Source organism: Alteromonas sp. BMJM2 (genome assembly GCF_027257845.1).
GTDB lineage: Bacteria > Pseudomonadota > Gammaproteobacteria > Enterobacterales > Alteromonadaceae > Alteromonas.
This window is the reverse complement of the sequence record NZ_JAPVOT010000001.1, coordinates 519,044-612,922: the sequence shown is the minus strand read 5'-3', so window position 1 is coordinate 612,922 and position 93,879 is coordinate 519,044. Positions and strand designations below refer to the sequence as shown.

Here is a 93,879-nt window from a genome sequence, read left to right as displayed (position 1 = left end):
ATATTAACTCCAGCCTATTTCACGGTATTGACCGACCGTGACGCGATTATATGGCGTCCCCTAGGGGATTCGAACCCCTGTTACCGCCGTGAAAGGGCGGTGTCCTAGGCCTCTAGACGAAGGGGACTGAAAATCTTCTTTCGAAAGCTACGCTTTCGAGATTTTCAGTAAGGCGAAGTGAGCCAGCGAACTGAGCGACCTTTTCCTTACCAAACTTTCAGTCAGAAGCTAAATATATTAACTCCAGCCTATTTCACGGTATTGACCGACCGTGACGCGATTATATGGCGTCCCCTAGGGGATTCGAACCCCTGTTACCGCCGTGAAAGGGCGGTGTCCTAGGCCTCTAGACGAAGGGGACAATAAATCTTTTCAAACGTAGTCGTTTGAATCAGTTACACCGTAGATTCACTAAATAAACAACGATGTAATGAGATATTGTCGCAACTGATTACACTCAATCCGAGCTCTCAGATAGCCTATTAAGTTACAAGATATTCTCTCTATCATGCTAGGCACGATGTGCAACTTGGTGGAGCCAGGCGGGATCGAACCGCCGACCTCCTGCATGCCATGCAGGCGCTCTCCCAGCTGAGCTATGGCCCCGTCGTGTCGTAGTCAATTTAATATGACTGTTCCGTGACAGCGGGGCGCATTCTAGGCATCCCCCCCTGCCATGTCAACGGTTTTTTTATGAATTTTCTCTGTTTGCTATAAAAGTAAGCGCTTTGTCGATTCTCTCACCAACTTTCTCTTTTGAGAGCAGGTTTAATGTCACGTCTAGCGAGGGTGAATTACCACTACCTGTGGAAGCTACACGTAGCGGCATGCCTACCTTTCCCATACCAACATCAAGTTCTTCTGCTGTGGCATTTATCGCAGCTTGAATACTTGCTGGCGTCCACTCCTCAAGTGCTAATAGCTTATCTTTCACCAACTCTAATGGCCCTCTCGCCACTGGACGAAGATGCTTTTTCGCGGCGTTGGCGTCAAATTCATCATAATCCTGATAAAAGTACGTCGAGATCTCCGCCAGCTCTTTGAGCGTCTTCACGCGGTCGGCTTGTATAGCAATAACCGATTCAAGAGAAGGACCTGCGGTTACATCCACATTCAACTGATCAAAATGCCATTTTGCATGAGCAGCAACGTCACTTGCTGGCATAGACTTAATGTAGTGCTGATTCAACCAAATAAGTTTCTCTGTGTTAAATGCGGAAGCAGACTGCCCTATTCCATCTAGGCTAAAGTGCTCAATCATTTCATCAAGAGTAAATACTTCTTGGTCGCCGTGCGACCAACCTAACCTAACAAGGTAGTTCAACACCGCCTGTGGTAAAAAGCCATCATCGCGATACTGCATTACGCTAACTGCGCCATGACGCTTTGACAATTTCTTACCATCATCGCCAAGTATCATAGATACGTGAGCGTATTCAGGAATAGGTGCGCCTAGTGCGTGAAGAATATTAATTTGACGCGGAGTATTATTGATATGGTCTTCGCCACGCACAACGTGAGTAATACCCATATCCCAATCGTCTACAACAACACAGAAGTTGTAAGTTGGCGTTCCGTCAGTACGCTGAATGACAAGGTCGTCAAGTTCACCGTTACTGATTTCTATGGTGCCGCGGACGTGATCTTTTATCACAACAGACCCTTCCTGCGGATTTTTAAAGCGAATAACGAACGGTTGCCCTTCTGGGTGGTCTGTTCTATCGCGCCATGTTCCAGGGTAGCGAGGTTTTTCACCTTTTTCTTTTTGTGCTTCGCGGATGGCATCAAGTTCTTCTGAACTCATAAAACACTTATAGGCTTTACCTTCGTTTAGTAACTTTTGAATGAGCTCTTTATATCGGTCAAAACGCTCTGTTTGATAAACCGGGCCTGTATCCCAAGTTAAACCAAGCCACTGCATGCCGTCTAAGATTGCTTGTTTAGCTTCTTCAGTAGAACGTTCAATATCTGTATCTTCTATACGAAGTACAAACTCACCGCCTTTGCTTTTCGCATAAAGCCAAGAATACAGCGCTGTGCGTGCGCCCCCAACATGAAGATACCCCGTTGGGCTAGGTGCAAATCGTGTTACAACCGACATGAATACTCTCTATAGTTAATTTAGAACTTATTTGCCCTTATTCTACCAGCGTAAGTGTTACGACAAAAGCCGCTTCATTCACTCTGCAGTATTTAATATTCAGGTGACATTCAACATGTAGCTATAACAATCATGGAAAATATATGAGTGTAACGGAGTGTAACGGACAGACACTCGTATTCGTTAAGCGAGCAAAATGGACAGACACTCACCTCAGTAGAGAATGTCATTTAATAATTGTTTGCGTTGCCCCTCTATTTGAGGCTGTAAGGAGGCTAAGAAGAAAACACCTCGCAAAAAACGATGCGTTTTTCATCAATTTATATAAAAAGCCAGCAAAATGTTTAATTTTCGCGCATACGGTAATTTTCTTTAATTTTATTGTTGACACTATCACGAGCAACTCTATAATACCGCCCCACTTGCCCAGGCAAGTAAACAAACAAGACGGACGCTTAGCTCAGTTGGGAGAGCATCGCCCTTACAAGGCGAGGGTCACTGGTTCAAGCCCAGTAGCGTCCACCACTCTTGCTTGTTGTTAGAATTGCGAAATACAGATGGACGCTTAGCTCAGTTGGGAGAGCATCGCCCTTACAAGGCGAGGGTCACTGGTTCAAGCCCAGTAGCGTCCACCATCTCCTTTTTTCCAATTCATTTATGCCGGACGCTTAGCTCAGTTGGGAGAGCATCGCCCTTACAAGGCGAGGGTCACTGGTTCAAGCCCAGTAGCGTCCACCACTTTCTCTTCTATCCCTAAATTGTCATAAGACTCGATGGTTCAACAACCTCAAAGCGAGCCACAGTAGCGTCCACCATCCTTTATATTTCCAACACCTCATAAATTCCGACTATTCAATAACCTCAAGCCGAGCCACAGCGACATTAGCCTCACCTTTAAACACACCTGCTAGCGCGTGACTCATTTGGATAAGTTACAACTCAGAACTAATGTGATAACTTTAATTAAGAAAGTTTGCAAAAGGGGTACTTACCAGTATGGTCGCAAATCACAGTGTAGAATTAATCTGTAGAAATATGCCAATCAAGGCAAATTCAGCCCTGCTCACAATCCTTGGAATTTGCTTTTTAAGCGGTTGTTCAAATGCTCAGCATCAGGCGAAAGTTGACGAGTTAAATACTGATTATTGCACTGAAGAAGTACAAAACAACTGTAGATTTATTGCAGCAGGTTTTTTAACACCCATGCAACCGAATGACGCCTTTGAAGAACAACTGAAACCTATACACGAAAGAGAAGAAATTATTGAACAAGAGTTTGAAGTGTTAAGGCGTAAGTGAAAGATGGCTCAGCACAAGTGAAGGTAGGCTGTTAACGCCTCACTTGTACTGAAGTTACTGTGCAATGCAGTGTGCGTGGCCCTTCAAGCAAACACAATATCGTCTCTAACAGCTTATTAAAATGATGGTTAGAAACTGTACCGTTTTACTCTTGATCCAACAACAAACATTGTATCATCTCCACGGCATGACGTGCGTTTATTCACGGCTTCTTCCGTGCAATTCCCCTCACCATTTTTGAGGCAGAATTCAAATCGAGTTCTCATCAACAATGGCCCAGTAATTACGCCTTCGTCAAGGTTAGACCAACCCCACTTAGGAATAACATTCATTGCTTCTTGAACAAAATGCTTCGCTGTCGCATCAATCACTGTCATTTTTTCTATTTCAAGGGATGGTGTGATCACATAATCAATTGTTGCACACCTCATTTCCCCTGCTTTAGCCGCAGCAACCGGGTAAAGCGGTGTAATTCGGTTGATTACGTCTGACTTTTCTTCGCTTGCGACTTGTTTAGCACTGTTTTTAGTCCCTTCCTGAGGTGGGACCTGTGTACTTTGACAGGCCGTCAAAGCCAAAACAAAACAACCTACGGTTAAATAGCGCATAATAACTTCCTTATTTTTGTCGACATCTTTGTTTATCGTTGCTTTTAAACTACTCACTGGCCCATCTAAAATGACAAATGGCGCATCTAAAAATTTGAGATAACACTAGCAATCAACTGATTAAAGCGGTGGGATGAACAAGATCTTTTTAGCTAAAACCATTAGCAGAGCATCATACGATGACAAGCAACTGTGTTACTTCAAGACACTATCATCAATGCTAGAAGTGTACAGATACCAATCACAGCTAATTCTGTATGCTTATAGTGACTTGTTTTCAAAACGCATGGCTTAAAAGTACTCGGTTAAAAAACTATCTTTGTGAAAGATATCTTATTTAAAGCTAACTGTTTGAGAGTAGAATTCATAAAGGTCAATTTTCGAGCATCTGTGCCGATAAAAAGCTATAGTGAGGGTTATAGGGAAATCATTGTCGTTGCCCACTGTCTTTTAACGCTTATCGTAAAACGCTTTTTAATGGGTGTTTTTAAAATTAACTATGTGGCAGGAATATGAAATATAGCTTAGCCAAAGATACTAAATTACTTATTGCTGAAGATCAGGTATTGGCCAAAAGCCATCTCCATTACGCGCTTGAGCAGCTTGGGTTTAGTAACATGGACTATGTAGACCGACCTTCCGCAGCAATTTCTTCGTTACAAGAACGCGAATACGACGCAATAATTTGCTCATACAACCTGCGTTCTGATCAAGGGGGATACTATCTGCTTGAACAGTTACAGTCTGAAAACACGCTCTCATTAACTAATGCCTTTATCTTCACGAGCGCAGATACCTCTGCAGAAGTTGTTCACGCCATCATCGAATTACAACCTGACGAGTTCATAGCAAAGCCGTTTTCAGTCAACGAACTCGATAGGCGACTATCGCGAGTCCTCTCTAGAAAAGCAGCATTGAGAAGTGTATATCGCTGCATGGATAAGAACGACCATGAAAAAGCGCTTTATGAAGTAGAACAGTTCCTGCTTCAGCCTGAACACGCTGAACATTTTCCGCTAGCAATGAAAATTAAAGGCGACTTGTTAATTCTTAATCAACGATTTATTGATGCACTAGCGTTTTACGACGCAATCATAAACGTTCAAGACTTCAGTTGGGCAAAGCTGGGGATTGCAAACTGCCTGTTAGCACTTAAAGAATTTGATGACGCAGAAAGAGAAATTTTACAGCTGGCGATGCGTCCAGACGCTGAGCTAGCGGCTTACGATTTACTTGCAAAGTTAAAGATTCAATACGATGCCTTTGATGACGCCCTAGAATGTACCAATCTCGCTTGCCGTATTTCGCCAAGAAAAGTATCTCGTCACCAGCAAGCCATCAATTTAGCCCGTATAACCCATAACTATGAAAACCAATTTACCAGCGCCAAACAGCTTGTACGGTACGCTCGTGACTCAATTCACGACACACCAGACATCTATCTAAATGCAGCAAGAGCTGGGGTAGATTTCGCGATGACTTCTGCACCTGAAGATATAAATAAAATCGTGAAGCAGTCTACAAGTTATTTACAGCAGTTGAGACAGGCTCATCCTAAAGCATCTCTCAATGACGAGTTATACGTCTTGGATGCACGGTTACATTATTTAAAGGATGATGTGACCAAAGCGCAATCGCTCTTATCAGGCTTTCATATCGACCAAGCACAACATCATTCTACAGAAGCGCTACTAGATAGAGCAAAAGCGCTACATGAGGTTGGGCTTAAAGATGAGTCACTGAAAATATTTGAAGCTCTCTCTCATCGTTTAAAGAGAAATGAAGAAAGCGATGATTTAATGTGTCGCTATATTGCACAAGAGCAAGCGGAGAAAACCGCTATTTCACTAAGCCCCAAAGCACTGAATAACTCTGCCGTTGCAGAGTATAAAAGGGGAAATCTAGAGCAGTCTTATTCTACGTTCTCGCAAGCCTTTAGAGTGATGCCTAAAAACCCTTCTATTGCATTGAATTACTTGCAAGCCATCGTACGTGCTAGAAAGTCTCGTGACGCTCTACCCGCTGACATGAAGCAAGCTATTAAATCATGTAGAGAAACGTTGGAGTCTGCTCAACTATCTAAAGAACAGTTATCACGTTACGAATCGGTCAAAAACATCTTAACAAACAGTTAAGTTTGGGTAATGACTGAACTGCAATCTACGTGATAGCTATAGCTGAGTCATCAAATCGTTCAGATACCCATTACAATGGCAATAGGTTACTTCGAAGAGCAATTAATTGGATTTATCTATCCACTTCTTCATCGTAGAAATAACAATATTGTGCTCTATGGGTTTTGTCAGGAAGTCATTCATACCGGCCTGCAAACACATATCTTTATCGCTTTTCATAGCATTTGCAGTCATTGCAATGATAGGAACCTCTCGATATTGCTTGCCTCCAACGCCTCTTCTTATCTGCCTAGTCGCCTCAAAACCGTCCATTTCTGGCATTTGACAGTCCATCACCACGAGAGAGTACACCCTTTCGTCGCCACATTTTTGTAGTAACTCAAGGGCCTCTTTGCCATTGCTTACGACATCTACATGAAAGCCTGCACTTTCCATTACGCTAGTGGCAACTATCTGATTAATCGCGTTATCTTCAACCAATAACACCTGAGTATTGTTGGACAATGTCGGCGTAGTTATTTCATCGTTATTAAGCGTTTCGTTTTCAGCAATGGACGCGCTTGCTATATGAGCTAAGGTATTTTCACGACCCGTGCTGAGCGAGTTTTCCGAAAGTGCATTACTTTCCAGCACACTCTTGAAATCGTTGGTTGATAATGGTTTGGGGAAACTAGCAAAAACACCTAATGCATTGCTCATTTCAGCGCTGTCGATGTCCTTTAATGAAGTCATTGTTACAACGCGTATATCACAAAAACGTTCATCATCTCTCAACGCATTGTAGAAAGTATTAAAGGGCATATCGGGCACGTCTTTATCAATAAATAACGTCGTTATAGGCTCTGAGCAGTCAAAGCTCTCCTCGCATTGTGCAAGGGCCTCTTTAGCCGACCCGGCGACTGTAGTATTGACACCCCACAATGTAAATTGCTTTTCGATAGCAGCACTATAAGCCCGGCTTTTATCGACAATTAGGCAGCGAAGATTACTTGTGTCTATGTGAGGCGCAATTGGTTGAGCGTCGCTTACTTTGTTAACTTTGCAGGTAACAATAAAGCAACTTCCCTCACCGAGTTCACTGGTTACGTGGATTGCGCCACCTAATAACTCGCACAATTTTTTAGTGATCGTTAAACCAAGTCCAGTCCCTCCGTAGCGACGGGTTGTAGACGCATCAACCTGGGTAAATGCATCAAAAAGTCGATCTAATTTAGGTTTCTCAATTCCGATCCCCGTATCACTAATAGCGCAGCGCATTATCAGACTCCCTTCATCTTCTGCAGGAAGCAACTCCGCCTCAATGCTTAATTCACCGAGCTCAGTGAACTTAACAGCATTACTCAATAGGTTGTTTAGGATTTGTTTTATACGGTTGGGGTCTGAATTAATTTTGGAGATGGGCACTTTGGCGAGGTCTACAACAACTTCTAACCCTTTTTCTTGTGCAGTATGGGCTATTGAATAAGCAAGCTCTTCAATTAAATCTCTCAAGTCAAAGTCCACAGATTCGATCTCAAGCTTGTCAGCTTCAATCTTGGAGAAATCTAAAATATCATTAATCAGTACCAGCAAAGAGTTAGCGCTTGAGTTCGCAATATCAACGCGGTGTGCTTGCTGTCTATTCAAGCCACTGTTTTTGAGTAGCCCGAGCATACCTATCACACCGTTAATGGGCGTTCTGATTTCGTGGCTCATATTGGCGAGGAATTCAGATTTAAGCTTCGTGGCCTCTTCCGCATCTTTTAATGCTGATTTTAGTTGGTGCGCCTGCCCCTCAAGAGAGGCGGTTTTCTCAGATACCTGTTGCTCTAACGCTTGCACAAAACTTTTTTGCTTAATTATTTCAGTTTGGTGAAGACGAGTCCGCAGATAGATAACTAGAAACACCAAACCTATTAACAGCATGCAGTAAAGAGTATATGCCCACCATGTTTTCCACGGCTCCTTCTCAACGTGTAGGTTAAGCGCTAATTGCCTCTTACTCCATTGACCATTTGGCATTAAGGCTTTTACTCGAAGTGTATAGTCTCCGCCCTTGAGATGTGTAAATGACACGTTGTTGTAGCTTCCAATTTCTATCCATTGTTCATCGTATCCATCAAGCTTGTATGCAAAATGAGATTTCGTCGATGATGAATATTCGAGCAGCGCAAATTCAAAAGAGAAAAAGTAATCTTCGTATGACAGATGAACATCAGTAATGTATGAGAGTGCTGTATCCGTACTCGCCTTCTCGCCCATAATATTAAACTCGGTTAAAACGATGTTTGCATCGGGTAATACATTTTGCTCTCTTTCGTCAGAAAAGTATTCAATGCCTCGTTGACTGCTTGTAAACAAAGTACCTTGGGCTGATTTAACTAAACTATTGGCGTAATAATTTTTACCGGCGAGCGCATTACTGCTCGTGTAATTAGTGGCAATTTTTTCATCAGGATCGTATAGAAAAATACCCTTATTTGTTGTGAGCCAAAGCTTGCCTTCTTCTCCATCTGACATTGAACGAATAACGGTTGCCGGCAGACCTTCTTGCTCATTAAACTGTTTAAAACTGTTTGTATCGGGTAGGTATCGATTTAATCCACTCTGCGTTGCAATCCATATGTCGCCATTAGTGCTTTGGTGAATATCTTCAACGATACTGCCAAGCAGAGTCTCGTCTTGTTTGACAGCGCTAAATGCCATGAAACTCTTGTCGCCTTTCTGCCACCGGCTAACACCTTGGCCAGTTCCCACCCACATATTTCCACTGCGCGCTTTGAAAATAGTGTGGATTTCAGGATGAGGAAGACCATCATCTTGGGTTAAGTGCTTAAATGTTTTGTCTCGAACGTTATAGATGTAAATACCGTTTTTATAAGTGCCTACCCATAGGTTACCCTCATCGTCTACCTCAAGGGCTCTAAACTCGCGAAAGTGTCGATATTCGCTATCGTCTTTTGGGTATTCAATTCGATCTATCTCGCCGGTGTTTCTATTGAGTTTAGCCAAATAGTCATCTTGAGCAACCCAAAGCGTGCTTGTTCCAATGACGCCGCTAACAGAGTCTTTTGCTGGAGTAATAGAGTCTTCAACGGGAGTAAAAGAATCTTCAACGGGAATAATAGAGTCTTCAACGGGAATAATAGAGTCTTCAACGGGAATAATAATAGGACGTTCAAGCACGCCATTTTGTGTGTAACCTTCAAAGCTTGTAAACACTGACTTTGACAACTGCTCGAGCCGCTGCTCTTTCACCTGCCACTTAAAAATTTCGGCATTGGCATTGACTATCAGTACATCGCCATTTTCATCAAGCTCAATACCGTTTGGCGCAACTAACGACTCGCTATTAATGAGTTTCACGTTTCGACGGGGCGATAGCTTGAAAATGCCATGCACTTCGCTGGTAATCCATTTTGTGTGAGTTTTATCTTCAAAAATAATTCTCAAACCATTGTCATAACCAAAATCCATTTTTTCTACTGTATTATCGCTTCCTGTATGGCGATACAACCCATTGGTTGAAACAAACCACACGTCGCCCTGATGATCTTCTATCATCGAGTTAACCTGTCCTAATGACTTCCCCTCTTGAGTAAGTTGAGGAATGAAGGTTTCGCTATGGGGTAAAAACAAAAAGGGGCCTTCCTGGGTAGCAACATAAAAATGTCCAGAGCGTGTCAGTAGCAAACTTCGAATTTCGTTGGCGCCTGTGGCAGTTTTATTGCTTTCATCAGGGAAATAGTGTGTCGCAGTAAGCGTGGTTTTATTGAGTAAATTCAAGCCATAGCTTGTTGCTACCCAAAGGCTCTCTTCATCGCTCTCGATAATATCCCAAACACGATTGTGCGACAGACCGGTGTCTTCTTCCTCGTCCTTTAGCACACGAAGGAACTTACTATCACCTAAGTACTTGTTGAGCCCTTTGTTATATGTTCCTAACCATATAGCGCCAGCACTATCGTGAAACAAAGACTGAATGCGATTTGAAGAAAGGGAGTTTGCACTGCTGGGATCATGACTAAACCGTTGAAATATACCGGTTGCAGGGTTGTATTTATTTACTCCTCCCCCCCAAGTACCTATCCAGATATTCCCGTCCCGATCTAACATAAGGTTACCGGCATCATTGTGTGATAACCCTTTTGCTACATCGTTGTTCGACTCAAACAATTTGACCTTTTTACCGTCGTAACGCATAACGCCATTTTCGGCTGTGCCAAACCACAAAAAGCCCTGTGTATCTTGAATGATTGAGTAAATTTCAGACGAGACAAAACCATCATTAGCCGTGAGTTGTTCGATGGAGTATTCATTAACGAGCTTATCCGAGCTAGATGGATACCCACTAGATACAAAGAAAAAAAACACAATTATTGCTGTTAAAGCTCGCAAGAAGAAAGCATGATGGGTCGTCATTTTTTGCAAATGTACGTTCTCTTGATTGGGTGCGCGAGCTAGAAATGTAATGCAAAGAAGATAGTCTAAATTGCTCCTTGTTTCTATTCTACCAAAGGCGCATTTCTCTATTATTCTAGCAGTGTGAACCTCAATACCGATTGTAATACGCAAAAAAGGTAGAAAAGAGGCCAATATTTGTCTTGGCTAGGTAGTATAGACAACGACTAACTCTTGAAAGACACTGTCTTTATATTCAAGCTCGTGGCTAAAGGACATACCTAGTTTTTTCATAATATTGATAGACGCATTATTGTCAGGGTTGGCGATGGCGGAAAATTTGTCGATACCAATATCGTATAAACTCTCCTTTATGGCATTTGCCGCTTCAGTCGCGTAGCCATGTCCCCAGGAACTTCGCTTGAATCGCCATCCCAACTCAATATTGTCGCTTTCAGGGGATTTTGTAAAAAAACCGAAGGGCCTAACTAAAACCCAGCCAATGCTTTCTTTGTTATCTTGCCTTTCTACGCGCCACAATCCCCAGCCAAAAGCAGGGTTAGAGTAGGCTTGAAATCGAGGTACAAAAATATTTTGAATGTCGTCTTTGGAAGATTTTTTACCACCAGTAATATATTTCATGACCAACTCATCTTGGTCTAATTCCCACAGAAAATCAGCATCCGCTTCAGTGATGTAGTGGTAGGAAAGACGCGCACTGTCCGCTATTTGCATATAATTCCATTTCTCTTATTATTTTTGCCGAATATATCTTATTTGTGTCATTATCCTAATCAATTTTAATGCACATTGTTTATTCTGTTGCTTTAAACCGCCCAAGGTTGATCCACCTCAATTAGCTTACCTTTTCAAGCGTAGGTTACGCCACACGTTCCTACCCACCTAGCATTGCCAAATGCTTGGTAGCCCCGGTTTTCCCTTCGTGCAAATAATGAGCAGCATGCTTCGTACCTAAAGCCTGTTGTAAAAATGTCACTACCTCCTTCACATCCCCCTTAGCGAGAAGGTCACGCATATCAATACCATTTTCACTGAACAAACAAAGGTGTAGTTTACCGGGAGCAGACACGCGTAGCCGATTACAGGTTTTACAAAAGTCCTTGCTGTAAGGCATGATAAGTCCGATCTTGCCCTTGTAGTCGGGATGATAAAACTCTTGTGCAGGGCCTGCATCGTTTCTACGAACGATTGGCTGCCACCCCATATTTTCAAGGGTTGCTTTTAAAGGCGTGCCACTTTGGTGCTGTTTGCTGAAAAATTGAGAAAGCTCTCCAGTTTCCATCAGCTCAATAAAGCGAAGCGTAACCGGCATATCTTTAAGCCATGATAAGAATCGCTGTAGTCGACTGTTTGAAAAATCATTAAGTAATACTGAATTTACTTTTACCTCTAATTCGGCGTCGATTGCAGCGTCTAACCCTCTTAGTACAGACTTCAGTTTGTCTTGCCCAGTAATAGCAGCAAACTGCCTAGGGTCGAGGCTGTCTATGCTTACATTAACCTGATCAAGACCCGCTTGCTTCCACTGAGATGCGTATTTTTCCATACGGGCGCCATGGGTAGTCATAGCAACTCTTTCTATACCCGGCGTATTTGCAGTGAGTTGGAGAATATCGATAAAATCACGTCGTAACGTAGGTTCACCGCCGGTGAGGCGTACTTTTGAAGTCCCCAAAATGGCAAATGCTTTTAATAAGGTGTCAATTTCTAATAGCGACATAAACTGATCGCTGGAGGGCCCATCATACCCATCAGGTAAGCAATACTGACAACGGAAGTTACATGCTTCGGTTACCGATAAGCGTAAATAATGAAACTGTCTTCCGAAACTATCTTCTAGCAAACTAACTCCTAATGCTTTTATTGCATCTTTACCAACAACCTATTCTGGCAAGATACAACGATGAAAAAAATTACACCAACGTGTATTGCTATATCTTATTCGCCAATTGGCTTCTTATGTACTCTGCACTGTCGTTACTTTACACTACCGGCAGCGTATATAAATAGTGTAGCGCTTTTCTTTACGTTAAATGAGACCGACATAATCTTAGAATCATTTCATTTCGTACTATTAAGCTACGTATTATTAAGTCACTAAATCGCCTTTGTAGCATGTGTTTAGATGTTATCGGCTTACATAGAAGCAAATTTGGACGTTACTGCAGTATAAAATGAGAAAAAATCGCTTACCTATTAATGATGATGAGCCTGTAAAATGGCAAGTACTGTCCCAACTCGTCCCCTATCTTTTTGAATTTAAACAACGCGTGGGACTGGCTATTCTTTGCTTAGTGGCCGCAAAGCTTGCCAGCATAGGCCTGCCTTACGTATTGAAGTACACCGTAGACAGTCTCAATGGCGATCTTACCACCCTTGCCGTGGCCGTTCCCATTAGCTTAATTGTGGCCTATGGGGTACTCAGGCTGCTCAATGTATTGCTGGGGGAAGTGCGCGATACATTATTTGGTAGAGTCACTGAACGCGCGATGAGACGGGTGGGCCTTAAGGTATTTAAACACCTTCACAATTTAGACTTGGGTTTTCATTTAAACCGCAGAACAGGTGGCCTGTCTAGAGATATAGAGAGGGGTACAAACGGCATTAGTTTCTTAATGCGTTTTATGGTGTTTAACATAGTACCAACGCTTTTAGAAATAAGTCTTGTTGTAGGCCTTCTTCTGTTTCAATTCGGTATCTCTTTTGCCCTAATTATTGTTATTAGTGTTGTGATTTACGTGGGCTTTTCTATGAAAGCTACCGATTGGCGAACCCAATTTGTAAAACAAATGAACGAGGCCGACTCCACAACTAATTCGCGAGCCGTAGACAGCCTACTGAACTTTGAAACTGTAAAATACTTCAACAATGAGCGTTTTGAAGCCAACCGCTACGATGAAGACTTAGCAGCGTGGGAAATTGCGCGTCGTAGAAATCGACTCTCTCTTTTTACGCTAAATGCGGGGCAAGCGAGTATTATCGCCATTGCCATGACCGCGATGATGGCCAATGCGGCCCTAGGCGTATTAAACGAGGAAATGACCATTGGTGACTTTGTCCTTATTAACGCGTTTACCATGCAAATTTTTATGCCTCTTAACTTCCTTGGCTTTGTGTATAGAGAGATTCGGGGCAGCCTTGCCAATATTGACAAGCTGTTTAATTTGCTGGCGCAAGTGCCTCAAATCAAAGATGCTGAGAATGCTGAGACATTAAAGACAACTAACCCTACCGTCAGCTTCAAAGACGTGCACTTTTCTTACGGCGAAAAACGTAAAATACTCAACGGCATCACCTTTACTGTGCCCGCCGGTAAAAAGGTGGCAGTAGTTGGGGCAAGTGGTGCCGGTAAATCGACTATTATGAAATTATTGTTTCGCTTTTATGAGCCTAACGAAGGTCAAATTTTGATAGACGGCAAAGACATAAAGCAGCTTTCACAAGATAGTCTTCGCGCTCACATTGGCATAGTGCCCCAAGATACTGTGCTTTTTAATACGTCGTTAAAAGAAAATATTCGTTACGGCAACCCAAAAGCCACTGATGACGAAATTAGCCAGGTTATTAAACTTGCCCATCTTGAAGCCTTTATCGAGAAGCTGCCAGAGGGACTCGAGACAACCGTTGGCGAGAGAGGCTTAAAGCTCTCTGGTGGCGAGAAACAGCGTGTGGCCATTGCTAGAGCACTGTTAAAAGGTGCCTCTATTATGATTTTTGATGAAGCGACAAGCTCCTTAGACAGTGCCTCCGAAAAGGCGATTCTATCAGCCTTGCGCGATGCCGCTAAAGGTCATACTAGCCTCGTAATTGCACATCGATTATCCACTATTGTTGATGCTGATGAGATATTGGTCGTTAACGAGGGTGCCATTGTGGAGCAAGGCACGCACGATGAGTTACTTGCTAAAGGCGGCGAATATGCATCACTATGGCAAACGCAACAGCGTAACAAACTTGAGTCTTAATCACTGGATTTGAAATAAATACATGGACCCGGAAAACGTAAAAGAAGCGATAAATCAAACCATGCCGTTCGGCAAATTTGCAGGAAGACGTTTGTTTTACCTTCCAGAAACGTATCTGGTTTGGTTTAACAAACAAGGTTTTCCTAGCGGTAAACTGGGAGAGCAACTTGCTCTAATGTACGAAATTAAATTGAACGGCCTTGAATCTATCGTTGAGCCTCTTCTTTACGACGATTAAGTAGAGACAAAACGTTTTTAGAAAAGCAGTGATAGAAAAGCTGTTGTAGAAAAGTTCCAACGAAAAAGAAACTTTATGTCAGTAAGACCCCGCAAGCAAAGGCGAGGCGAAGTCAACGCCCGCATTTTAAAAATTCATGAAGCCATGGCAGTGAAGGTGCTAAACAACCCTGAATTGCTTGAAGGCGTACGCGAAACCTTAGAGCAGCGCTACAACAATAGGCTCATGCGTTACGGCAGTTATATACTGTGGAGCAGCATTTTAGAAACCATCAATACCCCTGAGCTATTTAAGTCTTTACTGCTTGCTGATGACGAGCGTACGGCCAATTTGAGAAGAGAAACAATATTTACAGGTGTGTTGAGCGAGGAAGAGCGCCAGCATGTGCTGACAAGCGAATAGCATAGCGCTGATACCAGTCCACATAGATATAACCCACTCAGCGAGACTTAAAATGTTCGTAATCGCGGCGTGTTACCACAGGTGCTGTGGTTCTACATCAAGGTGACACTACAAAGCGTACGGACATTTTAAACTCAGCCTTCGGGAAGGTCTAGCAAGCTATACAAGAAAGTAAAACTCAAAAAAAAAAGCGCTCGCATTACATTTGAATGTAAATATGAGCGCCTTTTTTGATTTACGGTATAGCTTCTATGACAAGCTCAAACCTTATAAGATTTGGCTTTATAAACGTTGAAGCTAAAACGTTGAGGCTTAAGCGTTGCGCAAATGATCTGCCACTAAAAATGCCATTTCCAGTACCTGATCCGCATTTAAGCGAGGATCGCATTGGGTTTTATACGCTTGGGCTAGGTCTTCATCACTTATCTCGTAGGCACCGCCCGTACACTCCGTTACGTGCTGTCCCGTCATTTCTAAATGAATACCACCAGCATGAGTTCCTTCAGCTTCATGTGCTTGAAAGAACTGCTTAATTTCACGCAATATGGCATCGAAATTACGAGTCTTGTAGCCAGAAGACGCAGAGAACGTATTGCCGTGCATGGGGTCTGAACTCCATACAACATGACGACCTTCATTTTTCACTCTACGCAGTAAGCGCGGAAGGTTATCGGCAAGATTGTCAGCACCCATTCGCGTTATCAGTGTTAGACGACCGGGATCGTTTAACGGGTTTAATGTATCGATGAGACGAATTAGTTCGTCTTCTTCCATACTTGGCCCTACTTTTACCCCAATAGGATTGTGAATGCCGCGGAAAAACTCAATGTGCGCATGGTCAAGCTGGCGCGTTCTTTCACCTATCCATACCATGTGCGCCGAGCAGTCGTAAGGCTTTCCTGTTAGCGTGTCAGTGCGAGTGAGCGCTTGCTCATAGTTAAGCAGCAGCGCCTCGTGAGACGTAAACAGCGAGGTTTCATGCAGCGTAGAACTTGAATTGGCATTAATTCCAATAACGTTCATAAACTCTAAGGAATCTTGGATACGCGTGGCCATATCAGAATAGCGCTCTTTCAGCGGACTATTTTCCACAAACGCCATGTTCCAACGATTCACTTCGTGAAGGTCAGCTAGCCCACCCTGCGCAAAGGCGCGTAATAAATTCAATGTAGAAGAACTGCGATGATACGCCTCTAGCAAACGGTTAGGGTCTGGACGACGAGCAGCCTCGGTAAACTCAAAATTATTGATAATATCGCCGCGATAGCTTGGCAGAGTAACGCCATTTCGCGTTTCAAAATTTGAAGAGCGAGGCTTAGCATATTGGCCTGCCATACGGGCAACTTTTGTTACCGGGCATCGACCCGCAAACGTAAGTACAATTGCCATTTGTAACAGCACTTTAAATGTGTCGCGAATTTTCGGTGCATTAAATTCGTCAAAAGACTCAGCGCAATCGCCGCCCTGCAATAAAAACCCTTTTCCTAGGCTCACTTCGCCAAGCTGACGACGAAGCTCTCTGGCCTCAGCAGCGAACACTAATGGAGGATAAGTACTAAGGGTCTGTTCAACATTGCTTAACAAGGCACTGTCTTCATATTCTGGCTGCTGCAGAATAGGTTTCTGCCTCCAGCTATCTACTTTCCATTCACTCACCGGTACTCTCCTGAAAATGCGTCAGTGTACAAATATGTCTTTAAAAACATGCCTGTAAAAACATGCTTACGGACGCTAAAAAAATATTTGTATATTTTAACATACTTATTCGAGGGTGATAGGCGCGCAAACTTGAATTTCTAGAAAGTTTTTCTTCTTGCTTATTGCAAAATGACACTCAAACACGCTTTCTAAATTATTCTGAGTGGCCACCAAATGCGGAGCACCGCTAGCAATAATACGCCCTTTGTTCATCAGCCACAGAGAAGTGCAGTAATTTGCACTTAGCGCTATATCATGAGAACTCATAATAATGGTGTTGCCTTTAGCGCATAGAGCTTGGATAAGTGTCGCGACTGCATATTGATGTCGAATGTCTAGCCCTTGCAGGGGTTCATCGAGAATAGCAATGCCTTCCCCTGCTTCCAGCTGAGGCCAAATTTGTAGCAGTGCCCGACAAATCTCTACTCGCTGTCGCTCCCCTCCAGAAAGATGCGTAAGGGGCTTGTCGAGAAATAACTCTACTTCAAGCGCGCGTTCCAGCATAGCTGGAATAAGAAGATTATCGCGATGACTGTGAGCATAAAACGATAAGTACTCACCCACACGTAAGGCAAAGTTCGACTCCAACTGTTGCGACAACATGGTTCTCAGTGACGCTAACTCGGCAAGTGACCAAGCGCCTAGTGCTTTATCGCATAGCACCACTTCACCTTGCTCTGGAGTAATAAGACCGGCAATAACGGCCATCAAGGAACTTTTTCCCGCACCGTTTGGGCCAAGAAGGTGTATGCACTCCCCTTTTACAGCATGCAGGGAATCAACTTGTAAGCGGTTGGTGAGACTAATATTGGTTAAATGAAGCACCATACTCATCGCAGCTGACCTTTTAACAACGCCCAGATAAGCAGCGGCCCGCCAAGGGTAGCGGTGATCATCGACACCGGCAGAGTGATTGCTCTGGTAAGCTCTGAGCACAGTGCAACAAGCAGCAGCAGGGTTGCCCCGGCTAACGCGCACAGTGGCAGAAGAAACTTATTATTGTGTCCAATCAGTAAACGAAGAATGTGTGGTATTAACAGCCCCACAAACGCAATAGAGCCGGCCATTGAGACTGCAGCCCCTACCGCAATTGCACAGGCTATTAAACTGCGTTCGGTAAGCTGATGCACATTTACACCGCTACTTGTTGCAGCCACATCACCAGCATATAGCCTGTTGTAACTCCCTGCTTTTGCAAACTGGTACCACAGCGCTGCAATAATTAAAGGCCCCCCCACAAGCAATATTGGCCACGTGGTTTGGTACAAACTTCCCATTAACCAGAAGGTCAGATTTCTTAGTGAATTAGCATCGCTGAATAAGTAGAGCCAGGCAATAATTGCCCCGCTTAACGTTGATATTGCAATCCCTGACAAGATAACCGCGGTAGAAGAACTGAGCAGCTTTCTGGCCAGTTTATAAATAGTAAACGTGGTTGCCAGCGCCCCAACAAAGCAACCTAAAGGTAGTAAGTAGTGAAGATATGCACTTGCCCAATTCGGCGTTATCAGTAACAGCACCGCCGCCACAAGACTTGCGCCGCTGGTAATGCCAACAATTCCGGGGTCTGCTAATGGATTTCTAAGCACGACTTGTAAGGTAGCACCGCTTACCGATAATGCTGCCCCAACTAAGGTCGCCGTAAGTACAAGGGGCAGCTGAAGTTGATATAAAATATGTAGTTTTAGCGGGGTGGGTGAATCTGAGAACGCCACCACAGCGAGCACGCCTACCAACGCAATAACAAATAATGATGCAACCGCAACAATCGTTGCTTTAGGATTTATCAACGTATGCCGGCCTTGTTATTACATTGCGTTATTGAGTGAATTTTTTATATGGGCAACCAAACCATCCGAGGCCGACTCGATGAGGTCGAGCACTAATTCAAATCCTTTTTTGCCGCCGTAATAAGGATCTGGAACCTCTTTTTCATCTTCATCACAAAAGTCGAGAAACAGGCTTATTTTTTCGTGATATTGAGCGGGACACATACCATGCAAATTAGCAAGATTACTCTCGTCCATCGCCAATATATAATCAAATTTTTCGAAGTCACTCTCTTGAACACGACGACACTTCAAGCCTTTAAAACTGTAGCCTCGCTCCACGCCTGCAGCCTGTGAACGCTTATCAGGCTGCTTGCCAATGTGATAACCATGCGTACCTGCAGAATCAATGAAGAGATCTAACCCTGCCTCTGCCGCTTTATGTTTGAACACTGCCTCTGCTGTAGGAGAACGACAAATATTTCCTAAACAGACAAATAAAACCGATATAGATTGCTTCATTTACGTTCCTTTAACCTACGTAAGACTATCGATACGAACACCACAGCAACATAAAGTTCGCCGCACTAAACTTTAACGGCAATTTAGCGTACTCTTGCAGTAATTGACCTTACGTTAGCCAGCGTAAATTTATATCTATGATTTTGTGGAGTTTGTATGACCGCACATGCACTAATGCTTAGTAGTTCTCGTCAGGGTGACGAGGCATACCTTGAACATGCAAGGCCTCATATTCTTGCACACTTAGGAAATATTCGCGACCTCCTATTCGTGCCTTATGCGGCCGTAACCGGCACCTATGACGAATACGTGAATAAGGTCGCCGAGGCTCTGCCAGAGTGTAATGTCACTGGATTGCATACTGTAGAGGATCCAGTATCAGCCATTCATCATGCCAAAGAAAACGGTCAAAGCATTGTGGTTGGTGGCGGTAATACCTTTCATCTACTCTCAACCTTGTACGCCGGTGCGTTAATGGTGCCCATCAAGCATGCCATCGCAGATGCAACTCCCTATATTGGCTGGAGTGCTGGCTCTAATATATGCGGTCAATCGATTAGAACAACAAACGATATGCCTATTATCGAGCCGCCCAGTTTCGAAGCATTAAATGTGGTTCCTTTTCAGTTAAACCCGCACTACACCGATTATCAACCTGAGGGTTTTAATGGTGAAACCCGTGATCAACGGCTTTTCGAATTTACAGCACTGAACCCCACTACCCCCGTAGTGGCTATTCGAGAAGGTACCGCGCTAACGCTCACTAACAATAAGCTTACGTTAGTTGGAGAAAAGGAAGGTTATCTATTTTTAGGAAATGATAAATCGCCCATTGCCCTTGGGGCCGATCTAACAGATTTGCTTAATCGCGAGAGCTAATCTGTCGTCACTTGGTTGTTGGCCGAAAGGAATTTCGGCTAACAACGGCTCTGGCAGCATTGCTTTTAACGACGCTAGATTATCGCTGTAGCGGGTCATATTGCCAGTAATGTCGTTGGCTACCCAGCCCGCAATGTTAAGCCCGTCACGTCTTATTGCTTCAGCAGTAAGTAAAGCATGATTTAAGCACCCCAAGCGCATGCCAACCACTAAAATGACATCCATACCAATGGATGCCACTACATCAGATAAGAATCGGGTTGGCATGGTGTCATCACCCACATTCAGCGGTAAGCGCCAGCCACCAGCCCCCTCCATTAATAATAAATCTGGCTTGTAGGCTTGCAGGTTTCCCAGCCCCTCTATTATTTTTTCGTCGCTAAGCACTACTTTTGCTTCAACAGCAGCAATATGCGGTGCGATGGGCGGTTTAAGGGCAATGGGGTTTATCTCGCTAATTGGTAAGTCAATGCTGTTAGATTTCTGGATAGCAGCGGCATCTTCGTTTACCCATTCACCATCAACAAGGTCGCACCCCGCGCTTATTGGCTTATAACCAATCGCCTTATGCCCTAATTGTGACGCTGCTTCAAGAAGCTGGCATGTAACGTAGGTTTTGCCTACTTCGGTGTCTGTGCCGGTAATGAAGTATTGTTTCATGCATGTTTTTCCAATCTAAAATGGCATACCCGGTAAGTAAGTGGAAAACACGCTACTTTGCTATGGATTTTTGGATAAGCCTTACTCAATTTTTGAATATCCTGACGACTCAGCATTTTCTGTTGCTTGCCCGTTTCGCCCGCACCTATTCCTTTAACGGAACGAAGAAGCGACATCATATCGCTATGACTATCCACGTAATCTCGTGTGATAATTCGCTTTACCGCCAACTTCGTGTCGCGAAATGCAGCATACCAGGTAGTTCCAGTCGGTAAAGGAGTCGTTGCCGTAGGCAGCTGGGCGACTCTGCGGGCTCTGGTAAGCTCTTCAAATGAACCGGAAACCATAATAGCCAGCTCAGCAATGGCACCGTTTTTAAGCACTCGATGAATTTCTTTTGCTACGCAGCTTGGGCTATTGGCCCACTGCAGTGCCATCGATGAATAAGCCACATCAATCGTGTTGCTATCGAAAGGTAACGCTTGGGCACTGCCCTGTTTAAAAGTGAGATGGGGGTAGTTATTGCCCGCTAACGCTAACATGCCCTCGGCAATATCAACGCCAACGGCTTGCAACCCTCGATTGTTAAGCGATTGAGTGTGAACGCCTGTTCCACACCCAATATCTAGGGCAACACCATTAAGCCGGACTGGTAGGTTCCGTAACCCTTGCTCAGCAATCGAATGCTGAATAGCGGCTAGCCTGTCGTAGCGGGACGCCGCTTTTGAGAAGCGCTCGGCAACGGCTTTTTCGCTTATACCCATTCTAGTGTTTGAATCTACGTCTATTTTTATGTTTATACCCTGGCCAACTTTTGTATTTTTAGAGGCACTGCTTTTGGCAAGCGTGGTATCTGAGTGAATGCTTCTTGTAGCCTTATACGATGGATCAAAAATGTTTAATTTTGTTGCAACGTCAACGCCTATTTCATGAGCGGCATTAGCTTGTAGAGCGCTAACCTCTTTCATGATACTGCCTCATTCGCCAAAGAAAGCGCGTCAATTAACATATCGATATCTTGCTCAGTATGAGTGGCCGTTAGGGTAATACGCAGCCTGTCTTCATTTTTGGGTACCGTTGGCTGGCGAATAGCGCTCGCCCACATGCCACGTTTCTTCAAGGCTTCACTCAGCGCTATTGCTTTCTTAGGGCAGCCAACGATGATTGGCTGAATCGCGCTTTGAGAGCTAACGAGAGAGAGGCCGCTACTGGCTACTGCGTCTAGTCGCTCTTCTCTATCGCTCACGGAAGATTTTCCAAATTCTTGACCAAACCGAGCTCTAAAATGTTCGATATTGTTGCTTAGCATCTCTCGGCGCGATGTATCGGTGGCAATATTCGTTAGCGAATACAAGGTGGCAACAGCTTGCGCAGGCGGCATGGCCGTTGAGTAAATATAATGCTTTGAAAAATTCACCAAATAATCTATGAGTATTTGGCTACCCGCGATAAATGCACCGCCTGTGCCAATAGCTTTGCCGAAGGTTCCCATTACAATAGGCACTTGGCTTTGACTTAACTGTAGTTCCTCAACTGTACCAAATCCGTTTTCCCCATAAACACCCATTCCATGGGCATCATCAAGCATAAACCACGCGTGATGTTGCTCAGCTAACGCAGCTATCTCTTTTACAGGTGCTCGGTCGCCATCCATACTAAACACACCCTCACTGGCGATAAGCGTATCGTTAGCTTGCGACCCACCGCCAGACAGCAGCGTTGCCAAGTGTTCAACATTGTTGTGTCGAAACCGGCGAAGCGAGACCTTCTTTCCCAGTGACATTGCCCCTTCTAGAAAGGAAGCATGCATGAGCTTATCAGCAATAATAGACGACAATTGCGTTGCAGCTGCGTTTGCTGAGCCTTGGCCAAAAAGCGCCATACACACAGCCTGATTTGCAGCAAAGCCAGAGCTGAATAACAGTGCAGCTTCACGATTTAGCCCGTCGGCAAGGGTAGCCTCTAGCGCTAGGTGAGCCTGTGTGTGCCCTGTAACTAGCGGCGATGCACCGCTGCCCGCGCCAAATTGAGCAAGGCCTTCAACGTAACTTTGCAGCACGCCCTCATGCTGACGCATACCGAGGTAATCGTTGCTAGAGAAATTGAGATAATGATCGCCATTAATACAAATAACGTTGTCTTTTTCGTACTGCTGACACACGCGTTGACGCAGCAAGCCCTCTTGGGCTCGCTGAGTAAGAGCATCTTCTAACCAAGAAAAAGACATTAGGCCTCTGCGGTATTCGATTCGTTTTTCAAAGAAGCCTTAGCAGATTTTGGCTTACTAGCATCGTAAAAAAGTGCGTCAGCGTCGCCCTCAGCTTGCTGTGCAATTTCTTCTTCTAGTACTTGTTGATGGGCTTCGTCAGAAAAGTCGCGGGTCCTTTCCGTGTTGATGCCCAGCTTTTTAAACAGCATAACGTCTTCGTGAGTATCCGGGTTAGACGTAGTCAACAGCTTGCAACCATAAAATATAGAGTTAGCCCCTGCCATAAAACACATGGCCTGCATCTGTTCGTTCATTGCCTCTCGACCTGCCGATAAACGAACGTGAGACTTAGGCATCATAATTCGCGCCACAGCGATAGTGCGAATAAACTCGAAGTAGTCTAAATCTTCAACGCTGTCTAAAGGTGTCCCTTTTACTTTAACTAACATATTAATCGGAACACTTTGTGGCTGTTCAGGCAGGTTTGCTAGCTGCACAAGCATGCTTGCTCTGTCTGCTGCTGTTTCTCCCATACCAACAATGCCGCCAGAGCATACGTTCATGCCGGCTTCCCTCACATTTTCAAGGGTATTTAAGCGGTCTTCATAGGTTCGCGTAGTAATAATATCACCATAGTACTCGGGCGACGTATCAAGGTTGTGATTGTAATAGTCTAACCCTGCTTGTTTAAGCGCAACGGCTTGGTCTCGAGTAAGCATGCCAAGGGTCATGCAGGTTTCAAGCCCCAGCTTTTTCACCTCTTCAATCATGCTTACAATATAAGGCATATCGCGGTCGCGAGGGTTGCGCCATGCGGCCCCCATGCAAAAACGGGTAGAGCCTACCTGCTTTGCTTCTTTAGCGCGCTCAATCACTTTTTCGATTTCTAAAAGACGTTCTTTTTCAAGCCCGGTGTCGTAACGCGCGCTTTGCGGACAATATTTACAATCTTCCGGACATGCGCCGGTTTTAATCGACAGTAACGTACTCACCTGAACTTCATTAGGATTAAAATGCTGTCTGTGCACGACCTGTGCTTGAAAGAGTAAATCATTAAATGGCATTTCAAACAAAGCGGTTACTTCGTCTTTCGACCAATCGTTGCGAATTGTTGTCGTTTGTGCCTTTTGCGCTGAAGCCAGTGTCATAGACTGTCCTTTACTTGTTCTTTACTAAATGAGAATGCTGGCTTAGTCTATGCGTCATTACAAAGTTGTCAACTCTGACCATTTCAAAACATTTACCAACGGTTGAATTTTGAACAATATTGAATTTGATAAACAGCATATTTGGCATCCGTATACGTCTGCCGTAAATCCACTTCCCTGCTATGAAGTCACTGGGGCCAATGGCGCTGAACTGACGCTCTCTACTGGTGAGGTTCTTGTAGACGGCATGTCGAGCTGGTGGGCAGCAATACACGGTTATAATCATCCAGTGTTAAATAAAGCCGCTCACGATCAGGTAGATGCTTTTTCCCATGTCATGTTTGGTGGCATTACCCACCAACCAGCAGTGGATGTATGTAAAACCCTGCTACAAATGGTTCCTGCAGGGCTAGAACGGGTTTTTCTCGCCGATTCAGGTTCGGTGTCTGTTGAAGTGGCAATTAAAATGGCGATTCAGTATTGGGCCTGCCAAGGGCGACCCGAGAAATCACGAATTGTTGCACCTCGCAATGGCTACCACGGTGATACCTTCGCAGCAATGAGTGTGTGCGATCCGGTTAACGGCATGCACAGCTTATTTGAGAGTGTGTTGAGTAAACAGCTTTTCGCCCCCGCCCCTCAAACTCGTTACGGCCAGACCTTCAGCGAAGACGACATCCTTGTTTTAGAAGAGCTGTTTGAGAAAAATCACCACCAAATGGCTGCCTTGATACTAGAGCCCATCGTTCAAGGAGCCGGTGGTATGCGCATGTATCACCCTGAATATTTAAAGCGCTGTCGTCAGTTGTGCGATACCTATGATGTGCTGCTAATTTGTGATGAGATTGCCACCGGCTTTGGACGCACAGGAAAGCTATTTGCGTGTGAGCACGCGGGTATTACGCCCGACATTATGTGCTTAGGTAAAGCCTTGACGGGTGGCTATTTAACTATGGCTGCAACGCTATGCACTGAAGATGTGGCATTGGGAGTTTGCCAAGGTTCGCCGGGGGTGTTCATGCACGGGCCTACCTATATGGGTAATCCACTTGCCTGTGCCGTGGCCAATGCAAGCCTGTCAATTATCAATGAAAATCATTGGCAGCAGCAGATACCGGCCATTGAGAAACAATTACAGAACGAATTGGCAAAATGTGCAGACTTGCCAAGCGTAGCTGATGTTCGTGTGCTGGGGGCAATTGGCGTGGTCGAGGCCGTACAAGCAGTGAATGTGGCCGAAATACAGCGTCACTTTGTAAAGCATGGTGTGTGGATAAGACCTTTTGGTAAATTGGTATACATTATGCCTCCCTACATAATAAGTTCAGAACAGTTGAGTAGATTGACCCATGCTATTTATGACTACTTAAAATAGTTGCACAATCAGTTATTAAACTGCACATCACTAGTGCGCTGAAGTTTACATTCAGTAAGCATTTTATACCGAGTGCATTGACTTAAATTACAGTGAATGTGTTAAAACTCGCAGATACAGAGCAATGAATTTTGAGTGACATGAATATTAATAAGCCCGTCAATGCTGATGTGGTTCTAAACCATTTACTGTCGCATTTTTTATTAACTTGAGGTTGGACAATGATCACGCGCGTTTTAGATAAAGTTGTTTTTGCTGTTTTATTTATTGCTACGCTTCAAGTACCCATTCTTGCAGACCATTACAGACAGTACCTCAGCGGTTATTACGATGCCATTCGGGACGAAGTTACCTTATCGTCTGAATTAGCCAAGCAACATGGCTTCTCTTCTGTTGAGGCTATGTTAGACAGCCTTCAACAAAATGATGAAGCCCTGGTAAGAGATAACGCGTCCCAAAAGGCCCAGCGTTTCTCAATGATCAATTCATTAGAGCAAGGCATGCGCACACTTGAGTATGGTCACTACTTTGAAAAACTGACTTATATGGCTAATCCGGCTCAGTATTCTACATTGAACAAAGTGGTCGATAACTTTCGTCCATCCATTCCGTTAACGCCGGCCTCAGTCATTTTTAGCCTAGTGACAGCAATCTTGCTCAATCTGCTTATTTGGACCCCGCACTTTTGCTATTGCCAAGCTAAAAAGCTAAAGAACACTTCAAAACCCTACTCATATAAATAGGCTCATTTTATTTGTTATCCACCAGTTCCTTTGCTCTGCCACCCGGTCTTTTGCGTTGCCATCCATTTATTAATACAGAGGTGAAGTTAAAGGCTTAAATTGCAGGTTGGCACTGATGATGCATTAACCCTGATGTTAATGATGAAATCGTCATAACAGATGAATTAGATGAATGTTAACGAATGAGTATTCTCACCAGCTTAATCTGTGTTTCAGAGACGGTGCCTTACAGACACTGTGTTGAAACCGCACTTTAAAGACAGCAAAGCAATACTTCATTCGTATTTCATGGCCAAAGGAGAAACGACTATGCCAACTGATGCTCAAGTTTTAATCGGAAAAGTGTTGCAAATTAAAGACAAAATATACGCAAAACGCCACTCGATCCCCACCGATTTGCAAAATGAGTGGAGCGCACTTGATAAAAAGACAGCATGTTTTGAAAGTGACGCTTTATTTCATATGGCGGTAAAGGGAAAGCAAATGAATAAAACAATAAACTATTCAGGCTCAGTAAACGATCTTTCGCAATTGGTTTCACGCCTTAAAAAATTAAATAAGAAAGTAAATATTACCCAAATTAATCACTAGTAACGCTGTGTCTTGGGTATTTTTTCGATAAAGTAAAGCATCAATGCTAATTCATCTTATGCATAAGCAATAAACAGATTTTTATACTTTAACTACCCGTTGCAAAGATAGTTATACTTTAGTTGACACCAAACTAGCATGATTGCAATTGCGGCTTGTTTTCGACAAACTAGACTGCAGATAATAACTAATTTTGTAGTAAAACAGCATTGAAGTTGATAATTCGCAAAATTAAAGTCCAATCGATATGGTCCATAGCCATGTTTGCAGTTCTAGGTACAATTGTATTTGTATTGCCTACTTCTGCGAGCGAGACGATTGATATTACGGTATTCGAAGACCACAATCGCTATGTAGAGGCCTCCGAATCTTATGGTCTTTCGTGGAAGATATTTGAACTAGCGGCCGAGCAGGCTAATTATCAGCTACAACTGCAGCCTTCCTCTTGGCGAGCTTCTATAAAGCGAGTTCAAGACAGTAAAGTTGATCTGGTGTTTGGTGCATTAAAAACCACCAAGCGCGAAAAGTGGGCCTCTTTTTCATTACCTCTAATACCGGAAGGTTCTGCAATATTCACTCAACTAGATAATCCCGTTAATCATTTTGACGATATCGATTTAGAAAATAGTGTTATTGGAGTGTCAGCAAATTCTTTGCAGGAAACGTTGGCTAAAGAACTTGGATTTAAAAACATTTATTCCACTGGTAGTCGACCGCAATTATACGAGATGTTGAAAGGCAATAGATTAAATTACCTCTTCTTTGGCACCAGCATAATCAACTACTACTGCATTAATTTTGCTACATCAGAAAACTCTAAATGCATGAAGCAAGTTAGTGAAGAATACTACCCCAGCAGTGTTCACGCGCTGACATTATCAAACAATAGCGCAGCCGTTAAAAAGTTAAGCCGTATTAACCAAGCTCTTTTCTCCCTGCGACATTCAGAAAAATTAAAAGCTATATTCAAACAATATGCTGACTCGAAAAAATTGTATGAAGGTTGGCTTCACCGAGTTAACGCTCAGACACCGCAGATAGATTGATATCATCTTGACGCAGTCCAGCCAGCGAGCATCGCTTCTTCTGACTAAAGATATTACAGCTTCTATTGTAAATACTTCTTAATGTGGTCTATTTATTCATAGACAAAAGCTACCTATACAGTAGGAATTTGTTCTCATGCTCTCACTTTCGAGGATTTTACAATGTCGACAGGCGCTGTTAAAGCGTTATTCCGTAAGTACTTCAAGAAAATCTTCGATCGCAATAGTTTCACATCGAATCACTTCTCTACTATTTTTCTGTGAATTTGAATCCGTGGCTCATAGTTTGCAAACACCTTAATCACTATTATCGCCACTACAGATTAATTTGAATAAGCATATGGACATCAGGTTTCTAATTAAAGTTATCGCTCGAATAGGATATTCAGCGAAATGCATCGTGTATTGTATTCTTGGCGTCCTTACGCTTTTCGTTGCGTTTACCGCAACAAATGCAGAAGAAGTGACAAAGAAATCCGTCTTTCAGGAAATTTTGTATACACCGTTTGGTTCAGTCTCCCTTACCGCTGTTACTATTGGCTTTGCCTGCTATGTAGCATGGCGCTTAGCTCAGGGCATCACCAACCCTGGGGACTTAGACATGTCGAAGCCTAAAGATATGTTGATGCGCCTATTCTATTTCTTTTCTGCTATTGCATATGGCTCCGCAACCTATGTATCTCTAAAAGTGCTAATGTCCCTCCAAGATAATTCTAAACAGCAACAGCAGCAGATTGGCGATAGTATTCTTCAAACAACCTGGGGAGCGTTACTGGTGGGCGCAATTAGTGTGGCAGTTATTATCTTTTCCCTGATTCAGTTTAAGCATGTCTTCAAAACTGACTTCATGGACAAATTTGTCAGCTCCATGCCGAGATTACAAAGTAGAATAGTAGTGTGGTCTGGTCGACTTGGCTTTGCCTGTCGTGGTGTTTTGTATTTGATGGTTGGTGCCTTTTTTATGAATGCGTCTATCGCGCAAAAATCCGAAAAAGCAGGCGGTCTTCCCGAAGCGTTATCCACATTATTAGTTCAACCCTTTGGGCCATGGATGGTAAGTGCCCTAGGTATTGGGCTGATTGGTTTCGGTGTATTTTGTGGTTTCGAGGGTCGATATCGGAAGACAGATTAATTCCATAACAAACCACACTATTATCCACGCTTCACATTATAAGGACGGTACAATGAAGGAAAATCCACTGTTGCATAGGCATGACGAATACAAGGTGAAAACCAGAGATGTCCGAGTTGTCAGGCTGCTTATTGTTTTAGTCGCACTTGCTTCTCTTTACACTTTATATTTTGCTCAGTCGCTGATAATTCCTGTGGTTTTTTCAATGCTAGTTGCATTGTTGCTGAGCCCCCTAGTAACGAGGTTTAAACGCTTATATATACCACGGGCCGTCTCCTCAATGGTCCTATTAACCATGCTGATAACCCCACTCACTTTTTTAGCTTTCGAACTCTCCGAGCCTGCTGAACGATGGATGAAGTCGTTACCACTATTAGCCGAGGAGATAGCCGAAGAGCTTTCAGTTATTAGCAGCGTAGTTCAGGGTGACACTACCTTACAAGAAAACCAAGCAAACAATACGGCCTACCCGTGGTTTGAAAAAGAACCGACACAGAAAACTGAAGACTCGGCAGTAGAAGAGCAATTCAAACAAGGTAGCAGGCAAATGATTTTTGAAATGCTCCTTGCCGCACCACTTTTTCTCGCTCAGGTCATTGGCGCGGTTGTACTGACGCTATTTCTTCTCATTTTTGGGCCGCCGTTGTCAAAAGTAGTCATCAATGACTTTCCCATTATTAAAGATAGAAAGCGAGCCAGACTGCTTATAAGAAGCATCCAGCAGGCGCTATCTAACTACATTCTCACTATAAGCATCATAAATTGTGCGCTCGGTGTCCTTACGGCAATTGGACTTTCTTATTTTAATATTCGCGATGCTATTTTGTGGGGGGCCATTGTTGGCTTATTAAACTTTGTGCCCTATATGGGCTCCATCATAAGCGTCGGTATACTTTTGCTTGTCGGCACACTGCAGTTTGGATTGATAAGCACGGCTTTGCTTCCTGTTGGGATATTCCTTACCTTAAACATTATTGAATCTCAAATAGTAACCCCAACCGTTTTAGGCAAAAGCATGCAAATTAACCCACTGGTTATCATAGTGTGGCTGTTTCTCAGTGGATGGATCTGGGGTATGTTGGGTGTACTGTTAGCGGTTCCGATATTTGTATGCATCAAACTTACACTGCAACAGATGGAAGTCTTTCCCCACTGGCTGAAATTCATCGAAGCTCATGATTAGCTTGAGCTTCTATAGAAAACTGCCAACAAGATACCTATTATTTCCGCTCCTCTTTTGAGGAGCGCGTTGCTATTGACTCATAAGAAATTACATCGTCTACTTTCATTTTCGTTGCCTCAAAAAACGCATTTTTTAATACCGACACTACCGCTTGAAAAGTAGATATGTCGGTATTATTTAGCGTGCCCTCAATGGGTATTCGCGCTGCGACTAGCTGAGACTCGTCGTTTTCAAGTATCGAACTGAGAATGTCTGCTCCGCCCTCAAAAATAATGGTAAAGAGTCCGTCATCGTCCTTTTCCACATCTTCACGCCAAGAAAAAATACTTAAGTCGTAAACACCCGCCTTAGCATAACCGCTTAATTCATTGTTTTTTGACGCTAACTCCATGGCGCCATCTATTCCACCGGCCTCAATGTCAAATGGGGTGTATACATTGAAGACAGTTTGTATTTGCTTTACAGAAAAGCGTTGAACCTCCAGATTAAAATCAAAATTGGCCTGTTCGCTAAACGGATCTAACTTTCCTTCTATTGAGAGGACCGCCTCTCCCATTAAATCTCCTTCAGCCTCGACGCTAGTCACTAAGGTTTTTGCTAAATTTTGTGCGTTGGTAATGTTATTAATCTGCGCATTTATATTCGCAATATATGTGGGTACTTCACCCTTTTTCGTCTGATTAACCAAGGACACTTTGCCGTCGATAATGGTCAATCTATCTATCGAAAATACCACCAGGTTATTAGCGAGCCCTATCCACGTTTTTTCGTCTTTTACTCTCTCGTTTTGCTCTGGTGCACTAGTGTCCTTGTCATAAATGACTACCTCGGGCTGGCTAAACATCATATTTGTCACCAAATTCCCTTTTAATATGGCTGACCATGCCAAGGAAAAATCGAGAGTGTTAATAGCGAGGAGTGGCTTAGGAGACGATTGTTCGTCAACCGAGAAGATTTCAATATCATCAACTGAGTAGGCACCGCGATACAGTTGCAAATCCACATCGCCCACCTGCCCAGCTATGCCTTTGGTGTGCTTTATTTGTTGATTAATATAATATTGCACGGCATAAGGCGCGCCCACTCGTGCTACAACGAGCAGTAATACAAGTGCCACGACAGCCTTCAACCAGCTTCTTTTGTGAAGATTTGCTGCCACCGTATTATGCTCAGAAAAAGACATTTTATTATCCTTATTTATATTTATTTGTGTAAAAAGTGGCGCTACGTTGTGTAAATATCACACTCGCCTTTAGGTATCACTCGCCAAGATGAGCCTTTGTATTTTGTTCAAGCTCTATACTGAAAGCATATTAAACACTGTTTGAGAGCCTTACTTTGGTGAAAACACGGTCTTCGTTGAGCGTTCTTAATATCATTTGATAAAAGTAAATATTAAAAGAGGCCTTCAAAAAATGAGCCAACTCAAAAAGTAAGAAAGTCTATAATCACGTGGATCATTGTGCGCTATATAATGCAGTGGCTCGTATCCATTACGCTGGTGCACTACTTTCAAATCAATTGGGACAACCAATTGCTTTTTGGTCTCCAAATGTATTTTCTTTATTACAAAAAAGACCAGCATTTGCGATACTAGGCAACAGAAAGGGTGTCTTTTAAGACACAACTTGAACAGCACGTAGATATAAAATGTCGATTTAAGGAGTAAGTATGTTTTTAGCCTGCTTGGCTATTGCTATTGGTCTACCGGTATTACTGTGGAGCGCAGGAAAGTTCGTAGGCGGCGCAGCATCTGTGGCAAATCACTTTGGCGTATCGCCACTATTAATAGGTATGCTCATTATCGGCTTTGGCACGTCTGCACCTGAAATCATTGTTTCAATATTTGCTGCATTACAAGGAAATTCAGGTATTGCATTAGGTAATGCCTATGGGTCGAACATTGCTAACATCTTGCTAATACTTGGGCTTACCGCACTCATCAGCCCTATTGCAGTAAAATCGGAAATCATTAAAAAAGAACTGCCAGTATTACTAGGCATTACTTTTTTTGCTGCTTGGCAGGTACTCGACCAGCAAGTTTCAAAAGACGACGCATTTTCACTATTGGGATTATTTGTTCTCCTTATCTCATGGAGTATCTATCACGGCATGAAGGGCGATAAAGACGCACTCGCCGATGAATACAGTGACGAAATTAATGCATCTCAAGGCACGGTTAAAACTCATGTGATGTGGCTTATTGCCGGTTTACTGTTACTTGTTGCAAGCTCACGCATGCTGGTATGGGGGGCTGTTGAGGTCGCCACTTTCTTTGGTGTCAGCGACACGATTATTGGACTAACCGTTATTGCTATAGGCACGTCATTGCCAGAACTGGCCTCGTCGCTCATTGCTGTTAAAAAGGGCGAGCATGACTTAGCTATCGGCAATGTAATAGGCTCTAATATGTTCAACACGCTTGCCGTGGTGGGTATTGCCGGCACTATTCAGCCCATGGCGGTGAGTTCAGATTTCATTTATCGAGACATCATGGTTATGCTTGCATCCACAGTGGCTTTATTCATTTTTGGTATCGGCATTAAGCGCCAAGGAAGAATAAATCGCGTTGAAGGAGGCGCATTTTTGCTAGCGTACATAGCGTATACCTACTGGCTAATACAAGTGGCCTTTATTTAGGCACAACTCGGCTAAGGTGAAGCCCACAGCAACGTGGGCTAATTCACTGTTGTGGCCAGAGTAATCAAACTCGTGGCCACTATTATGGTTAAAACGATGAGGTTAACGCCAAAACTATCGTTTTTTCGGCGGCTCCTTCTCGCCCGCATTACAGTACTAACAAGGCTTAACACTAAGCACACGCGAAGCAGCGCAACCATGGCGTCAACATACGACATTGTCCATCCGGTTTGTCCTTTGACTCCCCAGTATTGCTGTACACCTGAGATGAACTCGGGGCGGGCATAATGAAACAAAATGAGCACTACCACTAACCCTGCCCAGGCTAAAAGGTTAAGCCCCAGCATAATTTTATAAAACAGCGTGTCAGCATGAGGCGTTTTTCTTCTGTCGTCGCTATGGTGCAGCGCCTTTGTATTCATTTTGTACTGATCATCGCCTTTCGTTGATAAAGAAACATTTTTATTTCCCATTTGTCACTCTGTTCTCTGGCATCCAGCTTATGGTTGAGTATACTAACGTGCTATTGGATTGTGGCATACTTCTCATTTAAAGCGCCTTAGCCATCGAAAATGCAGGTGAGCATATAGAAAGCCACGTTTTACTTTGTATTATTTTATCGGCAAAAAAATCCAAAACATTGACCAAGAACCATTTTTTCGTGCATTTTGCACACTGCGTTTATGTAACTAACACTAGTACATAGCAGCCAAGAAACAGTAAGACGGAGAAACTAACATGACGCACGCGCCCGTTGTTGACGTACTTAAAGGTAAGTACGCCGTTGGCGAATCGGTAACCGTTAAAGGTTGGGTGAGAACACGCCGAGATTCAAAAGCCGGTTTATCATTTATTGCGCTACATGATGGTAGCTGCTTCGATCCGGTTCAAGTAATTGCGCTAAACTCTCTGTCAAATTACGCCGACATCCAGCGCCTAACGGCGGGCTGTTCTCTGTCGGTTACCGGCACAGTAAAAGAGTCACAAGGTCAAGGCCAATCTCTTGAAATTGATGCGACAGAAGTTGACGTTATTGGATTAGTAGAAAACCCAGATACGTATCCGATGGCCGCTAAGCGACACAGCATTGAATACCTTCGCGAATACGCACACTTGCGCCCTCGTACTAACGTTATTGGTGCGGTAACTCGCGTACGCAACTGTTTATCACAAGCTATCCACCGCTTCTTCCACGAGAAGGGCTATTACTGGATTTCAACGCCAATTTTAACGGCAAGCGATACCGAAGGCGCGGGCGAAATGTTCCGTGTTTCAACATTAGACATGATGAACCTTCCTCATGACGACAAGGGAAATGTTGATTATTCTGAGGACTTTTTCGGCAAAGAAACCTACCTAACAGTAAGTGGTCAGCTTAACGTTGAAACTTATTGTACGGCAATGTCTAAGGTATATACCTTCGGCCCAACCTTTCGTGCTGAAAACTCAAATACCTCACGTCACCTTGCTGAATTTTGGATGATTGAACCTGAAGTGGCCTTTGCTGACCTAAGCGATGTGGCTCAACTTGCAGAAGACATGCTCAAATATGTGTGTAAGGCCGTGCTAGAAGAACTTCCGGACGATATGGCGTTCTTTGCCCAGCGCATAAAGAAAGATGCAATAGAGCGTCTTGAAAGCCTTGTGAGCTCTGAATTTGTGCGCATGGACTATACAGATGCGATCGAAATCTTACAAAACTGTGGCAAAACCTTTGAATTCCCAGTTGAGTGGGGCATTGACCTTTCATCAGAGCACGAACGCTACCTAGCAGAAGAGCATGTTGGCGCGCCTATTATCATGCAAAACTATCCAAAAGATATTAAAGCCTTCTACATGCGCATAAATGATGACGGCAAGACCGTTGCTGCAATGGATGTATTGGCGCCAGGAATAGGTGAAATCATAGGTGGTTCTCAACGTGAAGAGCGTCTTGACGTGTTTGACGCTCGCCTTGAAGAAATGGAGCTGTCAAAAGAAGACTACGCGTGGTATCGCGACCTTCGCCGCTATGGCACCGTTCCTCATTCAGGCTTCGGTTTAGGGTTCGAACGTTTAGTTGCTTACGTAACTGGAATGCAAAATGTACGTGATGTGATCCCCTTCCCTCGTACACCAGGCAATGCAAGCTTCTAAAAAAGAGTCGCTTACTGTTTATCTTTGAAGCCCGCTGTTGCGGGCTTTTTTGTTTACGCCAATTCAATTTCAAATGCTCAATACCATACCGCCATGTAGGGAAAACACAAAAGATACGTTATGCTTTAGCAATCTCTTAACAAAAATAATTTAAAAAACAATGTTAAATAGAGCTGCCAAACCCTTAGTAAAACTGGTTGAACGTTATCTACCCGACCCGTTTGTTTTTGTTCTTATTCTTACTCTCTTTGTATTTTTAGCCGCTGTGCTCATTGAGCAACAACCTGTTGTTACCGTTGTTGAACAATGGGGGAATGGCCTGTGGGGGCTACTCACATTTTCTATGCAGATGTTGCTGGTACTTGTCACTGGATTTATGCTGGCTTCTACTGCGTTCATGCGAATGCTGTTAGAAAAGCTGGCTCACCTTGGCAATACGCCGGGAAAAGCAATCCTATTGGTAACCTTGGTTTCACTCTCGGCAAGCTGGTTAAACTGGGGTTTCGGATTAGTTGTAGGGGCACTGTTTGCAAAAACCTTAGCACGAAAAACTCCCGTGGATTATCGATTGCTTGTGGCCAGTGCCTATTCAGGATTTTTGGTTTGGCATGGCGGTCTTGCGGGTTCAGTACCCCTTACCATTGCCACACCAGGTCACTTTAGTGAAGACCAAATCGGTGTAATTAGCACAAGCGATACCCTTTTCAGTGGGTTTAATATTGCACTGCTTTGCATTCTTTTTATTGTTGTTCCGCTGGTAAATCGGCTTATGCTGCCATCACATCAAGACAGCGTTATTGTCAGTCCAGACAAACTCACCGATAGCATAGAACAAGAACATGGCATAGAAAAAGAACGTGCCCTAGAGCAAGTAAAAAGCAATGAAAGGCCCGCTGATAAGTTAGAAAACAGTAAAATTCTGGGCATTCTCATTGGCGTTTTTGGGATAGCGTACCTTGTTAACTACTTTATAAAAGACGGTGGTTTAAACCTCAACATTGTGAATACTATTTTCTTGTTTTTGGCTATTGCTCTACACGGCACACCCAAACGTTTGCTGCAAAGTCTACAGCAGGCAGTGAAAGGCGGCAGTGGAATTATTATTCAGTTTCCTTTTTACGCCGGCATTATGGCCGTCATGGTACAGTCTGGATTGGCTGAAAGTATGTCTCAGTGGTTAATTAGCTTTGCTTCTGCCCAGTCACTTCCGGTGCTTACCTTTATTAGCGCTGGGATAGTGAATATTTTTGTCCCCTCTGGTGGAGGTCAGTGGGCCGTGCAAGCGCCAGTGGTGCTTCCTGCAGCAGCAGAATTAGGGGCTGATATCTCTCGCGTTGCGATGGCAGTTGCTTGGGGGGATGCCTGGACCAATTTAATCCAGCCATTTTGGGCATTGCCAGTACTCGCGATAGCGGGTTTAAAAGCCAAAGACATTATGGGTTTCTGCTTAGTCCAACTTATCATCACGGGTGTAATAATCGCCTTAGCGCTGCGCTTTTTTTAGTGGGCAAGTAGTTGACGTGTGTACATACCCAGTGAAGATAGTCTATTTATGTCTACACTAAGCAATTTTGTAGACACTAAATATCAATGCTTTATATTATTGATATTATACACAACGGATGTCGTTAGCGACTAGTATGGAAAATCCAGAGCAGTTAACAATAGTGTGCGACCAATGCCACACTAGTGTGAGTATTCCCACGCTTGCCCATCGTCAAAGAGCGACATGCCCTCGATGTGCCCATACGCTGATTTTCTTCAAAAAAAATGCCACTGAAAAACTGCACGCTTATGCCCTTAGTGCGTTAATCTTTTTGTTACTTTCGCTGCCATTTAATTTTCTTACCTTTAAAGCCAGCGGACAAAAACACAGCATCGATTTGCCAAGCGGTATCACGGTGCTGATTGAAAACGACTACCTTTCGTTGGCGATTATCACCGGGCTAGCCACTGTTTTATTGCCTGGATTGGTGCTTATTGGCTTGGCCTGGCTTTCTCTTGCACAGCTTAAACAGCAGCGGCCATTTTACCTATTCCGCTTATTTTCTTTCGTAAAAGCACTGCTTCCTTGGAGCATGGCAGAAATCTTTTTAATCGGTACTCTTGTGAGTCTAATTAAAATAAACGAGCTAGCCGATGTGACGATAGGGTTATCCTTTTACGCTTTTGTTGGATTTAGTGCGTTTACCACGCTGGCTATCATGCAGTTTGACCCGACTCGTTATGAAATGTGGCTCAAACAGGGAAAACCGCCTTCGCCAAAGCCATTATCCGCAGCCCAAGCAGACGCCAGCATTCAGCGCACGTGGGCATTGCTTATCACATCATGTATTTTGTATATCCCTGCCAATTTACTGCCAATTATGTATACTGAGCTCTTTGGGCAAGAAACCCCTAACACCATTATTGGTGGCGTAATTTCCTTATGGGAATCGGGGTCTTACCCCGTGGCTATTATCATTTTATTCGCCAGCGTCGTTGTACCGGTGGCGAAGATTTTAATATTAGCATGGCTTAATTATTCAGTTCAGCGACAGCGAACCAACTCGCAACGGTTGCGCACACGGTACTATCGACTTACCGAGGCCATTGGGCGGTGGTCAATGATTGACGTTTTTGTGGTGGCGGTCTTGGTTTCTCTTATACAAATGGGGAACACCCTATCCATTTATCCTGGCCAAGCGGCTCTCGCATTTTGTGCGGTAGTTTTTATTACAATGATAGCTGCAATGACATTTGACTCACGGCTAATATGGCAGCAGTGGAAGCAATTACCATGACCATAAACGATGCGAACATTAACGAGGCGACGGTAAAACCAACTTCATCAATATCTAGAATATGGTTAATTCCTATTTTAGTAGCACTCATCGGTGGATGGATGGTGTATTACCAGTGGACAAATCAAGGGCCGCTTATCACTATTGAGCTACACTCTGCAACGGGTATAGAGGTTAATAAGACCCCTATTAAAGTGCGGGATTTGGACATTGGCCAAGTAAAAAAAATATCGCTTAAGCCCGACCTCGACGGCGTGTTAGTTACCGCTAGAATAGACGCCAGCGCTTCCCACCTGCTTAATGAAAATGCAAAATTTTGGGTGGTTGCACCGCGCATTAGCTTTTCGGAGGTCTCAGGTTTAAATACACTTATCTCTGGGAGCTACATTGCCATGTCTGCCGATGACAATGGAAAAGAACAGCTTCACTTTAACGCCCTTTCTCGGCCGCCGGTTACCCCACCCGGTACGCCTGGTCTTCATGTTATGCTGCGAAGCGACGACGAATTTGCCTATAAACCTGGCGACCCTATTATTTATAAGGGGTTTAAAGTTGGCGAGTTTGAAGATGCAACCTTTAACATTGAAGAGCGCGTGGTGTATTACGATGCGTTTATCGAAGCGCCTTATCATAAACTTATCACAGTAAATACACGCTTTTGGGATGTGAGTGGCGTAAAGCTTCAGCTTGAATCTAGTGGCGTGAGTGTTGAAACTGGCAGTCTGGAAACCCTCCTTGCTAACGGTATAACCTTTGGTATCCCCGATGGTGTGCCAAAAGGTGAGCTTGTTGTAGAAAATGCATTTTTCACCATTTACGAAGACAACACGGCCGCTTCAGACGCGCGCTACAAAGTTGCCGCTGAATACCTGCTGTTAATTGATGAAAGTGTCAGAGGCCTCACTGTTGGAGCTCCAGTTGAATATCGCGGTATTGAAATTGGCAATGTAACGGGGATTAACTCGCTGTCCGCGATAGAGGGCAACATATTAGAACAAGACTACCCTATTCCAGTGCTCATCAACATTTATCCAGGCAAAGCTCGACAGCCCGATACCGAAGAGGGGCTGAGTGCCATTAAGCAGACTTTGCGTAACTGGCTAGAGCGAGACTTACGGGCCACCTTGAGAATGGGTAACGTACTTACCGGTGGATTATATGTAGACTTACAGCATGTGCCTGATGCAGCGGGTAGTGGCAAAGTTTCGATAGTGAATGGTTACGAAGTTATTCCTACGGTAAGCAATGAATTTACCCAGCTTACGCAAAAAGCAGATGCCATTCTCGATAAGATAAATCAGCTCCCGCTAAAAGAAATGGTGGCCAATGTGCAGTTAGCAGTTGAAGACATGAAGCTGGCAGCTGAGTCGGTAGAGACGGCAAGCACTGACTTCGACCTTCTGATTGAAGATATAGACGCCAAGGCCCTAAATGGTAATTTAAATCAAGTACTGGTAAGTTTAGACAGTTTACTGAAGAACTACAGCGATGGCGGTTTCAATCAGTCGGAAATAAAAGAGACGGTTGACACATTACAGGATACGTTGAGAAACATTCAGCCATTGCTATTAAAGTTGAATCAATCGCCAAATAGCCTTATTTTTTCAAAAGATGGCAATGACGATATTCAGCCTAAAGCACAAAAGAAATAATAGACTACTTAGTTTACAGTGCGATGAAATTACAGGCTTGGTTAATCCAAAAGTGTGTTATTTGAGTAAGTAAGCAGGGCACCGCGTTGAATACTCAGTAAAGATGGCAAACCGCGACATTGACGTATTTTTGATAGTTAGGGAAAGTGCGTGAAGGGACAAAAAGAAATGATAATAATAACAGGGCTCGTTTCAAAAGCTCATAGCCGTATTTTTGCTTGCGTTGCTGTATTAGTGCTATCTGGGTTGTCTGGCTGTACGAGTACTCAAGGGTCTCTCTCGTACTACTTACTTCATTCAGCTGTATCATCTAAACAATCGGAAGCGCTGTCACAGTCATCAATAGGCGTGGTAGAAAAGAGCACTCCACTACTGATAACGAGTATTACGCTACCCGATTATCTTAAGCATCGTGGGCTAGTGTATCAGGTAAGTGATACAAATCTTCATATTTCAACAACCCACCTTTGGGCAGAACCCTTTGAAGAAGGGCTACGCAAGACCCTTCGAGATCAGCTTGCCAATGAGGGTATTGTTATGCTGACAACTACAGGTTATCAAGCAGACAATATTGTTGAGTTAAGCCTTCACATTTCTGATTTCGTCAGTACCTTTAATGGCAACATTGTATTTAAAGGCGAGTTCGTTTTGACTTCTGAGCAAACAGTAAACGGTCGCTATTCATTTTTTATTGAAACACAATTAGAAGAAGATGGGTTTTCTGCAAGTGTCATTGCCATGCGTAAAGCGCTTGCGGCGCTATCAAGTAATATTGCAGAACATACTAGTGATCAATAAGGCCAATGATTAGTCTTTTAAAAATATACATCACAAGTGGCGTAAAGCATCACTATAAAGATGAGACTAACCGCAGGATCATGGTGGTAAACCTATTTTCGGCTGTTGGTGTAATCATCACCTTCTTTTTAGGAATAAGAGCGCTAATTGGTCTAGAATTTCCGCTTGCCGCTATTTTGCTGACAGCGAGTGCTGTTTTCGCGCTTTCCCAACGCATTCAAATTCAATTTGGGACACGCCGCTCACGTACGGTGTCAATTACCCTCTTGATAACCTGTTTAATGGTATTAATGTTTCTTTTGCTCATAACTGGCGGTAAAGACAATACAGGCCCGCTCTGGATTTACTTGGTTCCCCCCGTTACGATGTTTTTCGCCGGTTTTACACGGGGACTTCTTGCCCTGCTTTTATTCACCATTGCCTGCACGTTATTATTTTTTGTTTTCGACGAGTCATTACTGATTGCACCCTACACCTACGCGTTTAAATCTCGCTTACTCTACTCTTTTTTAACCGTGACTTTCCTTTCGGCTTTTTACGAGTACAGCAGGCAGAAAAGTTATGACATCGCCTTAGATCTGTCCGAGCAATTTGAACAGCAAGCCAATCATGATCACTTGACTAAACTAGTCAATCGACGAGGTGCACAAACTGCATTGGAACGTGAGTATGCGCGAGTACAGCGAGGCGACAAGAGGTTTTCAATCGCTATTGCGGACATTGACAGATTTAAAAGTATTAATGATACCTATGGTCACGAGGCAGGTGACGACGTACTGCGCAAGGTTTCACTCATCTTTAGCGAAAGGCTGCGAAAGCAAGATATTCTCGCCCGTTGGGGAGGGGAAGAGTTCATGTTTATCTTTCCTGAAACAACAGCAGCTGAAGCAACACAAGTGTTAGAGGAGCTAAGAGAAATATTGAGCTTTTCTCCGATAGCAATAGAAGATAGCGAAATTCATATCACTAGCAGCTTCGGAGTTTGCGAAGTAACCTCAGCAGTATCCCTAGCCGATGGTATACGCCGAGCGGATATTTCACTTTACCGAGCGAAAGAATCTGGACGCAATAGAGTCACGGTATTCACTGCCAGTTAACATATCAGCTTACATTTTGTAATGCGGGTCAAATACCAATGACCGACACTACTCTCCCCCAGCCATCTTTTTTACATGTCATTACCTCTTGATATTTATGGTCTTGTTATAAGGTCATGTTTAGTTACAAATATAATAGAAAATGTATCTTTATAAACGCTAAACTGTAAGTTCTTGAGGCAAGCAACTAAATAGACTAAACAATGAAATTGATGAAGTTTTTATTACCCATAGGTATTCTTTTTCTTGGGTACGCTGGTATGAAAGGTATTGAAGCGTCAGCTGCCGACAATACAAGTGACGAAAAAATAGATACACGACCTACCGTCACCATCGACTCTTTGGTTCCTGAGGACGTAAGAATACAACTTACCTCTTACGGAGAGGTCGTCCCTCTAGAAACGACCAATCTTTCAGCTCAAGTTTCTGGAGAGGTTCAAACATGGAACCCGAAACTTGTCAGCGGCGGTTTAGTGCGCCGGGGAGAGACATTATTCACCATAGAGCCCGACGCCTACGAGGCTGCCCTTCTTCTTGCCGAGGCCAACGTGGCCAGTGCCAAAGCTCAGCTGATACAAGAAAAAGCGCAGGCTGACGTTGCCGCAAAAGAAGCGAAAAACATGCCCAATGCCAAGGTTTCGGACTTATACCTTCGTAAGCCACAAGTTATGAGTGCAGAAGCTGGTTTAAAGTCAGCGGAAGCTCAACTCAAGCTAGCTAAACGAGATCTAGAAAATTGCGAAGTGAAAGCCCCCTACGATGCCCTGATTGTCTCTCGAAATATCAGTACCGGTGATTATGTGACTCAAGGCTCGCCCGTGACTGTACTGAACAATATCGAGTTTGCCGAAGTAACGTTTCCTGTTGCCGGGTTTGATAGCAAATTTTTAGATGACAATTCTCTTGGCAGAGAAGTCGTCATATCTGACAACAACGCACAAGGTATATCGCTGAAAGGCGTCATTCATCGAGATACGGGTGTTGTAGATAATAACACTCGAATGTCTTATCTCGTTGCTCGTATTAACGACCCTTATGCCATTAATTCAAATGGGCCAGCCATAAAATTTGGCTCCTATGCATCGGTAGTGTTTGAAGGCAAAATGCTAAAGGACGTGTTTCGTATTCCTCAGGAACTAGTTACCAATAGAAAGTTATGGACACTGGATGAAGACAATAACCTGCATTCAAATAAGGTCAACGTGGTTCGCGAAGATCGTGGGGACTTTTTGATCAAGGGCGACTTCAACCCCAAAAGAGTAGTGATGAATCTGCCCGAGTATCCGCAAAACGGCATGGCTGTGAAAGTCATTGAAAACCTTTCCGACTCAGTGACAGCGAAAGCGAACTAAATTTAGGAACCGCCATGGAAACTCACAACAACACTCAGCAGGGCCTGATAGCCTGGTTTGCGCGCAACTCAGTTGCCGCAAACTTATTAATGGTTTTTATCATTATTATGGGCATTGCTAGTTTTCTAACCATTCAACGTCAAATGTTTCCCAACATTGAAATTAACTACATTACCATTAATGCAAATTACCCTGGCGCCTCCCCTCAAGAAATAGAAGAGAGTATCTTTATAAAGGTTGAGGAAGCCATAAAAGACATCACAGAAATTAAACGCACGGTTTCTCGGGCGTTTAGAGGTAGCGGCACCGTAAGTCTTGAGATTGAAACGAAGGCGGAACTCACCGATGTTCTCGATAAAGTGAAACTGCGAGTAGACGGCATCGCTACCTTTCCAGCCGGTATGGAGCCGGTAAATGTTTCGCAGGTAGAGTTTCAACAAGACGTCATTGAAATGCCTTTAGTCGGTAACCTTCCCCTTGCTGAACTGAAGAAAATTGCTAAAGAAATAGAAGATGAACTATTGCAGCTAGGCAATGTGTCTCTTGTGCAGATGTCGGCACCTGACGACGAAATTGCCATAGAAATAAAGCCCGATACGCTGAGAAAATACAATCTATCCATTTCTGATATCACCCGTGCAATCAATAGCTATTCGGCAAACATGTCAGCGGGACAGATTCGCACTAATGCAGGCCTTGTATCGGTACGTGTTGAAAATCAGTTTTACAGCGGTGAAGAATTTGCTGAGATTCCAGTGAAAATAGGCGCTGGCGGCGCTCGAGTGACCCTTGGTGATGTCGCCTATATTAACGACGGCTTTGTTGAGGGCGAAAGATACTTTAAATACAACGGTATGAATGCAATCTCAATGGCGGTTAAAGCCACAAAAACACAAGATACCATTCCCGTTGCCGAAACAGTGAAAGCTTATATTGAACAAAAAAATCAATCATTTACCGAAGATGTTCGCATCGAGGTATTGGTAGATTTGACCTATTACCTCAACGCCCGACTCGATATGATGCTGTCAAACCTAATTCAAGGCTCAATACTCGTTGCCTTTATGCTCACTTTGTTCTTACGCTTTAGATTGGCGCTGTGGGTAATGATTGGCCTCCCCGTTTGCTTCTTAGGGGCAGTAATGATGATGCCTTTGTTTGGGATCAGTATTAACATTCTCTCTTTGTTCGCATTCATTATGGTGCTTGGCATAGTAGTGGATGATGCTATCGTCATAGGGGAAAGCGCCTATACCGAAATTGAAAGCCAAGGCGGCGGCGTGGATAACGTTATTCGTGGGGCCAAGCGTGTAGCAACACCGGCTACCTTCGGCGTACTTACCACTATCGCTGTTTTTGCGCCTTTCACACTAAGTAGCGGACCTGAAGGGGCATTTTTCTATAACATCGCCGTTGTGGTGATTCTGTGTTTAGCATTTAGTCTTGTGGAATCGAAGCTGATATTGCCTGCTCACTTGGCGCATACTAATTTCTCACCAATTAAACCAAATAGCTGGCGCGCCAAATTCAACAAGCGCTTTCAGGGCTTTATTAACGGCCCATACAAACGCACTGTTGAAGCAGCGATTAACGCGCGATGGGTGGTGTTTATGATGTTTGTTGCCCTACTCATGATTAGCTGGGGACTGATAAACGCCAACTATGTGCGCATGGTACCAAACCCCAAAGTGCCTCATGACTTCCCCAGTGTCAGAATAGAAATGAATGAAAACGTCTCTGACCTAGCCACAATTAATGCACTCAAAATCGTTGAAAATACCATACTCAGCGTAGAAGAAGAGTTGATTGAAGAGTTTGGTACTGGCATGGTTCGCGACAGATTGGCGTTTAATAATTCCCGCAACGAAGGACGAATTCTCACTCCATTAGTAAATGAAGATGAGCGTCCAATCGATACCTTTGAGTTGGCTAGACGCTGGCGAGAGGCCATACCTGAAATTAGCGGCATGAAGTCATTCACGGTTATCGACGATGTTAACGGCGGTGGTGGTGATGACGGCGAATTCGGTTATCTTCTTTTTGGGCCCGATATTGATACGTTGAACGCAGCCGGCTTGAAGTTTATTGAAATGCTTCAGCAGCAGAACGGGCTTTTTGATGTCAGCTCTACTATCGACCCGCCTAGTAAAGAAGTGCAGATGTCATTGTTGCCCGTGGCTTATGATTTAGGTCTTACCCTGTCAAACATTGCATCTCAAGTTGGCGCAGGGTTTTATGGTGGCGAAGCACAGCGAGTAATACGCAACGGTGAAGAGGTGCGCGTTATGGTTCGCTACCCTGAGCTTACTCGCGAACGATTTGCCGATTTAAAGTATTCCCTCATTACTACCCCCACTGGCGAGGAAGTGATGCTTGGTGATGTTGTGGTTTTAGAGGAAAAACCAGGCATTAGCTACATACGACGTGAAGGTGGCTATAGAAGCGTTTACGTATGGGGCAATATTGACGAGGAAACCGTTGAGCCAAATGAAGTGGTCGAAGAGATTAAAGAAACCTTATTACCTCAGCTTAAAGAGGAGTTTCCTTCGGTGATGACCGAGCTTGGCGGTGACATTGAAGAACAACAGGCTCAACAAAATGAACAGGTCTTATTTTTCATAGCCGCCATGGTGATGGTGTATATACTTCTTGCTGTGCCATTAAAAAGCTACGGACAGCCGCTCATTATCATGTCGGTTATTCCGTTTAGTTTGACAGGGGCTATCTGGGGGCATTTCATTCTAGGGTTAGACCTTTCTATGATGTCTACCTTTGGTTTAATTGCCGCCGCCGGTGTTGTTATTAACGACTCCCTCGTAATGACCGACTTTGTTAATCAGCGACGCAGCCAGGGTTACAGCGTTAAGCAAGCTGTGGTTGAAGCAGGTACAGCCCGCTTCAGGGCTATTACATTAACCTCAATAACCACCTTTGTTGGCGTTTTACCCATAATGTTTGAGACTAGCCTACAGGCGGCCTTCGTAGTGCCAATGGCAGCCGCGCTTGGGTTTGCAGTTCTCTATGCCACCCTAGTTACGCTAATTTTAGTGCCATGCCTCTACTTAATCTTACTTGATTTGAGGCTGCCCTTTTCATGGATAAAGAGAAAAGTGTTTAGAAGCAGAGGCCTTAATTCAAGTGTGGATATAGGCTCCAGTGAACCTGCTGTTGATAGCAGTGGTCATAGTGATTAGCCTTTGGGCCTTGTTTAAATAGCGCACAGAGCGCTGCAAAAACGTTTAACATAGATAAAACGCCCTGAGCAAATGTCAGCCTTATTTTTAAGGTTGACGTTTTTTATAGAGTAAATAAGGAATTGCCATGAGTAATGCGCTAAGCATTCGCCAAGCCACGCCACAAGATATCCATCAAATTCGCCAGTTTATACTAGAGCTTGCGATCTATGAAAAAGCTGAGCACGAAGTTGAAGCATCAGAAGCTGACTTACATCACACTCTATTTGGCGAACAAGCCACAGCGCATTGCGTTATTTGTGAAAATAATGGTGCGCCAATTGGTTTCGCTGTGTACTTCTTTAACTACTCTACGTGGCAAGGCAAAAATGGGCTTTATTTAGAAGACCTTTATGTCTCCCCACAATCTCGTGGGTTAGGTGCTGGTAAAGCCCTACTTCAGCACCTTGCGAATATTGCAGTAACATCAAATTGTGGTCGCTTTGAATGGAGCGTACTTGATTGGAACAAACCGGCTATCGATTTCTATGAATCACTGGGTGCGAAAGCGAAAAGTGAATGGTTAGGCTACAGAATGGATGGCGATACTCTCGTAAACTTCGCAAAAAATGGGCAATAAAGATCTATTGAATTAACTGGCCACTGCGGTTGGCGATAGTAATGACATACGCACTCAATTGACACAGTTGTGGTCAGCGTTTATTGCGAGTTGTGCATTTTAAGCCGAGATTTGACAGTGGCTTATTGATAAAGATGCATTGGCATCAGCGTGTACAGAACAAAAAATTACGCATAGGCGCCACATCGCAAACCTACGTTGAGTATCTGCATAACACTAAGGCGACAATATTTTTGGTAATTCGCCGCTTGTCGTCTTCACTCAATGTGTCTTCTATCTTAAACAGCTGCGGCCAAAAACACTGCCCTTTAATTAAGCTGTCTATCTCATTAACCACTTGCTCTAAGTCGTCAAACGACATTCGACCATCTGCTTTACCCGCTTTAAGCCAGCGATGTAACGACGACTCTTGCGCTTTAAGTTGCGCAACTTCGTCTTTCAGCTTTTCTGGTTCGTAAAAAAAATGCCCTATGGCAACGCGGGCTAACTCTAAGTGACCCTCGCTACACATAAACGTGACTTCTTGAAAAACAAGCTCTTCTAACTGCCCGTTGAGCGGTAAATCACACTGATACTCAACGCCAATATTCACCAAAGCGCTCTTCCATTGCTCTTTGATTAAATGCATCACCAATTCTTCTTTTTTCGAAAAATGGTTGTATACCGTTCGCTTCGACACCTGCGCTAGCTCGGCCAGTTTATCCATACTGGTGCCGTTAACCCCAAACTCTTGAAATGCTTGAGTCGCGGCTTGAATAATCGCTTCGCGCTTTTTATCGCTTCGCTTACGTGTAGTGTCGGTCATTTAATAAAGTCTTAATGAATATTGACACCCATTTTACACTGAACAGTTTACTTTTCAATGTGACCAAACTAAAATGCACTCATTAGTTTACTTTATGAAGAAACTCTTGTCGGTATTCCCTGTTTCTTCTGCTCCCATTTACTTACTTAATATGGATTACAAAACACTATGTCCATGATGCGAATCTCTCGTACCGCTATTATCACAGCCCTCACCTTTTTCACACTTGCTGCGTGCACGTCTGAAAAAAGTGAAACATCAGAACCTGACTCACCACGCTACGTGAAGCTTGCCGATGTGAGTAATATTCCAAATTTTGATGAGTTTACGTTTCCGGCAGTGGTATCTGCCGTAAAGACCGTAGATTTGAGTTTTGAGGTTTCAGGGCGCCTAATTCAAACCGACCTAGTCACCGGCAACGATATTGAAAAAGGCAAACTACTTGCAACCATAGACAGAAAGCCCTTTGAACGTCGCATGGAAGAATCCAAAACTCGCTTAGAGCAATCTGAGCGTGAGCTTAACCGCATAGAAAAGATGTTTGCACAAAAACTAGTGGCTCAAAGCACATTAGATTCGGCAAAAACATCGTATGAGCTAGCAATGCTAGACCTTAGAAACGCAGAGCAAGACTTAAGCTACACACAGTTGTACGCGCCCTTTGATGCCAAACTGTCTCAGCGTTTGGTAGAGAATAATAGCTTTGTTGCAGCAGGTACGCCTATTGCTCGCCTTCAAGACGTGTCAAAAATATACTTTAATATTAATGTTCCTGAGCGTTTGCTTACCGCAAATTTAGGCCGTGGTATCAAGCAAGCTAGCGCCACACTTGCCACCAATAGAAGCCAATGGTATCCGGTTAGCTATGTAGAACACTCTACTCAACCCGATCCGGTATCACAAACCTATGAAGTTGTTTTTGCCATGGAACCTCGCGATGAATTACCGCTAACACCAGGCGCTCGCGCCATTGTTAAGGTAAGCCTGCAGGGCTCAATGTACCCAGAGGGCCTTGTAGTCCCGGTTAAGTCCTTGGTGGGTGATGAGAACAATGGGTTTGCAGTGTGGATTTTTGATAAAACCACCAGCCGCGTTAACAAGCAAACGGTGAACGTAAAGCATATTGAGAACGAGCTTGCCATCATCGAAGGCGATATTAGCCTGGGTCAGCGAGTTGTGTCTGCTGGTGCAACGAAAATGACTGCTGATATGAAAGTACTTCCCTATAAAGGAGAGAAGTAATTCATGGATATAGCACGCTTTTCAATTGATAAGCCGGTTAATGTCTGGCTAATGGTGGTGATACTGCTTTTAGGCGGCATTTTGGCAATGAGCAAAATAGGACGCCTAGAAGACCCTGCATTTACAATTAAACAGGTAAAAGTGTATACCGCTTACCCTGGTGCAAGTGCACAAAAAGTAGAAAGAGAAGTTACAGAGCGATTAGAAATTGCTATTCAGCAAATGCCTCAGCTGAAGAAAGTAAACTCGGTGTCATCGCCAGGCCTATCTGAAATTACCGTTGAAGTTAAAAGTACTTACAACAGTGATGTGCTGCCGCAAATATGGGATGAGCTAAGAAAGCGCATCCGGGATACGTCAAGCTCCCTTCCTACTGGCACTCAAGACCCCGTTGTATTTGATGACTTTGGTGATGTGTACGGTTTGTATTACGCCCTAAGTGCACCTGACTTCGACACCCGTGAGCTTCGCGAGTTTGCACGTATTATTCGCCGCGACCTTCTTACCACAGACGGCGTGGCCAAGGTGAATGTTACTGGTGTACAAAACGAACAGATTGTTGCCTACATAGACCCCTATCAGCTTGCCGGTTTAGGTATTTCCTTCCCAGATTTAGCCTCACTGTTTCAAGATAATCTACGCCCATTTAACGGCGGCCGGGTGAAAGTAGATGAAAAAAATGTACGCATTATTGTTGAGCGTGCTCCCGATAAACTAGAAGAAATATCTAACTTATCTGTGGTGATTCCAGGTACTAATCGCTCGTTACGTGTTGCAGATATTGCAACGCTTAAGCTTGAGCCTGCAGATATTCAATCGGTATTAGTGCGTTACAATGGCGCCGAGGCATTAACGCTAAGCGTGTCAGCATTAGCAGACGTCAACATTGTAGATGTGGGCGAGCGAGTTAATGCCAAAGTCGACGAACTATTAAAGCAACTACCGGTGGGAATTACCCTTACGCCTATTTACGACCAAGCCTCGGTGGTTGACGAATCGGTAGACGGCTTTATCACCAATCTTGTCATGTCGGTCGCCGTTGTAACTCTTACCTTGTGCCTGTTCATGGGCTGGCGCTCAGGCGTTGTGGTAGGAACCGTATTGCTTGTTACCGTGTTAGGTACAATCCTTATTATGTGGCTAATGGGTATTCAGCTTCAGCGTATATCGTTGGGCGCAATGGTTATTGCCATGGGCATGTTAGTTGATAACGCCATTGTGGTAGCAGAAGGCATGATGCTGAGAATGGCCACGGGCACAACGGCAAAAAGTGCAGCAAGCTTTATTGTGAAACGAACTCAATGGCCATTATTAGGGGCAACAGTGATAGGTATCGCCGCATTCTCAGGCATTGGTTTATCAAATGACGCCACCGGTGAATTCCTCTACTCACTGTTTGCCGTAGTACTCGTGTCGCTTATGATCAGTTGGGTGCTAGCCGTAACGCTAGTTCCCGTACTAGGTGCTTATTTTTATAGGAAAGGCATGTCCCAAGGTGAAAACGACAAGCCAACTGCCATGCTTAGTGCTTTTAAAAACGCACTATTAAAAGCCCTTGAATTTCGCTGGATAACCATAGCAGCCCTCGTCGTTATTACCGTTGTGGCTTACGGCAGCTTTGGTATGGTGAAACAAGGCTTTTTCCCACCGTCGAATGCGCCTTTGTTTTTTGTTCATTATTGGGGGCCACAAGACCGCGACATTCGCGCTACTGAAGAAATAGCTCAGCAAGCTGAAAAGCGCATTCTTGGTATGGAAAATGTCACCGCGGTTACCACCTTTATAGGCCAAGGTGCGGATCGCTTTACTTTGACCTATGCCCCAAAAAGCGCTAACGAAAACTATGCATTTTTCATGGTACGGGCAAAAACACTCGATGCTATTCCCTCTATTCAAGAGAATCTTGCAGATAAACTTAACGACTTAGACTTTGATGCAAACTTTTATATGGAGCGCATGCAGTTTGGCCCTGGGTCGGGCGCAAAATTAGAGGCTCGCTTTTCAGGTCCTGATGCAGAAGTGTTAAGAGAGTTGGCAGAGCAAGCAAAGGCGCTGTTCTTTGACGATGAGCAAATTATTGATGTGCGCCACAACTGGCGAGAGAAAGGCTTTGCCATTAATACTCAATACGACAATTACAACGCAGGTATTGCAGGCGTTTCTCATTCTGACTTTAGCCAAACGGTGCAATATGCAAGTAGCGGCGTACAGCTTGGAACGGTGCAAGACGGCGACTATGCGTACAGTATTATGGCCAAAATGGGTAAGGCAGAAGACACTGAACTTCAGTCTATTCGCGAGTCACAGGTGTGGTCGTCACAGCAACGCCAATATGTGCCATTCACACAGGTGTCAAAAGGTCTCGAACTCATTACCGAAGAAATGCGAATTCATCGACGAAATCGCCTTCGTACGATCACTGTTGAAGGTGAACCAGGTCCTGATGAAACCGCTGCAAAGGCATTCGAGAGAATACGTCCTGTGGTTGAGTCTATTGAATTGCCGCCAGGCTACCATCTTGAATGGGGTGGTGAATTTGAAAGCTCTGGAGATGCTCAAAAAGCGTTGGGCGCTGGGCTACCAGCAGGCTTTTTAGTGATGTTTATCATATCAGTGCTTCTATTTGGTCATGCTAGACAGCCGCTTATTATATGGCTAGTAGTGCCAATGGCCGTCGTAGGTGTGGTTTCTGGTTTGCTAGCAACCGACATGCCCTTTGGCTTTATGTCGCTACTTGGCTTTTTAAGCTTGTTTGGTATGCTGATTAAAAATGCCATTGTATTGATTGAAGAGATTGATCTTCAAATTGAAGAAGGGCTAGCCATCAGAAAAGCCATTGTAGAAGCCACCTTAAGCCGTGTTAGACCCGTCGCATTAGCTGCTGTAACCACTATTTTAGGTATGGCGCCGCTGTTGTTCGACCCATTCTTTGCGGATATGGCGGTTACCATTATGGGTGGACTGTCTTTCGCTACCGTGCTAACGCTTATCGCTGTACCGGTTCTCTATAGCCTGTTATTTAAGGTAAGCTACCGTAAATCTTAAGAGTTAAGTAACGGCTAAGAGCGAAAGCGATATACAGTAATAAAGCGGCCAAAGTTCCTGAAGTGCCCCCAGCTAGTGGACTGGCCGCTTTTTTGTTTTCTGGTTGTTTAAAAACGCACTCTCGCCAACCTATCGCAGCGTTACCGCTTCGATTCAACACGCTGCTGCATAAAGCGCATCACATCGCGCCAAGACACCATACCGACAGGCTGAGACTTTTCATCAACAATGGGAATACAGGATATTTTGTTGCTATTGAATAGCTCAATAGCGGTGAAAATTGATGATTCTGGAGACAGCGTAATAACCTCTCGGGTCATTATCTGATGCGCCCTTTTGTCCAATGTTGCTCTATCGGCCATTCGCTCACTGATAGTATCAACAAAGGGGCTAACGGCTTTTAGTAAGTCTCTGTCCGAAATAATACCCTGTAGTTTGTTGTCATGCACCACCACCAAGTGATGAAAGCCCGTTGCAGTAAACAGTTCGCGCAAAGACTGTAAGCTGTCATCCATATAAACGCTTACCACGCGTTTAGACATTATATTTGCAACACTCATATTTAAAGCTCTCGTTGTTTTATTTTAATTTTTTGATCCGATAAGTTTTGAGCATAAAAAATGTATCTAATACATACAAGGGGTACTGCCTCTCACGTAAAGCTCAATAAATCAAAGTCACAAATGAGTAAAAAATAAAGTAATAAATCGAAAGGATTATGTATAAAAACCCGCTAGTAAGCGCCCGCAATAACCCTTAAACTGCGAACATAAAAATAAAAACGACAGGCACATAGCAGTGTGTGCTTTGCATACTGCAACAGAGGTTTTCATGCGTAATTTCTCGATTAATGAAAGCCCGTACTTATCATTTTAGCAACAAGGGTTCTCAATTCAATGGCACAACAAAAAGTAGGTTTAGTGGGCTGGCGCGGTATGGTTGGCTCAGTATTAATGCAGCGCATGCAGGAAGAAAACGATTTTGCGCATATTGAGCCCACCTTTTTTACCACCTCACAAAAGGGCACACCTGCCCCAGTTTTTGGTAAGGGTAACGCTGGCGAAGGTGCTAATAACGGAAATAGTGTATTAGAAGATGCCTTCGATATCGACGCGCTTTGTCAACAAGATATTATTATTACGTGCCAGGGCGGTGATTATACAAAGGCCGTTTACGAAGACTTACGCGCAACAGGGTGGAATGGGTATTGGATAGATGCGGCGTCTGCACTTCGAATGAAAGACGATGCTATTATCGTGCTCGACCCCGTTAATAACAATGAAATTGCTTCTGGCATCGATGCTGGAATTCGCACCTTTGTGGGCGGCAACTGCACCGTCTCATTGATGTTGTTAGCACTTGGCGGTCTGTTTGAAAAAGATTTAGTTGAATGGGCATCGCCAATGACCTATCAAGCTGCATCGGGTTCTGGCGCTAAACACATGCGAGAGCTTATCTCGCAAATGGGCGCTATTTCTGACAACGTAAAAGCCAGCGTTGAAGACCCAGCAACCGCCATTCTTGATATCGACCAACAAGTGGCAGAGTTTATTCGCAGCGACGATTACCCTAGTGAACAATTTGGCGTACCGCTAGCGGGCAGCCTTATCCCTTACATCGACTCTCAGTTACCATCTGGGCAAAGCCGTGAAGAATGGAAGGCGCAAGCTGAGGCAAATAAAATATTGGGCATCAGTAACACTGCGCAAAAAGAAATACCTATCGACGGTATCTGCGTTCGAGTCGGTGCAATGCGTTGCCACAGTCAGGCCATTACCATTAAGCTTAAAAAAGACCTTCCTGTAGAGGAAATAGAAACCATTTTGGCATCACACAATGAATGGGTAAAAGTTGTGCCTAATGATAGAGACGCCACTATGCAGGAGCTTACCCCTGCCAAGGTAACCGGTACATTAACCATACCTGTTGGTCGAATTCGTAAACTTACAATGGGGCCAGAATATATTTCCGCTTTCACCGTAGGCGATCAGCTCTTGTGGGGTGCCGCAGAGCCACTACGCAGAATGCTGCGCATAGTTCTGGAAAAGTAGCACAAAAAAATAACCCACTGCGCTCTTTCTACCCAAAAGCACGTTAATAATGCCAGTCGAAAATAGCGACTGGCATTTTTTCAGCGTCGCTTTAGCTTCTCAACTCAAGAAAAAGTTTCTTCTACTCTCTTTCCTATGCGCTTTCTTACTCGCTCTCTCGCTTATTTGCTAGTGCGCGGCCCGCTTAGCGCCCAATATACGATACATCGCTCAAAAATTACGACAAAACGGCCTACTTTGAAAACAAAACATACCTATATTAACACTAAGGAAAGGCACCCTACCCTTTTGAGCTGGAGTTTTACTTTTGAATTTATTATTACTGCTTCTTACGCTTTCATTATTTGTACCCGAAAATGGTACCGATGACGCGTTAGGCAATGATGTTTCACAAGTAAATTATAGCGAATCCGTTTCACCTTATTCGTCCGCAGAACAAGCAGGCGACTATGATGACATCGACGACACCTCTGTATTAAATTACACGTATATCGTCAGCATTCAACAAAATAACGCTAGTGCTTTTGCTTGTGTTTACAACGATGTTGCAAGCTGTCCGGCACATCTCATTAGAGCCCCACCCCAACGCAGTTAAACAAAACCGTTCATCTCATTTTAAAATTTGTTTACTACATTAAGGGGAAGGTAATGCATACCTTACAACTTCATAAAACTGATGCAGCAGACCGTCTTGCATGGCCTGTAATTGAAAGCAAAGTAACTTTAACCTCATCTGCAATGTCCGTATTTACCGACTTCAAGCAGTATATGCCGCTGGTAATTGATGAAAATGCTCTGGCCACAAGAGTTGAAAATATAATGCGTCAATCACACGTTCGAATGATGTTAGTGGTTAATGCGAGTAACGCGTTTTCAGGCATTATTACGTCTCAAGACGTTCATGAACAGCATATTGTAAGGCAAGTTGCTGAATTACAAATACCGAGAGATAGCTTAGTGGTGCGTGATTTTATGCAAGACAAAACGTCGCTAATGTCATTTGATTATACTGAACTAGCAAAATCGTCGGTGGGTGACGTTATTGAAACGCTAAAAGATTACGGCCAACATCACTGCCTAGTGCTCGACAGAGGAACTCACGAAGTTCGGGGGGTAATCAGCGTTAGCGATATTGCTCGTAAACTGAAGGCTCCTCTTGATGTGCAAGACAAGCCAACCTTCTCACAGCTCATTCGCGCCCTTGCGGCCTAATATTTAAGGGAAAACAGCGCGTTCAATCGCTTTACAATTGTTGCGCTGTTTATCATTCCTAATGCGGCCTCATGTCGGCATTAATTCTTCTGCTGATAGATGGGGTGAGCCTGATGCGCTTTGCTCAGCCTGCTTTATCAAGGCTGTAATGTGGCTATTAACAGGTGTTTGTATATTCACCTGTTTTCCTAAACGCACAATTTCCCCGTTTAGAAAATCGATTTCAGTTGGCCTGTTGAGCTGTAGGTCTTCATACATGGAAGAGCGTGCTTGAGGGTCTATTTTTAGCGTAGAGGCAGCAACCAACTTAAAGAGGCCGTTTGGCAGTGACAAAATATAGGGCATCAAAGATGGTATAACCTTACCCAATCGCGCTGGCGTAATTCCTTTTGCCTTGAGAACGACCAAGGCTTCTTTTTGTATCTCTGCGACTACTTTTCGATAGTCTCTATTGCCTAGCTGTTGCTGAAGTGGAATACCAGAGAGTGCGTTAACCGCGTTATTAAGGTTAATAATTAACTTACCATACTGGACGCTGGTCAAATCGTCATAAGCATCAACGGGCAGTGTTGCATTGTGTAGCTGCGTGAGAAGTGCCTGGCAAACATCATCTTTATTTTCTATTGCCAAGCTGCCTTGAGTGCCACAGTGAAAATGCCCTCGCCCTTGATAAAAAATATTAAAAGGCACCATCCCTTTCAGTACCGTTTGGTGCAGTGATGCTTGAAGCAACTCGCCATTGCCAACGCCGTTTTGAAAACTCACCACTACCGCATTTGGGGAGGCATATTGCTTTATCAATGCCGCTGCACTCTCTGTGTCTAAGCTTTTAACGCACAGCAATATGAAGTCGGCTGCAGCAAGTACATCGTTATCTGTAGTGAAATGAATATCACTTGCGCTTACCGTGCTATTTCGATGTTCCCAATCGGTTAATCGCAACCCGTGCTGCGCAATATCGTGTTGTAAGCGGGCTCTTCCCACCAGACTTACATTGGCCCCAGCGGCAATTAGACACCCGCCAATGTAGCACCCCACGCTGCCCGCGCCGAGTATGACTATTTTTGTTGTTTTATTATTTGTCATTAGTTTCAAATCCAGTAGAGCATTAATTGGTTGGCGCTACGTAATCGGCACTTTTTGCTAGCCTGCTACGACCTACTAATACGATGAGCTAGTACGATGAGCTATTAACTTCAATCATCTAAAACATCTTGATTATCGGCCTAAGCATGCATGCAGTTAATAGCCCACCCTTATTGTTCTGCAATATAAGTCAGCAGTATGACAACACATTAGATAGTTAGGTTGCTCTTAATCCATCAAAAAGTAAACACGCCAGTTGCCTGTTTATAGGTTTACTCTCCTTTGCAACCGACGAATGAATGAGCGCATTTTTTTGAGAGTAAAGTAAAAGAAAGCGAAACAAACAAAGTCGAAAAAAATGTACGTATACTTTGAAAGAGAAGAGGCATTTAACGCTAAGTCGGCCTCACCAATAAAAGACATAGGGTTAATAGAAAACGGGAGGTTTAAATAACTAAGAACACTGTATTGAAGAAGTTTACTGCATAGTGTTACACCAAGGAGAAGAATGACTCCATCGAAAACGTTGTGAGCAAAAGATATGTTTTTCATAGCGCAGACCTAAAATGTATAAAACTCTGCCAGTAATAGCGACAAGTGAAACACGTTATTGTGATGCGTATGAGCATAGTGCAAATGGCTGTTGATAAAATACTGTACCCCAGCCCTAAAATAGCACCGTTAGAAAGTATCGCTAATTATTACCGTTGGATGATGCTTTTATCGCAGAAGATATTTACCCGTTGCACTTTCGGATATCTACTCACGTATAGAGTACCGCGACCTCTGTTTTGCACTACTGATGTGTCTTTCAATACATTTGTAGTAGCATGTCGTTCAAATCAAACGTTTTTAAAGAGGCGCCAATGTTAGATGATCAACAGGATAAAACTCAGCAACCCATTCAAACCGTGAGCGACCTTGCAAAACACCTTGATTACTCCTTTCTCAACAGCCTTGTTATGGACCCAGATGCCACAGCAGACGGCAGTGAGCACAACCCGAGGCAAGTATTCTCAGGCCATTATGTACCGGTAACGCCCACCCCAATAGCTAACCCGAAGTATGTCGCTCATAGCCACACTTTCTTTGAAGAATTGGGGTTTGATAATAGCTTGGCACGCACCCCTGAATTTATGCGTTTGTTTTCTGGTGATATGTCTTCACTACCCTCTGAGATCAAGCCTCATGGATGGGCTACCGGCTATGCGCTGTCAATCTATGGCACTGAATATGTCCAGCAATGTCCATTTTCAACGGGCAATGGGTATGGAGATGGGCGAGCCCTTTCTATATTGGAGACCGTAAATAACGGAAAGCGCTATGAAATGCAGTTAAAGGGCGCAGGAAGAACACCATATTGCCGAGGCGCAGACGGCAGAGCGGTATTGCGCTCCAGTGTGAGAGAGTTTTTAGTACAAGAGCATATGCACGCACTAGGTGTTCCTACGTCTCGTTCCCTCAGCTTATTTATGTCTCAGTCGGAAACGGTAGACAGACCTTGGTATTTGGAGGGGTCGAACTCCCAAGATCCCGAAGTGATGGTGCCAAACCTCGTGGCCATATCAACCCGCGTTGCTCCTTCATTTATAAGAGTAGGTCAACTAGAGCTTTTCGGAAGACGGGCGAGAAGCAATCAACATCCTTTGGCTTTGCAGGAGCTAAAACTGCTGGTTGAACACTTAATTGAGCGTGAGTATAAGCTTGATATTGATACGAGCCAGCCATTTGAAGCTCAGTTAGTCGCTCTTGCTACTGCGTTTCAAGACAGACTCACATCGCTTGTGGCGCACTGGGTTCGAGTGGGCTATTGCCAAGGTAATTTCAACAGCGATAATTGCGCGGCGGGAGGTTATACACTGGATTACGGACCGTTTGGGTTTTGTGAACTGTTCGACCCCGCTTACCAACCATGGACGGGTGGAGGTCGCCACTTCTCATTCCTTAATCAGCCCGTTGCAGCAGAAAAGAACTTCGGCATGTTTTGCCGTGCAATTGAGCCATTGCTCACCGACACGTCGCAGGAGCTAGAGGCACTACGCAATATAAACGAAAATTTCGCCTCGGTTATGCAGCAAAAAATGAACGCCATGTGGGCAGCAAAACTGGGGCTTGCGGCTTATAATAATGAACTACTGCTTCAACTTTTACACTTAATGATGCGCACGGGTGCAGACTATAACCACTTTTTTAGAGAGCTATCTCACCTTCCTAGTGATGTTGAAGCGCTAACGACGAGTTTTTACGCACCACTAAAAGAGGATATGGTTGCTCAATGGAATGAGTGGATTCAAAATTGGCGAGCACAGCTTGCAGAGTCGTCTGAAGAGACAGGTAAAGAGTCAGATAATGTTGACGAATGCGCGAGAAGAATGAAGCTTACCAACCCAAAGTTTACGTGGCGTGAATGGTTCGTTGTGCCAGCGTATAAAGAGGCAGAAGAGGGCAACTTTGACCGCATTCACGCTTTGCAAGACATGCTTACCAAGCCATACGAAGAACAGTCAGAACATGCGCAAAGTCAGTATTACCGGTTGCGCCCTAGAGAGTTTTTTGGCGCGGGCGGCATTTCTCATTACAGCTGTTCTTCGTAGAAGAATAGCTGTTTGGGTAAAATAGACCATAGGCACTTCAATCACTTTATTCAAAGTTTTAGTTCAAGGCCTTATTTTAAAAGCCTATTTTAAGAGCCTGGCTCAGCAGTCTGTATGACATTGAATTTTAAATCACAGCATAGCCAACAGCATCTCCAATCTTTACCGACAGTCTTTATAGTCAAGCTACATAAACAGTTGAAAAGCCCAATTTGAGGGCTTCTTCCTTGGCCTTCCTTGCAGCGCTTCCTAGCCGAATTCTTAACCAATAAACTTTACGCATCAGAAGCATGAACTACTATGTAAGTGAGGAAAACTCATTGAGTGCCTGCACGTTGACGCCGTCGCACTGATAAATTTCACCGCTATGAACATCATCATTCTTTATTGATGACAGTGTGTAGTTTTAATAAAGGGAGAGTGTAGTGCTCGAAATCATTTTCAACGGTAGCTTTATGCCACACGGACACTGTCTGTTGTGGCGTTGGGATTTGCTGTTTCTACATGTAGCAGGTGATGCGCTCACTGCAACATCTTACGCATTGATCCCCATTGCGCTGATACATATCGTTCGTAAACGAGATGATTTAAAGTTTGATCGCCTTTTTTTACTCTTTGCTGGCTTTATCAGCTTTTGTGGCATTACGCATTTTTTAGGGCTAGTAAATATCTGGCACGGATATTACTTTATCGAAGGCCTGGCAAAGCTCATTACAGGAATAATTTCAGCGGTGACCGCGTTGGCATTATGGAAGCTTACACCTACCATTGTTGCGCTTCCCAGCTCCGCTTTACTGGCGCAGCGCAATAAGGAGCTGCTGAACGCGCAAGAAGAACTAAAAGAGATTAACCTTACGCTGGAGGCAAAGATAGAAGAACGTACACGAGAGCTTCATATTCAGGCTAACACCGACCCCTTAACCTCTATTCTCAATAGACGGGCTATATTGCAACACTTAGAAAATGAAATTAGTCAGTGTGAACGTCACAACCAACTATGTTCAGTACTTATGCTAGACGTAGACTATTTTAAAAAGATCAACGACAGCTATGGACATCAGTTTGGTGATGATGTGCTAGTGATGATAGCCGACACCCTCACACAAACATGCAGGCAAACTGATTATGTTGGCCGCTACGGCGGTGAAGAGTTTCTTATTGTATTAACTCAAACTAATGAGCAACAAGCCAAAGATTTGGCCGAGCGGATAAGAAAAAACATTTCTGCATTATCATCGTTTTCGCCGCTTTTATTACAAAGCGAATGTTCAATAAGCTGCAGCATAGGCATAGCAACACTCACCGAAGATCACAATATCCATGCACTAATAAAACGTGCAGATGAGGCCGTGTACAACGCAAAACATGGGGGTAGAAACCGCGTGGCAACCTCAAAATAAAAAAACGCTGTCATCTTAGACAGCGTAATTAACAATTCGGTTATTTTGCTTCAACAAAGCGCTCTTCTAAGTAACCAATAATTGCTTTAGAGTCGTACATCCATTCAACGCCCTTTTCATTTTCGATGCGAAGGCATGGTGTTTGAATTTTTCCGCCGCCCTGTAACAACTCTTCTCTATACGGCGAACCTTCGGAAACATTTCGCTTTTGAATGGGTACATTGTATTTATACATTGCTCTGCGCGTTTTGATACAGAAAGGGCAACCAAAGAATTGGTACAACGCTAATTTCTGACTTTCTTCAGCCACCTGCACTTGCTTTTCTGGCGAACGCTTTAGTTTAGTGCCGCGGGTAATAACATCGAAAAACGCAATGATGGCACCGAGTAAGTTGCGAATAAGGTTTATAAAGATTTTCATTTTACAGCTCTACTAACGAATGATGAAAAGACCGCGCAATTGTACTACTTAGTGCACCTGTTGATAATTAAGATCAGGAAATTTATTAGTGTTCGCAATGCTAGAATTCGTATTCTCAAAAAAGATTGTTAATTTTTTATATCGATACGCCGTTCTTGATGGATACAAAACGAAACGCACTTACCTCATTTATGGCCTTTTGATGAGCAAACAGCATATGCAGAGGAAAACTTGTGCTAATGTGTAACAATGGGGCGTGATATTTATATAAAAAGAGAAATGATGAAAAAGCGGTATTTATTACTTTGTTCGTTAGTGCTTGTAGGCTGCTCTGTTACTCCGCCAGAGCTGGGTATAAGCGGTGAATCACTTAAAGACTGTCCTGTTACTCCTAACTGCATTAGCAGTATGAACAATGGCTCTGGCGATATGGCACCAATTCTATTCAGCGGTGCAAGGGCAGACGCAAAGGAAAAGTTGCTTAGCGTTATACATTCACTACCTCGAACCACCGTAGTTGAAGAACGAGATAATTACTTGAGGGTGGAGTTCAGGTCGCAATTATTTGGCTTTGTCGATGATGTTGAGTTTTTACTATCACAAGCACAAAGTAATAAAACGAAAATTGACTTTAGGTCGGCATCACGGCTTGGGTTGTCCGACCTAGGTGCAAATAAAGCGCGAATGAAAAGGGTTACTGCGCTGTTTGCCAAGTAATACCTTTTCCGGTTTTTTAGGATAAGGTAATTCAACTAGATTAATGGCTGACAGCTTTCACACCAGTATATCCGGCGTCCATTCCGCTGCCCTTTAATTATTGGAGTAACACACTCTCTACATGGAAGTTCCTCGCGATTGAACACCATAAACCGAACGCTTTCATAGCTTCCCTTGGCTTTTGCAAGCGCGGTGGCCATACTCGTTGGCACTGTATGCCCTCTTGTTTTATACGCTCGCTTACTTACCGCTATGGTTTGTTTGGCTAGTGCCTCTATTTGCGCTGAGGTTAACTGCTTCGGTTTATAGTCAGGATGCACGCCTGCGGCAAACAGTATTTCACTTCGCAAATAGTTACCAATACCCGCTACAAAATGCTGGTCGAGATACAGCGCGCTTAAACTGCGGTTGCAGAAGCGCGCTGAAAGCAGTCGTTTACTGAGGGTTTGCCACTTTAAATTCTTCTGAAGTATGTCTGGGCCAATCTTTGTCAAAAATGGATGGACGAGAAGCTCCTCAGGCTGATAAATACCAATATCGGATGCACTATAAAGCAATGCGCTCTTCTCCTTGGTGTGTAGCGCTAATCGCAGGGAACGCTTGGTAGCAGGTAACTCGCCTCTTTTTGCGTTCATCCAAACGCCATAAAGTTGATTATGAGAGTAAACCGAAAGCTGATTATCAAAATGAATAAGCATGGCCTTACCTCTCGTCTCTACCTGCTCAACCCGTTGGCCTTTAAGCTTGGCAGCGCCTTGAGTTAGGTGAGGCAAACCAACTTCTATATCTTCTATCTGCTGACCTTCAATAACCTTAGCAATTTTATCTGCAGCAAGACGAATTTCTGGACCCTCTGGCATTTCACTAAACCCCTTTACGGATAACAATAAAACTAATAATACTAGGAATTTACGTTTGAAATCTGTGAGGGGATTTTTATTTTTTGGTTGTTTATAAACCAAGGTTGTTCAGACACAAAAAGGCCCCGTTCTTTTCACAGAAACGGAGCCTTCAAGATTATTTGGCGGGCCAAAAGGGATGAATGTGGGCACTGGACAATCAAAATAAAACTTCCTATTAATCAGTAACGTAAGTTTTTTAGGGTATCAGGGAAATCTAAACCTTCTGATACCCTAAGAGTAAACAGTTAATACGGACAAGAAATTTAAAAGCCTTTTTCCAACGCAGCTTTAGTTATCGCATTAAAATTTATTCTTTCTTGAGATAATCCAGCTTTACTAAACTTATATCTAAAGTAGCTTGAAGTATGATCTTCATGTGTCGAAATCAAAATTTGTCTATCTTTAAATTGATGCCTCAGTAAATCAATAAAACCAGCTACGTTTATCTCATCCATCGTTTGAACAGGATCATCTATAAGAAGTAGTTTATTTTTGGCATACTTGTGATTTAGAGCAATCGTAAAAGCAATTGCTAATGAAGAAAGCTGCCCTGAACTCATGGAGTAGATGACATCGTGATTAGAGTCTGGATCTTCTGTGAACGAAACCGATTTTCCGTCAGACTCTATGAAAATACCCAACCCATTTTGAAAGTTTTGTAATAACCTCCCTGTATAAATATGAAATAGAATTTCAATAGATTTACTAATGGACGTTATGTACTCACTGACATTTTCTTTGTACACCTTAACTAAGTCGCCTAATTTAGAATAATAATCGCTCGCCTTTTTAAATTGTTCTTTTCTTTCCATTAACTCTTGGCGGCGGCGGCGAACTTCTTTAGTCTTTGATTCATTGAATTTATAATTTATATAAGCAATTTTGTCGTCTATTTTTTCTTCTGTTAGAAGCTTTAACTGTTCTAACTGGTTTTTTAGAATCACATTAAAAGTGTCTTCCAACTCAGGAAGAATCAAGTCTTCTGATACAGGTTTAAAACTTAAAAGAACTCTATTTTCTAACTCTTCTATTTTTAAGGGTTCAGCTAAGCTAAAGCTCTTAGCATAGAGGTCATCAAGTAAAATCCCCTTACTGTTATACACCTCTTTTAATGATTTCAGCTGCTTAACTTGAGACTCACTGAGTTTACATATCGCTTGTTTGAACTCAATGCTGTCTTCGTAATTTTTTATTATCTCTAATGTCTGCTCTTTTATGACTCGCATATAAGATTTTTCAAAATCATTTATGGCGGATTGAATTAACTTACCGTTCGCATCCAATAGGGAGTCCAAAGCTGCTTTTTGCTCATCAAAACTTTGAAACAAAGCTTCGGCGGTCATCCAGTCGTGGCCGCACATTGGGCATTCATGTGGAGTCTCGTTGAGATTTTCAAAATGAGCTTTATAAGCATTTTTAAGCTGTTCTCTGTTATTTAGAAGCGAACTAAGGCGCTCATTTGCCTTGTTTGAAACTAGAAAGCTGTCGTTAATTTCTGCGCTTTTATTTAACATTTCCTCAGTATCAACTGGCTTTGACAAAAGTTGATTTAGCGTATTTGATGGAACTATGCGGTTCTTAATCACAAATACAGCACCTTTTTCCATTTGAGCAACAACCTCCTTCGCTTGCTCAAAAATCGAATTATGCTTTTTAAATTGAGGAATGTCGTCTAAAAACATCCCATATCGCAGCATTATCGAAGGAGCTTTACCTTTATAAAAGAGTTCCTGTTGTAGTTTTCTGTTGTATTCTATAGCCCTTAATTCTGGTTCTATTCTTATTAAATTTTTTATCTTTAATAAGTCTCCATTTTCTCCAACCCAATTACTAAAATTACCAGGGGTAAATACGATCTCTTCACGATCCCAAGGCTGCTCAGACACCTCTAATAATTTGAAAAACTTTGTTTGCTTTACGTCGGCAGGTGTCGAAGACTTTTCTAAATCAATAATTTCCTGTTCCATTTGACGAAGGTTGGTTTTTATAGTCGGAGTTTGTAAAGGTTGGATAGATTTTCTAATTTGCTCAATTTTTTCAATTTTTGCTCGATATTCAGAGACGTCGAAAAGGTGATCAATCTTCTGTTGCTTATCTGTAGCCTTTGTTTTTAAAAGAGCCGTATTTTCCTCTTGTTCGATATAATGGAACAGCCCGTAGTTTCTTTTATAATTTTTACCCAGCAACTTCGTCAAAATTTCACTTTCATTTTCAAAGTTAATAGGTTCACCATTTTTTAAAACTTTAAAATCAAAAGTTGCTTCAGAAATACTTTTTAATTCCCATAGTGAAGAGCAGCTCGCTCCTCTTTTTAAAACTACCTTATCCCCCTTTTCAGTTGTAACGCTCAATTCAACAAGAAGGTCATCGAAAGACTCTGCTTGATTATTTAGTAGTGGATACTTCTTCTTCTGCTTTTTCCCATAATGAGTTTTATTTTCAATATCAATGTATCTTTGAACTTTGCCAAGAAAAAGCAGTTCTAATGCATCATAAAATGAGGTTTTCCCGAATCCATTAGGGCCATCCAATAACGATAAGTGGCTCGATGTAAAATTTAACTCGAATTCTTTAAAAACTTTAAAGTTTTTAATTTTTAGTTTATCTAACTTAAACATCCTGTTCGCCTTCATTTTTCGTTACTAATAGTTCTAAAAGCTGTTCTCCTGGCAAATCTAGAACTTTATTCTTGAGTGCCGAAACAATTGTATCAAGTTTGGATAACTCTTCATTTTTAGAAAGCAGGAAATCATGCGAGTCGTATAACTGGGTAATGTCACCTGATTCACCATCTGGAATTGGCAAAAAAGTGAGCTTGATTGCAATTTTATAGAGAAGGTTTTCCCAGCTGTCTCTGTTTGTTTTATAGTTATTAAAGATCTCAGACGATAATAAACCTTTGGTGAAAAGTTGCTCTATACCATTCTCATGAACTTCATTTTTAAAATCATCAATCTCCTTTTCGGTATAATACAATACGTGTTTTTTAAAAAAATAAAGGTCTTCTTCTAATAAATTCAATCTAGATAAAGTAGAACGTTCTACTGTGTCAACTCTCCATAAAAGAAGTAAGTTTGTATTCTTTTCCATAGAGTTACTTGAACAGTAGGTTTTGCAGTCATAGAGCAACTTCGATTGAGCGTCATGATCCAACTTTTCTGGATTACCATCTATAACAATCCAATAGTCTTCAATATATTTCGACTTAAAGAAAAAAAACTTTTGATCAGCGATTTTTTCATAGCCGTAGATATTGAATAATTCTTCCATAAACTCAATCATTTATAATTCCCTTCGCGTCATTCAAAGAAATGAGAGATATTTTTTTTGCTTCATTAATCTTGTGATGCTTCATAGAGTCCTGCTCTTCATTTTCGGAGAATGCACCAATTGCAAGAGTGGAAAATATTGAACCTTTAGTGATATCCGAGGTAATAAGACTTCCAGATTCATATAGAAAGTCTACAGATTGGTCTAAAGAGTTCCTTACAATGTCTGTACAAAGCTTTTCTGAAAGGCTATTCCCTAAAGTAATGGCCGTTGGGTAATACAGTTCGCTATTTTTACTCCAAAAAAATAGTGGGTCTGTTGGACTTTTATAGTTTACTTCAGCTCTTATAAGCTCTTTAAATACCTCTAAAAGTCCATATCTAAAATCCTCTGAATTTATAGTATTATCTACTAACTCATCTAAAGATCTAAATGATGCTTTTCTATGAGGCATAACGCCTTGAATGAATGTTCTTAAATCTGCCACATCTAAGATATTAATATGAGATAGATAGTTGTTTAGGATAACTAACTTGTCATCCTCTTCTGCTAATTTACCAGCTTCAACTTCTTCTATACAAAAGTCATTAAAATACTCTCCGATCTTTTTAATTAGAAACCAATGAAAGTATTCCTCGCTGTCTATACTGTTCATATTTTGAACGACCATAACTTCAAAGAAACTATCAAACGATATATCGGATAACTGAGCAATGTGTCTGTCAGTAATTGCTGGGTTTTTGCATTCGATAATTTTGTGATGCACGTGAATTATGTGCTTAATTATCAAATCTTCTAAAATCAACCTAGTTTTTTCTATATAGCTTGAATCAGTGTATTTATATTCTGGTTGTCCAAGGGTTCGATAAGTTTTAGCAACCTGCTGATTGTTCCATGTATCTACTTCGTCGAGTTGACAAAACGAGCTTTCATTGCCTTGAGATGATTTGTACTGATATAGCTTTACTGGATCGTAATCGTCTTCATAATCGTCAGGTAAATCTTCAATTTCTTTCGCCACATGAAAATATGCTTCGGCAATACCTTTTTGTTGTGCTGTGTCACGTTGGTCATCAAACGCACCACTATATGAACTAAATCTCGTTGCTTTTTTTGCTTTAACTTGATGCATAGAGCGATAAGAGCCATCAAGATTTTTGATCGCAAAATCATCAAGACTTTCTATTTCCAATTTAAAGCTACGCGCGTCGTTACCAAGGTTTTCCATTAGCTTTAAGCAATGCATCAATGCAATCTTTCCTTGATATATATATCCACTACAAGAGGAAATCGCCGTGTGCGGAGGAACTTGAACCAAATTTAGTCTCCCTACTCTATTATCCTATTGAATCTTATAATAAAACCATAATAAATTCACTAATATAGTAAACTACAAATTGTATTCAGGGAAATGTAGAGTTGATGAAATAAATAACCATCCAAATCTAGCTAAATTAGTTCATCCGACGACTGAAAAATTTTCGTTGCCGAATGTTCTGAGCATCCACTTTACATTACGGACGTTATTAAAACGTTGTATGGGTGAAAAAATATCGCTTACTAGAGGAGCCTTAAAGTTTACAGTTATCTCTTCCACTATAAATATTATTGTGGTGGTCGTTCAATGTTAATTGGAGACATTGTGGCATTGTAACTGATTGCCTTATTTGCGAAGACTCAAACAATCACTAATTAATCTTGCAATTACTTCCACTATCTCTAAATAATTATTAAATCGTTTTTTTCCATTCAAACCCCGTAGCTTGTTCTTCTCTGCTTTTATGTTTTGATACGCGCTTACGCTTCTCATTTCTTTTTGTTAACAAAGAGGATGACTTAATTGGTGGCTCTGGCATAAAGTTATCTATCTCATGTAACTTACCTAAGGCACGCATTACAGCCAGTACCTTCAACATACCAACGCTTCGCTTACCGCCTTCCAAATTCTGAATTGTTGAAACATTTACGCCAGCCTTATCTGCCAATTCTCGTTGCTCTATTCCTTCATTAAGACGTGCCTGTAAGAATCGGTTGCCTATTATTTTTAAGATAGCGCCATTATTTTTTCTATATAGATCCATAAAAATGTCAATCTCCAATTTTGTTCCTGAACACTCACATTATAGTGAATAAAAACACTATAACGTCATAATTCGTCATCAATAATGCTTTTTTACAATATTATTTTGGTGTTTTTCGTTATTTTTGAGGTCTGATTAAGCTTTAGACTCAAGAAAAATATTAATATATTTACTTGCGACATATTAAAACCTTACTAAACTAAAATTAGGTTGTTGCGTTCAGTGCATTTTATTGAGTCGTAAAACCTAGAAAAACTTGGCTTTACTTCTTAAAAATCAATGCTCTAAGCGCTCCTTGAATTTTAACTAAAAATTTTGGGAGGTTTCAAAATGACCTACATTTCGTCTTTATTATCCTACTGCTTCTCTGTTATTTGATTTAATCAAAGTGAAAATTAAAATCACTCTTGACACTACAACATCCGTAGAAGTTTCACTTAATGAATCTTTTATAGGTACGAATTTGTCAAAAGATGAGGAGCAGGTCTTACGAATTCTTATTGAGAATATTCTGAAATCAGAAATCGAAACAGACCTAGATGATAGTAGTTAGTGAAGGCAAAAATAAGGAGTATTGAATCCTGCACCTAGAAGGAATATAAAATGAGAATATATAGCTACAGACGCGTTAGCTCTGGGAGACAAGTAGAAGAGGGAGACTCTTTAGACAGCCAGTTTAACGCAATAACAGAATGGGCAGAACGAAATGGTCACGAAATTGTCAAAGATTTCGTAGATGAAGGCGTTTCAGCTTTTTCTGGTAATCGACCACAATTTGATCTTTTGTTAGAGGAGTCTGTTGCAAATAAAGACCATATAGACGGAATCGTAGTTTACAACTTCTCTAGATTTGCCCGTAACCAGATAATACGCCTAACAGCGGAAGAGAGACTGGAAAGGGCTGGAGTAAAGCTCTTCTCCGTCCGAGAAGAACTCCCTGAGGACGATGACCTCGCCTTTCTTCTAAAAAACATCATAGGTACAGTAAACGAACACCAAAGTAGACAAAACTCAAAAACAGTAAAAGATGCACTTAGAGAAACTGCAAGAAAAGGTTATTACACTGGCGGAGTTGTACCATTCGGATACAAAGCAATAGATTGCCCTGAACTGGATGGAAATAAGAAAAGACGAACTTTAGTCATAGAACCAAATGAAGCTGAAGTTGTGAGTAAAATATTTGAACTTGCAAGCACAGGAACTAAAGGAAAAGCGTTTGGAGTAATAAACATTGCAAAAGAATTAAATAATAAAGGGATGTATAAGAAGAACAAAGCTTGGACCTCGAACGATGTTCACAGAATACTCACCAATACAATTTATTATGGTGATCTTGTTTTCCAAATCAAAGAAAATACCAAAGTAACAGAAAGAATAATCATTAACGTACCATCCATAATTAAAAAAGATCTTTTTGATTTAATTAAGGAAAAGATGGAGGCTAGACGACCTTCAAATACTGAATCCAAAGGCATTCGTTCTAAATCTTTATTAACAGGAATATTAACTTGCAAATGCTGCGGTGCTAATTATCGCATTATTACTGGTAAATCTGGTAAGTACGAATATTACAAATGTCGAAATAAAGTAATAATTGGTACTTGTGCTGACAGCCCTAATTTCGCTAAGAAAGAAATTGAGGACGCGATACTTGATACTTTAGTTAAAGAGATATTTAACAGCTCTAGAATAGAGTTAATTAAAGAGTTGGTAACAAAAGTGTACAAGGAGTTGAAAACAAAAAACAAGGGCAAAGTCACATCAATATCAAAGAAAAAGCAACTAATCGACAACAAGATATTTAATCTGTGGGACCAAGTTAGTGAGAGTAAGCTTAAAGTAGATGAGTATTTTGAAAATCACATGAACCTTTTAAAAAGGCAACATGAAACATTAGAGCAAGAATTAAACGATGTAAAACGGGCGTCTGAGTTACCTATTTTAAAATTTGGAAGAACAAAAACTAATGAATTTTTAAAACACCTTAAAGCTGCATTTTTTGAAAATAGAGATGAAGAGCTAATAAAGTCTTACCTGCTGGCCGTAGTAGACAAGATGGAGGTGTCGCGTACGAGGATCAAAATTACAGGACAGAACGAAAAGTTAATTAGCCTAATTTCAAAACAAAAAATGGACACCAAATTGGTGCCCACTTCCGTATCAATATGGCGGAGAGAGAGGGATTCGAACCCTCGTAAATGCGAGACCAATATAAAATCAATATTAAACAACAGCTTAAACATACATCAACAACGCTTTTTGTACCAGCTTTTTGTACTAGTATCATAAGCGTAAATGTTCTGCTTAATTTTCATTTTGTGATTGATTCGATATTTTAATAAATATATCTTCAAGTGCACCTAGCGATCTCTCAGTCAAATTATAAATTAACGCATCATTCTTAATGGATTTTGAAAGTAAATCCTTAGGTACAAACTTTAGCGCCATAGCATTTGATTTATCTTTATTAAAAACCCTATTGTCTAAAGGGATAGCGCTTTTTAACTCTTTAGGTCTCCATGATTCTGGAAGTTCTAAGATGATGCTCTGAAAGATAGTATAGGCTTCGTTGAGCTCTTGCTTATGGAGGCTATTGTCTTTGTTGAGCCCAAACTGGTCAGCAAGCCAATTAGTTAAAAGGTACCGTCCGTCTTCACTCTGAACAATGGGTCTCACAATATCACTGTATGCATCTATATTAACGGGAATCTCTGATTTCCTATCGTCTTCTTGAACGTTTTTCTCGAAGTCTTTCCATTTTGCACTGCCCGTTTCGTCAACAATTACAGCTTGAAGAGTAGCTATTTCTTTGTCCTTTTCCACTATGATGTCGCGATACTTAGATTCAGTTTGCCTAATTAAGTTATATATCCTTCTTTTGTCATCCTCATCTAACGGGATTTTTCCTTCAAGTTTCATGCTAGCTTTACGGCTTATGTATTGTTGAATGGAATTCCAGCAAAATTCTGATGACTCAGATAGAACAGGAAACAAGATTATGTAAACAGATGAAGCTATAATGGGATAAATCAATACATCATGGAATGAAAGAAAGTGCAGCTCTATGTAATTTAACTTACGCTCGACTGTATGGTCACCTAACAATAAGAAGTATAAAAACTCCCAGTTAAATATCAGCCAAGAAAACAAAAAAGCACTACCAAACTTAGAACTCACTCTGCTTTTTACTAAATGAGTTAAAGTATCAATGAGATTTCCTGTAGATTCTGAAATTGACATTGGGCTCCTCCTTGTTTAATTCCTTTTCAGCAGCTTACATTAACGTAAATTTCTTCACTACATAAGTAGTGCAAGGCTAATATCCCTGACTTTCAATATAATACCCACTAGGTATACCCAAACAGGTATAGTCATCAAATCACTATCATGTACCTATTTGTATTGACTTTTATTTATGGACACATCATTATCCACCACCTCTTAGAATCAAACAGGTACAGGAAGTGGCTGATTTAGCATACATTAGGGTTTCTACTACAGACCAAAACACAGACCGTCAGTTGTCAGACTCTGGACTCTCTTTCAAGAAGCAATTCATTGACCGCTGTAGTGGTGGTACTACTAACCGTCCAGCACTAGAAGACCTTAAGGAATATGCTAGAGAGGGTGATACCGTCCATGTTCATAGTATTGATAGGCTCGCTAGAAACCTCGTAGACCTCAAGACACTCGTAACCCAATGGAACTCAGACGGTATTAACGTAAAGTTCCATAGAGAAGCTCTGTGCTTCAATGCTGGTGGGTCTGATGCTATGTCTGACCTGATGTTAAGCATGTTAGGAGCTGTTGCCCAGTTTGAGCTATCAATGATTCAAGAGAGACGTCAGGAAGGCATAGAGAAAGCCAAGCAAGCTGGCAAGTATCGTGGACGTCCAGTTAATAAATCCAACCACCTGCGCATCCACACACTGCGTTCAGAAGGTGTATCGCTTCGTAAGATTGCCTCTGAGGTAGGTGTGTCATTATCAACAGTACAACGGGCTCTAGCAGCCTCTGAGAACGCTTAATGAACCAATACATGTCAGATAGTAGCTTTACTGACTTAGACCCTAGAGAACTAATCTTAGACCGTTATATGCAGGCTCGTGACCCTGAGCTCATCAAGAACAATAAGGCGAGAGAGGCGCAGATAAAGAAACAAGAGGAGCAAGACAAGGACATACTAGATGACCTACTAAATGGTGGAGAAATAAAGCTCCCAATCGTTGTGTTTGAAGTCGATGGGAAGCTATATGTTGTGGACGGATTCCATAGGACTAAAGCTTGCCTTGCTTACCTCAAGAAGCACCCAGACAGTTACCTTAAAGTTAAAGCTAATCTAGTCAAGAATCGCACCTACCAAGAGGCATTCATAGAGGCTCAAGCTATGAACCAAGGTCATGGCGTGGGGGTGTCTAAAGCAGAAGTAAATCAGTCAATCTTTAGGTCTCTACTAATACAGCGTAAGTTTGAGTTAAGCGTTTCTGACCTTCAAGCCCTTTTCACCTGTAGTAGAGGTCATGCCAACCATGTACAGAAGGCTCTGAAAGCCTGTAGTGAAGCATTAGGTGATGACGCGTGTGATATGTCCATTGATGTTGTTAAGCTCATACTCATGCTTAGGCCTCGCTTAGAATCTAAGTACGACCTCACTAAGAGCGCATGGGACTCAAAAGGAGTACCGCGGATAAGACGTCTAGCTGATGCCTACTCTGGTAAAGAGCTTCCAATTGAAGATGATCAAGACGTTATCAAATATCGCACTGCTGCCCTTGAAGCAGACCTATTGAAGCATATTGATAATTACGGCGATGGTATCTTCAGAGAGGCACTGCGTAAGGCTGTTAGGGGGAGAGGCCTTGGTGTCACAATCACTAAGAAAGCCAAGTGGGAACAGGATCATGGCTACTCTGAAGATGAGCAGTATTTACAGGAAAGCGATGAATACGAGAAGTCGCAATTAGAAGATTATAGGTTTTAATCAACATTAATCATCACCCTAAAGCCATGGTATATAAGGGCTGGACATGAGTTAAAGCCTAAGTGTACACATGTGTACAACAGGGACTCTTAATATGTACACAACAGTTTAATACCCCTACAGTTTCACCGTACTAAAACGTAGAGTATGTTTTAAGAAGAGTCCCTTCATTTCTCTTTTTGCTAGGTCTTGTCAATAACTTCAAGTAGCTGACCATCTAAAGTAACTTTAACCCTGATAAAGTTCTTCACTATCGCTCCAAATCCATTTGTACCGCGATAAACTGTTTGCACGATGAGGTGGTCCCCCTTATCTGAAAAGGTCGTTTCTACGTGCTCATAACTATCTGGGTTGTGCATACTTTTTTTAATAACATACTCTAGCGCTCTGTGTGAGCCATCCCATGCATTAAATTGTGCTTGTATGCGGTCTGCTCGTTTTTGATTTGCTTTACGTAGTCGTTCTGCTTCACCAAAACGCTTGTCGTACTGTTCAAACTTGGAAGAATATAGTGTATTTTCAGGATGCATCTTTACAAGCTGTTCATAAAGATCACGATTTTCTTCTAGCCTCGTTGCTGGAAGTTTTTTTAGTTTACTCAGAATACTTTCAGTCGCCGTTTCAATTCTTTTTTTCTCTAGAGCAACATTGACCATGCGGTGAAGTTCTTGAACTTCTGTGTCACCAGTTAGAACATATTGGAAAAGCATGTTACTCACGGCACTATACTCTCCATTGTCGAATGCTGTATTTGCTTCATTCATGATGGAGTTTCGATGCTTTTCAAAATAATCAATCGTATCTTGTTTTGCCTTAGCCTCAGCTATACTTTGCGCTAGTTCTCGCTCTGCTTGACGCTCTCTTGAAGACTCTCTGAGCATTTCTGTAGAGAAGTAGCCTGTAATAAAAAAGAGAGCTATAAGTGAAATTGCCCTTATCTTTACTGGGATTGAAATATGCGTTTTAGAGAATGCAAAGTCTCTCACAGGAGGTATAAGTAGTGTTGACATAAGAAGCAAAGCTAGTCCAGATACAGGAGCACTGAAAACAGTTACAATACCAAGCAGAAAGAAAATGACACCAAATAACCAATTAAGCACAAGATAAACGTAAGACATATTAATTCCTTTTAGTCGTCTTATGATGTTTGAAACGCAGTGTATTGCGATCAAAAGCAGAGATACGAAATTATACTAAAGCATAATACATGTCCACTCTCTAGAAAATTGCGCAAACATAAAATCCAGCGATAAGACACTTATCTTCGAGATACAGTGAAAAGTAAACTACGTTTTAAATGGATATAACGAGACGACGCAATCGTAGTCAAAGGGGACACCTCGCCCCCTCCCCCCTCACTACCAAATGTTGTCAATAAATTCTATCGAGGTTTAGTTTAGGGAGCTTATCAATAGCTTCCTTTTTGGCTTTTAATGGTACAGGACCGCAGTAGCGGCCACCTTCAGATTTTGCTGCATGCCCTGTAATTGAATCACTCACACTATCTGAAACACCTAAGACTCTCATTTCTGTCTTAAAGGCATGTCTAAAGGCGTGTGTGGGTTGACTGATAGCAATACCTTTTGTTTTAACTTTAGCACTCCACCATTTACTAAACGCTCCTGAATACTTGCCGTATGTGCCAGAAGTGAGACCTGAAAACAACCTTCCCTTTGCTCTATCAACAAACTCTAAAAAGCCTAGCTCTAGAATATGTTCAGGTATTGGAATATGCCTTAAAGAGGAATCAGTCTTGATGCTCTGACCTTCACCCCTACGAATATTTAAATAATGAATACCGTTCTCGTCGCACCCTACATCAGATTGATCTAACTGCGCAATTTCAGACAATCTAGCACCCGTATACCTACAAAGAAGAGGAATCCAGTAACACGCTAGCCCATATGTATGGTTGAGAGATGAGTCTATAAATAATTCATCAGAAAATAGCTTAGTAATGTCGTGATTTGAATATCCTCTACCAGTAATATCAGCTTCTGTCTTTTTCTGAGTATTCTTAACGGATACACCAAATGTAGGATTAAAGGAAATTAGTCCCAGTTCTACCGCGTATGTGAATACAGGGGATATCTGTTTTATTGCATTTGCCACTGTCTTTGGCGATAAAAGCTTTGCACCACTAGTTTCAGCAAATCTAATTTGTATGGGTATAGGCATACTCTTGACAGCTTGCGTCCTATTTTTGGGGAGCTGTAATAACGTATCCCTATACTTAGCTATGTCACTCTTTGAGATACTTGCGATATCCTTATCACCAAGTATTGATACAAAACGCTCAACCTTAGCTTTTGTTTCATCTAGTGTCTTTAACCTAGATTGATTATCTTTGTTCTGAAGTAAATCTGAGGCTCTCCAATGCTCATAGATGTTAGATATACTGTTCTCTATACCAAACGTATTACTAGCTGAAGACTCACTTTCAGCGGTCACATAAAGTGGTTCATGGGCAAGTGACATATCTCTTGGCTCATGGCCCCAATTCCCTCTATGACGACTCAAACATAGCTTTTCTAAATCAATCAAGTGGCGGTGAAAAGCTTTGGCTAAATTAATATATGAAGTACTCGAATGAGGAATACATAAGCCTTCTAGCTTCAATTGTGGGTCAATGAACTGAGACAACTCTTTGGCAAACGCTTGTAACTCTGAGGTAGACGCTCTCAGTACTTCTGAGCCTTACAGCGAGAGTGTATCTGTAAAACCAAACCAATGAGGGTCTCTATTGATATCAAAGTCCATCCCTTGTGAGGAACCGCGACGAAGGCCTTCATTTTCACCGTTATGATAGACAAGAGAATTATCAAAGCTGTCTGTTCTTTGGACCTTTTCTCGTGCAGAAACATACCAACGGTTAGCAATTAGCTGACAGTCTCGCAGGGATAGTTCTTGGGTAGCCTTACCTTTAAGCATTAACTCTGCATGGTCCAATTGCTCATCAATATCAGCCAATAATGGGATTATTCGCTTTTTTGCTTCACGTAAATCTTTAGTACGTAATGACTGCTTAAACTCACGTTTCCCAATGATGGGAATTAGGTGATGGGGAACACCTTTTCTAAGATAGTATGTACCTGACTTGGGATGCTTGAACGGAGAACTCATCTTACTCATTTGTACCAACCTTTTGTACCAGTTGGTCCGCAAGGTCGATTCTCTAAACCCTAGAAACAACAAGGCCCTGCGTCATGCAAGGCCTCGATGCTATTTGGCGGAGAGAGAGGGATTCGAACCCTCGTTAGGTTTAACCCTAAACACACTTTCCAGGCGTGCGCCTTCAGCCACTCAGCCACCTCTCCAAATTTTTTATCAAGGACGTTTCAACAGTGAAATTCCTTGAGCGCGCGTATAGTAGGTAAACCCGCGGCTATTATCAAGAACTTGCTTAAAATAACTATGCAAATGCTTATAAAACAGACTATTTACTACAGGCCGCCCTTTGCTTTCAGTTCAGCTGAAAATTGTAGCATGCGATCAAGTGGAATAAGCGCGTCAGTGCGAAGTGAGTCATCCACAAAAATTTCATGTCCATCACTTCCCTCGGTTAACGACGCCTTAATCGCCTCTAACCCATTCATTGCCATCCATGGGCAGTGAGCACAACTTTTACACGTAGCGCCGTTACCGCCCGTTGGAGCCTCAATAAACGTCTTATTTGGCTCTAACTGCTGCATCTTGTAGAAAATACCTTTGTCGGTAGCGACAATAAAGGTGTCATTGTCCATTTCTTGCGATGCTTTAATCAGCTGGCTTGTTGAGCCAACTGCATCTGCCATGTCTACAACACTGGCTGGCGACTCTGGGTGCACTAACACTGCGGCGTTGGGATAAAGGGCTTTCATGTCGCTAAGCTTTTGCGCAGAAAACTCATCGTGAACAATACACTCACCCTGCCACATTAGCATGTCAGCACCGGTTTGCTTGGCTATGTATGCACCTAGGTGTCTGTCTGGGCCCCAAATTATCTTTTTGCCCTGACTGTCGAGGTGCTCTACGATTTCTAACGCTATGCTTGAGGTTACTACCCAGTCAGCACGCGCTTTTACTGCAGCAGAGGTGTTGGCATACACAACAACTGTGTGGTCTGGATGCTGGTCGCAAAACTCACTAAATTCTTTTGCTGGGCAACCGATGTCTAAGGAGCATGTTGCCTCTAGGGTAGGCATGCGCACTGTTTTTTCAGGGCTGAGTATTTTAGCCGTTTCGCCCATAAAGCGAACGCCAGCTACAATCAGAGTTTGTTCTTCTGCGTCACGCCCAAATCTCGCCATTTCTAAAGAGTCGGCAACACAACCACCGGTTTCTTCAGCTAATGCCTGAATTTCGTGGTCGGTGTAGTAATGGGCTACAAGCACGGCGTTACGCGCCTTGAGTAAGGCTTTTATTTCTGCCTTTAACTCGGCTTTACGTACTTCTGATAATGGCTGTGGTTTTGCTGGGAACGGGTAATCCACCTGCTCCACACGAAATGCTACTGACATTTACCTACATCTCAATTGCGACAAGGGTCGCGATTATACCCAAGTGTCATAAAAATTACACACTACATGATCAACAATAGCGCAATAAAAAGTTTTAACGCTGTAAGCTGTCCGCTATTAACGTCTGCTACTAAACGCACAAGTCGTTTTAATTATCACTATGATTACTAAGATCAGAAATTTTGAGATCAAGGAGGCTTTAATAAAGAAGGTCTAAAGAGCCAACGCAATGAGTACAATGAACAATAACTCGTTGTGGTATAGCGCCGCTAAAAGTTGAATTGGATTTCAGACTTAGGCTATCAGGCAGTTTGCGTGAAAAGAGCAGCTTGGGTGAAGACACTAACGTGCATGAAAACACATTGGCGACTTTGAAAATAGGCTACTAGGAGTTGGCTTTAGATTAACGCTAATTGAGAAGTGTAGAAGAGAGAATGGTGGGTCGTGCTGGATTCGAACCAGCGACCAATTGATTAAAAGTCAACTGCTCTACCAACTGAGCTAACGACCCATTCAATGACACAATATATATTTAACGAAAAAATAGTATAGCAGCTTAAATGATGGTGGGTCGTGCTGGATTCGAACCAGCGACCAATTGATTAAAAGTCAACTGCTCTACCAACTGAGCTAACGACCCATCATTTGAAGCTTGAAAAGAAGTGGTGGGTCGTGCTGGATTCGAACCAGCGACCAATTGATTAAAAGTCAACTGCTCTACCAACTGAGCTAACGACCCATCTTTTCGGTTGTTGCCTGTGTCTAGGCAACGGCGGCATATAATACTCAGATTTTTATCTGACGCAACCCATAATGCCCTTTTATTTTGATATTTTCTTTAAAACAGGACTAAGCGGTCAAAATGAAAACAAATAGCTGAGTATTTGTACCGCACAACCCGATGTTTAAATGAAAAAGCTCGAGATTACGATTTTAAACACGAGCAAAAAAAATGTTATTTAACCGTGACAAACTTACACCGCTGTTTAGATGGTAGAACAAAAAGCCCCTTTAAAGGGGCTTTAATTATTACAAGTTGTTTAACCTTGATTCTGCTAAACGTTTAGCAGATGAATCGGGATGTTCGTTCACCACTTGCAAAAATAGTTGACGTGCCGATGCACTATCGCCATTTCTTTCAGCAATAACGCCAAGTTTCAACAGCGCATCAGGTCGCTTCGTTGAACTTGAGAACCGATTAACCACAATATTGAATTGCTCGCTTGCATCGCTCCACTGCTGCTTGTTAAACAGCAACTGTCCAAGCCAATAGTGCGCATTTGGCGCATATTCACTGTTTGGAAAACGCGCGATGAACGATTGGAAAGCAGGTATTGCCTTGTCGTACTCTCGCGACTTCAATATGAGGTTAACAGCACTCTCATAAGCTTCGCTTTCTCCGACCTGCACAGGCGATGCTGGTGCCGATTCCGGCACTGTGCTTACCGCACCAGAGGAGCTCGTGCTTGTTAACGCGCCACTTTGCTTGAGGGCCTCTACCCGTTTATCTATTTCTAGATAGAGCTCTCGCTGGCGTTCCAGTACTTTTTGAAGTTCATTGGTATTAACCTCAACTGCACCGCGAAGCTGGTCCACCTCGTTTTGCATATTATCTAGCTGAGTTTGCATTCTATGCTGCATCTCAGTTCGGCTTTTTACAATACGCTCTAGCACAACGATACGCTGTTCAAGCTCGCTGCCGCCATTCGCATTAACGACAGGTGCCTGTGCGAAGCCAGTAGAGGCTGTGAGGGCGGCACATAGCGTAACGCCCCACTTAATGGTGTCTCTTACTGAAGCTGCCATTAGCGGTATACAACCACTCCGCGGCGATTTTGCGCGAATGCATACTCAGTTGAACCCATTACCGCCGGCTTTTCTTCGCCATAAGAAACAACCGTAACTTGGCTGCTGCTTACACCCGCGTTTAGTAGGTAGGTTTCTACCGACTGAGCACGACGTTCGCCTAGAGCAATGTTATATTCTGGCGTACCGCGGCTGTCTGTGTGGCCTTCAACAGTAACCTTCATGGTAGGGTTTTTCACCAAGAACATAGCGTGCTTGTCTAAAAGGCGTTGAAATTCTGGTTTTATGCTAGCACGGTCAAAGTCGAAATAAACCGTTTGATCGTTTTTGAGCGCTTCCATTTCTTGCTGCACCATTTCTTCTTGGCGCTTCATACGCTGGGCGGCTTCAGCTTCAACACGTTGGGCTTCCGCTTCACGAGCTTCAGATTCTGCTTGCGCTTGCTCTTGTGCCATACGGTTGCGTTCTGCCGCTAACTCTTCTTCGCTAGGTCCTGACGAACATGCCATCATTGTCACTACTGGCAAGGCGATAATGAAGCTTTTCATCACTTTATTCATTTGCATCCTACTAATCCTTAATTTTATTGTTTAGTCGTTAAATTGTTAGAACAAAAATGGTGACCAACTTGGCGATTTTACTTGCCCATTGGCTGCTGGTAACCTAGCTTTAAAGCGCCCGTCTAGAGAAACAAGTGACAACACTTGCTTGCCCTCGTGAAGGGTACTGTAAATAATCATGCTTCCATTCGGCGCTACACTTGGCGACTCATCTAAATACGTTCTGGTAAGAACTTGCAGAGAGTCTTCGTCTAGCATTTGTTTGGCAATATGGTAGTTACCATTCGTTTGATTCACTACTACCATTTGTTTACCGTCAGGCGTTAAAGTTCCGCCAAGGTTCTGTTCGCCAACAAAGGTAACTCGCCTAACTTTCCTTGAATTTAAATTTACGCTATATATCTGAGGTTTACCACCCCGTTCCGAGCTAAAAATTAGACCACTGCCGTCTGGAAGCCAAGCTGGCTCTGTGTCAATAGCTCTGTTGCGCGTAATTCGACGCAAGTTTTTCGTCGCTAAATCCATAATGTATATTTCAGGATTTCCGTCTTTTGACAGCACCATGGCAAGCTGTTTGCCGTCTGGCGAAAACGCTGGACTACTATTAATTCCTGGAAAATCAGTAATACGCGTACGCTCACTGGTATAAATATTTTGAATAAATATTTGCGGTCTTCGGTTCTCAAAGCTCACGTACGCTAGGCGCTCACCATCTGGTGACCATACTGGCGACATCAATGGCTCTGGAGATGAAAGAAGCCTGGTTTCGTTCTCACCATCGTAATCGGCAATCACTAATTGATAGGGTTTTTTAACGGTTTCCCTATCGCGAACGATCACATAGGCAATTTTCGTTAGGAATGCCCCTCGAACTCCGGTGAGCTTCTCATACACAATATCGCTGACTCGGTGAGCATACTGACGAAAGTCTCTCGCACTTATCGACGCTTGGCGTGCCAAAATAACGTGTTCATTGCTTGTAACCAATGCGCCGTCTTTCAGCACTTTCGCTTTTCCACCATCAAGTTGCCCTTTTAAAATATCGACAAGTTGATAAGACACAATGAATTTATCTGCGCTTTGCTGTTCAATGCTACCTACTAGTACGGTATCAACCCCAAGTGTTGCCCATGCAGTGTAACTTACCTCTTCTGCCGTCTCTGGATACTGGGGCATGCTGTCTACCGAGATAGGATTAAACTTACCGCTACGCATTAAGTCAGCGCGAACAACTTGTGAAATATTCCCAGGAGGTGCGCCTTCGCCTTTCCACTTAAACGGGACAATACCGATAGGCCTTGCACTATCCACCCCTTCGGTAATGACAATCTCCAGAGAGGCAAATGCATTTGCACTCACCGCTAAGGAAATCATTGCTATCCATAAACCTAGTTTTTTCATACCGCTATAATTCCACTTTTAAAGTTATATCTTTCAACTGCTCGTAAACGTCGGGGGCATCAGATACGGGAAGCTTATCTGCACGTCGAACTGCGCTTTCTGCCGCCCGGCATAATGCGTCATTGCCATCTAAAACCCGAATACTGGTCACAAAGCCCGTTGTCGCTAGCCGAATATTCAGTCTACACACTTTTCCGTCAAAACTATCGTCTGAGTACAAGTTCCGTTTTATGGTTTGCTGTATCAATGCTGTATACCGCTCAACTTCCGTGAGAACTTGTTTTTGACGCCTTTGTTGCTGTGCAGCGCGCTCTTGAGCAAGTTGCTCTTGCATAATCCTTTCCATTTCTGCTTGTTCAGCAGCTTCTTTTTGTTTTTTTAGTGCATCTTCTTTCGCTTTTGCCTCTCGTGCTTTGCGCTCTTTTTCTTTTTGAGCGGCTATTCGCTCCAGTTCTTTTTGTCTTTTAACCTCTGCGGCCTGAGCTTCTCGTTTCTCCCGAGCTCTCTTATCTGCAAGGGCTCTCTGTCGTTTTTGCTCGGCTGCAGCGGCGGCTTTACGCTGTTTCTCTGCCTCTTCAGCGCGGGCTTGTGCCTGAGCCTGAGCTTCTACTCGTTTTTTATCCGCAATAGCCTGAGCATCGATAAACGTAGCTTCTATCGTGGGTGCATTGCTAGGTAGACTTGGAAGAGGATCGGGGGAAAAACTGACGCTAATAAGCAACACCATAGCAACCACGGCATGAACCGCAAGGGACTTATAAAGCCCCTGTTTTTCATTGGGTTTTGACGCTACCCTTTCGCTGCGTCTATTCGCAAAGCTGTCAGCACTGCCCTGAGAGCCGCCCAGCGAGCTGCCCTGAGAGCGACTTTGGGTACTGTTTGGTTTAGATGGGTTAGACATACGGTGCCTATTCAACCGGGTCGGTCATTAAACCCACCGACGGCACACCAGCTTGCTGCAGCAACACCATTAGCTGAATAACCTCATTGTAGGCCACTTGCCCGTCACCTTTCACGACCACAGGCGTGTTAGGCGATTTTTGAAGTTGGGCACTGACAATAGCCCCAAGCTCTTCTTCACTAATTGGCGACTCTTGGTCGTCACCCACATTGAGGAAGTACCTCCCCTTCACATCAACCGACGCGATAATAGGCGGATTATCTTCCTGCTCTATAGGGTTTGCACTTGCTTTCGGCAAATCCACTTTTACCCCTTGAGATATTAAAGGCGCAGTCACCATAAAGATGATAAGTAGTACCAACATAACGTCGATGTAAGGAACCACATTGATTTCTGATACCGGCCTACGGCGTTTTCTCACATACATAGCAACAACCTCCGCGGTAACGCTTAAACCTGATGTGCTTGGGCAGCAGCCTGGCGATGAAGAATTGCTGAGAATTCTTCCATGAAATTACCGTAGCTATTTTCCAACTTTTCAACTTGATGGCTGAAACGGTTGTAAGCAATAACCGCAGGAATTGCAGCAAATAAACCAATAGCAGTAGCGATGAGCGCCTCTGCAATTCCTGGCGCCACCATCGCAAGGGTTGCTTGCTGTACTTCGCCTAACGCGATAAACGCATTCATAATTCCCCATACCGTACCGAATAGGCCAATGTATGGGCTAATCGAGCCTGCCGTTGCTAAAAATGGCAGGCGACTCTCAAGCTCTTCTACCTGACGAGACATAGATACTCGCATAGCGCGGTAAGTGCCATCTACAATACCGTTGGTTGGGGTGTTGGATTTACGTAATCTCACGAACTCTTTAAAACCTGAACAAAAAATGCTGCTCATGCCGGTAAGGCTGGCTCTTGATGATAACTCTTGATAGAGCTTGTTAAGATCGGCACCAGACCAGAACTTATCTTCAAATTGGCGCATTTCAGAACGTGCCGCATTAAGGGCTTTACTGCGCTGAAAGATAAAGGTCCATGATGCTACTGAGACGCTTAGCAACAACAGCATTACAAGTTGAACAATGAAACTTGCTTGTAAGAACAAGCCGATAAATGTGAGATCAGATGACACGCGAAATTTCCCCTAACAAAGTACGTGGTAGTCGTTTTGGCTTCATAGTAGCCAAGTCGACACAGGCAACTTGAATATCCGCAGATACCAATTTAATGCCGTTGTTATTATTTATGAGTTGTTGAAACGTCATACTAGCGCCTTTCAATTCTACAACGCGAGTCTCAATACTCAACAGTTCATTGAACCTCGCTGGCGCATAGTTATGCATCTCAACGCGTTTGACGACAAAAGCGATAGATTGTTCCATTAAAGTGTCTTGCTCAAACCCTAGGCCTCTAAGCCACTCAGTACGCGCCCTCTCCATAAACTTAAGATAATTAGCGTAATACACGATACCGCCAGCATCCGTATCTTCGTAATACACTCTTATTTGATGTTGGTGCATAACTATTCCTTTAACAATAAATAAATTCATCTACAAGGCAGATTAATAGTGGTTAAATTGCGATAAACAACATTTTAAAACAAGCCTTAAGACAGCATCAAGACTGAGCTTTAATGTTTTAACAACCAACACATAACATTCAATTAACGCATTAGTTTTTCTAACTCAAAAATGTAATTTTACTCAATTGTGCAATTTCAATAGGTCTCTATAATGCATCGCATCAGTCGCACAGAGCGTGATGGTGCCTAGCACGGTCATGCACGAGTTAATCTCCTGTTAGACATGAGTTCCCTGGATTTATTTCCTTCAACACTTGTTGTTTTAGCCCGCTCTATGAGCGGGCTTTTTTTTGTCTTGAATTTCCCTCAGCTATTCGCCGATGTGCTTCGTTGAAATGCTTCGAAACAGAAATCGCATCAGTTGCTTCAATCGCCTTATTGCTCAAGGGTCAAAAGCTGGCGTTTAAACGTTACCACCAGCTCTACTATTCAATTGCACAGGCAGAAAGCTCTTATTGCTCAGGAGTAAAGCCAAAATGAAGGTAAGCACGCTGAGACGCTATACGACCTCTTGGCGTTCGCTGCAAAAAGCCTTGTTGAATAAGGAAGGGTTCAATCACATCCTCGATAGTTTCTTTCTCTTCTCCGATAGCTGCAGCGAGATTATCTAAGCCCACAGGACCGCCATCGAATTTTTCTATAATGGCCGAAAGTAATTTTCTATCCATATAGTCGAAGCCTTCTTTATCTACATCGAGCATATCAAGGGCTTTGGCCGCGGTGTCTGCACCTACTGTGCCATCAGACTTAATTTCTGCATAATCCCTTACTCGTCTAAGCAGACGATTAGCAATACGAGGCGTCCCCCTAGCTCGACAGGCGATTTCTCTGGAGCCTTCTTCGGTCATCGCCAAGTTAAGATAGCTGGCGCTTCTAGACACAATAGTGGTTAGGTCTTTCACCGAATAAAATTCTAGACGCTGTACGATACCGAAACGATCTCGTAATGGAGATGTTAGTGAGCCAGCACGGGTTGTTGCACCTACAAGCGTAAATGGAGGCAGGTCGAGCTTTATTGAACGAGCTGCAGGCCCCTCGCCTATCATAATATCGAGCTGATAATCTTCCATTGCAGGGTAGAGAATTTCTTCCACTACAGGGCTCAAGCGATGTATTTCATCGATAAAAAGAACGTCATTTTTATCGAGATTAGTTAAAAGCGCGGCTAAATCACCCGCTTTTTCCAAAACCGGTCCAGATGTGGTTTTAATATTCACGCCCATTTCGTTAGCGACGATATTTGCTAGGGTTGTTTTTCCAAGCCCAGGAGGGCCGAATATTAAAAGATGGTCAAGCGCATCTTCTCGATTGCGTGCAGCTTGGATAAAGATTTCCATTTGCTCGCAAACGTGAGGTTGCCCCGTGTAGTCATCCAACATTTTCGGACGAATAGCGCGATCAATTACTTCATCTTCTGTACTGGCGTCCGGCGTAATGAGTCTGTCGGCTTCTATCATAGTTCGTCTACTTTTTAATAAAATGGCTGCAGTATTTTTTATACCGCACCGTTATTACAGGGCCGCTTTTAGCGCTTCACGTATCAGGGATTCACTTTCCATACCGTCTTTGTAAACGCTATCCACCAACTTACTGGCTTGCGCGGGTTTATAACCCAGAGCAATAAGTGCGCTTTGCGCTTCTTCTCGTGCGCTGTTTACAGCAACTATGGTACTACCAGAGAGAAGGTCGCTACTAGGCGCGGGAACAGCCACACTTTGCATCTTTCCAAACTTAGCCAACCGGTCTTTAAGCTCAACCACTAAGCGTTCAGCGGTTTTTTTGCCAATACCTGGCAAGCTAACCAATGCAGAAACGTCTTCATTTTGCACGCTAGCCAGAAACTGGGGAGCCGACATTCCCGATAAAATAGCCAAACCGAGTTTTGGTCCAACACCATTTGCCTTTATTAGCTCTCGAAATAACCCGCGCTCTAACTTATCGGCAAAACCAAACAGCAACTGAGCGTCTTCACGAACCACAAAATGGGTATAAACCACAACTTCATCACCTACTGCAGGCAGTTGGTAGAAGCTCGTCATAGGCATGTGTATTTCGTAACCTACACCGGCTACATCTACAAGAATTTCTGGTGGCTGCTTTTCAGCCAACATACCGCGAATTCGTCCAATCATTTATCTTCTCTTTGTGCGCGCTTGAATGCTTAAAAAGGATTGGTTCTAGAAAATTAACGCAAACGACCGCGAACGGTTTTCCGAGCTTGGCCTGCCATATTGATCAGGCTTTGTTCGGTATTAGCATGGCAAAGTGCTACAGCAAGTGCATCTGCCGCATCGGCCTGAGGTGTCCCACTTAAGTTCAGCAGGTGTTTCACCATATGCTGAACTTGTGTTTTATCAGCGTTACCTTTACCTACCACTGCCTGTTTAATTTGCCTTGCGCTGTACTCGGCAACAGGAAGCTGAGATTGGGTTGCCGCCACTATTGCAGCGCCCCTTGCCTGACCAAGCTTTAACGCAGAGTCTGGGTTTTTAGCCATAAACACTTGTTCGATAGCAAACTGCGATGGGTTATATTGGCGAATAATGTCGCCCACGCCGGTAAATATATTTGCCAAACGAGAAGGTAAATCGGTAGTGCCTACTCGAATACAACCGCTCGCCACATATACCAGCTTACCCTGCTTTCGCGCTATTAAACCGTAGCCTGTGATCCTAGAACCTGGATCTATACCCAGTATAACCATTAAGCCTTACTCGGTACAAACAAAGATACCGCCTCTTTGTTTGAAGGAGACCATAAGCGTGCTAACGCCTCATCTTTTGATACCCATTCGTACTGAAGATGTTCTGTAAGGGCTATCGGTGCTTTACTACTCACTTGAAGGGAAAATACATGTTCAGTGTTATGAAGCGTACCCGGTGGGTAGCGGTGACGCCATCGCTCACGAATAACGTATTGGTTTTGCTTGTTGTGATTGGTGATAGTCAAACCTAAGGCTTTGGCATCAATACCGGTTTCTTCAGCCACCTCTCGATAGGCTGTTTCGATGGGCATTTCGCCCTCTTCTAACGCGCCAGTGACAGATTGCCAAAAAGACGCATCGTCCATTCTTTGCAATAACAGCACTCGGTGGTGTTCATCAAACAACACCACCATCGCTGATTCTGGCTTTTTATAGGCCATAAATTAAGATTGCTTCTTCACCGTCGCAATGGCCAAGTCTTCAAGCTGCTGCGGATTAGCTGGGCTTGGTGCCGATGTAAGTGGGCAAGCCGCAGTGGTAGTTTTAGGAAACGCCATCACATCGCGAATAGAAGTAGCCCCTGTCATCAACATGACAAGGCGATCTAAACCAAAGGCTAAACCGGCGTGAGGCGGAGCACCAAAACGAAGGGCATCGAGTAAGAAACCAAATTTATTTTTCGCTTCTTCGTCGTCTATTCCTAAAATATTGAACACGGTAGACTGCATATTCTCATCGTGAATACGAACCGAGCCGCCGCCTAATTCAACGCCGTTAAGCACCATATCGTAGGCATCAGACAATGCGCCAACCGGGTTGGCTTTTAGCTCTTCAGGCGTTAGCCCGCGTGGTGCCGTGAATGGATGGTGAATAGCGTGAAGCTGACCATCAAATTCCTCAAACATAGGGAAATCAACAACCCACAGCGGCTTCCATTCGCCCTCTAGCAATTCAAAGTCTTCGCCTAATTTTAAACGAAGTGCGCCCATGGATTCTGTCACTACGGTGTAATCATCCGCACCGAATAAAAGAATGTCACCCGCTTGAGCACCTGTACGCTGGATAATAGCATCAGTCACATCTTCGCTTAAGAACTTAAGTACTGGCGACTGCAGGCCTTCTTGCCCAGGTGCAAGCTCGTTCACTTTAATCCACGCTAGGCCTTTCGCACCATAGATTCCAACAAACTTGGTGTACTCGTCTATTTGCTTACGGGAAAGCGTTGCACCGCCAGGTACACGAATGGCGCTTACACGGCCTTTCGGGTCGTTAGCTGGTCCACTGAATACTTTAAATTCAACCTTCTCTAGTAAATCGGCAACGTCGGTAAGTTCAAGAGGGTTACGCAAATCAGGCTTATCACTTCCAAAGCGCTTCATCGCTTCTGCGTAAGTCATTTGAGGGAAATCGCCAAGGTCTACGTCAAGCATCTTGTTAAACAAGTCGCGGATCATACGCTCGGTAATACCCATCACGCTTTGCGCATCGAGGAACGTCGTTTCGATATCGATTTGGGTAAATTCTGGCTGACGGTCGGCACGTAAATCTTCGTCTCTGAAACACTTTACTATTTGGTAATAGCGGTCCATGCCTGACATCATTAGCAGTTGTTTAAATAGCTGAGGCGATTGAGGTAGTGCGAAAAACTCACCTTTGTGCGTACGACTTGGCACCAAATAGTCTCGCGCGCCTTCTGGTGTCGCCTTTGTAAGAATAGGCGTTTCGATATCTAAAAAGCCTTCTTCTTCTAGGAAGCGGCGAACTGCGCCAGTGACTTTCGCTCTGAACTGTAAACGCTGGCTCATTACCGGGCGACGTAGGTCGAGGTAACGGTAGCGCAAGCGTTGCTCTTCAGAGTTTTCTTGATTCCAGTCAAGAGGAAGTACGTCAGATTTATTGATAACTTCAAGGCCCGTGCCTAAGATCTCAATTCCACCTGTGCGCATTTCTTTATTAATCTGTCCTTCTGGACGAGCGCGAACTTTACCGGTTAGCTTTACACAAAACTCACCGCGAAGAGTATTAGCAACAGAAAGTACATCAGGTAAATCAGGGTCGAAAACAACCTGTACAATCCCTTCTCTGTCGCGAAGGTCGATAAAGATGACGCCACCTAAGTCACGACGTTTGTTAACCCAGCCACAAAGTGTGACTTCTTGCCCAATGTAAGTTGAATCGATGTTCCCACAGTAATCTGTGCGCATGGTCGTTGACCCCTGATAATTTTCTTGCTTAACGTGATGATTTGCGTACTTTATGGCACTGAACTAATGCTCTACACTGACGCCTCTTCTGAGAATTCATAAAACTATATACGAAATAGCAGCACGAGGGAGTTATAAGCACTTTTGTTATTACAGAAGCTCCAAAGAAGCTATCACGTTTAATGTATTAGATTTAAGGTCGCATAGTATAAACAAATGCGTCGTAAAGCCCAATGACAAATATGAACAATACCGCAACGAATATGGTTAACGCCCAGCAAAACTTACCGCCTGTATTCATTGGGTTGCCCATGTGGCAGCATAGCCATTGGCCAAATTCATGGTTTGCCTCATTTCCCAAGGCACAAAGCCAGCTAATCCATTACGCCAATGAATGTAATACCGTTGAGGGTAATACCACTTTCTATTCCCTTCCCGATGCAGATGCGGTAGCGCGCTGGGCAGACTCAGTGCCCTCACACTTCTCCTTTGCTTTCAAATTCAACCAGCAAATCACGCATGTAAATCAACTACGGCATTGTGAAGATGAAATACGGCAACAGTTGTCACTGCTCGCCCCTCTCAAGCACAAGCTCGGCGTGATGATGGTTCAATTACCCGCTAGCTTTGGTCCTGATAAGCTATCTGTACTCGATACATTTTTAAGCCTTATTCCCACATCTGTTGCCGTGGCAGTAGAAGTGCGACATTTGCAATTTTTTGCTAAGTCAGAGGCTGAAAAAGCGTTTAATCAACTGCTGATTAAACACAAGGCAAACCGCATCATCATGGATACCAGAGCCCTATTCACAGGACCCGTGACCAGCGAGATAGTAAGAGAAGTAAGAGGTAAGAAGCCCAAAGTGCCAGTGAATGTTATCGCTACCGGCCAAAAACCCGTTGTGCGCTTTGTGGGCAACGATAGTGAAGAAGACAATACCGCGTGCCTTCGTCCCTGGGTAAGCAAAATTCATCAGTGGCGTATTGAAGGCAAGTCTCCCTACTTCTTCTGTCATCGACCTGATAATAAGGATGCGCCGTGGTTGGCGTCTTTGTTTATTGCCATGTACAACGAAAAACATACAAAATCGCCGCTACCAACACTTTCTATAACGAAAAACCCTAAGCAAGACACGTTGTTTTAAAACATACCGTTTTAAATGATAGTGTTTAAAAGCGATTGGCATTAAAATCGCAAAACACTGTGTTGTAACAACCTAACCCCTAAACTCCACACTCTTTTGCGTTTAGCTACACAAAGATACTACCGGTAAATAATGTAATTATGACTGACGTACACCCACAACCTTCTCACGAAGAAGAAAGACTTAAAGCGCTTTATAAATTGGATATTCTGGATACGCCACCAGATGAAAGATTAGATGCTATTACTAAGAATGCTCAGGATTTTTTCAATTGCAAAATATGTTTGGTCAGTTTAATTGCAGATGATAGACAGTGGTTTAAATCTCGCCAATGCTTAGATGTTACAGAAACTCCACGAAATGTCTCGTTTTGTACCTATGCCATCGCGGAAGAAGAGTACCTTATCGTTCCTGATGCGCTTGAGGATGACAGGTTTGCGAACAGCCCCTTGGTAAAAGGGGCGCCATTTATCCGCGCGTACGCGGGTATAATATTGCGCTCTACAAATGGCTATGAGCTAGGCACTCTGTGCGTTATTCACGACTCACCCAGGCAGTTCAAAGAGGTTGATATTGCCATGCTGCGTCACTTCGGTCTTCAGGCTGAATCTATTTTAAGAGAGAGCGAAAAAGGCTAAGGGACTTTAAGATATTAATACATCGCCTGGGGCTATTTTGCCCCACGCGATTTTACTCCAGCCGATATTGCCCCAGCCGATTTAACCCTAGGCGATGGGGCTCTCATTTCACAACGCTTCTTTAACGAAAGTCAGCAGCGTCCAATTCGTGCTTTTTCATTAACTTATGCATATCGGTGCGATTTCTTCCCGCTAAATCTGCAGCTCGAGTAACGTTGCCGTCGGTCATTTTAAGCAGCTTAAACAAATACTGTTGTTCAAAGGCGTCTCTTGCTTCAGTAAGCGTAGGCCAGCTTTGCTTTGTCGCAGATAACGCTTGTTCAACAAGATGTAAAGGCACCACAGGAGTTTGCGTTAACGCCACGCACTGTTCAACCACATTCACAAGCTGGCGCACGTTACCAGGCCAGGAAGACGTCACCAACTGTTGCATAGCGTCATCAGAAAATTGGCTTACTTCAACACCATGACGCTGTGCACTTTGTTGCAATAAAGAGCGTGCAAGCAGCGGAATATCTTCGCTGCGAGACTTCAGTGACGGTAATTTTAAATTAACCACATTGAGGCGGTAATAGAGATCTTCTCTAAATGTTCCAGCCTCCATTTCTTTATGCAAATCTTTATGGGTCGCTGATATGATTCGAACATCGATATCGACTTGTTTGCTGCTGCCCACGGGACGAATCTGACGCTCTTGTAATGCGCGTAGTAACTTAACTTGCAGCGTCATTGGCATATCACCAATTTCATCTAAAAATAGCGTACCGCCATCAGCTTCCTTAAAAAGACCCGCATGAGCAGTTACCGCTCCAGTGAAGGCTCCTTTTGCATGACCAAACAACTCAGACTCAAGCAGGTTCTCAGGCAGCGCACCGCAGTTAATAGCGACAAAAGGCTTGTCACTGCGTTTGCTCGCTTTGTGAATAGCATTAGCCAAAAGCTCTTTACCTGTTCCACTAGCCCCGCTAATCAGTACTGATACTTCTCGCTGTGCAATGCGATACGCTTGATCTAGCACATTCAGCATGTCTGGCGAACGGGTAATAATTTGTTTTGCCCAGTCCCCCGGCTTAACTGCCTGTGATTGGTTAAGTGCTTTTTGCAACAGAGCGCGAAGCTCTTCGTGTTCCACAGGCTTAGGTAGAAAACCAAATACGCCGCGCTGCGTAGCCTCAATGGCATCGGCAATGGTGCCATGGGCGGTCATTAAGATAACGGGAATATCCTGTCTAATACCCATTATTTCTTCAAACAAACTCAATCCGTCTAGACCCGGCATCCGCAGGTCACTTAGCACAACATCGAAACTATTGCCCTGCAGCTTCTTAAGTGCGCTTTGCCCATCTTCCACAGCAGTTACATTATAACCTTCACCTTCAAGCCGAATCGTCAGCAAGCGAAGTAGGCTTTTATCATCGTCAACCAACAATAAGTCAGGATTGTTATTCGCCTTTTCACTCATTGTTGTGTACTCCTATTTTTATCCATCAATGTCGCTTCTATTTGTAATAATTCTTCAAGTTTTTTTCGCAGGCTATCTATCTCGTTTTGCAGTGTTACTAATTTTTCACCACGAGAGGTATTTTCTTTTTCCAACACCACTAACGCAGATTCAAATTGCATTAACTGATTATTTTGAGCGCCTGCGATCACATCAATAACGTTGCGACTTTGTGACGTTAATTTTGGTAATATTTCATTAAAAGCTAATTGCGCACGTAACTTATCCTGGTAGGGAGTATCATTCATAAGCGTAAGGATATAGGCGTGGAATCGGTCATAATCACTGTTGGTCAATGTATCTAAAGTCTGCTTTCGCTGCGACCACGGCTGCGCAGATGCATCTACCCACAGCGCGACCCAATGCTTCACATCACAGTTATACAAAAAATCATCCGGCGCTTTTTCATAGAAGCAAAAAGTGCCGTCAAGCGCCGTTTCGGCATGTATTTCTGAATCATCAGGTACTTCTTTCTTCACCTTTGTCAGACTTTCGCAACCTACTAAAAAGAATACGGCAATAAAAAAACAACTTAATCTCATTTTACATTTCCTGTTGCGCAATGCTTATGCTGCACGCTCTTCACTTTGCGTGCTTTTTATTTTATATGCTTTCTATTTTGAGACTTCTGAGCTGCGCCTTCAATCTTGCGCTAGAGAAACCCGAAAGCAGACATCCGCATAGTCTACCTCTACCACTTGAACATCGCCATGCATAAGTCGCGCGCAATCTGCGACAATCGATAAACCAAGTCCCGTTCCGATAACATTGTCATTGCGGGGTTCACTACCCCTTATGAAAGGCTCAAACAGGGTTGTTACTGATTCTGGAGAAATCGGCTTTCCATGATTGGCAACATCCAGAATTAGCATGTTTTTAGAAGAGTTGCCCTGCGTGCTCTCTTGCATATAGACCTTAACAAAAATAGGCCTACCAACTGCGCCGTGAGCAACTGCATTGGAAATTAAATTATCAAGCACACGACGAAAAAGTTCCTCATCAAGCAGTACCTTATCAACGCTCACGTCAACGGCAATCTCTCTGTTTTGAATAGCCAGTGCATAATCTTCTATGCAGGCATCAATGAGAGTCCGAGGGTTGTATAGCACTAGCTTCGGCTGAGCCTGTTGAAGTAACAGATTATAATCTAACAGTTTTTCTACCAAAGTATTGAGTCGCTGAGTACTACCACTGAGTAATGACAATACTTCTCGCTGGTTATCATTTAGATCGCCAACCACATTTTCTGATAGCAGACTGCACCCTTCTTTGATACTAGCTAAAGGCGTTTTTAATTCGTGAGCTGCATGGCGAAGTAACGCAGTTCGAATATGCTCAAGTTGTTGAAGGCGGTCGTATAACCAATGCAAATCTTTCTCTACATCGAGTAATTCTTTGGGGGCATGACGAGTTAAAGGCGGCAGCTCGCCTTTGCTGTGGGCTAATATACGAATGATTTTTTTAAGATTATTGACTGGATTTACAATAAGCTGACTGCCTATCAATATCAGCATCAAGGAAACACTGACCAACATAGCAGTAGACCATGCTTGCTTGGCCTGCATAGCGTTCAAATCACTCTGCTGTAACGCCACGCGTTCGGTAATGAGCTTTTCTACATCTTTTCGCAGCTGCTTTACGCTGTCTTTAATAGTGGCTAAATAAGCGTTTAACAACAATTGGTCTTCAATGCTTCGGTAGTCGGCAAGTTGATCGATTTGAGTAGTTAAGAAGCTGCAAACCTCACTATAGCCAAGCCCCTGACACAAATTATCTGCCGCCAGTGCAAATTGCTCTAACGCATTGTCTGATATCGCCGCTACTCTCTCACTCTTTAGTACTGAATATTGACGGATACTTCTTTCGACATCCACCACTGCACTATCAAGTTGCTGAACATCGCCCACTATTTCAACGACAAAACGAGTTTCCAACGTTGTCATCTGACCAACCTTGGCAAGGTCGCTTTGGCTTTGCCACAAAAGCGCAATCAGAGGGATTAGGGCTAACACAAAGCTACCTAATGTTAATTGCCTTAACGAACCTAGCTGAACTATCCGCTCACTTAAGGAAAACTTGTTAACCAGAACCCTACCCTCTTTATTTTTCTGCTGCTTTGCTACAGCTTACGTTGATATCAGCGCAAGTTAGTAGTCACTGACATAACTAATTCTTATTGATTGTGCTACTGGTTAAGCGCGGCAGTAACACCATTGTTGGTTTCGTCTGCTTTAGGCGTAAGCTTACTTTTTGCCAATTCTGTTACTGTAAGCTTGCCATCTTCATCGTCATCAATTAAACCAAAATTCCGCAATAATTCTACATGCTGCACAGCTTCTTTAAGTGAGATAAAACCATCATTATCTTTGTCTAGCTTTTGCATAAGTATATTGGCCTGACCAGCGTTTACTGATCCGACAACCCCCATTTGTAACAAAACAAATGTCAGTAATGTAATACTAATTCTACTTGAAATTTTCATAATGAATCCCTCGCAATAGATACCAAGTTCATACTAGCTAGCTCATTACGCTTTGACTTTGAAAAGCGCTTAAGATGAATAGCGTAAGGCGTCAACGTAAGTGTAAATAATCTCTGCGTTTATGCGTCAAATTAGCCAACATCAGTGGTTGTTACGCTAGCACTTATATTACATAGCTAGATTCGCGCCACTTTATATAAAAATACAAATAGTGCTATTTATCAGATGCTTGAGAAATTAAAAGAATTAACAACATAGATTTGTGTTGCTGA

The 93,879-nt window shown here is 43.0% G+C and carries 80 protein-coding genes and 10 tRNA genes; 38 read left to right on the top strand and 52 right to left on the bottom strand.

Translation table 11 applies throughout. From position 1 onward, the window contains the following. Positions 1-51: 51 nt before the first annotated feature. The 4 genes from O9X84_RS02675 to gltX all read right to left on the bottom strand — a co-directional run bounded on the left by O9X84_RS02675 (position 52) and on the right by gltX (position 2,101). Positions 52-127, bottom strand: a tRNA-Glu gene (locus O9X84_RS02675). Between the two features lie 158 nt (positions 128-285). Then, positions 286-361, bottom strand: a tRNA-Glu gene (locus O9X84_RS02670). A 169-nt stretch (positions 362-530) separates the two neighbouring features. Next, a tRNA-Ala gene (locus tag O9X84_RS02665) sits at positions 531-606 on the bottom strand. A gap of 85 nt (positions 607-691) precedes the next feature. Beyond that, positions 692-2,101, bottom strand: a complete 1,410-nt coding sequence (gltX, locus tag O9X84_RS02660) for a glutamate--tRNA ligase (RefSeq protein WP_269517984.1) — start codon at positions 2,099-2,101, stop codon at positions 692-694. Positions 2,102-2,550: 449 nt separating this feature from the next. Here gltX and O9X84_RS02655 point away from each other — a divergent pair. From O9X84_RS02655 to O9X84_RS02640, 4 genes are all read left to right on the top strand, one after another. Then, positions 2,551-2,626 (top strand) — tRNA-Val (locus O9X84_RS02655). A gap of 34 nt (positions 2,627-2,660) precedes the next feature. Beyond that, positions 2,661-2,736 (top strand) — tRNA-Val (locus O9X84_RS02650). A 27-nt stretch (positions 2,737-2,763) separates the two neighbouring features. Continuing rightward, positions 2,764-2,839: transfer RNA gene (locus tag O9X84_RS02645), tRNA-Val, on the top strand. A gap of 258 nt (positions 2,840-3,097) precedes the next feature. Next, positions 3,098-3,400 (top strand): hypothetical protein, encoded by a 303-nt coding sequence (locus O9X84_RS02640; RefSeq protein WP_269517983.1) that lies wholly within the window; start codon positions 3,098-3,100, stop codon positions 3,398-3,400. Positions 3,401-3,528: 128 nt separating this feature from the next. Here the strand turns inward: O9X84_RS02640 and O9X84_RS02635 are convergent, their stop codons facing one another. After that, positions 3,529-4,065 (bottom strand): energy transducer TonB, encoded by a 537-nt coding sequence (locus O9X84_RS02635; RefSeq protein ID WP_269517982.1) that lies wholly within the window; start codon positions 4,063-4,065, stop codon positions 3,529-3,531. Positions 4,066-4,520: 455 nt separating this feature from the next. On the opposite strand from O9X84_RS02635, the gene O9X84_RS02630 reads away from it, so the two are divergent. Further along, positions 4,521-6,143, top strand: a complete 1,623-nt coding sequence (locus O9X84_RS02630) for a response regulator (protein WP_269517981.1) — start codon at positions 4,521-4,523, stop codon at positions 6,141-6,143. Between the two features lie 102 nt (positions 6,144-6,245). On the opposite strand, the gene O9X84_RS02625 is transcribed toward O9X84_RS02630, so the two are convergent. The 3 genes from O9X84_RS02625 to moaA all read right to left on the bottom strand — a co-directional run bounded on the left by O9X84_RS02625 (position 6,246) and on the right by moaA (position 12,387). Further along, positions 6,246-10,544, bottom strand: coding sequence for a hybrid sensor histidine kinase/response regulator (locus O9X84_RS02625; RefSeq protein WP_269518015.1), 4,299 nt, complete (start codon positions 10,542-10,544; stop codon positions 6,246-6,248). Between the two features lie 186 nt (positions 10,545-10,730). Then, positions 10,731-11,258, bottom strand: coding sequence for a GNAT family N-acetyltransferase (locus tag O9X84_RS02620; protein WP_269517980.1), 528 nt, complete (start codon positions 11,256-11,258; stop codon positions 10,731-10,733). A 160-nt stretch (positions 11,259-11,418) separates the two neighbouring features. Beyond that, on the bottom strand, positions 11,419-12,387 hold the full coding sequence (gene moaA, locus O9X84_RS02615; protein ID WP_269517979.1) for a GTP 3',8-cyclase MoaA: 969 nt from the start codon (positions 12,385-12,387) through the stop codon (positions 11,419-11,421). Between the two features lie 331 nt (positions 12,388-12,718). Here moaA and O9X84_RS02610 point away from each other — a divergent pair, with 331 nt between their 5' ends. From O9X84_RS02610 to O9X84_RS02600, 3 genes are all read left to right on the top strand, one after another. Next, entirely contained in the window at positions 12,719-14,509 is a 1,791-nt protein-coding gene (locus O9X84_RS02610) for an ABCB family ABC transporter ATP-binding protein/permease (RefSeq protein ID WP_269517978.1), read from the top strand. Between the two features lie 22 nt (positions 14,510-14,531). Continuing rightward, complete coding sequence (locus O9X84_RS02605; RefSeq protein WP_269517977.1) at positions 14,532-14,747, top strand: DUF3820 family protein; 216 nt, start codon at positions 14,532-14,534, stop codon at positions 14,745-14,747. Positions 14,748-14,822: 75 nt separating this feature from the next. Then, positions 14,823-15,149 carry a hypothetical protein gene (locus tag O9X84_RS02600; protein WP_269517976.1) on the top strand — a complete coding sequence of 109 codons (327 nt, stop codon included), beginning with the start codon at positions 14,823-14,825 and terminating at the stop codon, positions 15,147-15,149. Between the two features lie 312 nt (positions 15,150-15,461). On the opposite strand, the gene O9X84_RS02595 is transcribed toward O9X84_RS02600, so the two are convergent. From O9X84_RS02595 to O9X84_RS02580, 4 genes are all read right to left on the bottom strand, one after another. Beyond that, positions 15,462-16,805: a class II 3-deoxy-7-phosphoheptulonate synthase gene (locus tag O9X84_RS02595; protein WP_269517975.1), complete on the bottom strand. Its 1,344-nt coding sequence runs from the start codon at positions 16,803-16,805 to the stop codon at positions 15,462-15,464. Between the two features lie 105 nt (positions 16,806-16,910). Then, positions 16,911-17,681, bottom strand: coding sequence for an ATP-binding cassette domain-containing protein (locus O9X84_RS02590; protein ID WP_269517973.1), 771 nt, complete (start codon positions 17,679-17,681; stop codon positions 16,911-16,913). Continuing rightward, on the bottom strand, positions 17,678-18,634 hold the full coding sequence (locus tag O9X84_RS02585; RefSeq protein ID WP_269518014.1) for a FecCD family ABC transporter permease: 957 nt from the start codon (positions 18,632-18,634) through the stop codon (positions 17,678-17,680). Before O9X84_RS02585 ends, O9X84_RS02590 begins: the two co-directional genes overlap by 4 nt. Positions 18,635-18,655: 21 nt before the next feature. Next, positions 18,656-19,138: a low molecular weight protein-tyrosine-phosphatase gene (locus O9X84_RS02580; protein ID WP_269517972.1), complete on the bottom strand. Its 483-nt coding sequence runs from the start codon at positions 19,136-19,138 to the stop codon at positions 18,656-18,658. Between the two features lie 156 nt (positions 19,139-19,294). On the opposite strand from O9X84_RS02580, the gene pepE reads away from it, so the two are divergent. Next, entirely contained in the window at positions 19,295-20,017 is a 723-nt protein-coding gene (pepE, locus tag O9X84_RS02575) for a dipeptidase PepE (protein ID WP_269517970.1), read from the top strand. On the opposite strand, the gene bioD is transcribed toward pepE, so the two are convergent. From bioD to bioB, 4 genes are read right to left on the bottom strand one after another with little or no spacing between them, the layout of a single operon-like run. Then, entirely contained in the window at positions 19,988-20,677 is a 690-nt protein-coding gene (gene bioD, locus O9X84_RS02570) for a dethiobiotin synthase (protein WP_269517968.1), read from the bottom strand. The two genes, pepE and bioD, sit on opposite strands and share 30 nt — an antisense overlap. Then, a complete protein-coding gene (locus O9X84_RS02565) occupies positions 20,674-21,645 on the bottom strand; it encodes a methyltransferase domain-containing protein (RefSeq protein ID WP_269517967.1) in 972 nt (323 codons plus the stop codon). Before O9X84_RS02565 ends, bioD begins: the two co-directional genes overlap by 4 nt. Beyond that, a complete protein-coding gene (locus tag O9X84_RS02560) occupies positions 21,642-22,904 on the bottom strand; it encodes an aminotransferase class I/II-fold pyridoxal phosphate-dependent enzyme (protein ID WP_269517966.1) in 1,263 nt (420 codons plus the stop codon). Before O9X84_RS02560 ends, O9X84_RS02565 begins: the two co-directional genes overlap by 4 nt. Continuing rightward, positions 22,904-24,034 carry a biotin synthase BioB gene (gene bioB / locus O9X84_RS02555; RefSeq protein ID WP_269517965.1) on the bottom strand — a complete coding sequence of 377 codons (1,131 nt, stop codon included), beginning with the start codon at positions 24,032-24,034 and terminating at the stop codon, positions 22,904-22,906. Before bioB ends, O9X84_RS02560 begins: the two co-directional genes overlap by 1 nt. 109 nt (positions 24,035-24,143) lie before the next feature. On the opposite strand from bioB, the gene bioA reads away from it, so the two are divergent. From bioA to O9X84_RS02525, 6 genes are all read left to right on the top strand, one after another. Then, the gene (bioA, locus tag O9X84_RS02550) at positions 24,144-25,409 is read left to right on the top strand and encodes an adenosylmethionine--8-amino-7-oxononanoate transaminase (protein WP_269517964.1); all 1,266 of its coding nucleotides are present in this window, start codon (positions 24,144-24,146) and stop codon (positions 25,407-25,409) included. Positions 25,410-25,630: 221 nt separating this feature from the next. Beyond that, positions 25,631-26,152, top strand: coding sequence for a DUF2937 family protein (locus O9X84_RS02545; protein WP_269517962.1), 522 nt, complete (start codon positions 25,631-25,633; stop codon positions 26,150-26,152). A 309-nt stretch (positions 26,153-26,461) separates the two neighbouring features. Next, complete coding sequence (locus tag O9X84_RS02540) at positions 26,462-26,743, top strand: hypothetical protein (protein WP_269517960.1); 282 nt, start codon at positions 26,462-26,464, stop codon at positions 26,741-26,743. Positions 26,744-27,003: 260 nt separating this feature from the next. Beyond that, the gene (locus O9X84_RS02535; protein WP_269517959.1) at positions 27,004-27,789 is read left to right on the top strand and encodes a substrate-binding periplasmic protein; all 786 of its coding nucleotides are present in this window, start codon (positions 27,004-27,006) and stop codon (positions 27,787-27,789) included. 340 nt (positions 27,790-28,129) lie between these two features. Beyond that, positions 28,130-28,921, top strand: a complete 792-nt coding sequence (locus O9X84_RS02530; RefSeq protein ID WP_269517958.1) for a DUF1206 domain-containing protein — start codon at positions 28,130-28,132, stop codon at positions 28,919-28,921. Positions 28,922-28,973: 52 nt separating this feature from the next. Further along, on the top strand, positions 28,974-30,104 hold the full coding sequence (locus tag O9X84_RS02525) for an AI-2E family transporter (RefSeq protein WP_269517957.1): 1,131 nt from the start codon (positions 28,974-28,976) through the stop codon (positions 30,102-30,104). Positions 30,105-30,141: 37 nt separating this feature from the next. Here the strand turns inward: O9X84_RS02525 and O9X84_RS02520 are convergent, their stop codons facing one another. Further along, positions 30,142-31,287 carry a DUF748 domain-containing protein gene (locus tag O9X84_RS02520; RefSeq protein WP_269517956.1) on the bottom strand — a complete coding sequence of 382 codons (1,146 nt, stop codon included), beginning with the start codon at positions 31,285-31,287 and terminating at the stop codon, positions 30,142-30,144. Between the two features lie 488 nt (positions 31,288-31,775). On the opposite strand from O9X84_RS02520, the gene O9X84_RS02515 reads away from it, so the two are divergent. Beyond that, on the top strand, positions 31,776-32,744 hold the full coding sequence (locus O9X84_RS02515) for a calcium/sodium antiporter (RefSeq protein WP_269517955.1): 969 nt from the start codon (positions 31,776-31,778) through the stop codon (positions 32,742-32,744). 38 nt (positions 32,745-32,782) lie between these two features. Here O9X84_RS02515 and O9X84_RS02510 read toward each other — a convergent pair whose 3' ends face one another. Continuing rightward, on the bottom strand, positions 32,783-33,217 hold the full coding sequence (locus tag O9X84_RS02510; protein WP_269517954.1) for a hypothetical protein: 435 nt from the start codon (positions 33,215-33,217) through the stop codon (positions 32,783-32,785). 265 nt (positions 33,218-33,482) lie between these two features. Here O9X84_RS02510 and asnS point away from each other — a divergent pair, with 265 nt between their 5' ends. The 9 genes from asnS (at position 33,483) to O9X84_RS02465 (ending at position 46,375) form a co-directional block, all read left to right on the top strand. Next, positions 33,483-34,880, top strand: coding sequence for an asparagine--tRNA ligase (gene asnS, locus O9X84_RS02505; protein WP_269517953.1), 1,398 nt, complete (start codon positions 33,483-33,485; stop codon positions 34,878-34,880). A 160-nt stretch (positions 34,881-35,040) separates the two neighbouring features. Further along, the gene (locus O9X84_RS02500; protein ID WP_269517952.1) at positions 35,041-36,384 is read left to right on the top strand and encodes a short-chain fatty acid transporter; all 1,344 of its coding nucleotides are present in this window, start codon (positions 35,041-35,043) and stop codon (positions 36,382-36,384) included. 136 nt (positions 36,385-36,520) lie between these two features. Beyond that, on the top strand, positions 36,521-37,663 hold the full coding sequence (locus tag O9X84_RS02495) for a paraquat-inducible protein A (protein WP_269517951.1): 1,143 nt from the start codon (positions 36,521-36,523) through the stop codon (positions 37,661-37,663). After that, positions 37,660-39,315, top strand: coding sequence for an intermembrane transport protein PqiB (gene pqiB, locus O9X84_RS02490; protein WP_269517950.1), 1,656 nt, complete (start codon positions 37,660-37,662; stop codon positions 39,313-39,315). Before O9X84_RS02495 ends, pqiB begins: the two co-directional genes overlap by 4 nt. Before the next feature lie 168 nt (positions 39,316-39,483). Then, the gene (locus O9X84_RS02485; RefSeq protein ID WP_269517949.1) at positions 39,484-40,113 is read left to right on the top strand and encodes a PqiC family protein; all 630 of its coding nucleotides are present in this window, start codon (positions 39,484-39,486) and stop codon (positions 40,111-40,113) included. Between the two features lie 5 nt (positions 40,114-40,118). Beyond that, the gene (locus O9X84_RS02480; protein WP_269517948.1) at positions 40,119-41,210 is read left to right on the top strand and encodes a GGDEF domain-containing protein; all 1,092 of its coding nucleotides are present in this window, start codon (positions 40,119-40,121) and stop codon (positions 41,208-41,210) included. 203 nt (positions 41,211-41,413) lie between these two features. After that, a complete protein-coding gene (locus O9X84_RS02475) occupies positions 41,414-42,562 on the top strand; it encodes an efflux RND transporter periplasmic adaptor subunit (RefSeq protein WP_269517947.1) in 1,149 nt (382 codons plus the stop codon). A gap of 14 nt (positions 42,563-42,576) precedes the next feature. Continuing rightward, a complete protein-coding gene (locus O9X84_RS02470) occupies positions 42,577-45,756 on the top strand; it encodes an efflux RND transporter permease subunit (protein ID WP_269517945.1) in 3,180 nt (1,059 codons plus the stop codon). 127 nt (positions 45,757-45,883) lie between these two features. Then, entirely contained in the window at positions 45,884-46,375 is a 492-nt protein-coding gene (locus O9X84_RS02465) for a GNAT family N-acetyltransferase (protein WP_269517944.1), read from the top strand. A gap of 193 nt (positions 46,376-46,568) precedes the next feature. Here O9X84_RS02465 and O9X84_RS02460 read toward each other — a convergent pair whose 3' ends face one another. Continuing rightward, complete coding sequence (locus O9X84_RS02460; RefSeq protein WP_269517943.1) at positions 46,569-47,180, bottom strand: TetR/AcrR family transcriptional regulator; 612 nt, start codon at positions 47,178-47,180, stop codon at positions 46,569-46,571. Between the two features lie 168 nt (positions 47,181-47,348). Here O9X84_RS02460 and O9X84_RS02455 point away from each other — a divergent pair, with 168 nt between their 5' ends. Both O9X84_RS02455 and O9X84_RS02450 read left to right on the top strand, forming a co-directional pair. Further along, entirely contained in the window at positions 47,349-48,422 is a 1,074-nt protein-coding gene (locus O9X84_RS02455; protein ID WP_269517942.1) for an efflux RND transporter periplasmic adaptor subunit, read from the top strand. A gap of 3 nt (positions 48,423-48,425) precedes the next feature. Further along, complete coding sequence (locus O9X84_RS02450; protein WP_269517941.1) at positions 48,426-51,467, top strand: efflux RND transporter permease subunit; 3,042 nt, start codon at positions 48,426-48,428, stop codon at positions 51,465-51,467. A 140-nt stretch (positions 51,468-51,607) separates the two neighbouring features. On the opposite strand, the gene O9X84_RS02445 is transcribed toward O9X84_RS02450, so the two are convergent. Further along, positions 51,608-52,027 carry a CBS domain-containing protein gene (locus O9X84_RS02445; RefSeq protein ID WP_269517940.1) on the bottom strand — a complete coding sequence of 140 codons (420 nt, stop codon included), beginning with the start codon at positions 52,025-52,027 and terminating at the stop codon, positions 51,608-51,610. Positions 52,028-52,363: 336 nt separating this feature from the next. Between O9X84_RS02445 and asd the strand changes: the two genes are divergently transcribed. The 3 genes from asd to O9X84_RS02430 all read left to right on the top strand — a co-directional run bounded on the left by asd (position 52,364) and on the right by O9X84_RS02430 (position 54,730). Further along, positions 52,364-53,518, top strand: coding sequence for an aspartate-semialdehyde dehydrogenase (gene asd, locus O9X84_RS02440; protein WP_269517938.1), 1,155 nt, complete (start codon positions 52,364-52,366; stop codon positions 53,516-53,518). 307 nt (positions 53,519-53,825) lie between these two features. Next, positions 53,826-54,113, top strand: a complete 288-nt coding sequence (locus O9X84_RS02435; protein ID WP_269517937.1) for a hypothetical protein — start codon at positions 53,826-53,828, stop codon at positions 54,111-54,113. Positions 54,114-54,166: 53 nt separating this feature from the next. Next, positions 54,167-54,730 (top strand): CBS domain-containing protein, encoded by a 564-nt coding sequence (locus O9X84_RS02430; protein WP_269517936.1) that lies wholly within the window; start codon positions 54,167-54,169, stop codon positions 54,728-54,730. A gap of 69 nt (positions 54,731-54,799) precedes the next feature. Here the strand turns inward: O9X84_RS02430 and O9X84_RS02425 are convergent, their stop codons facing one another. Beyond that, positions 54,800-55,816, bottom strand: a complete 1,017-nt coding sequence (locus O9X84_RS02425) for a 2-dehydropantoate 2-reductase (protein WP_269517935.1) — start codon at positions 55,814-55,816, stop codon at positions 54,800-54,802. A gap of 866 nt (positions 55,817-56,682) precedes the next feature. Here O9X84_RS02425 and O9X84_RS02420 point away from each other — a divergent pair. Together O9X84_RS02420 and O9X84_RS02415 are read left to right on the top strand one after the other, a co-directional pair. After that, the gene (locus tag O9X84_RS02420) at positions 56,683-58,410 is read left to right on the top strand and encodes a protein adenylyltransferase SelO (protein ID WP_269517934.1); all 1,728 of its coding nucleotides are present in this window, start codon (positions 56,683-56,685) and stop codon (positions 58,408-58,410) included. 425 nt (positions 58,411-58,835) lie between these two features. Further along, positions 58,836-59,810 (top strand): GGDEF domain-containing protein, encoded by a 975-nt coding sequence (locus tag O9X84_RS02415; protein ID WP_269517933.1) that lies wholly within the window; start codon positions 58,836-58,838, stop codon positions 59,808-59,810. Between the two features lie 40 nt (positions 59,811-59,850). Here the strand turns inward: O9X84_RS02415 and O9X84_RS02410 are convergent, their stop codons facing one another. Beyond that, positions 59,851-60,231, bottom strand: a complete 381-nt coding sequence (locus O9X84_RS02410; RefSeq protein WP_269517932.1) for a glutathione S-transferase N-terminal domain-containing protein — start codon at positions 60,229-60,231, stop codon at positions 59,851-59,853. Positions 60,232-60,513: 282 nt separating this feature from the next. Here O9X84_RS02410 and O9X84_RS02405 point away from each other — a divergent pair, with 282 nt between their 5' ends. Then, positions 60,514-60,948 (top strand): DUF1499 domain-containing protein, encoded by a 435-nt coding sequence (locus O9X84_RS02405; RefSeq protein ID WP_269517931.1) that lies wholly within the window; start codon positions 60,514-60,516, stop codon positions 60,946-60,948. Positions 60,949-60,983: 35 nt separating this feature from the next. Here O9X84_RS02405 and nei read toward each other — a convergent pair whose 3' ends face one another. From nei to O9X84_RS02380, 5 genes are all read right to left on the bottom strand, one after another. Then, a complete protein-coding gene (gene nei / locus O9X84_RS02400) occupies positions 60,984-61,808 on the bottom strand; it encodes an endonuclease VIII (protein WP_269517930.1) in 825 nt (274 codons plus the stop codon). A gap of 305 nt (positions 61,809-62,113) precedes the next feature. Then, positions 62,114-64,468, bottom strand: a complete 2,355-nt coding sequence (locus O9X84_RS02395; protein ID WP_269517929.1) for an ATP-binding protein — start codon at positions 64,466-64,468, stop codon at positions 62,114-62,116. After that, entirely contained in the window at positions 64,461-65,132 is a 672-nt protein-coding gene (locus O9X84_RS02390; RefSeq protein WP_269517928.1) for an ABC-three component system middle component 1, read from the bottom strand. The genes O9X84_RS02395 and O9X84_RS02390 overlap by 8 nt, the downstream gene beginning before the upstream one ends. After that, positions 65,125-66,438, bottom strand: coding sequence for an ABC-three component system protein (locus O9X84_RS02385; protein WP_269517926.1), 1,314 nt, complete (start codon positions 66,436-66,438; stop codon positions 65,125-65,127). The genes O9X84_RS02390 and O9X84_RS02385 overlap by 8 nt, the downstream gene beginning before the upstream one ends. A 412-nt stretch (positions 66,439-66,850) precedes the next feature. Beyond that, complete coding sequence (locus O9X84_RS02380) at positions 66,851-67,219, bottom strand: helix-turn-helix domain-containing protein (protein ID WP_269517925.1); 369 nt, start codon at positions 67,217-67,219, stop codon at positions 66,851-66,853. A gap of 585 nt (positions 67,220-67,804) precedes the next feature. On the opposite strand from O9X84_RS02380, the gene O9X84_RS02375 reads away from it, so the two are divergent. Beyond that, positions 67,805-69,490, top strand: coding sequence for a recombinase family protein (locus tag O9X84_RS02375; RefSeq protein ID WP_269517924.1), 1,686 nt, complete (start codon positions 67,805-67,807; stop codon positions 69,488-69,490). Between the two features lie 15 nt (positions 69,491-69,505). Here O9X84_RS02375 and O9X84_RS02370 read toward each other — a convergent pair whose 3' ends face one another. Beyond that, positions 69,506-70,441 (bottom strand): hypothetical protein, encoded by a 936-nt coding sequence (locus tag O9X84_RS02370; protein WP_269517923.1) that lies wholly within the window; start codon positions 70,439-70,441, stop codon positions 69,506-69,508. Between the two features lie 224 nt (positions 70,442-70,665). On the opposite strand from O9X84_RS02370, the gene O9X84_RS02365 reads away from it, so the two are divergent. After that, positions 70,666-71,229, top strand: coding sequence for a recombinase family protein (locus tag O9X84_RS02365; protein WP_269517922.1), 564 nt, complete (start codon positions 70,666-70,668; stop codon positions 71,227-71,229). Between the two features lie 11 nt (positions 71,230-71,240). Next, entirely contained in the window at positions 71,241-72,182 is a 942-nt protein-coding gene (locus tag O9X84_RS02360; RefSeq protein WP_269517921.1) for a ParB/RepB/Spo0J family partition protein, read from the top strand. A gap of 182 nt (positions 72,183-72,364) precedes the next feature. On the opposite strand, the gene O9X84_RS02355 is transcribed toward O9X84_RS02360, so the two are convergent. The 20 genes from O9X84_RS02355 to aspS all read right to left on the bottom strand — a co-directional run bounded on the left by O9X84_RS02355 (position 72,365) and on the right by aspS (position 87,841). Beyond that, a complete protein-coding gene (locus O9X84_RS02355; protein ID WP_269517919.1) occupies positions 72,365-73,300 on the bottom strand; it encodes a hypothetical protein in 936 nt (311 codons plus the stop codon). A gap of 253 nt (positions 73,301-73,553) precedes the next feature. Beyond that, entirely contained in the window at positions 73,554-74,801 is a 1,248-nt protein-coding gene (locus tag O9X84_RS02350; RefSeq protein WP_269517918.1) for a site-specific integrase, read from the bottom strand. A 78-nt stretch (positions 74,802-74,879) separates the two neighbouring features. Next, the gene (locus O9X84_RS02345) at positions 74,880-75,314 is read right to left on the bottom strand and encodes a DUF6538 domain-containing protein (protein WP_269517917.1); all 435 of its coding nucleotides are present in this window, start codon (positions 75,312-75,314) and stop codon (positions 74,880-74,882) included. Positions 75,315-75,409: 95 nt separating this feature from the next. Further along, a tRNA-Ser gene (locus O9X84_RS02340) sits at positions 75,410-75,499 on the bottom strand. A 126-nt stretch (positions 75,500-75,625) separates the two neighbouring features. Continuing rightward, entirely contained in the window at positions 75,626-76,681 is a 1,056-nt protein-coding gene (nadA, locus tag O9X84_RS02335; protein ID WP_269517916.1) for a quinolinate synthase NadA, read from the bottom strand. A 435-nt stretch (positions 76,682-77,116) separates the two neighbouring features. Continuing rightward, positions 77,117-77,192 (bottom strand) — tRNA-Lys (locus O9X84_RS02330). A 53-nt stretch (positions 77,193-77,245) separates the two neighbouring features. Beyond that, positions 77,246-77,321, bottom strand: a tRNA-Lys gene (locus O9X84_RS02325). Between the two features lie 23 nt (positions 77,322-77,344). Further along, positions 77,345-77,420 (bottom strand) — tRNA-Lys (locus O9X84_RS02320). A 290-nt stretch (positions 77,421-77,710) separates the two neighbouring features. After that, the gene (gene ybgF, locus O9X84_RS02315; protein ID WP_269517915.1) at positions 77,711-78,487 is read right to left on the bottom strand and encodes a tol-pal system protein YbgF; all 777 of its coding nucleotides are present in this window, start codon (positions 78,485-78,487) and stop codon (positions 77,711-77,713) included. After that, positions 78,487-79,053: a peptidoglycan-associated lipoprotein Pal gene (gene pal / locus O9X84_RS02310; protein WP_269517914.1), complete on the bottom strand. Its 567-nt coding sequence runs from the start codon at positions 79,051-79,053 to the stop codon at positions 78,487-78,489. Before pal ends, ybgF begins: the two co-directional genes overlap by 1 nt. A gap of 39 nt (positions 79,054-79,092) precedes the next feature. Beyond that, the gene (tolB, locus tag O9X84_RS02305) at positions 79,093-80,448 is read right to left on the bottom strand and encodes a Tol-Pal system beta propeller repeat protein TolB (protein ID WP_269517912.1); all 1,356 of its coding nucleotides are present in this window, start codon (positions 80,446-80,448) and stop codon (positions 79,093-79,095) included. Between the two features lie 4 nt (positions 80,449-80,452). After that, positions 80,453-81,175 (bottom strand): cell envelope integrity protein TolA, encoded by a 723-nt coding sequence (gene tolA / locus O9X84_RS02300; RefSeq protein WP_442864493.1) that lies wholly within the window; start codon positions 81,173-81,175, stop codon positions 80,453-80,455. Between the two features lie 181 nt (positions 81,176-81,356). Then, entirely contained in the window at positions 81,357-81,776 is a 420-nt protein-coding gene (tolR, locus tag O9X84_RS02295) for a protein TolR (RefSeq protein WP_163105423.1), read from the bottom strand. A gap of 23 nt (positions 81,777-81,799) precedes the next feature. Further along, the gene (gene tolQ, locus O9X84_RS02290; RefSeq protein WP_269517910.1) at positions 81,800-82,483 is read right to left on the bottom strand and encodes a protein TolQ; all 684 of its coding nucleotides are present in this window, start codon (positions 82,481-82,483) and stop codon (positions 81,800-81,802) included. Beyond that, the gene (gene ybgC / locus O9X84_RS02285; protein WP_269517908.1) at positions 82,473-82,871 is read right to left on the bottom strand and encodes a tol-pal system-associated acyl-CoA thioesterase; all 399 of its coding nucleotides are present in this window, start codon (positions 82,869-82,871) and stop codon (positions 82,473-82,475) included. Before ybgC ends, tolQ begins: the two co-directional genes overlap by 11 nt. 514 nt (positions 82,872-83,385) lie before the next feature. Next, positions 83,386-84,390: a Holliday junction branch migration DNA helicase RuvB gene (gene ruvB, locus O9X84_RS02280; protein ID WP_269517907.1), complete on the bottom strand. Its 1,005-nt coding sequence runs from the start codon at positions 84,388-84,390 to the stop codon at positions 83,386-83,388. 54 nt (positions 84,391-84,444) lie between these two features. Continuing rightward, on the bottom strand, positions 84,445-85,065 hold the full coding sequence (gene ruvA / locus O9X84_RS02275; RefSeq protein WP_269517906.1) for a Holliday junction branch migration protein RuvA: 621 nt from the start codon (positions 85,063-85,065) through the stop codon (positions 84,445-84,447). A gap of 53 nt (positions 85,066-85,118) precedes the next feature. Beyond that, on the bottom strand, positions 85,119-85,637 hold the full coding sequence (gene ruvC, locus O9X84_RS02270) for a crossover junction endodeoxyribonuclease RuvC (protein ID WP_032096020.1): 519 nt from the start codon (positions 85,635-85,637) through the stop codon (positions 85,119-85,121). Beyond that, complete coding sequence (gene nudB / locus O9X84_RS02265; protein WP_269517904.1) at positions 85,637-86,077, bottom strand: dihydroneopterin triphosphate diphosphatase; 441 nt, start codon at positions 86,075-86,077, stop codon at positions 85,637-85,639. Before nudB ends, ruvC begins: the two co-directional genes overlap by 1 nt. Before the next feature lie 3 nt (positions 86,078-86,080). Next, entirely contained in the window at positions 86,081-87,841 is a 1,761-nt protein-coding gene (aspS, locus tag O9X84_RS02260; RefSeq protein WP_269517903.1) for an aspartate--tRNA ligase, read from the bottom strand. 233 nt (positions 87,842-88,074) lie between these two features. On the opposite strand from aspS, the gene O9X84_RS02255 reads away from it, so the two are divergent. Next, on the top strand, positions 88,075-88,986 hold the full coding sequence (locus O9X84_RS02255; protein WP_269517902.1) for a DUF72 domain-containing protein: 912 nt from the start codon (positions 88,075-88,077) through the stop codon (positions 88,984-88,986). Between the two features lie 140 nt (positions 88,987-89,126). Then, on the top strand, positions 89,127-89,624 hold the full coding sequence (locus tag O9X84_RS02250) for a GAF domain-containing protein (RefSeq protein ID WP_269517901.1): 498 nt from the start codon (positions 89,127-89,129) through the stop codon (positions 89,622-89,624). A gap of 121 nt (positions 89,625-89,745) precedes the next feature. Here the strand turns inward: O9X84_RS02250 and O9X84_RS02245 are convergent, their stop codons facing one another. The 4 genes from O9X84_RS02245 to O9X84_RS02230 all read right to left on the bottom strand — a co-directional run bounded on the left by O9X84_RS02245 (position 89,746) and on the right by O9X84_RS02230 (position 93,607). Continuing rightward, entirely contained in the window at positions 89,746-91,086 is a 1,341-nt protein-coding gene (locus O9X84_RS02245; protein WP_269517900.1) for a sigma 54-interacting transcriptional regulator, read from the bottom strand. After that, on the bottom strand, positions 91,083-91,604 hold the full coding sequence (locus O9X84_RS02240) for a hypothetical protein (protein ID WP_269517899.1): 522 nt from the start codon (positions 91,602-91,604) through the stop codon (positions 91,083-91,085). Before O9X84_RS02240 ends, O9X84_RS02245 begins: the two co-directional genes overlap by 4 nt. Positions 91,605-91,766: 162 nt before the next feature. Next, positions 91,767-93,182: a sensor histidine kinase gene (locus O9X84_RS02235; protein WP_269518012.1), complete on the bottom strand. Its 1,416-nt coding sequence runs from the start codon at positions 93,180-93,182 to the stop codon at positions 91,767-91,769. Positions 93,183-93,310: 128 nt separating this feature from the next. Next, positions 93,311-93,607: a calcium-binding protein gene (locus tag O9X84_RS02230; protein ID WP_269517898.1), complete on the bottom strand. Its 297-nt coding sequence runs from the start codon at positions 93,605-93,607 to the stop codon at positions 93,311-93,313. Positions 93,608-93,879 lie beyond the last annotated feature (272 nt).

Bases quoted from the DNA above. Each gene is read 5' to 3' on its own strand.
- gltX (WP_269517984.1), bottom strand. From the start codon at position 2,101: ATGTCGGTTGTAACACGATTTGCACCTAGCCCAACGGGGTATCTTCAT.
- O9X84_RS02640 (WP_269517983.1), top strand. From the start codon at position 3,098: ATGGTCGCAAATCACAGTGTAGAATTAATCTGTAGAAATATGCCAATC.
- O9X84_RS02630 (WP_269517981.1), top strand. From the start codon at position 4,521: ATGAAATATAGCTTAGCCAAAGATACTAAATTACTTATTGCTGAAGAT.
- O9X84_RS02625 (WP_269518015.1), bottom strand. From the start codon at position 10,544: ATGACGACCCATCATGCTTTCTTCTTGCGAGCTTTAACAGCAATAATT.
- O9X84_RS02620 (WP_269517980.1), bottom strand. From the start codon at position 11,258: ATGCAAATAGCGGACAGTGCGCGTCTTTCCTACCACTACATCACTGAA.
- O9X84_RS02610 (WP_269517978.1), top strand. From the start codon at position 12,719: ATGAGAAAAAATCGCTTACCTATTAATGATGATGAGCCTGTAAAATGG.
- O9X84_RS02605 (WP_269517977.1), top strand. From the start codon at position 14,532: ATGGACCCGGAAAACGTAAAAGAAGCGATAAATCAAACCATGCCGTTC.
- O9X84_RS02600 (WP_269517976.1), top strand. From the start codon at position 14,823: ATGTCAGTAAGACCCCGCAAGCAAAGGCGAGGCGAAGTCAACGCCCGC.
- O9X84_RS02590 (WP_269517973.1), bottom strand. From the start codon at position 17,681: ATGAGTATGGTGCTTCATTTAACCAATATTAGTCTCACCAACCGCTTA.
- O9X84_RS02580 (WP_269517972.1), bottom strand. From the start codon at position 19,138: ATGAAGCAATCTATATCGGTTTTATTTGTCTGTTTAGGAAATATTTGT.
- pepE (WP_269517970.1), top strand. From the start codon at position 19,295: ATGACCGCACATGCACTAATGCTTAGTAGTTCTCGTCAGGGTGACGAG.
- bioD (WP_269517968.1), bottom strand. From the start codon at position 20,677: ATGAAACAATACTTCATTACCGGCACAGACACCGAAGTAGGCAAAACC.
- O9X84_RS02565 (WP_269517967.1), bottom strand. From the start codon at position 21,645: ATGAAAGAGGTTAGCGCTCTACAAGCTAATGCCGCTCATGAAATAGGC.
- O9X84_RS02560 (WP_269517966.1), bottom strand. From the start codon at position 22,904: ATGTCTTTTTCTTGGTTAGAAGATGCTCTTACTCAGCGAGCCCAAGAG.
- bioB (WP_269517965.1), bottom strand. From the start codon at position 24,034: ATGACACTGGCTTCAGCGCAAAAGGCACAAACGACAACAATTCGCAAC.
- O9X84_RS02545 (WP_269517962.1), top strand. From the start codon at position 25,631: ATGATCACGCGCGTTTTAGATAAAGTTGTTTTTGCTGTTTTATTTATT.
- O9X84_RS02540 (WP_269517960.1), top strand. From the start codon at position 26,462: ATGCCAACTGATGCTCAAGTTTTAATCGGAAAAGTGTTGCAAATTAAA.
- O9X84_RS02535 (WP_269517959.1), top strand. From the start codon at position 27,004: ATGTTTGCAGTTCTAGGTACAATTGTATTTGTATTGCCTACTTCTGCG.
- O9X84_RS02530 (WP_269517958.1), top strand. From the start codon at position 28,130: ATGGACATCAGGTTTCTAATTAAAGTTATCGCTCGAATAGGATATTCA.
- O9X84_RS02525 (WP_269517957.1), top strand. From the start codon at position 28,974: ATGAAGGAAAATCCACTGTTGCATAGGCATGACGAATACAAGGTGAAA.
- O9X84_RS02520 (WP_269517956.1), bottom strand. From the start codon at position 31,287: ATGTCTTTTTCTGAGCATAATACGGTGGCAGCAAATCTTCACAAAAGA.
- O9X84_RS02515 (WP_269517955.1), top strand. From the start codon at position 31,776: ATGTTTTTAGCCTGCTTGGCTATTGCTATTGGTCTACCGGTATTACTG.
- O9X84_RS02510 (WP_269517954.1), bottom strand. From the start codon at position 33,217: ATGGGAAATAAAAATGTTTCTTTATCAACGAAAGGCGATGATCAGTAC.
- asnS (WP_269517953.1), top strand. From the start codon at position 33,483: ATGACGCACGCGCCCGTTGTTGACGTACTTAAAGGTAAGTACGCCGTT.
- O9X84_RS02500 (WP_269517952.1), top strand. From the start codon at position 35,041: ATGTTAAATAGAGCTGCCAAACCCTTAGTAAAACTGGTTGAACGTTAT.
- O9X84_RS02495 (WP_269517951.1), top strand. From the start codon at position 36,521: ATGGAAAATCCAGAGCAGTTAACAATAGTGTGCGACCAATGCCACACT.
- pqiB (WP_269517950.1), top strand. From the start codon at position 37,660: ATGACCATAAACGATGCGAACATTAACGAGGCGACGGTAAAACCAACT.
- O9X84_RS02485 (WP_269517949.1), top strand. From the start codon at position 39,484: ATGATAATAATAACAGGGCTCGTTTCAAAAGCTCATAGCCGTATTTTT.
- O9X84_RS02480 (WP_269517948.1), top strand. From the start codon at position 40,119: ATGATTAGTCTTTTAAAAATATACATCACAAGTGGCGTAAAGCATCAC.
- O9X84_RS02475 (WP_269517947.1), top strand. From the start codon at position 41,414: ATGAAATTGATGAAGTTTTTATTACCCATAGGTATTCTTTTTCTTGGG.
- O9X84_RS02470 (WP_269517945.1), top strand. From the start codon at position 42,577: ATGGAAACTCACAACAACACTCAGCAGGGCCTGATAGCCTGGTTTGCG.
- O9X84_RS02465 (WP_269517944.1), top strand. From the start codon at position 45,884: ATGAGTAATGCGCTAAGCATTCGCCAAGCCACGCCACAAGATATCCAT.
- O9X84_RS02460 (WP_269517943.1), bottom strand. From the start codon at position 47,180: ATGACCGACACTACACGTAAGCGAAGCGATAAAAAGCGCGAAGCGATT.
- O9X84_RS02455 (WP_269517942.1), top strand. From the start codon at position 47,349: ATGTCCATGATGCGAATCTCTCGTACCGCTATTATCACAGCCCTCACC.
- O9X84_RS02450 (WP_269517941.1), top strand. From the start codon at position 48,426: ATGGATATAGCACGCTTTTCAATTGATAAGCCGGTTAATGTCTGGCTA.
- O9X84_RS02445 (WP_269517940.1), bottom strand. From the start codon at position 52,027: ATGAGTGTTGCAAATATAATGTCTAAACGCGTGGTAAGCGTTTATATG.
- asd (WP_269517938.1), top strand. From the start codon at position 52,364: ATGGCACAACAAAAAGTAGGTTTAGTGGGCTGGCGCGGTATGGTTGGC.
- O9X84_RS02430 (WP_269517936.1), top strand. From the start codon at position 54,167: ATGCATACCTTACAACTTCATAAAACTGATGCAGCAGACCGTCTTGCA.
- O9X84_RS02425 (WP_269517935.1), bottom strand. From the start codon at position 55,816: ATGACAAATAATAAAACAACAAAAATAGTCATACTCGGCGCGGGCAGC.
- O9X84_RS02420 (WP_269517934.1), top strand. From the start codon at position 56,683: ATGTTAGATGATCAACAGGATAAAACTCAGCAACCCATTCAAACCGTG.
- O9X84_RS02410 (WP_269517932.1), bottom strand. From the start codon at position 60,231: ATGAAAATCTTTATAAACCTTATTCGCAACTTACTCGGTGCCATCATT.
- O9X84_RS02405 (WP_269517931.1), top strand. From the start codon at position 60,514: ATGAAAAAGCGGTATTTATTACTTTGTTCGTTAGTGCTTGTAGGCTGC.
- nei (WP_269517930.1), bottom strand. From the start codon at position 61,808: ATGCCAGAGGGTCCAGAAATTCGTCTTGCTGCAGATAAAATTGCTAAG.
- O9X84_RS02395 (WP_269517929.1), bottom strand. From the start codon at position 64,468: ATGTTTAAGTTAGATAAACTAAAAATTAAAAACTTTAAAGTTTTTAAA.
- O9X84_RS02390 (WP_269517928.1), bottom strand. From the start codon at position 65,132: ATGATTGAGTTTATGGAAGAATTATTCAATATCTACGGCTATGAAAAA.
- O9X84_RS02375 (WP_269517924.1), top strand. From the start codon at position 67,805: ATGAGAATATATAGCTACAGACGCGTTAGCTCTGGGAGACAAGTAGAA.
- O9X84_RS02370 (WP_269517923.1), bottom strand. From the start codon at position 70,441: ATGTCAATTTCAGAATCTACAGGAAATCTCATTGATACTTTAACTCAT.
- O9X84_RS02360 (WP_269517921.1), top strand. From the start codon at position 71,241: ATGTCAGATAGTAGCTTTACTGACTTAGACCCTAGAGAACTAATCTTA.
- O9X84_RS02355 (WP_269517919.1), bottom strand. From the start codon at position 73,300: ATGTCTTACGTTTATCTTGTGCTTAATTGGTTATTTGGTGTCATTTTC.
- O9X84_RS02345 (WP_269517917.1), bottom strand. From the start codon at position 75,314: ATGAGTAAGATGAGTTCTCCGTTCAAGCATCCCAAGTCAGGTACATAC.
- nadA (WP_269517916.1), bottom strand. From the start codon at position 76,681: ATGTCAGTAGCATTTCGTGTGGAGCAGGTGGATTACCCGTTCCCAGCA.
- ybgF (WP_269517915.1), bottom strand. From the start codon at position 78,487: ATGGCAGCTTCAGTAAGAGACACCATTAAGTGGGGCGTTACGCTATGT.
- pal (WP_269517914.1), bottom strand. From the start codon at position 79,053: ATGCAAATGAATAAAGTGATGAAAAGCTTCATTATCGCCTTGCCAGTA.
- tolB (WP_269517912.1), bottom strand. From the start codon at position 80,448: ATGAAAAAACTAGGTTTATGGATAGCAATGATTTCCTTAGCGGTGAGT.
- tolA (WP_442864493.1), bottom strand. From the start codon at position 81,175: ATGGTGTTGCTTATTAGCGTCAGTTTTTCCCCCGATCCTCTTCCAAGT.
- tolR (WP_163105423.1), bottom strand. From the start codon at position 81,776: ATGTATGTGAGAAAACGCCGTAGGCCGGTATCAGAAATCAATGTGGTT.
- ybgC (WP_269517908.1), bottom strand. From the start codon at position 82,871: ATGCACCAACATCAAATAAGAGTGTATTACGAAGATACGGATGCTGGC.
- ruvB (WP_269517907.1), bottom strand. From the start codon at position 84,390: ATGATAGAAGCCGACAGACTCATTACGCCGGACGCCAGTACAGAAGAT.
- ruvA (WP_269517906.1), bottom strand. From the start codon at position 85,065: ATGATTGGACGAATTCGCGGTATGTTGGCTGAAAAGCAGCCACCAGAA.
- ruvC (WP_032096020.1), bottom strand. From the start codon at position 85,637: ATGGTTATACTGGGTATAGATCCAGGTTCTAGGATCACAGGCTACGGT.
- nudB (WP_269517904.1), bottom strand. From the start codon at position 86,077: ATGGCCTATAAAAAGCCAGAATCAGCGATGGTGGTGTTGTTTGATGAA.
- aspS (WP_269517903.1), bottom strand. From the start codon at position 87,841: ATGCGCACAGATTACTGTGGGAACATCGATTCAACTTACATTGGGCAA.
- O9X84_RS02255 (WP_269517902.1), top strand. From the start codon at position 88,075: ATGACAAATATGAACAATACCGCAACGAATATGGTTAACGCCCAGCAA.
- O9X84_RS02250 (WP_269517901.1), top strand. From the start codon at position 89,127: ATGACTGACGTACACCCACAACCTTCTCACGAAGAAGAAAGACTTAAA.
- O9X84_RS02245 (WP_269517900.1), bottom strand. From the start codon at position 91,086: ATGAGTGAAAAGGCGAATAACAATCCTGACTTATTGTTGGTTGACGAT.
- O9X84_RS02230 (WP_269517898.1), bottom strand. From the start codon at position 93,607: ATGAAAATTTCAAGTAGAATTAGTATTACATTACTGACATTTGTTTTG.